Below are 107231 nucleotides of genomic sequence, written 5' to 3'. Positions count from 1 at the left end.
CGGTGCCGCCGCCGCTCACGGCCCCGCCGTTGGTGGTGCTCAGGCCCGTGCCGGGGTCGGTGTACTTGGCCACGAACACGTCGAGGCTGCCCGCGGCGGTCAGGGTCGTGCCGGCGATGGTGGCGCTGGTGGTGAAGTAGCCCGTGATATACACGCTGGCCACGCCGTTGGCGCTGCTCACGGCCACGCCCTTGCCTTGGTCGATGCTGGTGCCGCCGCCGCCGCTCACGGCGCTGGTCCAGGCCTGGGCCGTGACGTCCCACTTGGCCACAAACACGTCGTCGCTGCCCGCGCTCACCAGCCGGGTGTTGCCGAAGGCCACCGTGCCCGAGTAGTAGCCCGTGGCGTACACGTTGCCCGTGGCCGGGTCGGTGGCCACGGCCAGCGTGGAGGAGATGCCCCCTTGCAGCGGCCCCTCAATGCCCAGGTAGCCGAGCGTGCCCGCGTCGAGCCGGGCCAGCACCGCCGAGCTGACGGGCGCGCGCCGCACGGGGCTGCTGCCGAAGCCGGCCACTCCGGTGCCCACCACCGCCCCCGCATACACGCTGCTGCCGCTCACGGCCACGCCGTAGCCCTGGTCGGTGCCGGTGCCGCCGCCGCTCACGGCCCCGCCGTTGGTGGTGGCCAGGCCCGTGCCGGGGTCGGTGTACTTGGCCACAAATACGTCGAGGCTGCCCGCCCCGGTCAGAAACGAGCCGGCGATGGTGGCGCTGGTGGTGAAGTAGCCCGTCACGTACACGCTGGCCACGCCCCCGGCGCTGCCCACGGCAATGCCAGTGCCCTGGTCATTGCCGGCGCTGCCGCCGCCGCTCACGGCCCCGCCGTTGGTGCTCGTCAGGCCCGTGCCGGCGTCGGTGTACTTGGCCACGAACACGTCTTGGCCGCCCGCGGCGGTCAGGGCCGTGCCGGCGATGGTGGCGCTGGTGGTGAAGTAACCCGTCACGTACACGCTCACTACGCCCCCGGCGCTGCTCACCGCCACGCCCTGGCCCGCGTCGATGCCGGTGCCGCCGCCGCTCACGGCCCCGCCATTGGTGGTGCTCAGGCCCGTGCCGGGGTCCGTGTATTTGGCCACGAACACGTCCTGGCCGCTGCCGCCCGCGGCGGTCAGGGCCGTGCCGGCGATGGTGGCGCTGGCGTTGTAAGAGCCCGTCACGTACACGCTGGCCACGCCCCCGGCGCTGCTCACGGCCACGCCGGTGCCCTGGTCGGCGCCGCTGCTGCCGCCGCTCACGGCCCCGCCGTTGGTGTTCGTCAGGCCCGTGCCGGGGTCGGTGTACTTGGCCACGAACAGGTCGGTGCTGCCCACGGCGGTCAGGGGGGTGCCGGCGATGGTGGTGCTGGTGTTAAAGGAGCCCGTCACGTACACGCTGGCCACGCCCCCGGCGCTGCCCACGGCAATGCCCAGGCCCTGGTTGGTGCCGACGCTGCCGCCGCCGCTCACGGCCCCGCCGTTGGTGGTGGCCAGGCCCGTGCCGGGGTCGGTGTATTTGGCCACGAACGCGTCGGTGAGGCCCGCGGCGGTCAGGGGAGTGCCGGCAATGGTGGCGGTGCCTTGGTAGGAGCCCGTCACGTACACGCTGGCCACGCCCCCGGCGCTGCTCACGGCAATGCCCAGGCCCTGGTCGAGGTTGGTGCCGCCGCCGCTCACGGCGCTGGTCCAGGCCTGAGCCGTGACGTCCCACTTGGCCACGAACACGTCGCTGCTGCCCGCACTCACCAGGCGGGTGTTGCCGAAGGTGACGGTGCCCGCGAAGGAGCCCGTGGCGTACACGTTGCCCGTGGCCGGGTCGGTGGCCACGGCGCGCGTGGTGGAGGTGCCGCCCGTGGGTGGCTGGAAGTTGTTGCCGCTGGTGGCGCCGGCCCATACGGGGGCCTGCGCCAGCGCCGTGCCCGGCAGCAGCCACGCCAGCAGCGAAAGGAAACTGCCCAGCAGGGCCGTGCGGGCCGCGCGCGCGGCCAGGGGGTAGAAGTGCATCATGCAACAAGTCGGGAGTGCCACGTCCGGGGAGAAGGCCAAGACGAAAGCAACCGCTGCTGATGCCCAGTAAAAAAAGAGTGCCGACTTCGGCAATCGCCACAAAGCTACGCCCCAAACCAGCGCCCCGGTATGACATAAAGATGTCATATTGCAGGCCCCGCCGGAAGTAAAAACCGCCGCCGCCCCGGGGGGAGCAGCGGCGGCTTTCGTGTCGGAAACCGGGCGGGCTTACTCCACGGTCAGGCGCAGGGCGCGGGTGCCGGCGCGCACCACGTACACGCCCGCCGGCAGCCCGGCCGGCAGCACCAGCGCGGCCGTGCCGGTGGCGTCGGCCATGGTGGTGGCCACGGGGCGGCCCAGCGCGTCGTGCACCGTCACGGCCGTGCCGGGCTGCGCGCCCGTGAGGGTAGCCGCGCCGTTGGGGGCCGGGTTGGGGAACAGGGCCAAGCCTTCGGCCGCGCCGGTCAGGCCCACGGTGCGCACGGGCGAGTAGCTGAACGTGCCATCCGTGTCCACTTGCCGCAGGCGGTAGTAGAGCGTGACCGCGCCGCCGGGCAGCCGGTCATCGAGCAGGGCGTAGCGGCGGGCCGCCGAGCTGCTGCCTGCGGCGGCCACCGTGCCCCGGCGCTCAAACGTGGTGCCGTCCAGGCTGCGCTCCACCTCAAAGGCTTTGCTGTGCTGCTCGGTGGCCGTGGCCCAGGCCAGGCGCACGGCGGCCGGGCCATCGGCCACGGCCGTGAAGGCGGTGAGCCGGACCGGCAAGGGGGCATTCACGGCCGCATCGGCCACGGCCAGGCCGCTTTGCGAGTTGCCCCCTACCTCGTTGAACACGCCCCCGAAGTACACCCGGCTGCTGCCCGCGGACTCAATCGCAAGGACGGTGGCGTTGGCGCCGGGGTCGAAGCCGGACGTCAGGGCGCCGGTGCTGGCCCTGAGGGCGGCGATGCGGCGGCGGGCCGTGCCGCCCACGGTGGTGAAGTTGCCGCCCAGGTACAGGGTGTTGCCCGCCACGGCCAGCGCATAGACGATGTCGTTGGCGTTCGGGTCGAAACCGGCCGCCAGCGCGCCGGTGCCGGCGTCGACGGCGGCGATGCGGTTGCGGGCGGTGCCGCCCACAGTGGTGAACTCGCCGCCCAGGTAGAGCGTGCTGCCCGATAGAGCCAGGGCAAAGACGATGTTGTTGGCACCGGGGTCGAAGCCGGCCGCCAGCGCGCCGGTGGCGGCGTCCACGGCGGCCACCCGGTTGCGGGCGGTGCCGCCCACGCTGGTGAACCTGCCGCCCAGGTAGAGCGTGCTGCCCGCCACGGCCAGGGCCTGGACGTAGTTATTAGCGTTGGGGTCGAAACCGGCCAGCAGCGCGCCGGTGCCGGCGTCGACGGCAGCAATGCGGTTGCGGGCCGTGCCGCCCACGTTGGTGAACTCGCCGCCCAGGTAGAGCGTGCTGCCCGACAGGGCCAGGGTGTAGACGTAGCTGTTGACGTTGGGGTCGAAGTCCGGCACCAGCGCGCCGGTGCCGGCGTCCACGGCGGCCACCCGGTTGCGGGCCGTGCCGCCCACGGTAGTAAAATTGCCGCCCAGGTAGAGCGTGCCGCCCGCCTGCTGCAGGGCGTAGATGGTGCTGTTTACGTTCGGGTCGAAGCCGGCCAGCGGCGTGCCGGTGGTGGCGTCGAGGGCGGCCAGGTTGTTGCGCGTGCTGCCGCCGAGGCCGGTGAAGCTGCCGCCCAGGTAGGCCGTGCTGCCCGCCACGGCCAGGGCCAGGACGGGGTTATTGGCGTTGGGGTTGAAGCCGGCGGCCAGCACGCCGGTGCCGGCATCCACGGCCGCGGCCCGGTTGCGGGTGGTGCCGCCCACGGTGGTGAAGTCGCCGCCCAGGTAGAGCGTGCTGCCCGACACGGCCAGCGCGTCGACTTCGGAGTTCACGTTCGGGTTGAAGCCCGCCACCAATGACCGGGTGCTGGTGTTGACCGCGGCCAGGTTGTTGCGGCTGGTTGCGTCAACTGAATAAAAGTTGCCGCCCACGTACAGCGTCGTGCCATTCAAAAACAGGGATTTGACGTAAAGGCCAGCGACTCCAATATTGAACGCGGTGTTGACGTTTCCCGAGGTGGCGTTGACGGCGGCCAGGTTGGAGCGAACGGTAGACGCAGTGGCGCCCAGCAGGTCGAACCCGCCGCCCAGGTACACCGTGGTGCCCGACACCACCAGGGCGTAGACCCCCGTGTAGGGAGAGAAGCCGGAGCTGTTGGTAGGGTTCGGGTTGAAGGCCGTGACCGCTCCGGTGCTGATGGTGATGGCCGCGGCGTTGTTGCGCGGCTGGCCACCCACCCCAACGAAGCTGCCGCCCAGATACAGCACCGTGCCCGGCGCGTTCAGGCCCAGCGCATACACGGTGGGGAAACCAAAGCTGGCGCCGACAACCGGCGCAAATGAGGTGGGAACCCCGGTGCCGGCGTCCACGCTGGCCAGGCCGTAGCGGGCCGTGCCGCCCACGGCAGTAAAATTGCCGCCCAAGTAGAGCGTGCTGCCCGACAGCAGCAGCGCCCGCACGGACGTGCTCGCACTCGGCCCGTTCACGTCGGGGTTGAAGGCCGTGACCGCGCCGCTGGCGTCAATCTGGGCCAGGTTGTTGCGGGCGCTGCTGCCCACCCGGGTGAAGGCGCCGCCGATGTACCAGCCCCCCGCCCCGTCGGCCACGGCGGCGTACACGGGGCCGTTGGGGCGGGCGGCGGCCGTGGCGGGGAGGCCGGAGGCCGTGGCCGTGGCCACGCCGTAGGGCACGCTGGGCCCCACCTGCGTGAAGCTGCCGCCCACGTACACGGTGTTGCCGTCGCGCAGCACGGCGTTCACCGTGCCGTTGGTGACGTAGGGCTGCCCGGCGGCCTGGGCGTGCAGCGCGGGCCGGGCCAGGCCGCAGAGAACGACGGCCAGCAGCCAGCCGAGCCGGAAAAAGGAACGCGTAACAAAGAACATAAACAAGGAAAAGAATAAAGAAAAAAGCCCGGGTGCCGCCCGCTCTGCGCGGCCGGCCGCTGGGGCCGCCCCAGGCAGCCCGTTTGGCCGGCCGCCCATTAAAAAGAGCGGCGCCCATTCTGGCAAAGGTCCGGCGGTGGCCCCCGCCGCGCCGGAAAATGTCGCGAGTGGTAGCCACGACGGCGCCAGATGCAGAAATAAGTGCGTGAGTGGAATGCCCGCCCGCGCGCCAGACGCAAAACAGCCGCCGTTCCTCCCGGGAACGGCGGCTGTTGCAGTGGTGGAGAAAGAGAAGGGCACAAACAGGTTTCAACTGTCAGGATGACAGCCGCCCCCCACCGCCTCCCGCCCCTACTGCACGATGCGGCTCAGCACGTCGGTGAAGGGCTGTTGGTCGGTGTCGCCGCCCACGGCGGCTACTTTCACATACACCCGGTCGCCCGATTTGCACTGGCTGATGAGGGCGTCGCCGTCGCGCACCACCACCACGTACCACTCGATGTCGGGCAGGGTGGGGTCGAGGGTGTAGAGGTACTTGAGGGCCACGGCGTGGGGCGGGCGCTTGGCCTTGGCGCAGAGGGTGCCGGGCGCGGGGCCGTCCACGAGGTGGAACTTGCCGGGGGCTTCCAGGGTGGTGTGGCGCTCACGCTCCTTGCTCAGGGCCAAGCCGGAGGAGAGCAGGGCGGCCTCGTCGTCGGGGTAGAGCAGGTTGGCCATTTGGGCCACGGCGCTCAGGGCGGCATTCAGGGCCGTGCGCAGCTGGGCCAGCTCGGCCGTTTGGGTGGGGGTGGGGTGCAGAATGCTGGCGGCGGCCAGGTAGGGCGGCAGGGCGGCCGTCAGGGCGTCAGTCTGGGGCTTGGCGTTGGGAAAGCGGGCGTTGCCCAGCGTATTGGTGAGGCAGTTCTGGGCCAGGGGCCCGATTTCCATCTTGGGAACGTTGTCGAAATTGGTGATGAGTTTGCGGGAAGCCATAACAAAAGCGGGGATGAAGAAAAACCATGCGAAAAGTGGCCCGCAGGCCGCGAGGCACCCGGTTTCTTCGTCACCACACGGCGCCCCGGTGGCGGCCCGCCCCGTAGCCGACGCGTAGCCAGGCGCGTTCTAAACGTTGGAAGGAGCTTCCAATGTCGTGGACGGCACTACCAAGGTTTAGAAAGCGCCTTCTAACGTTGTGGACGGCGCTTCCAACGTTTAGGAAGCTCTTTCCAACGCATGGGAAGCCGCTTCCAACGTTGTGGACACGCCTTCCTACGCGTTGAAAGCGCCACCCCTCGAATGGGAAGCGACGTCCTAAACGTTGGAAAGGAAAGCCCCCGAAAGAATAGGAGCTGCCCCCGAGGCCGCGGCGCCGGCCGCGAAGCGGGGCGAAAGCAACAGCCAAAGCCGCCGGGCGGCGGGGGAGGGGCAAGGGCAACACGGCGCGGGTAGAGCTAGGCAGGACAAGGCCCCGGCCGGACGCAGCGTAGCGCGGGCTACGGGCACGAAAGTCAGGGAGATGCGCCAAATATAAGCAGCGCCGCTACTCCCCCAAACGTTTGCGGAAATTATTTTGGCTGGGGCGGGTCCCAGGCCAGCGGGCGCTTCCCTCTTGCTCGTTCCTCTTTGGCGTCGTTCGGGTGAGCGCCGCACTCCCGCGGGTGTTTCTCCGGTTGCCTTCTGGCAGGCACCTCGCGCCCGGGCGGCCTCGGCAAGGGTGGGGAACTACTCCACCACCAGGCGGGCCACCTGGCCGGCGGCGCGCACCAGGTAGAGGCCGGGGGCCAGGCCGGCCACGTCGAGGGTGGCGGTGCCGGCCGGGGCGGGCACCGTGCGCAGCACCCGGCCCAGGGCATCGAGCAGCTCGGCCCGGGCGGCGGTGGGCAGGTGGAGCTGCACCTGGCCGTGGGCCGGGTTGGGGTACACGGCCAGGGCCGGACGGGCGGGGGCTGCCGCTAGGGCCAGGGGGCCGGTGCCGTCGTTGAGGCGCGAAAGCAGCGTATTGGTGCCAAAGGAAGTAGCCAGCAGGTCAAGGTCGCCGTCGTTGTCCAGGTCGCCCAGGGCCAGGCCGTCGAGGTTGCCGCTGGCCGGCTGCGTGCTGAGGCTGCTGAACACCCCGGCGCCGTCGTTGGCCCAGATGCCGAGGCGCTGGCCGATGAAGGTGCCCACGGCCAGGTCCAGGTCGCCGTCGGCGTCCACGTCGCCCAGCACCACGCCCCGCGGCATGGGCCCCACGGTGAGTGCCTGGCCGAACGCGAACCGCCCGCCGCCGAGGTTGTGGCCAAGGCACACCGTGCCGGCCGAGCTGCACGACACCGCCACGTCGGGCAGGCCGTCGGCGTCCAGGTCGCCCAGGGCCAGCCGCGCCGGCCCGCCGCTCAGGGGCAGGTTCAGGAGCGAGCCAAACGCGCCGGTGCCCGGGTTGAAATATACCCCCACCAGGCCCCCGCCGTTGGCGGTCAGGGCGTCCAGGTCGCCGTCGTTGTCCACGTCGGCCAGGGCCACGTCGCCGGCGTCGCCGTTGCCGCCCAGCACCAGGCGCGGGCCGAAGTTGCCGGCGCCGTCGTTGAGCAGCCAGACCAGGGAAATGCCGTTGCTGCCGGTCACCACCACGTCGAGGTCGCCGTCGCCGTCGAGGTCGCCCAGTGCCAGGCCGGTGGGGTTGCCGCCCACCACGGGCTCGGGCACTCCGGCCGGCGGGGCAAAGACGCCGGTGCCCGCGCCCAGGCGCACGCTCAGGGTGCCGCTGGTGGAGTTGGCCGTCACGAAATCCAGGTTGCCGTCGCCGTTGAGGTCGCCCAGGGCCACGTCGGCGGGGTTGATGCCCACGGCCAGCTCCTCGCGGGTGAGGTAGCTGCCCCGGCCGTCGCCAAAGTACCAGCTCAGGGTGCTGCCATTGCGGTTGGTGGCCAGCATATCGGGCAGGTTGTCATTCGTGACGTCGCCGATGGCCACCGCGTTGGGCTGGTTGATGCTGGCCAGGTCGAAGCCCTGGGCGAAGGTGCCCCGGCCGGTGCCGCCCACGGCCGTGGTAAATTGCTGCACCCGGGGCGCGGCCAGGGGGCCGCCGGCGCTGGCCGCGCCCCGGGTCACGGTCAGCTGCACGGTTTCGCCGGGGCGGAAGTCGTAGGCCGTCGGCGCAAAGCTCAGGGTGGGGCCGGCCACGGTGCCCGCGCTGCCGCGCAGGCCCCCGCGCTGGCCGCTGAATACCTTGAGTGCCCCGGCCGAGGCGGCCGTGAGCGGCTGGCTGAAGGTGGCCACCACGGCGGCGCTGCGCGGCACGGCCCGGGCATTGGGGGCGGGGGTGAGGGCGGTGAGAGTGGGCGCCTGGGCGCGGGCCGGCCCCCCGGAAGCGGTGAGCAGCAGGATGGCCGCGGCGGCAGCGGGCAAGGGGTAGATGTGGGGCACGGGGACGGCGGCGGCGGCGATGAGAAACCCCCGGCCCGCGCCGCCGGATGCGGGGGCCAGTATCCAAAGCTACGCTTCTGCCCCCATAGCCGCCGGCGCGCCCAGGGCCCCGCCCACCTGGGCCGCCTCGGCGGGTGTGAGGGGAAGTAGCGCGGACGGTGTAGTCCGCGACCCCACGCCGCCCGAACGGCGCTACCGGCGTGGGGACGCGGACTACACCGTCCGCGCTACTTCACCGCCCACCTGGGCCGCCCCGGCGGGCGTGAGGCCGTAGCGGGCGGCCACCCGGGCCTCAAGCTGCGTCATGGTTTCGGACGTGGCAGCGGTGGGCTTGAAGCGGCGCAGGGCCGCGGTAGCGGCCACGGCCTGGGCGGCCGTGCCGGTAGCAAGGGGGAGCATGGCGGCAAGTGACGGGCGAGCCACGTAGCGTGGACTCTGCGAGTCCGCGCCCGCTCGCGCCGTTAGGGTGTGCTGGTGGGGCGTAGCGTTGTGGTGGACGGACGCAGTATTGCTGCCGGCAGGTGCGATGTTGCTCCTGACGGGCGCGGACTCGCAGAGTCCACGCTACAGGACCTCCAGCCGGCCCTCCGCCGCGTCCACGGTCAGCGTCACGGTCTGGCCCACCGTCAGCGCCAGGTTATCGGCCTCGTGGCCCACCGGGAAGCCGTACGCCACCGGAAAATCATACATGCGCGCATACCGGTCGATGATTTCTTCGGCCGTGACGCCGAAGGGAATGGCGTTGTCGCGCATCTGCGAGAAGTGGCCCACCACCAGCCCGGCCAGGCCGGCCAGCTGCCCGGAGCGGTGCAGGTGCAGCAGCATGCGGTCGATGTGGTAGAGGTACTCGTCCAGGTCTTCCAGAAACAGGATGCGGCCCGCGAAGCCCGCCTGCGAGGCCGTGCCCGTAATGGTTTGGAGCAAACTCAGGTTGCCGCCCACCAGCACGCCGGTGGCCGTGCCCGTCCGGTTGAGGGCGTGGGGCGCGGCGGTGATGGGCTGGAAAGCTTCGCCGAACAAAGCCCGCCGCAGGGTTTCCAACGCCAATTCGCCGCCTTCCTGATGAAACAGCACCGGCATCACGCCGTGGATGCTGGCGTAGCCCAGGGCCAGCAGGTGGCTGTTGAGCACCGTCACGTCGGAGAAACCGGCCACCCACTTGGGCGCGGCCCGGAAGGCGGTGAAGTCGAGTCCGTCCACGATGCGGGCGGTGCCGTAGCCGCCCCGGGCGCAGAGGATGGCCCGGATGCCGGGGTCATCAAGCTGGCGCTGGAAGTCGGCGCGGCGCAGGTCGTCGGGGCCGGCAAACTGGTGGTAGTCGCCGGCAATGCTCTCGCCCAGCACCACTTCCAGGCCCCAGCTTTCGAGGGTGGCGATGGCGGGCGCCAGCTCGGCGGCGGAGATTTTGCGGGCGGGCGAAACGAGGGCCACGCGCTGGCCGGCTTGGAGGGCAGGAGGGAAGAGGACGGACATGAAAGAGGACGGGATAATAATCGGCGGGATGATGGAACGGCGTAGGGGCGGGGCGGGCCCCCGCCGGGACGGGCGCACCAGTTAAACGATGCCGTGCAACGGCGGGCGGGGGCCGGCCCCGCCCCTACGCCGGTTAGGGAGAGCGGTTACAAATAACGCACCTCGTACCTTCGGAACGCCAGCCCCGCCGGCTGCCCAACCCTACACCCCGTTTCTACGTCAGCCCATTGGCTCAATCTCTTTCGTTATTCCCAACCGCTTCTCTATGAAAGCTTCTTTACTACTGGTGTGGCTGCTGGTGCTGGGCACCTGGCAAGCCGCGTGCGCGCAAGCGCCGGTCGACACCACCGGCGGGCGCTACTTCCAACCGGTCTTCACCGGGGTCACCGCCACGCCCAACGTGCAGTTCGGGGCCACGGTCGACTTCCTCGGTCGCCCCCAACCGCTGCTGATGGACATCTACCAGCCCACGGGCGACGCCACGGCGCAGCGGCCGGTCATCATCTTCGCCCACCAGGGTGGCTTCGTCACGGGCTCGCGCACCGAGTCGTACATGGTGGCCGTGTGCACGCAGTTTGCCCGGCTGGGCTACGTCACGGCCAGCATCGACTACCGCCTCAACCCCTTCCTGGTGCTCACCCCCACCGACACCGCCGGCGTGAGCCTGGCTGCCATCCGCGGCATGCAGGACCTGCGCGCCGCCGTGCGCTTCTTCCGCGAAGACGCCGCCACCGCCAACACCTACCGCGTGAGCCCGAGCCGCATTGTGGTGGGCGGGGCCTCGGCCGGCGGCTTCATGGCCCTGGAAGTGGGCTACCTCGACAAAGTGAGCGAAACCCCCGCGAACCTGAACCTCACCGCCGCCGACATTGAAGGCAGCAGCGGCCACCCCGGCTACAGCAGCGCCGTGCTGGCCGTGCTCAACCTGAGCGGCGCCACCAGCCCGGTCAGCATCATCGAGCCCGGCAACGTGCCCCTCTACAGCGCCCACGGCACCGCCGACGCCGTGGTGCCCTACCTCAAGGGCCGGGTGGGGGCGGGACTGCCACCCAAGTACGTGTTCGGCAGCGGCCTGCTGAACCCCTACGCCGGCAGCGTGGGGGTGCCCAACGTGCTGCGCCGCTTCAGCAAAGCGCCCCACATTCCGCAGTACCCCGTGCAGAGCGCCAGCACCGGCAGCGCCAACTCGGCGGCCTACGCCGACACCACCTACCGCGACATCCGGGCCTTTCTGCGGCCGCTGCTGGGGCCGTTTGTGGCCGCCCGCCCGAGCCTGCTTATTACCAGCGGGGTAGTCGGCGTGGCCGCCGGCGATTACCAGGACATCACCATCACCGGCGGCCAGGGCCGGCTCGACGGCAACATCACCGTGTACGGCACCCTGACGGTGCGCGGCACGGCGGGCCAGCTGCCCGGCTCGCTGAACACCAACTGCTTTGTGGTGGACGGGCCCGGCAACTTCGACCTGCAGGCCGGGGGCGCCCTCAGCATCTGCGACCCGGCGGGCATTAGCGCCAGCGGGGCCACCGGGGCCATTCGCAACACCGGCACCCGCACGTTCAGCGCGGACGCCAACTATGCCTACATCGGCTTCGCCAACCAGGTGACCGGCGACGGCCTGCCCACCACGGTACGCGAGCTGGAAGTGGCCCTTGTGACTGGCAACACCTTGACCCTGAGCCAGCCCGTGAACGTGGCCCAGCGTTTCCTGCCCACCAGCGGTACGCTCAACAACAGCGCGCAGGTCCTCACGCTGCTGTCGGGCCCCGGCGGCACGGCCCTCATCACGCCGGGCCCGGGCACGCTCGTCAATGGATTCAACGTGCAGCGCTACCTCGACCCCTCCGTGAACCGCGGCCTGGGTTACCGGCACCTGAGCCTGCCGTTCGACTACAACGGCTTCGTCAACGTGACCGGTCCGGCGTTTACCATGTCCATCTCCACGGGCTACAACGGCAGTTCCCGGCCTGATTTGGTGACGCCCTTCCCCAACGTGTTTGGCTACGACCAGCAGCGGGCCCTGACGTCGCCCGCCACCAGCTACTCGGAGTTCGACAAGGGCTGGTTTGTGGTGGCCAACACCTTTGCCTCGCGGCGTGGCCTGGGCTACGCCGTCAACGTGGCGGCCGGCCAGGCCCTGACGCTGTCGGGCCCCCTCACCCACAACAACGAGGACATTGCCGTGACGCTGTCCGCCGCGGCCACGCCCACTGCGGGCTGGCACCTGCTCGGCAACCCCTTCGCCTCGGCCCTGAGCTGGGACGCCGTGCCGGTGCCCGCCGGCATGAGCGGGGCCATGTACATCTTCGTGAGCAACACGCAATACACCGGCAACTACCGCGCCTACGTCAACGGCGTGGGCGGCAGCGGCGCCACCATTCCGCTGGGGCAGGCCTTTTTCGTGCGCTCGCTGGCGTCGGCGCCCGTCACGCTCACCTTCCCCCTGAGCGCCCGCATCACCAACTACGCCGCGGCCAACACCCAAACCGTGCAGCGCGGCCCGGTGGATGCCCGCCCCCGCCTGCGCCTCACTCTGGCCGCCGCGGCCACGCCGGCCCTCGCCGATGAGGCCTACCTCTACCAGGAAGCCGGCGCCACCCCCGCCCCCGACGCCGCCTACGACGCCGCCAAGCTGCCCAACTCCAGCGGCCTGAACCTGGCCACCGTGGCCAATGGCGAAGAGCTGGCCATCAACGGCCTGCCCGTGGCGGGCGCGCCCGCCACGGTGCCGCTGGCCCTCACGGTGCCCCAGCCCGGCGCCTACGTCCTCACCGCCGCCGAGCTGGCCAACTACGCTCCCGGCGCCCTCACCCTCACCGATGCCCTGACCGGCACGCGCACGCCGCTGGCCGCCGGCACGCGCTACGCCTTCACGGTGGCCGGTGCCACCGCCCCGGGCCGCTTTGCCCTGGAACTGAGCGCCGCCGGCGTGCTGGCCACCAGCCCGGCCCAGGCCCTGGCCGCCCAGCTGCAGGTGTACCCCAACCCCGCCAGCAGCAGCTTCCGCGTGGCGCTGCCGCTGCCCGCCGGCGCCGCGGCGCCCGCCGTGGCCGAGCTGACCAATGCCCTGGGCCAGACCGTGCGCCGCCAGCCCCTGACGGCTACCGGCAGGTTGCTCACGGGCGAAGTGGAGGTGCGCGGCCTGGCTCCCGGCGTGTACCAGCTGCACCTGCGCGTGGCGGGCCAGCCGCTGGTGCGGCGCGTGGTGGTGCAATAGGTTGGACACGGCACCTGGGCTTGGTTAAACACCAGTCTTTTACCTTCGTTGTATCATTAAAGGGAAGCCGCTGGCCTGCCGACGGCTTCCTCATCATCTGGCTTAGCTACGTTCACTATGAAAGCTCTACTTCTACTCCTGGCCGCCCTGGTGCTGGCGGGCGTGCGCCCGGCTTCGGCCCAGGTCAGCATCGACACCACCGGCGGGCGCTACTACCAGCCCGTCTTCGCCAACGTGACCGTGACTTCGGGCGTCAACTTCGGCTCGGCGGTGAATTCGGCCGGCGCCACCCAGCAGCTGCTGATGGACATTTACCAGCCCACCGGCGACGTGCTGGCCCGGCGGCCGGTCATCATCTTCGCCCACCAGGGCGGCTTCGTGCTCGGCTCGCGCACCGACGCTTACATGATAAAAGTGTGCACCCAGTTTGCCCGGCTGGGCTACGTCACGGCCAGCATCGACTACCGCCTGCTGGACTTTGGCACCATCGTCAGCGGCGGTCTCGACAGCGTGAACATTGCCAAATCGGCCATCCGGGGCATGCAGGACCTGCGCGCCGCCGTGCGCTTCTTCCGCAAAGACGCTGCCACCACTAACACCTACCGGGTGCACCCCAACTACATCACCGTGGGCGGCTCGTCGGCCGGGGCTTTCGCCGCGCTCGAAGTGGGCTACCTCGACAAAGTCAGCGAAGTGCCCGCCTACGTGGGCATCGCCGCCCTGGGCGGCATCGAGGGCAACAGCGGCAGCCCCGGCTACAGCAGCGCCCCGCTGGCCGTGCTCAACCTGAGCGGCGCCACCGAAAATCCCAGCCTCATCGAGCCCGGCAACGCCCCGCTGCTCAGCGTGCACGGCACCGCCGATGCCACCGTGCCCTATTTGCAGGGCAGCGTGGGCTCCCCGCTGCCGCCCAAGTACGTGTACGGCAGTGGCCGCCTGAACCCCCGCGCCACGCAGGTGGGCATCCGCAACACCTTGCGCACCTTGCGCAACGCGGGCCACATTCCCTTCGAGAACACCACCGCCCCCGGCCTGCTCTACGCCGACACCACCTTCCGCGCCATTCGGGACTTCCTGCGGCCCAGCCTGGCCCAGCCCGGCACGGTGCTAGCCGTGGCGAAAGCCGGCGCGCTGGCTGCCACGCCCGCCCAGGCCTACCCCACCCCCGCCGACGAGGCCGTGCACCTGATACTGCCCAAGGAGCTGCTGCTGCCCGTGCAAGGCGAGCTGCTTGATGCCGCCGGCCGCGTGGTGCGCACCATCAACCCCGCCGACCACAGCGTCGACCTGCTGCGCGATGCCCTGAAGCCCGGAGTTTACCTGTTTAAGATTCCCGGCCAGCCCGCGCTGCGCCTGGAGTTCAAGTAGCCGCCGCCTGACCAAGCTGACCTGACGCCGAAAGGGGCGCGGCTCCCCCGGGCCGCGCCCCTTTCGGCGTCAGAAGGCGAGCCGTAGTCGCCGGATTACACCAGCGCCGCCCGGGCCGCGGCAGAGGCATCGGCCGGCACCGCCGCCGGCCGAACTTCGCCCGTACGCGCCACGAACACGCCGAGTTGCCGCAGTTCGGCGCGCCAGGCCTGCAGCTGCTCCAGGGCCACCGCGCCCGTGGCGTAGGTGCCGTGGGCATCGGTGCGCAGGGCCTCGGGGTCCAGCTCCAGCCAGGTCAGCACCTCGCGCAGCACGCCTACGTCGGGGTGCCGCACGTAGGCGTCCAGCACCAGGTCTTCGGTCAGCTGCACGGCGGGCGCCGTGGCGCGCTTGGCGTAGCCGTAGCGCAGGCCGCGTCGCAAGGCCAGCACGTCGGCCAGCACCGCCGAGCCGGTGGGGTGCCCGCCCGCGCCGCGCCCGTGCAAGAACTGCGGGCCCGCAAACTCGGCCTCCAGCACCACGCCGTTGAACTCGCGCTCTACGGCATAGAGCGGCGACTCCGGCCCCAGCAGCTGCGGCGTAACCACGGCCGTGACGCGCCCGTTGGGCAAGCGGTAGAGCCCGGCCACTACCTTGATTTTCTGGCCCAGCGCAGCCGCCCGGGCAATGTCGGCCGCCGCGATGCCTTCGATGCCAAGGTTCAGCACTTCGTTGGGGTTCAGGAACACGCCGTAGGCGTGCGCGGCCAGAATAACGGCTTTCGAGCGCGGGTCGAAGGCGCCCATGTCCAGCGCGGGGTCGGTTTCGGCGAAGCCTTGGGCCTGGGCTTCGGCCAGCGCGGAGCCGTAGTCGGAACCGTCCTCCGCCATGCGCGTCAGCACGTAGTTGGACGAGCCGTTGAAAATGCCGCTCACCGCGCGCAACGGCTCGTGGCTGAAGTACTGGTCGAGTGTGCGGATGATGGGAATGCTGCCGCACACCGCCGCCTCATACAGCAGCGTGCCGCCGAAATCGGCTTGCAACTGCACCAGCTCGGGCAGGTGGCGGGCCAGCATGGCCTTGTTGGCCGTGGCCACGCGGCGGCCCCGGCGCAGGGCCGCGCTCACCAGCCGGAAGGCCTCGGCCGCGTCGTCGATGACTTCCACCAGCACGTCCAGCGCCGGGTCAGCCGCCAGGTCATCGGCCTGAAAGCTGAACCGGTCGGCGGGCAGGGTTCGGGGTTTGTCGGGGCTCTTTACGGCGATGCGCGTGATGACCAAGCCCAGCTCGGGGCGCTGTTGCACGACGTCGTAAAAGCCTTGCCCCACGCAGCCGAAACCAATCAAGCCGATGCGCAAGGGCGCTTCTTCGTTTTTCATCCCAATAAGGTTAATTTCAATTCCAGCAAAAGCGGCTGGCGTTACTTCCACGAAGTCTTGTGCCGCTGCAGTGGCGTTTGTGCTCACGCACCAGGTTTTGTGCCGAGCAGTCATGGGTTGTGCTCACCGCTTTGTCTTTGTGCTGCTGACAAGCGTTTCCAGCCTCTGAGGCCACTTCTGTGCGAGCTGCCGCGATACTAAAAGTCAATGCACGAACGTCGGCGCGTAGAACCGCTCCAGGAAGTGCGTAATCCCCGCCGTTTCCAGCAGAAAGCCGTCGTGCCCGTAGCGCGAGTCCAGCTCCGCATACATGGCCCCGGGAATATGCGCCGCCAGCTCCCGCTGCTCGCTGAGCGGAAACAGCACATCGGAGGTGATGCCCAGCACCAGCGTGCGGGCCCCAATGCGGCGCAGGGCCGCCGCCACGCCGCCCCGGCCGCGGCCCAGGTGGTGCGAGTCCATGCTGCGGCTGAGGGCCACGTAGCTGTAGGCATCGAAGCGGGCCACCAGCTTGTCGCCCTGGTAGCGCTGGTAGGTGCTGGCGCGGTGCTCCTGCGGCAGTTGGTCGCCGTCGGGGTCGGTTTGGGTGGCGGCGTAGGCCGGGTAGCTGCGGTAGCTGAGCAGCGCGATGGCGCGAGCAGCGCGCAGGCCGTCGTCGCCCCCGCCGGGCTGGCCGGCGGCGTAGGTCGGGTCGGCCTCAATGGCCAGCCGCTGGGCCTCGTTGAAGGCAATGCCCCAGGCTGAGTGCCGCGCATTGGTGGCAATGACGACCAGGTGGTCGAACAAATCGGGGCGCTGCACGGCCCATTCCAGCGCCTGCTGCCCGCCCAGCGAGCCCCCAATCAGCGTGTGGATGTCGGTCAGGCCCAAGTCCTGGCGCAGGGCCTCGTGGGCTGCCACCAGGTCGCGGATGGTGAGAAGCGGGAAGTGCTGGTAGCGCGGCTGGCCAGTGGCGGGGTCGGCGTCGAGCGGGCTGGTGCTGCCGTAGCAGGAGCCCAGCACGTTGGCGCACACGATGAAGTAGTCGGCGGGGTCGTAGTAGCAGCCCGGCCCCACCAAGCCCGGCCACCAGGCCAGCACGTCGGCATTGGCCGTGAGGGCATGGCACACCCACACCACGTTGTCGCGGTCCTCGCTGAGCTGACCCCAGGTGCGGTAGGCCACGTGGGCGCCGGCCAGGGTTTCGCCGCTTTCAAGGAGCAGGTCGGGCAAGTGAAAAATATGGTCTAACATGAGATTCTCAGTAACAAAAGCGGCTGTAGAACCGGCGCACGAGGCCGGCCCCTGGTATCTCACCCCCATCTTTCCCCAGCAAAAAGCAGGAAAGCGGGCCGGCCCGTGGGCCGGTTCTACAGCCGCCAGATGTCTAGGTGGCCGGCGGTTTGGTATTGGGTGTTAGGGTATTGGTTGTTAGGGTGTTAGGGTGTTGGGTGTTGGGTGTTGGGGCCTGTCATCCTGAGCGCAGCGAAGGACCTTCTCACCGCTGCGCCACTACTATTTACTGCAAGCCGTTCAGTGGTGACAAGGTCCTTCGCTGCGCTCAGGATGACAGGCCCCAACACCCAACACCTACACTTCCAGCGGCTGGGCGTGCTCCAACTCGGGCTCAGTCACGGCGTCGCCTTCAGCGGGACGGCTGGCGGTGTTGCCCACGGCATCAAACGCGGCCTGTAAGTCGGCCTGGATGTCCTCGAAATGCTCGATGCCCACCGAGAGGCGCAAGGACGTGGGCGTGACGCCCGCCGCCAGCTGCTCCTCGTCGCTGAGCTGCTGGTGCGTGGTGGCCGATGGCTGAATAATGAGCGTCTTGGCGTCGCCCACGTTGGCCAGGTGGCTGATGAGCTTCAGGTTATCGATGAACTGCGTGGCCGTTTCCTTGCTGCCTTTGATGCGGAAGGAGAGCACGCCGCCGAAGCCGCGCTTCAGGTATTTCTGGGCCAGGCGGTGGTAGGGGCTGCTGGTCAGGCCGGGGTAGTTCACGCTTTCTACCTGCGGGTGCTGCTCCAGCCAAGTGGCAATTTTGAGGGCGTTTTCCACGGTGCGCTCCACGCGCAAACTCAGGGTTTCGAGGCCAATGAGCAGTTGGAAGGAGTTGAACGGGCTTTGCGAGGGGCCGAAGTCGCGCAGGCCTTCCACCCGGGCCCGGATGATGAAGGCAATGTTGCCGAACGGCCCACCTTTGCCAAACACGTCGTTGAACACCAGCCCGTGGTAGCCGTCGCTGGGCTCGGTGAACTGCGGAAATTTGCCGTTGCCAAAGTCGTAGGTGCCGCCGTCCACAATCACACCGCCAATGCTGGTGCCGTGCCCGCCAATCCACTTCGTGGCCGACTGCACCACGATGTGCGCGCCGTGCTCCAGGGGCCGGAACAGGTAGCCGCCCGCGCCAAACGTGTTGTCCACAATCAGGGGCAAGTCGTGCCGGTTGGCAATGGCCGCAATGGCCTCAAAATCCGGAATGCTGAAGCTGGGGTTGCCAATGGTTTCGAGGTAGATGGCCTTGGTATTTTCGTCAATCAGCTCCTCGAAGCTGGCCGGGTTGTCGCCGTCGGCAAAGCGCACCTCAATGCCCAAGCGCTTGAATGCCACCTTGAACTGGTTGTAGGTGCCGCCGTAGAGAAAGGCCGTGCTCACGAAGTTGTCGCCGGCCTGCAGGATGTTGTTGAGGGCAATGAACTGCGCGGCCTGGCCTGAGCTGGTGGCCAGCGCGGCCACGCCGCCTTCCAGCGCCGCCACGCGCTGCTCAAACACGTCGGTGGTCGGGTTCATCAGGCGGGTGTAGATGTTGCCGAACTCTTTCAGGGCAAACAGGTTGGCGCCGTGCTCAGCGTTTTTGAACACGTAGGAAGTGGTTTGGTGAATGGGCACGGCGCGCGAGCCGGTGACGGGGTCGGGCTGCTGGCCGGCGTGGAGTTGTAGGGTTTCGAAGTGCAGGGATTGAGCGGACATGATGAGTCTGGTTTGAAAGTTGAAAACCGTAATAATGTGAATGAATGTGGCGCTAATGAGCTTGCAACGAAGCATTTGAAGCGCGGTGAAACCCCCGGGTATGCCCGTGTTGAAGCGGTGGCCCGAGCCCGCGCGCCGGCCCCGAAAGGGCGCGCGCCGGCCACGAAAAGCCACCAGAAAAATTCAGAAAGGAGGGAGGGGGTGCCTAAGCCGAAATCAGCCTAGCAACAACACGGGCAACAACAGCACATTCGCATGCGCGCCGAGGCCGCAGCGGACGTCCAGCCGCCACGGGCCGAAACAGCAAAACCCGAAACCGAGGCGCGCAAAGCAGCCGAAGGAATCGGGTTGAAAAAAGCGAAACGAGAAGAATTTTCCATGGCACTCGCGTCATATGCCCCACCTTGGCCGAAGCCGCGGTGGGTAGGAATTGGCACCTTTCACAGGAAGGAAGGTTGCCAGCGGGTCAGGGAGCCTAGTCTCTCGCCGCTTCTGTATAAAACTGAAAACTGCCCGCCGCTAGCGGGGAGTACCGGGTTGGTGAGGGCAAAGGTAGGCAAGAAATTTTTTGGCGGGCAAGCGGTGGGGGTGAAAAAATTTGCTCAGGTCCAGAATCGCCTGTCATCCTGAGCGCAGCGAAGGACCTTCTCACGGCTGCGCTGGCGGCTGCAAACCGTTCAGTGGTGAGAAGGTCCTTCGCTGCGCTCAGGATGACAGGCGATTTTAGGTCCGTTCAGACGCAAAAAAGCCACCCTGAAACAGAGTGGCTTTTCTCACCTTTTTTCTGCAAAAAAGTACCTAGAGACTAGGTAGGGTTAACACCTGACCGACTTCGATATGGTCAGGGTTACTGCCGATGGTGGCCTTGTTGGCCTCGTATATTTGATGCCACTTGGCGGCATCGCCGTAGTGGTGTTTTGCAATTTTAGAAAGTGAGTCGCCGCTCACCACGGTGTACGAATCGCCGGCGGTGGCGGGAGCGGCGCCGGCTGCATTTCCGAAAAAATCAGTGCCGCCAGCAGCCGGCTGTGCTGCGGGCTCTACGGGTTTTTGCTCGCCTTTGTCGCTGAGAAAATCAAAGAGTCCCATGGATTAGTTCAGTTTGGTGGAGAAAATTTTGGGAAACGCCGACCCCGGGGCCGGCTAACAGGGCAGCTATACGGGCAACCTCAGGCGGGGTTACGCCTTAAACCCTTTTGCTTGCGGCCCGTAAGCCGACGAGTTTGCAACCGCAGGCGTTCTCATTCTTTCACCATTCTTCTTTTTGTGCTCATGAAACTTCAGTCTCTTTTTTCGCTCCGTTATCTCGCTAGTCTGTTGTTGCTGGTGTCGTTGTTTGCCACGGCCTGTGGCAGCGACAAAGGAAAGGTAGAAGGCGTGAATATGTTGTACGGCACCGATAGCAAGGTGTGGAAAACCGCCAAAGAAACCGATACTGCCGGCGACAAAGTGAAGCAAACCGACGCGCAAAAGCAAGAGGAGCTCCGCATTTTTGCCAACGGCACCTACAACATGACCGGCGCGAGCGGCGCCGTGACCGGCAAATACACCTTCGACCAGGCCGGCAAAACCATCACCATGACCCCCGATGGCTCGACCACCAGCAACACCTTCGCCGTGGAAACCCTCACCGACGACAAGCTCACGCTGAAGTCGGCCGACGGCGCCGCCCTAATGCTGGAGGCAGAATAGCTTTCACAGTTGATTCCATAAAAAAGCCCCGGGCCGTTGCGGTTCGGGGCTTTTTTGTAGCGCGAACTTTGTGGTTCGCGTGGCAGAACGATGTCTGAACGGTGCGGGACACGCGAACTACAAAGTTCGCGCTACGATGCTACGGCGCCGGCCGCCGGCCGCTTGCCGAACACCCGCGCCACCCAGCGCGGCAGGAATATCAGCCCGAGCACGAGGTACAAGTAGTAGGTCACGATGCGGTAGAGAAACACCAGGAAGCCCGTCATGGTGGCCGTACCGATGAACTTGCCGAAAAACGTGGGGAACGCGCCCTCCGCAATGCCCGCGCCGCCCGGCGTGATGGCCACCAGCAGGATGACTTTGTAGGTGATGTTGCGGGCAAAGATGAACAGGAACGTGCCCGCGTCCATGGGCACGAAGGCGGCGATGAGGCAGCCGATGATGGCGTAGCGAGCCGTCCAGACGAAGGCCGTGCTCACGCTGGCGCGCCACCAGTAGGCCGGGCCGTTGCCGCGCAGCTGGATGGACGCCCGCACCAGCTCCTGGCCGTGGTGGTAGGCTTTGCGCCGCCAGCGCCGCAGCAGGGGCAATGAAAACAAACGCACCATGAGGCGGCGCACCGAGCGCGGGTTGACGAAAATGGCGTATAGCATGAGCCCCGCGTAGAGCGTCACAAACAAATAGCTCACCCCAAACGCCACCCGCAACGTGGCCACGAAGCCGGTTTGCAGGGCCTCGTGCGGGTAGAGGCCGGCGCCGGCGATGAGGACTACCAGCGGCACCATCACCACGTAGTACAGGTTGTCGAGCAGGGCCGTGACCATGATGTAGGCCAGACCTTTGCCCAAGGGGATGCCTTCTTTTTCGAGGATAAACGGCGCTGCCCCGGTGCCGCCCTGGCCCGAAGGCAACACGCAGGAGGCAAATTCCCAAATCACAATCACATCCAGCGCCTGCCGGTAGGTGAGCTCGGTTTCGGCGATGTGGCGGATGCGGTAGATGTAGCCCAGGTCGCGGGCGGCCAGCACGAGGATGGCCACGGCCAGCCAGCGCCAATCGGCGTGGGCCAGCGGAGCCAGCTCGCCGGGCTTGTAGTTGTGCCAGAAGAGGTAGCCCACCACCAGCAGCCCCAGCGCCACCGGCAAAATGAGGCGCGACGGCCGCAGGCGCTGCAAAAAGTGCGCGTCGTGGTCGGTAACGGTGGGTGGTTGGGGCTTGGGCATTCTCGGCAAGGTAGGCAGCCGGGCAAAAGTAGGGCGTGGCCGGGCAGTGGCAGGTTAAAGAACGATTAATAAAGGCGGCTGCAGCGGGAATGCAGGAACTGCCCTAAACCAGAACGTCACGTCGAGCCTGTCGAGACATCTCGCGTGGGGAGTAATTCTTTTCTTGCGATTGGATTACTTCAGCACGCGAGATGTTTCGACAAGCTCAGCATGACGTTTTTTGCTGCTTTAAGCGCCGGCTTAAGCCGTGGGGCTAGGGCCGCCCGCCGGGGCTGCCGGCCGGCACGGTGCCGTTGGGCGTGCTGGTGCCCGGCGAGGGCACGTTGGCCGGCGAATTGAGCGGGCTGCCTACGGGCGCCGCGGGCTGGCGGCCCGTCGAGTCGGCGGGCTGGGCCGTGGGTTGCTGCAGGCTGGGCCGGCCGGCGGGCTGCTGGCCGTTGGCCGGCCGGCCGGTGCTGTCAGCCGGGGTTTTGCCCGAGGTGCTGTCCGAAGTCATCGGGCGTTGCATGCCGCCGGGGTAGCCGCCGGGCCGCTGGCCGCCCGCCGGGGCCGCACCGGGCGCACCCGCGGGCCGGGCCCCGCCCGGGTAGCCGCCGGGCCGGCCACCGCCGGCCGGGGCACCGCCCCCGCCACCGGCGGGAGCCCCGCCGCCAGCGCCGCCACCCCCGCTCAGGTCGGCGCCACCGCCCCCACCGCCGTCGCCTTTCAGGTCGTCGTTATTAATGCTCTTGCCGCGGCGCGTGGGGCCAGCGGTGAGCTTGCCGATGCGGTAGCTGAAGTTCACCTGGAAGCTCAGGTTGTGTAGCACGTTCACGCTGGTTTGGTCCAGCAGCGGACTGGCGATGGTGTTGCGGATGTTGATGGAATTGGTGAAGAAGTTTTGCGCGCCGAGGCCGAAGCTGCCCTTTTTGTCGGCAAAGTCGCGCCGCACGCTCAGGCCGTAGAAGCCGAAACCGCTCTGCTCGCCCTGCAACTGCACCTGCCGCCCGCGGTAGAACCCGAAGGCCTGCAAGGCCCACACATCCGTGAACTTGTAGCTGCCAAACAGGCGGCCGCTGGCCACCAGGCCCTGGTTGCTGGCGTTGTAAAACGCGTCGGACACGTTGTTTTTCAGCACGGCGTAGTAGGTGTCCACGCCGCCATTGAGGTTGAATTTGCCGCTGTTGACGCTGGCAAACACGCTGGCGCCGTACGCGTCCTCGTTGCCGATGTTGGCGTAGCCAACCCGCTGGATGCCGGTGGGAACGTTGTTGGCGTCAACGTCCGGCGTGCGCACGGATTGAATGGAGCCCGTGGTGTTGCGGGCAAAAGCCGACAGGTTCAGGTTCACTTTCTTCACGAGCGTGCTGTAGCCGAGCTCGTAGTTGTTGGTGTATTCGGGTTCGAGGTTGGGGTTGCCTTCAGTGTACACCAGCGGGTTAGACTGCTGCCGGTTCGGGTTCAGGAACTGCAGCGAGGGGCGCTGGATGCGGCGGTTGTAGGCCAGCTTCACCACGTTGCCGTTGGCGAGCTTGCGCGAGAAGTTCACGCTGGGCACCAGCACGCCGTAATCGGGAATGTCCACCGCCTTGCCATCCTTGAAATCGGCCGAAATGGTGGTGTACTCGTAGCGCACGCCGGGCTTCAGGGTGAAGCCCTTGGGCAGGCTCATGGTGTAGGCCACGTAGCCGGCGGCCACGTTCTGGCGGTAGTTGAAGCCGTTGTTCAGGGTCACCCCGGGGCGGGGCACGAAGGCCCCGTTTTCGCCCTGCGCCTCCAGGTAGCTGTAGTCGCTGTTCACGCGGCGCAGAATGTCTTTGGCGCCGAACTCCAGCACCTGGGTTTTGCCGATGGGCGACTGATAATCGGCCTGCACCGTGAATTCCTCGTTGGCGCTGGGGTTGTCGTTGCGCAGGCGGCTGGCCGTGCTGAAATCGGAGTTCAGCACGGTGTTCGTGAAGTCGTTGGTGCGGTCGTTGCGGCTGTACAGCGTCAGAATGCTGAACTCCTGCTGCGGCTTCTCGAAGGTGTGGGTGTAGTTGAGGCTGGCGTCCACGGTGCCCGAGTTGTCGACCACGCTCACGTCGCGCACCGAGTTGCCCTGCGAGGAGGTAGAAATGGTGGTGAGGCGGCTCTGGTCGTTGTTCGAGCGCCGCGCGCCGTACGAGAGCGAGGCCTGCAGCGAGTTGTGCGGGTCGATGTCGTAGTCCCAGCCCAGCACCGAGCGGCCGAAGCCCTGGTTTTGCTTGGTGTCGGCCGACTGCAACGTGCTGTAGCTGCTGGCCGGAATGTTCGTCACCACCCCGGTCACGGGGTCGCGGTAGCTTTGGGCCAGCGTGCGCACCGTCTGCTCGTTCGTAAAACTGCCCGGAATGTTGTAGCCCGCCCGGCCGCCGGCGTTCAGCGAAAAGCCCATCTTGCCGGTGCGCAGGCTGCCGTTCAAGTTGATGTTGCTGCTGCGCGTGCCCACGCTGGCATCAATGCCCAGCGTGCCGCCGCTCAGGTTGTTGGTTTTGGTGATGATGTTGATGATGCCGCCCGAGCCTTCCGCGTCATATTTAGCCGAAGGCGAGGTGATGACTTCCACGGTCTTAATCTGCTCGGCCGGAATCTGGCGCAGGGCGTCGGCAATGCTGTTGGCCGCAATGGCTGAGGGCTTATTGTTGATGAGCACGCGGATGTTGGAGCTGCCGCGCAGGCTCACGTTGCCATCGAGGTCCACGCTCAGCAGCGGCACGCGCTTGAGCACGTCGGTGGCGTCGCCGCCGCGGGCCGTCTGGTCGTTTTCGGCGTTGTACACGGTGCGGTCCACGCGCTCCTCAATCAGCGGCTTTTGGGCCGTCACCACCACTTCGCCCAGTTTCTGGGCCGATACTTCCAGCTTCACCGTGCCCAGGTCGGTGGCGGCGCCGGCGGTCACGACCACGCCGGGGCGCTCCTCGTTTTTGTAGCCCACAAAGCTGACTTGCACCTTGTAAGTGCCCGCCGGAATGCCGGGCAGCACAAACTTGCCATCGTCGCCGCACACGCCCCCGTTCACTGGGGTGCCGGCGGCGTCAAGCACCGCTACGGAGGCGTAGGACACGGGCTTGCCCGTTGCCGCATCGGTCACGGTGCCGCTGACGCGGCCGGCGGCAGCGCGCGGGCTGGCCGGGGCAGTGGCGGCGGGGCGCTGGCCCGAGCCGGGAGTTTGCTGGGCCGAAGCCACGGAAGAAGCGCCCAACAGCGCGGTGAGTAGAACGGCGGTAGCCGGTACGTTTCGTTTCATACAAGTCATAACGGCCAAAGTGCCGCCAGGGGGCCGGAGGTTGCATCCGGCGTCTTTTATTGTAAGTATTGACCGTGATGGCAGCGCGCAGCGAAGCATCTTTACCGCGCAACACAATCCAGTCGATTGGATTGGTGACGGCGGGCAAGGTGCTTCGCTGCGCGCTGCGTGACCAGTCTTGATTGAGGAACAGCTGCGTTACGCAAAGGTCCCCACGAAGGGTAAGCGTCTGATGAAAAAGTAGATTATCAACAGCTAAATCCCGACCAAGGGCCCGATTCTGCCGGTTCCGAACAACCGCTCTTCCTTCGCCGTCGTACCTTTGTGCCGGCCCCACAATCTTTTAGCGGGTCAGGCGGTTACCTACCGTCACTACTCCCACCACGCCTGCCCCGATGATAGTTGAACCCGGCCCGCTGCTCGCGGCGATAGACTCGCCCGACGACCTCAAAAAGCTTGCTCCTGAGCAATTAGTCCAGCTGAGCACCGAGCTGCGCGAGTTCATCATCGATTCGGTGAGCATCTACGGCGGCCACTTTGGCGCCTCGCTGGGCGTGGTCGAGCTGAGCGTTGCCCTGCACTATGTCTTCAATACGCCCTACGACCAGCTGGTGTGGGACGTGGGCCACCAGGCTTACGGCCACAAAATCCTCACTGGCCGCCGCGACCGGTTCCCCACCAACCGCCGTTACCATGGCATGTCGGGCTTCCCCAAGCGCAGCGAGAGTGAGTACGACGCCTTTGGCGTGGGCCACAGCAGCACCAGCATCGGGGCGGCGCTGGGCATGGCCGTGGCTTCTGACTACAAGGGCGAGAAGGACCGACAGCACATCGCCGTAATCGGCGACGGCGCCATGACGGCCGGCATGGCCTTTGAGGCACTCAACCACGCCGGCGTGGCCAATTCCAATCTGCTGGTTATCCTGAATGACAACTGCATGAGCATCGACCCCAACGTGGGCGCGCTCAAGGAATACCTCACCGACATCACCACCTCCCGCACCTACAACAAGGTGCGCGACGAGCTGTGGAATGTGCTGGGCAAGCTCTCGAAATTCGGCCCCAACCCTCAGCAGATTGCCCGCAAAGTGGAGGCGGCCATGAAGGCGACCCTGCTCAAGCAGAGCAACCTGTTTGAGGCCCTGAAATTCCGCTATTTCGGTCCCGTGGACGGGCACGATGTGCAGCACCTCGTCACCATTCTCAACGACCTGAAAACCATTCCCGGCCCCAAAATCCTGCACTGCGTGACGGTGAAGGGCAAGGGCTACGCGCTGGCTGAAAAGGACCAGACGCTGTGGCACGCGCCGGGCCTGTTCGACAAAATCACGGGCGAGATTTACAAGAAAACGCCCGAGAAGCCCCAGCCACCCAAGTACCAGGACGTCTTCGGCCACACGCTGGTGGAACTGGCCGAGGCCAACGACAAAATCATGGGCGTGACGCCGGCCATGCCCTCGGGCTCGTCGCTGAACATCATGATGGAGGCCATGCCCGACCGTGCCTTCGACGTGGGCATTGCCGAGCAGCACGCCGTCACGTTCTCGGCCGGCCTGGCCACGCAGGGCTTGGTGCCGTTTTGTAACATCTACTCCTCGTTCATGCAGCGCGGCTACGACCAGGTGGTGCACGACGTGGCCCTGCAAAACCTGCACGTGGTGTTCTGCCTCGACCGCGCCGGCTTTGCGGGCGCCGACGGCCCCACCCACCACGGCTGCTACGACCTGGCCTACATGCGCTGCATCCCCAACATCGTGGTGTCGGCCCCGATGAACGAGCAGGAACTGCGCAACCTGATGTACACCGCCACCCTGCCCGAAAACGCGGGCCCCTTCAGCATCCGCTACCCGCGCGGCGAGGGCGTGATGCCGCAGTGGCGCACGCCGCTGCAGCGCGTGGCCATCGGCACGGGCCGCGTGGTGCGCGAGGGCGAAGAGGGCGGCGTGGCCATCCTCAGCATCGGCCACATCGGCAACTATGCGGTGAAGGCTACCGAAACCCTGCTGGCCGAAGGCCTTGACGCGGGCCACCACGACATGCGCTTCTGCAAGCCGCTGGACGAGGAAATGCTGCGCGACATCGCCCGCCGCTACCGCGCCATCGTGACCGTGGAAGACGGCTGCCTGCCCGGTGGCTTCGGTTCGGCCGTGCTCGAATTTCTCACCGACCACGGCTTTCACCTGCCGGTGCGCCGCCTCGGCATCCCCGACCGCGTGGTGGAACATGGCACCCAGGACGAACTCTACAAAGAGTGCGGCTTCGATGCCGCCGGCATTGCCGCCGCCGTGCGCGAGCTAAGCGCCAAAGTGGGGAATCAACTGCTGCAATCGGTGGTTTAGCCATTGCCGCACCGGTTTATCTGCCGGTTTGTGTGGCAAGCTTGGCTTGTGGTGCCCTAGCTTTTGCTAAATCACCTTTCTGCACCTTTCGAATATATGCGAATTACTAATTTCTTCGTCCCTGCGCTGCTGGCGGGTACGCTTTTAACCGGTTGTAGCAACGATGCGCCGGCCCCCAAGCCTACGCCCACGGTTTCCACCATTCAGGTGACGGTTTCGGAGGCCGGCGCGCCATCCTACGACCTCAACGAGGCGCACGTAGTTGACGCCAACTACCGGTCCGGCGCCCCCCGGCTGAGCCTTGCCGGCAAGCTCAGCAACGGCAAAACATTGCTGCTGAACTTCACCAAAGGCACCGCTACTACTGACTATACCACCAATGCCTTAACCAGCACGCTGGAAGGCGCCACGGGAACGAATACCGTAGGGACGACGACCTACGACGTGCAAACGAAGCTCGTGACCGGGAGTTTCCGCACCACGTACCCGGGCGTGGGGGAGGTGGTGGGCTCCTTCGCGGGCATTCAGTTGTAAGGGCCTACGCGTCCGGCAGAGACTACAAGAAGCCCTCGTAGCGCGTGCTGCGGGGGCTTCTTTTTTTAAGCATGGTTTAGGCAAATGTCGTTTCGTCGCTCACGCGCAACTCCACGGCAACAGGTGCTTTTACCAGCTGGTTGAGTTGCACGGTGCGAATGTCGGTCATGGCGGTGCGCGGTGGAAAATCCTCGGTGAAGCCCACGCAGATGATGGCTTGGACGACGCTGCCCGCTGGGATAATTCCTAAATCATAGAAATCATTGATGGAGGCAGCCAACTGTGGAATGCACTTTTCAACGCGCGCACTCCGACGCCTGAAAACGCCGTGCGAGAATTCTACAAACCGGAGCTGCTGCTCATGGGCCAGCGCACAATCGCAGCGGGTACCATCGCCGGAAGAATAAAGGCAGCAGTCAATCTTGACTAAGTGGACAGGGCTAGCCGTTTGGTTTCTAACGGTAAAGTCATTGAGTTGCGGGCTGCCTTCCCGTTTGCTGGTTGGCTGGCGCTTGATGAGTTCGGCAGAACCTTCTTCGCGCTCCGGCAGTGGTGGGTCGTAGAGGTAGAGTTCTGGTTCGGGGTGGATACTGAGGCACTGCGGGGCGATGCGTTCCGTGAGGCGGACAATCATTTGACGGCAATGCCTTTCGACAGGCGAATAAGATTGTCGAAGGCATCGGCGGCATCCCCGGAGAGGGCGTCCAACTCGTTGTTGTCAATCATCCCCAACTCCTCGTTCACCAACGACTGCACGCCGCCGTTTTCCACCTGGTAGCAGGCAAATTCCTTAGGGTTTATCCAACTGGCTTCGGGCACGAGGGCTGCTACTTCTGCTCGCCGGTCAGGGTATTGCTCCGCCACTTGGTAAGCGTAAAGCAGCAAATTCAGGTGCGACAAAATGTAGGGGCTGTGCGTAGTTATCGTCAGGTCGTTTTCGCCCTTGGTGCATTTCTCTACCAGCCAGTTCAGCAGCCCTTGCTGGGCGGTGGGGTAGAGGTTCAGTTCCGGCTCTTCAATAATGAAGCTGGCACTGTATCGATTTGCCTCAAAAGCAACAACCGTAAGCATTGGAATAACGGATTGAAAACCGCTAGCGCTTTCTGCTAAAGGCATAATAGACTCTCCCAACTTATTCTTGACACTTACTAGGTATTGGCCATCCATCTGGAAGTATTGCGCATCCAAAAATGGAATTGTGAAAGTGGACTGCTTTGTGAGTGAAGCGCGTGCCATTTCAAATTCGCCTAAAAAATCAATTAGAATAGATGCAAGGCCCGCTTTCTGACTTTGTAGCTGAAAACCGGCACCCGTAACAAATGCAGCTATTGCACGGTCAGCAGGTATATAATGAAGCGTCGGGAAATAGGAAGAAACTAGTTTCCAATACGCACTAATCGCCTCATTTGACTTCATACCTAACTTAACAGCGAAGCCAGTCGAAAATAAGTCATTAGTTATAATCCCATATTCTTCTGAAAGAGCCTGCAGTTGGGGGCCTATTTGTGCTTCAAAGGCTGTTTGAATAGATGCAGAAAATCGAATCCCTCCTTCTTCACCACCGAAGCCTCCGACAAGCCATAGAGACTTCCAGGAAACATCAGAGTCCATTTGCCCAAAATTTTGAATAGCGTATAACGCTAAATTTTCACCTACTAGACTAGCACGTGTTGCCTCATTGCCGGTGAAGAAGAATTCACTATCCCGAAAAATCGCCGCCAGCTTCGCCAGCGTGCTCTTCCCGCCCCCAGTTGGCCCAATAAAAACGGTGACGCGCTTGAAGTCCACCGTGGCGTCTTTGATGGGGCCGAAATTCTTGACAACTAGCTGCTCGTTCATAACCTTTTCAACAACGGGACGGGCCCAAAAGTAACACGCGGCGGCCCCCGTTGCCGGAAGCCGCCGCGTGGGCATTTATGCGGAAACCGGCTTAGCGGTACTTCTCGCGCTGGAAGCCGGCGGCGCGCAGTTCGGCTTTGTACTCGGCGTCGTCGGGGTAGTTGGCGTCGAGGACTTTGGCCAGGGAGGAGAGGGCCTGCTCGATTTGGGCACGCAGGGCGTCTTTGGCGGCCACGGCTTTTGAGACGGCGCCGTTGGCGTCGGCGAGGTGGTTCACCAGCTCGTTGTAGCGCGTGGCGATGGGCTTCCAGAAGGCCACGCCGTAGTCGCCGTCGTCGATTTTTTCGGTTTTGAGGCCGGCCACCAGGGTGTTGAGGGCCGCCGCGCGCTTGGTGCGGTCTTTCACCACCACGTAGGCCGCGCCCGACTTGCTGATGCCCAGCGTGGGGTAGTAGGCGAGGGCTTTTTTCTTGTCGTACTTGTCCACCAGGCGGGCCTTGATACGGTAGAGGTTGGCCTCAATCCGGGCGTCGAGGTCGAGCAGCTCGTCGGCATCGATGGGGCGGGCCGAGCCGGTTTGCTGGCGGGAGCCCACGGCCGCGTCGTAGGCGGTGCTCAGGTCGGCGAAGGCGGCGGTGAGGTAGCGCAGCGTAAGCCACGGGTTGACGCCCCAGTATTTGGCGGCGGCCACGGCCTGGGCGGCCAGCTGCTGGTCGTTGGTGGCCAGCAGCGGCGTTTTGCGGGGTTTGGGGAGAGCTTGAGGTTCCATGCGTAGAAGAAAAGGGAATTAAATGAGCGCCTAAGGTACTGAAAGCGTTATAATAACCACGCCATAGGCCGCCAGGGAGGCCCGCGTTGCTTCGCCAAGCGGTTTTGGAAGGATTGGGAAGGCTGGCGAAGCTTCGCCAACGGGTTTTTACCGAACAAAAGAGGTTGGCGAAGCTTCGCTAACCCTTTTTGTCAGGATTGGGAAGGCTGGCGAAGCTTCGCCAGCCTGTTTTGTAGGGAAAAAATGCCCTGGCGAAGCTGTGGTGGCCTTTGCTGCCTAAGCAAAGCGGCGGCGACGGCTCTGCTACCCGGCCGGTTGGCGTGAGGAGGGCAAAAACAATCTTGCCCGCCCGGCTGTCTTCTCCTGCGCTCTCGACGACGGGCCGCCTGGTCCTGCCGTCGCGCTTCACTGATAATCCCGAACCCATGTCCACCTACCATCCTACGTTCGCCCTCGGCGGCGACCTTACTGTCAACCGCCTCGGCTACGGCGCCATGCGCATCACCGGCCCCGGCATCTGGGGCCCGCCCGAGGACCACGCCGAATCCATCCGGGTGCTGCAACGCGCCGTGGAGCTCGGCGTCAATTTCATCGACACGGCCGACAGCTACGGCCCCAACGTGTCGGAGGAGCTCATTGCCGAAGCCCTGCACCCCTACGCGGCCGGCCTCGTCATCGGTACCAAGGGCGGCCTGCTCCGCACCGGGCCCAACGAGTGGCCCATCGACGCCAGCCCCAAGCACCTCGACGAAGCCCTGCACGGCAGCCTGAAGCGGCTGAAACTGGAGCAGATTGACTTGTACCAGCTGCACCGCATCGACCCGCAGGTGCCGTTTGAGCAGACGCTGGAATTTCTGCAGAAGGCCCAGCAGCAGGGCCTCATCAAGCACATCGGCCTGTCCGAAGTCAGCGTTGAGCAAATCAAAAAGGCCCAGGAATACGTGAAAGTCGTGTCCGTGCAAAACATGTACAGCGTGGACAACCGCAAGTGGGAAGCCGAGCTCACCTACACCCGCGAGCAGGGCATGGCCTTCATTCCGTGGTACCCGCTGGCCGGTGGCAACAAGGCCGCCCTGGCTGCCCTCGGTACCCTGGCGCAGAAGCACGGCGCCACGCCCGCGCAAATTGCCCTGAGCTGGCTGCTGCACCACTCGCCCAACATCCTGCTCATCCCCGGTACCTCCAAGGTGAAGCACCTGGAAGAGAACCTGAAAACGGCCGACATTCAGCTCTCGGCCGAGGACCTGGCGGCGCTGGACGCCATCGGCGCGGCGTAGGTTTGGCGCGTTTCAGCCGCGACCAAAAGAGGCCCTGCAACCACCGTTGCGGGGCTTTTTTGCGGGTGGGGCTGTCGTGGCGGCTCTTGTCATCCGGAGCGCCGCGCAGGACCTTCTCACGTCAGACAGAGCAACGTGAGAAGGTCCTTCGCTGCGCTCCGGATGACAAGAATTGTCTTTTACGTTGAGCTGCCGCCAAAAAACACGGTAGGCAGTAGGGTACAGTAAGGTTTACCTTTCGGGCGCTTCTAGTTTCACGTCCCACTTCATCCTGAAAAAGCATGAGTTCACTTCGCCGTTCCCGGCTGCTGGCCGTAACACTGCCCGGCCTGTTGTGGCTGGCGGCCTGCGGGTCCAACCAGTCCGCCGACCACTCCACCACTTCCACCCCGGCGTCGGCTTCCGCCGATTCGGCCCAAACGACCACCCCCGCCATGCCCACCTCCGCCTCCTTCGGCAAAACCGCCGACGGCACCGAAGTGCAACTCTTCACCCTCTCGAACGCCAACGGCGTAAAGGCCACCATCACCGACTTTGGCGGCACGCTCACCAGCCTGCTCGTGCCCGACAAAGACGGCCAACTGGGCGACGTCATCCTCGGCTTCGACAACGTGAGCGGTTACCAGAGCCCCGAGTTTCTCAAGGCCGGCCCCTATTTCGGCGCCCTCATCGGGCGCTACGGCAACCGCCTCAAGGGCGGCAAATTCACGCTCGACGGCAAGGCCTACACCCTGGCCAAAAACAACGGGCCCAACACCCTGCACGGCGGCCTCAAGGGCTTCGATAAAGCGGTGTGGCAGGCCAAGCCCGGCGCATCGGCCGACGGCCAAAGCCTCACGCTCACCTACCGGAGCAAGGACGGCGAAGAAGGCTACCCCGGCAACCTCAACGTGACCGTGGTGTACACCCTCACCAACGACAACGCCCTGCGCATCGACTACACCGCCACCACCGACAAGGCCACGGTGCTCAACCTCACCAACCACGCCTACTTCAACCTGAACCACGGCGCCGGCCAGGACGTGCTGGGCCACGAGGTAACCATCCCCGCCGACCGCTACACCGTGGTGGATGCCACCCTGATTCCGACCGGCGAGCTGAAGCCGGTCAAGGGCACGCCCTTCGATTTCACCGCGCCCCATGCCATCGGCGAGCGCATCGCGCAGGTGCCCGGCGGCTACGACCACAACTGGGTGCTGAACGGCGGCGCCGGCGAGCACCCCGCCGCCACTGTGTACGAGCCCACCACCGGCCGCACCCTGGACGTGACCACCGACCAGCCCGGCGTGCAGTTCTATACCGGCAACTTCCTCGACGGCACCCTGAAAGGCAAAGGCGGCACCGTGTACGGCAAGCACGCCGGCTTCTGCCTCGAAACCCAGCACTTCCCCGACTCGCCCAACCAGCCCGGCTTCCCCAGCACCGAGCTGAAGCCGGGCGAGACGTTCCACTCCGTGAGCACCTACAAGTTCGGGGTGCGGAAGTAGGAACGAAGCAGGAACAAGGAATAAAAAAAGCCCGTCATGTCGAGCTGGTCGAGACATCTCGCGTGCCACCACTAATCCAATCGATGGAGTTAGTAACACGCGCGAGATGTCTCGACCAGCTCGACATGACGCGGCCAGGGCCTAAAAACCATCAATCAAACACTCGTGGAACAACCCACCACCCCCGCCTACGTCCTCGGCGTTGACTACGGCACCGACTCGGTGCGCGCCGTGCTGGTCGATGCCCGCACCGGCGCCGAAAAAGCCCAGGCCGTGCACGCCTACGCCCGCTGGAAAACCGGCCAGTACTGCAACCCGGCCAAAAACCAGTTCCGCCAGCACCCACTCGACTACATCGAAGGGCTGGAAGCTGTGGTGCGCCAAGTGGCCCAGGCGGTGCCCACCGACCAAATCAAAGGTCTCGCCGTGGACACCACCGGCTCCACGCCCGGTCCGGTGAATGCGCAGGGCGTGGCGCTGGGCTTGCTGCCCGAATTTGCCGAGAATCCCAACGCCCAGTTCGTGCTCTGGAAAGACCACACCGCCCTGAGCGAAGCCGCCGAAGTCAACCACAAAGCCCGCACCTGGGGCGGCGAGGATTTTACCAAGTTCGAGGGCGGCATTTATTCCTCGGAGTGGTTCTGGGCCAAAATCGCCCACGTGGTGCGCGAAGACGAAGCCGTGGCCCAAGCCGCATATTCCTGGATGGAGCACTGCGACTGGATAACCCTGCTGCTCACCGGCGGCGACCTGGCCACGTTCAAGCGCAGCCGCTGCGCCGCCGGCCACAAGGCCATGTGGCACGAGAGCTGGGGCGGCCTGCCTGCGGAGGAGTTTCTCACTCACCTCGAACCCAAACTCGCCGGTTTACGCCAACGGCTATTCACCGAAACCTACACCGCCGACGAGGTAGCCGGCCACCTTTCCGCCGAGTGGGCCGAGCGCCTGGGCCTGAGCACCGACACCGTGGTGGCCGTGGGTTCTTTCGATGCCCACGCCGGCGCCGTGGCGGGCGAAATCGAAGCCTATTCGATGGTGAAGGTGATGGGCACCAGCACCTGCGACATCGTGGTGGCGCCCACCAGCGAAGTGGGAGCCCACCTCGTGGCCGGCATCTGCGGGCAGGTAGACGGCTCCGTTATTCCGGGCATGCTGGGCCTCGAAGCCGGCCAGTCCGCTTTCGGCGACTTGCTGGCCTGGTTCCGCCAGATGCTGGAGTGGCCCCTGCAACACGTGCTGCCGCACTCCAACGTGCTGACGCCGGAGCTGCAAGCCGCCCTGCGCGAGGAAATGAGCAACACACTGCTGGTGCAGCTCAGCGAAGCCGCCGCGAAGGTGGACCCGGCGGAATCGCAGGTTTTGGCCCTGGACTGGGTGAACGGCCGCCGCACGCCCGACGCCAACCAGGCCCTGAAAGGCGCCCTGATGAACCTGACCATGGGCACGAGCGCGCCGCAGGTGTTCCGGGCGCTGGTGGAGGCCATTTGCTACGGCTCGAAGCAGATTGTGGAGCGGTTTGAGGAGGAAGGCATTCCGGTGAAGCAGGTCATCGGCATCGGCGGCGTGGCGAAGAAGTCGCAATTCGTGATGCAAACGCTGGCCGACGTGCTGAACCGGCCCATCAAAATTGCGGTGTCGGAGCAGGCGCCGGCGCTGGGCGCGGCCATGTACGCGGCCGTGGCGGCTGGCCTGCACGCCGACGTGCTCACGGCCCAGAAGGCCATGGGCAGTGGCTTCGCCGAAACCTACGAGCCCAACCCCGCCCGCGTGGCCGACTACGCGGCCCGCTACGAGCAGTACCAGGCCTTCGGCCGGTTCGTGGAAAGTAGCGTGGACTCTGCGAGTCCGCGCATGAACGACACCCAAATGAAGCTCGTCACGCGCGGACTCACAGAGTCCACGCTACAAGCTACCCAATGAGCCAGTACCAGGACCTGAAACAGGCGTGCTACGACGCCAACATGCAGCTGCCCAAGCTCGGGCTGGTGCTCTTCACCTTCGGCAACGCCAGCGTGGTGGACCGGGACAAAGGCGTGTTCGCCATCAAGCCCAGCGGCGTGCCGTATGAGACACTAAAGCCCGAGGACATCGTCATTCTCGACTTCGCCAACAACGTGCTGGAAGGGGAGAAGCGGCCCTCATCCGACACCAAAACCCACGCCGTGCTCTACACGCACTGGGAGCACATCGGCGGCATTGTGCACACGCATAGCACCTACGCCACGGCCTGGGCCCAGGCGCAGCTCGATATTCCCATCCTCGGCACCACCCACGCCGACCACCTCACCGTGGACATTCCCTGCGCCCCGCCCATGGAGGACGCCATGATTGCCGGCGACTACGAGCACCAGACCGGCTGGCAGATTCTCAACGAGTTTCAGCGCCGCGGCCTCTCGCCCTCGGAAGTGGAAATGGTGCTGCTGGCCAACCACGCGCCCTTTTCCTGGGGCAAAACGGTCGAAAAAGCCGTGTACAACAGCGCCGTGCTGGAAGAGGTGGCCCGCATGGCCTACCTCAGCTGCACGCTACGGCCGGAGGTGCCGCGCCTCAAGGATGCCCTCATTCGCAAGCACTACGAGCGCAAGCACGGCCTGCATTCCTACTACGGACAACAGTAGCGCGGACTTTGTAGTCCGCGTCCGAACGAAATCAAATTCACTTCCTCAAACGCGGACTACAAAGTCCGCGCTACTTCTATGATTAACCTTTCCCACTATGAAGCCTGGTTCATCACCGGCACGCAGCACCTCTACGGCCCCGAAACGCTGGAGGAAGTGGCCCGCCACTCGCAGCAGATTGCCGAGGAGCTGGGCACCAAATTGCCCATCAGAATCGTCTACAAGCCCATTCTGAAAACGCCGCAGGAGATTTTCAAGCTCATGCAGGAAGCCAACCAGTCCGAAAACTGCGTGGGCCTGATTGCCTGGATGCACACGTTTTCCCCCGCCAAAATGTGGATAAACGGGTTGAAAATCCTGCAAAAGCCGCTGGCGCACCTGCACACGCAGTTCAACCGCGACATTCCGTGGGCCGACATCGACATGGACTTCATGAACACCAACCAATCGGCGCACGGCGACCGGGAGTTTGGCTTCATCGGCACGCGCATGCGGCTGAACCGCAAAGTGGTGGTGGGCCACTGGCAAAGCGCCGCCGTGCAGGACAGCCTCAGCATCTGGAGCCGCGTGGCCTGCGCCTGGGCCGACTGGCAGTCGGCCCGGTTTATCCGCTTCGGCGACAACATGCGCTACGTGGCCGTGACCGAAGGCGACAAAGTGGAAGCCGAAATCAAGTTTGGCTACGAGGTGAACACCTACGGCATCGGCGATTTGGTGGCCGTGGTGAATGAAATCAGCGACGCGCAGATTGACGAGCTGCTAAGCACCTACGAGCAGGAATACGAGCTGGCCGACGACCTGAAAGCCGGCGGCGCCCAGCGCGACAGCCTGCGCGAAGCCGCCCGCATCGAGGCCGGCCTGCGGAAGTTCCTGCAGGACAAGGGCGCCAAGGGCTTCACCGATACTTTTGAGGACCTGCACGGCCTGGCGCAGCTGCCCGGCATTGCCACGCAGCGGCTCATGGCCGAGGGCTACGGCTTCGGCGGCGAGGGCGACTGGAAAACCGCGGCCCTGGTGCGCGCCATGAAGGTGATGGGCGCCGGCCTGCCCGGCGGCAACTCCTTTATGGAAGACTATACCTACCACTTCGCGCCCGGCAACGAGCAGGTACTCGGCTCGCACATGCTCGAAATCTGCCCCAGCATCGCCGAAGGCAAGGTGCGCGTGGAAGTGCACCCGCTGGGCATCGGTGGCAAGGCCGACCCGGCCCGCCTGGTGTTCAACTGCCCCGCCGGCCCGGCCCTGAACGCCACCATCGTGGACCTGGGCAACCGCTTCCGCATGATAGTAAACGAAGTGGAGGCCGTGGCGCCAGCGCAGGACTTGCCCAAGCTGCCCGTAGCCCGCGTGCTCTGGAAAGTGCAGCCGAGCCTGGCAGTTGGCGCGGCCGCCTGGATTCTGGCCGGCGGCGCCCACCACACCGGCTACAGCCAAAACCTCACCGCCGAATACCTGGAAGACTTCGCCGAAATGGCCGGCATCGAGTTCGTCATCATCGACGCCGATACCAAGCTCCGCACCTTCAAAAACGAGCTGCGCTACAACGAAGTGGCGTTTGGTGGGCGGTAGGCGCTACGCCAGATTGAACGATAAAAAAAGAACGTCATGTCGAGCTGGTCGAGACATCTCGCGTGCAGCAGTAATTCCTGATGATTGGATTACTACCACACGCGAGATGCTTCGACTGCGCTCAGCATGACGTTCTTTTTTGCTCAGCTAGTCTGCAGCCTTACAACGCCAGCGCCGCCAGCATAGCCTTCAGCCCCGCCTCGGCATCCTGGCCGAGGTGCACACGCAGGGTGCGGCGGTTGTTGTCGTGCAGGGCTTGCAGGTCGCCTAGCGCCTGGGCATTCTTGAAGGTGCCGAAGGTATAGGAGCGGCCGGGTAGCTGCAGGTCCTGCGGGTTGTCGTCGGTGAACTGCACGAACAGGCCGGTGTTGGGGCCGCCCTTGTGGTACTGGCCGGTGCTGTGCAGGAAGCGCGGGCCGTAGCCCGAGGTGGTGGCAATGTGCAGCGCCTGTTGCACGCGCTGGCGCAGTTCCAGCAGGCTGGCGCTCACGGCGGGCGTCTCGGTGAGGTAGGCTTGCAGGCACATGTAGTCGCCGGGTTTCGCTTGCGCGAAGAAGGCTTTGAGGACGCCGGCGGCGCCCTCGCCGTGGGCGGCGGTGTAGTAGTCCACGCCGTTTTCGCTGGCGGCGGGGGCGTCGCCTTCGGGCAGCTTGCCGTCGGCTTCCACGGCCTTCATCAGCTTGTCGGTGGCCGTTTTGGCGGCCTGCACGTTGGGCTGGTCGAAGGGGTTGATGCCAAACACGGCGCTGGCCACGGCCGTAGCCACTTCCCAGCGGTAGAACTCCTGGCCGAGGTCGAAGGCGTCCTTCATCAGCAGCGTGATGACGGGGTGCCCGGCCTGCGCCAGCGCCTGCAGCTTGCTGGTATTGGCCTCGTCGGCCTGGTCCTTATAGCCCACGTACACAAACACGCGGTCGGTGCCATAAATGCTGGGGTCGCCCAGCGGCTCGCCGGCCACGGGCAGGATGCCTTTGCCTTCCTTGCCGGTGCTTTCGGCCAGCAGCTGCTCCAGCCACAGGCCCAAATCGTGCAGCGACTCGGGCACCACCAGCGTGAGCTTGTCGCGGCCCTGTTCGGCCAGCACGCCGAGGGCGGCGCCCAGCTCCAGGCCGGGGTTTTGGTCGGTGGGGCCGTAGGCGCCGCAGGCGCGCATCATCAGAATGGCGCGTTCCAGAATCCGGCCGATGGGCAGGCCGTAGAGGGCCGCCGGCACCAGGCCGAAGTAGGTGAGGGCCGAGAAGCGGCCGCCCACTTCGGGGAAGTTGAGGAAGATGCGGCGGTACTTGGCCTCCGTGGCATCGGTCACGAACTTAGAGCCGGGGTCGGTGATGGCCACGAAGTTTTCGCCGGCCTTGTCGCCTTTGATTTCTTTGACTTTGGCGTAGAAATAGTCGCCGAAAGCCAGCGGCTCGGCTGTGGTCCCGGACTTGCTGGCCACGATGAACAGCGTCTCGGCCAGCGGAATGGAAGCTTCAATCTCGCGCACCGTGCCGGGGTCCGTCGTGTCGAGCACCGACATCGGCAGGCCTTTCTCGCCCATCGGGAAGGACGCTTTGAACACAATCGGGGCCATGGTGCTGCCGCCCATGCCCATCACCACCACGTGCTTGAAGCCGGCGGCCAGCACTTCGTTCACAAAGGTTTCGATTTCGGGCACGGCCGCTACCATCGTCTCGGCCACGCGCAGCCAGCCCATGTAGCTGCGGATGCTGTGCTGCCCGGCCTCGTCATTGGTCCACAGGTCGGCTTTCTTATCCCAAAAGCCCGCCACGAAGTTGCCGTCCTGGAATTTCTTGATTTGGGCGTCAATGTCGCTCTGGTACTGGCCCAACTCCATTTTGGCTTCGTCCACTTGGTCTTCCACGGCCAGCGCGCGCTTCTTCTCAATGGAGGCCAGCAGCTTGGCGAAGGGCTCCTTGAATTTCTTAGCGCCGTCTTCTTCCAGGTGCTGGGTCAGCTCGTCGAGGTTGAGGCCGAGCTCGGGCAGGCGGGCGATGACTTCGCGGGCCTTGTCAAGGCCCTCTTCCAGGCGCACGGCGGGCTGGCCTTTTTCGCGGAAAATGTCCAGCGTTTCCACCGGCACGGTGTTCACCGTTTTCGGGCCGATGAGGTTTTCGATGTACTTGAGGTCGTCGTATTTCGGGTTTTTGTTGCCGGTGCTGGCCCACAGCAGGCGCTGGGTTTCGGCGCCCTGGGCTTTCAGGGCCTCCCAGCGCGGGCCGGCGAAAATTTCCTTGTACATCTGGTACGCCTGCTTGGCGCTGGCCAGGGCCACTTCGCCCACCAGGCTTTGGGCCAATGTGCCCTTCTCGCCGCCTTCAGCCACGATTTTTTCCAGCATCGGGTCAATCAACACGTCGATGCGGCTCAAAAAGAAGCTGGCCACCGAGTCGATGCGGGCCAGCGGCTGGCCGGCCTGGGCGCGGTCTTCGAGGCCGGAGAGGAAGGCTTCCGTCACCAAACGGTAGCGCTCCAGCCCGAAAATCAGGGTCACGTTCACGTTCACGCCCTCCGAGATGAGGCGGCGGATGGCGGGCAGGCCTTCGAGCGTGGCCGGCACTTTTATCATCACGTTGGGGCGGTTCACCGTTTTCCACAGGCGCAGGCCTTCCTCAATGGTGCCTTCGGTGTCGTTCACCAGCTCCGGCGATACTTCGAGGCTCACGTAGCCGTCGCCGCTGGTCGTTTCGCGGTCGTAGAGGGGCCGAAACAGGTCGCAGGCGGCCTGCACGTCGGCCACGGCCAGGTTGGTGTAGATGTCGTCGGTGGTTTTGCCCTGCAAGGCCAGCGCCTTGATGGCCGAATCGTAGTCGGCCGTGTCGCCGATGGACTTGGCAAAAATGGCCGGGTTGGAAGTCACGCCGCGCAGGGCCTCGTCCTGAATGCGGCGCTGCAACTGGCCGTTAATCAGAATCGGGCGGCTGATAAAGTCCAGCCAGAGGCTTTGGTCAAACTGGCGGATGTCGAGAAGAGGATTCATAGAGGTGTGGTTGGTAAGGATGCCAAAGGTCTGGCAGGAACGGGGTTGTTTTCAACCTATACGCACAGAATGCGCGCAGGACGACGCAAAAGAACGCCCGCGGGCGCGGGCTACCGCCGGGCCGGGCGCGGCACTGCCCAAGCCGTGGCCGCCGGGGCCTCGCAGCGCCGCCGCAGCACGGCCAGGATGCGCCCCTGGATTTCGCTCATCACGTAGCCCGTCCACAGGCCGGCGTACCAGTTGAGGTGGGTACTGAGGCGCTGCTCGCTGTAGAGCACCAGCCGGGTGCGGCCGGGGCCGGCGGGCTGCAGCTCGTAGGTGCCGCGCAGCACGTCGAAAAACCGGCCGCCCACGATGACGTGCTCGTCAAACGTGGTGGGCGGGATGGTGGCCGTGTTGGGAGCTATGCTGAAGGAAAGGCGCCGCAGCGGCTGCCAGTCGTCCACGGTTTCGATGAATTCCACGCCGCGCTCGAAGGTGGCGTGGCGCACGCCGCCCACGCCCTCGTGGGTGAGGGTGGCCTCGATGGGGCGCGGAAAGCCGATGTCGTCAATCAGGCTGGGGCCCAAATCCTGCGCCGGAATGGGCGCCACCCGGATGATGTGCTGCCACACCACGGCGGCCGGCGCGTTGATGAGGACGATATTTTCGACGCGCCGGAAGTCGTCGGGGTTGTTGAACTGGTTTTCGAGGGGTGCGGTAATGAACGGCAGCAGGGCGAAGGCAGCCACAACCAGGGTTTTGTTGTCCTTTTTATCCTGCAGGTCGGCAATGGCGGAGTAGATAAATGCTCCAAAAAAAGCCAGCAATAAGTACAGCGGGCCGATGATGGCAATGCAAATAAAGCCTTCTAGGTGAAATAATAGCGCGCAGAACAGGAAGAGCATCACGGCGAAAAAAGGCGCCACCACCAGCCGGCGCCATTTGCCTTCGGTGGGCGGCAGGTAGTGGGCCGTGAGGGCGCCAATGGCCACGGGCGTAATCAGCAGAAACGAGCCCGTCAGCAAGCCGTTGTCATTGATGAAGGGTTCCCCCAGAATGAACCGGGCCACGAACGCATATAACAGCCCGATGCCGACGGCCAGGAAATAAGGAACGCGGGTCCGTGTAATCGGCATGAGTAGTTTTGATGAAATGAAACCGGGGCCGTGCCCTTGGTTTCGCAAGGTACCTGCCCGCATGAATCCACCCGCCAACCTGCCCACCATCGTCTTCCTCCACGGCTTTGCCGAAAGTCGCGAGGTATGGACCGATTTCACCCGCCCGTTCCCCGACGGCTACCGGTTGCTGGCGCCCAACCTGCCCGGCCACGGCACCAACCTGGCCCCCGTGCCCGACTTCTCGATGGAAGCCCAGGCCCGCTACGTCATCGACTACCTCAACCAGAAAGGCTGCCCCGAGCCCGTGCTGCTGGTGTGCCACAGCATGGGCGGCTACGTGGCCCTGGCCCTGGCCGAGCGCTGGCCCCAGCGCGTGGCCGGCCTGGCGTTCATCAACTCCACGGCCCTGGCCGACACCGACGAAAAGCGCCAGAACCGCGAGAAGAACATCGGCTTCGTGGAAAAGCACGGCGTGGCCAAGTTCATGGAATCGTTCGTGCGCCCGCTCTTCGCGCCGGTCAATCGCGACAAGCTCACCGACGCCCGCGGCCTGCTCGAAGAAATCGGCAAAGCCACGCCGGTCAGCACCATCACTGGGGCGCTACGCGGCATGGCGGCCCGCCCGCAGCGCATCCAGGTGCTTGCCAACGCCAAATTCCCGGTGCTAATGGTGGCCGGCAAACACGACGTGGCCGTGCATTTCGACGACGCCGTGCGCCAGGCCGCGCTGCCGGCCGAGGGCCACGCCCTATTTCTGGAAGGCAGCGGGCACCTGGCCTACCTGGAGCAGGCCGAACCCACGCGCCGCGCCGTGCTGGCGCTGGCCGAGGCCGTGTTCGGGAGCTAAGGGCGCCCGGTGGCCAACCGATACGAAATGGGAATGACCTGAAAAACCCGCGCGGGCCGGCCCTGCAGCACGGCGGGCGCCGTGGCGGCGGGCAGCCGGGCCGCCGTACTCAGCACCTCATCGTCGAGCACCGAGCCGGCGGTGCCCAGAATCTGGCGTTGCTCGATGGCGCCGCTTTCGGCCACTTCAAAGTACAGATACACCGTGCCCTGCTCCTGCGCGCGCATGGCCGCGGGCGGGTATTTCACTTGCAGTTGCATGAAGGTGGTCAGGCCTTTGGCCGACGCCAGCCGGGCCAGCGTTTTGGGGTTGCTCAGGCTGCGTTCCAGGTAGGGGTTGCGCTGGGCCTGCAACAGGGCCGTCAGGTTGGGGAAGGTCGGCAGCTGCTCGGCGTAGGCGTAGGGCTGCGCCGCGGCGGGCGTGGCAAAGTCGAGCACCAGATGCACCTTGCGGGTGCTGCCCTTCTGGTCGTCGGCGTCGGGCGTGCCGGGCTTCCAGGCAGGCATGCGGGCCTGCAGGTAAGCCAGGGCCGTTTCCGACGCTTTGCGGAGGGCTTTCGGGGCTTTGGGCGGGTCGATTAGCTTAAAATCCCGGGGCGTGCGGCCGTCCTGCAGCTCAAACTGCACCAGCATGCGGCCCGTGGGCGCGGGCGTGGCCAGCCGCGTGCTGCGAAACACCAGCGCCCGCAGCGAATCGGGCCCGCCGGGGTAGCGCGGGCCGGTGTAGGCCACCGGAGCCGGCGCGGTTTGGCCGTGGGCAATGGGCGCGGCGACCAGCAAGGCCAGCGTTGCAAAAAAGGTAGGAAACAACCGTTTCATGAAGGGCAGCTAGTTTGAGTTCCGGAGCGCAAGCTAGCGCCGCGGCACCCAAAAACGCCCAGCCACTGCGTAGCGACTAGGCGTTTCCCTACGGCAGGCAATCAAGCCATTCAACTGCCATAGTCGAACTGGCCAAAAACCGGCATTCCTCAAGCCAGCCGTGCCGATGCCGCTGGCCGGCGCGAGTATTATTCCGGATAAGCTAAACAATTCGCGCACTTGCGGCTTACCTTCACGCGTTTTTTTATTGTTGCGCTTATTGCGTGATTTTTTATTTCATTATCAATGCGATTTATTTTACTAGCGTTGGGCCTGTTCTTGGGCTTTTCGGAGATGGGTTGGGCCCAGCCTTTTGCCTCGGCGGCGGAGCCGGTCAGCGCCGCCTCAGCAGCGCCCGTGCCGCCGGAGCTCAAGCCCCACGGCAGCGTGTATTTCAGCTGGGGCTACAACCGCGACTGGTACACGCGTAGCGACATCCGCTTCAAAAACCTCACCACCGACAACTACGATTTCACCTTCGTGAACGCCCACGCCAGCGACAAGCCCGATTTTAAGGACTTCTGGCGGTTCAACTCCTGGACTATCCCGCAGTACGACATGACGCTGGGCTACCTCTTCCACGACCGGCACGACCTGGGCCTGGAAATCAGCTGGAACCACCTCAAGTACGTGGTCGACGACAACCAGCTCATCCACGTGCGCGGCCAGATTAGGGGCCACCAAATCGACAAAGACACCCTCGTGACGCCTGATTTCGTGCACCTGCAGCACACCAACGGCAACAACTACCTCATGGTGAACCTGGTGAAGCGTAAGGTGCTCTGGAGCCGGCCCCACCTGCAACTCAGCGCCATTGGCAAAGTGGGGGCGGGGCCCATGATTTCCTACACCATTTCCACGGTGCTCGGCAACCACCAGGAAGGCCCGTTCCACTACCACGGCCTGGTGGTGGGCACCAGTCTGGGCCTGAAAGCCGATATTTTCCGCTACGTTTTCCTGCAAACCGACCTGCAGGGCGCCTTCGCCGACTACACCAACACCTACCTCGGCGACGACCGCCAGGGCCGGGCCACCCACGTTTTCGGCTCTCTGCAAGCCATCTGGGCCTTCGGCTTCAACGTGCCGCTATAATAGAAGTATGAATTAAAAATTATGGGTTATGAATTGCCAACACAGCAATTCATAACCCATAATTTTTAATTCATACTTCTATTACACCAAGCCGCTCATGCGCTCGAAGCCGGTGCCGAGAATGGCGGCATCATCGGCCCCCAGCCAGTCTTTGAGGATATTGGCGTAGATGCTGCGGAAGTCCACTTGGTGGCGCAGGTCGCCCTGGTCGAGGTTGGCGAGGTCGGGGGCGTCGTTTATCACGCCTTTTTTCTGAAGCGCGCCGCCGGCCAGGAACACGTTGTTGGCCGTGCCGTGGTCGGTGCCGTTGCTGGCGTTCTGGCCCACGCGGCGGCCAAACTCGCTGAACACCAGCACCAGCGTGTTGTCCCACTGGTTGTTCTTCTGCAGGTCGGCGGCCAGCACGGCCAGCCCGTCGCCGAGGTCGGTGAACAGGCGCTGCTGCTGCTCGTGCTGCCGCACGTGGGTATCGAAGCCCGACAAAGCCAGGTAGTACACCCGCGATTCCACGCCGGAATTAATCAGCTCGGCCGTGGTTTTCAGGTTTTTGCCGAAGTCGGAATTCGGGTACGTCGCCGTCGACTGGTAGATTTTGGACTTGTCGTACAGATAATCGGCCGAGGAAGCGGTTTCGGCCAGCGTTTTATAGAGGTAGTCTACCTGGCTGTGGTGCTCGGTGCTGGCTTCCTTACTCACCTTGGCAAGCAAACGGTTCTGGCTGATTTGGTGGAACTTGTCGGGGCTTTTCAGGGCCAGACCCTTGCGCTGGCTGCCTTTCAGGGCCAGGCTCAGGGTGTCGTCCACTTCCAGGGCGTTGTAGGGGCGCTGGCAGTCGGGGCAGTTCGAGTCGAGGTAGCGGCCCAGCCAGCCGGTGCTCACCACCTGTTCCGAGCCCGAACCCGACTGCCAGATGTCCATGGAGCGGAAGTGCGAGCGGTCGGGGTTGGGGTAGCCCACCGAGTTCAGCACCGCCAGATGGCCCTGGTCATACAGCCCTTTCAGGCCTTTTAGGGCCGGGTGCAGGCCCAGGTCCTTGTCCAGGGCCAGAATACCATCGGCTTCCCGGATGCCCAGCGTGGGCCGGGCCTTGTAGTACAGGTCGTTGCGAAACGGAATGACGGTGTTCAGCCCGTCGTTGCCCCCGCTGAGCTGCACCACAATCAGGCGCCGGGCGCCGGGGGCGTTACTCAGGCGGGCCAGGCCGGGCCCCCGGTCCAGGGCGTGCAGAAACTTGGGCACCAGCAGCAAGGTGCTGGCCAGGGCCGAATTGCGGAGGAAGTCGCGGCGGGAGGTAGCCATGGTTTGTTTCGGGGGAAAGGGAAGAAAAAAATACTACTGGCCGTCATGTCGAGCTTGTCGAGACATCTCGCGCGCCACCACTAATTCAATCGATTGAGTTAGTAACACACGCGAGATGTCTCGACAAGCTCGACATGACGTTCTTCGACATGATGGTCCTTAACTACGCCAGCTGGTATTCCGGCAGGCTCAGCAGCGTCACCAGCGTGGCGCGCAGCGCTTCGGCAGACTCTTTCTGCTGGGCGGCCTGCTGCGCAAGCTGCAGGTTTTCGGGCCGAATGGGCGTCTGGAGCAGAAACTGGCTGAGCTTCTCGGGTTGCTGCGCGGCGGGCGTGGCACCCAGCAGCTGTTGCAGCGGGGCCAGCGGCAGGTGGGCGCCCGCGCCGGGCCGCACGGTGCGCTCCGTTTTGGTCAGGTTGGGGGCGATGTCGTTTTCGTCCTGCTTCAACGCCACCGCAAACTCGGCGTTTTTGAACAGGATGGCCGGCAGCTGCAGGCGCAGCAGCAGCGACGACGAATCTATCCAGTTGCGGCCGCCGGGCCAGCCCGCCACGTTGGGCGGCTGAAACAGGTTTTGGCCCAGGGCTCGCTGGTAGCCCAGCAGGGTTTTGTCGTTGTCAATCTTCACGTTGAGCGTGCGCCGGATGCCCGCCAGCAGCTCCACCGGGCTCTTGATGTGGGTGCCCACGTTGGCCGGGTCGTAAAACCAGTCGGCCGAAAACAGGCGCTCCATTAGGTCGGCCAGGTCGTAGCCGCTTTTGCGGAAGTCGCGGGCCAGCGGCTCGATGTGGGCCGGGTTGGGCACATCGTTCACGAAGAAAGTGTAGATTTTCGTGACCAGAAACGTGGCCGCCGCCGGCTGCTCCAGAATGCGGAGCAGCACGTCCTCGCCGGTCAGGTTGCCGGTTTTGCCCAGAAAGGTTTTCGAGCCCGCGTCGTGCTCCCGTTCCCGGAACTTGAAGCGGTTCTGGTAGTCGTAGCCCCAGCCGGTGAAGGCACGGGCGGCCTCCTTCACGTCGTTTTCGGAGTAGTTGCCGCGGCCCAGCGTGAAGAGCTCCATCACCTCGCGGGCAAAGTTCTCGTTGGGGTGCTCCTTGCGGTTTTGCTGGTTGTTGAGGAACTGCAGCATGGCCGGCTCGCGGCTCACGGCCAGCAGCAGGTCGGGGAATTTGCCCAGCGCGTGCTCGCGCATGGCGTTGTGCAGGCTGAGGGCGGCGTCGGGCTGGCGCACCCGGCAGGCAAAGTGCCCGTGCCAGAACAGCACCATCTTCTCGCGCAGCTGTGCCGGCGACGTGGCCATGCGGTCCATCCAGGCCGTGCTCATGTTGTTGAAGGCGTCGCGGATGCCCTCGTTCTGCATCTTGCGCTGCGCGGGCGTGAGGTCGGCGCGGCGCAGGCGCGGCGCCCCGGCCGCGATGGTGCCGCCGCGCAGGGCCGAGCGCGGGCGCAGCAGCGGCACCGCGCCGGCCGCCATGGTCGGGTCGGGCGGCGTCGTGACCGTGCCGTCGGGCACCGGCTTTTTGGTGAGCGAGGCCGGGTCGGTCATCACCGCGCCCTGCGGGTTGGCGTAGTTCAGGGCCGGGCCGGCCAGGGGCTCGTACTTCTCGGAATCGTGCAGCAGCTGGCGCAGGGCTTTGCGAGGGCTGAGGCCGGCGGCCACGTCTTGGGGGCGCGGGCCGAAGCCGGCGCGCCAGTACAGGTGCTGGAGTTGCTGGGCGCTGTTCATGTCTGGTAAGACGGGAAAAGCGGCACTTCGTTTAATGAGGAGTGAATAACTGAGGGGCGTCTGTCATCCTGAGCGCAGCGAAGGACCTTTTCACCGTTGAACGACCCGCAGTAAATACTGACGACAGCCGACGTGAGAAGGTCCTTCGCTGCGCTCAGGATGACAGACGCCCCTCAGTTAAGCACCGCTCCTAAAACCGTGCCCCCAGCACCACTGTCTTCTTGTACTCGCGCTTCTCGCCGCTGGCGGGGCGGAACAGCTCGACCAGCAAAATGTAGTAGCCCACGGCTGCCTTGTGGCCGCGGTCGTCCACGCCGTCCCACTGCACGAAGCCGTTGGTGGGCAGGGTTTCGTTGCGGGTGAGGCGGCGCGTGAGGCGGCCCAGGGCGTCGTATACCGTCACGGTGGCGGCGTAGCCGGGCTGGTCGAGGTGGTAGTTGAGGGTGGCAAAATCCTGCTGGCCGTCGTCGTCGGGCGTGAAGACTTCGGGCTCCACGGTCAGCTCCTGGTTGCCGCCGGGCGCGTCCTGGGCCTGCGAGTTGGGCCGGCCGGGCGTGGCGTAGCCCACCGCGCTGGCCGCCGAGTGAAAGTTGCTGCCGTTGCTCAGCCCCGCCGCCCGAATGCGCTCCAGCGACACGCCTTCCTGAGAGGCCAGCAGGCTCAAATGCATATTCTTGCTGTACGCAAACCGGTCAATTTCAATGCCCACGGCGTTGAACAGCAGCGCCGTGCTTTCGTCCGGGAAAGTCGGGAAGCTGCTCAGCTGCACCAGGTTGGCCGCGTCGCTGGACGTGGGGTAGTAGGCCAGCAGGTTGCTGCTGCTGGTGCTGAAGGCCAGCAGCTGGCCCGGGGCCATCACCAGCGGGCTCGTGCCCAGCACGTCGACATCCACGCTGGCGTCGGGCTTCAGGTTGCCGAACTGCCAGCCCTGCAGGTCGATGAACTTGTTGCTGCGGTTCAGCAGCTCCACGAAGCGCACGCCGCCGGTGCGCGGGTTAAACAGCAACTCGTTGATGACCACGTCGCCGCTCACGGCCGGTTCCGGTAGCGCCAGCCCGGCCGATTGCAGCGGGCCGCTGGCGTTGCCCACGCAGTCGGTGGCCAGCTGCACGGTGAGGGTGGTGGGGCGGCTGGCTTGCAGCGCCGCGCCCAGCGTGAGGTCGACCTGCCGGAAATCGGGCGCCACCGGCGCGGCCCGCACCACGGCCGGGCCCGGCGCGGCCAGCGCGTAGCGGCCGGCAATGGCAGCCGAGGTGCTGTCCAGCTTTTCAGAAAAATACGCCCGCACCGTGGTGGCGTTCAGGGCCACGGCGCGGAGCAGGGTGGGGGCCGTGGCGTCGGCCAGGGCGGCGCGCACCGAGTTGATTTTGCCTGGGGTGCTGCCCGAGGAGGCCACGCTGGCCGTCCAGTTCTCGGCCCCGCCGCAGAAGTTATTGGGGTCAATCATTTCCAGGCTCCAGCCGCCCTCTTTCTTTTTCGCGTCGCGGTACCAGGCGTCGGAATACGTCACCTCAAACAGCGTGCGGCCGTCGGCGCCGCGCAAAATGAGCTGGTCGCCGCCGTTGCTGAGCGCGGGGAAGCTGGTGGGGCCGTACACCTTCACGCCGGGCTGCACAAACTCGGCGGTGTGGGTACTGCCGCACACCACGGCGTACTGGCCGGGCGCTAGGCGGGCGGTATCGGCAAAAACGGCCACCGTGGCGGTGCTGCCCTTGCCCAGGCGCACCCCGCGCAGGCTGATGGTTTTGGTGGCGCTACGGTTGTAAATCTCCAGGAATTCCGACGGCGGCGAGTTAGGAGTCACCGGCGGCGTTTCGTCGGCGAATATTTCGGTGATAATCAGGTCGCCCACGGCCGGCGTGCTGGGCGGGGCCACGGTGGTGGTTTGCAGGGCGCCGCTCGCGTTGCCGATGCAGTCGGTGGCGCTTTGCACGCTCACGCTCACAATGGCCGTGGTAGCCACGGGGGTGGTCAGGGTCAGGTCAACCGTCCGAAAATCGGGCCCCACGGGCGTGGCGCCGGCCACCGCGTTGGCGGGCGTGACGGTGTAGCGTGCTAAGTTGCCAACCGAGCTGCTGTCGAGCTTTTCCGAAAAATACAGGCGCAGCAGCGTGGTGCTCAGCAGCTCGGCGCGAAGCAGGGCGGGGGCCTGGGTGTCGGCGTTGGCGGCGCGCACCGAGTTGGCCTTGCCGGGGGTGCCGCCCAGCGGGTCGGCGCTGGCCGTCCAGTTGGCGGCGCCCGCGCAGAAGTTGTTGGTATCAATCATTTCCAGGCTCCAGCCGCCGTCCTTCTTAGCAAGGTCGTGGTACCAGGTGTCGGAGTACTGCACCTCGAACAGGGTGTGGCCGTCGCGGCCGCGCAGGATGAGCTGGTCGGTGTTGTTGGTGAGCGAAGGAAAGTTGGTGGGGCCGTACACTTTCACGCCGGGCTGCGCAAACTGGCTCACGCGGGTGCTGCCGCACACCACCGCGTATTGGCCGGGCAGCAGCTTGGCCGTATCGGCAAAGGCGGCGTAGGTGGTGCTGCCGCCTTTGCCCAGGCGCACGCCCCGCAGGCTCAGGATTTTGGTGGTGCTGCGGTTATAAATCTCCACGTATTCGGACAGCGGCAGGCCTACTTGCGGCGTTTCATCGGCAAATATCTCACTGATAATCAAGTCGCCAAACGCAGGTGCCACCGGCGGCGCGCTGAAGGGCGCCGTGAGTGGCCCGGTGGCCACGTTGCCGTAGAGGTCGGCCACGTTGCGGGCTTCCACCACGTTTTGGGGCGCGAAATCGGCCGCAAACGCGAGGCGCACCACGGCCGGGTTGGTGGCCGACACCTGCGCCGACAGCGGCACCGCGCCGCTTTGCAGGCGGTAGTTGGCGGCCCGGCTGGCGCTGGCCGGGTCCACCGCTTCGTTGAACACCACGTCGACCTGCCGGGCGCTGAAGCCCACGGCGCGGGCCAGGAGCGGCGCCGTGGCGTCGGTCACGGCAAAGTCATCGAAGTAGAAATTGCGGTTGTTGGTGGCGGAGTAGTTCAGAAACACCCCCATGGCCACGCTGCGCTGGTAGGTGGCGTCCACGGGCTGGGCCGCCTCGGCCACAAAGGTGCGCCCGCCGGTGAGGTCGCGCTCCAGGGTCCATTGGTTGGCGGTGGTGCGGGTCACGCGCACGCGCACCAGGTTGTTGGTGGTGCTGGCCAGCGTGCCGTCGAGGCCGTCGATGACGAGCACGGCGGCGCGGGTCGAGTCTTTGCGGAACAGGCTTACTTCGTCGGCGGTGCCGCCCAGGCGCACGAAGTAACCCTTGTTGTTGGCGTTTTTGAGGTCCGTCTCCGAGGCCATGAGCCACACGTCGGCCAGGTTGCCGGAGCTGGTGGCCAGCTTCAGGTTGGCCCAGAATTCCCACACCGTGCCGGTGGTGGCCTGGCAGGGCGTGCTCAGGGCAATCTGGGTGGTCGTCACGGCCGGGCCGTTGCTTTGCAGCTGCTGGGTCGCGACCTGGAAACCGGTTGCGTCGCCGGTCCAGACGGGGTTGGCGGTGAAGTTGCCATCCGAAAAATCGTCGCGCAGCTGGGCCTGGGCGAAGCCGGGCAGCAAGAGCAGAAGCAGAAAGTATAGGTGTTTCATTGAAATCAATGAGGAGTAAGTAGCGAAAAACGAGCCCGGGAACTTGAAAAAGCAATTCCTCATTGCTCCGTTTTCATTCCCGATTAAGCGCGGCGCAGGGCTACGCGACGTCTAAAGTAGTCCATTTGTGGCGACATTTGCCGTTGCGCGCCCGCCGAGGGCGCAGCTTTTTATTTTTCTGCTTTTTCCATGAAAATTGCTGTTGTGGGTGCCACCGGCCTGGTGGGCACCGAGATGCTGAAAGTGCTGGCCGAGCGCCGGTTTCCGCTCACCGAGCTGCTGCCCGTGGCCTCGGCCCGGTCGGTGGGCCAGGAAGTGGAGTTTCTGGGCAAAAAATACCCCGTCGTGAGCATGGACGACGCCATCGCGGCCCGGCCCGATATCGCCATTTTCTCGGCCGGCGGCTCGGTGAGCAAGGAGCACGCGCCGCGCTTTGCCGCCGTGGGCACCACCGTCATCGACAACTCCTCGGCCTGGCGCATGGACCCCACCAAGAAACTGGTGGTGCCCGAGCTCAACGCCGACACCCTCACGCCCGAGGATAAAATCATTGCCAACCCAAACTGCTCTACCATTCAGATGGTGGTGGCGCTGAATGAGTTGCACAAGACTTACAAAGCGCTGCGCATTGTGGTGAGCACCTACCAGAGCGTGACCGGCACCGGCAAAAAAGCCGTGGACCAGCTCCTGGAGGAGCGCGCCGGCCAGCCCGCCGCCAACCCCGCCTACCCGCACCCCATCGACCTGAACGTGCTGCCGCACATCGACGTGTTCGAGGCCAACGGCTACACCAAGGAGGAGCTGAAAATGGTGAACGAGACCAAGAAAATCATGGGCGACGACGGCATCCGCGTGACGGCCACCTGCGTGCGCATCCCCGTGATGGGCGGCCATTCGGAGTCCATCAACGTGGAGTTTGCCGAGGAATTTGAGCTGGCCGACGTGCGCGCCATCCTGGCCCGCACGCCCGGCGTGGAATTGGTGGACGACCCCAGCACCAACCGCTACCCCATGCCCAAGGACAGCCACGGCCGCGACGCCGTGCTGGTGGGCCGCCTGCGCCGCGACGAAACCCAGCCCAAAACGTTGAATATGTGGGTGGTGGCCGACAACCTGCGCAAAGGCGCCGCCACCAACGCCGTGCAGATTGCCGAGTACCTGGTGAGCCAGCAGGTGCCGGCCGGCAATTAAGCCGCGCCCGCGGCGTTGGGGCTACGAACATCCACGGTCGGCTTATGCGCTGTTTTCTTCTTCTGTTGCTTTTCCTGAAAATGGGGCCCGCGCTGGCGCAGGGCCCCATTTTGCTGCGCGGCCGGGTCGTCGACGCCGAAACGCACCAGCCCATCCCGAACGCGCAGGTGGGCGTGGCCGACAACCGTATTGGCACCAGCACCAACGAAGACGGACGCTTTGCGCTGAGCATTCCGCCGGCGCTGCTGGGCGAGCAATTGGAAGTGGCCCTGCTGGGCTACCGCAAATACGCCCGCGCCCTGCCGCCGCTGCCGGGGCCGGAGCTGCGCATTGAGCTGAAAATTGCGCCCGCCGCGCTGGGCGAGGTGCAGGTGACGGGCTCGGTGCTGGGCATTGTGCGGGAAGCCGTGGCGCGCATTCCGCGCAACTACCCCACGCGACCCACCCAGCTCACGGGTTTCTACCGCGAGTCGGACAACGACCCGGCCGGGCAGCCGCGCTACCTGGCCGAGGGGCTGGTGCTGGCCTTTAAGGAATCGTATCTGCGGCGCACGGCGGACGGCGAAATTCAGATAAAGCAGTCGCGCAAGGTCGATTTGCGGCGCGACCGTACGCCCATTCGCATCGACTGGGCGGGCGGGCCGTTCATTGCGCACATGGGCGACTTTGTGCACCGCCGCTCGGAATTCATCGACGCCGCCCATTTCAAGGACTACGACTACCGCCTGGCGCCCGGCAGCACGTTTCAGGACCGAGCGGTGTACGTCATCACCTTCGGGCCGAAAGCCGGCAACCGCCGTGCGGCCTTCGAGGGCCGCATGTACATCGAGCAGGACAGCTACGCCTTCCTGGGGGCCGAGTGGCACTACACGCCCGCCGGCCTGCGCCGCGGGGCGCGCGACGTGGCCGACTCGCGCAGCCTGCGGGTGGCGTACCAGCCCTACGCTGGCCGCTGGCACCTGAAAACCGTGTGGTGGCAAACCGAAGCCAAATTGCCGGTGGGCCCGCCGCTGAAGTTCTTCGGCGAATTCCTGACCACGGCCATCGACACGGCCCAGACGGCCCGGCCCGGCTACCTGGAGCGGGCCCAGCTCTACGACGTGTTTCTGCGCAACAAAGTGGTCTACGACTCGGCCTTCTGGCAGGGCCACACCACGTTGCTGCCCGCAGCGGCGCTGCAAAAAAGCCTGTTCGACCAGCAACGCCAGCAGCAGGCCAACTCGTTGTTTAAGCCCGCGGAAGCCGGCACCCACCCGCAGGAGAAAAAACCAAGTGCCTTCGACCGCTTTCTGAGACGCTTCAGCTACGGTACGCACGCGGGCGCCTGGCCGCTGGCCGTGCCCGCCGCGGGCCTGGCGGTGGCGTATGCGCCGGCCGGCTACGGCTTGCAGGTGCAGCGCGCGGCTTCGGTGCGCGCCCAGGACCTGACGCTCTTCACGCAGTTTGAGTACGAGTATGCCCTGACGCGGGAACTGGCCGCGCGCCTGGCCACGCAACGCCTGCACCGGCAGTTCGGGGGCGACGGCTGGGAAGCGGGCCTGAGCTATCAGCACAACTTCACGCCCCGCCACCGGCCGTTTTACGGCCGCGCCGGCCTGGGCTATATCCGCCAGACGGTGGACCTGCCGCTGGGCCGCTTCGACAACCCCGATGCGGGCCTGCGCGTGGCCGGCACCCACCTCGGCGCCGACGAGCTAAGCGCCCGCCTCCAGACCGTGATTGACGCCCTGCGCCCCAGCCTGGGCCTGGGCCTGGAGCTCAGCCACCGGTTTGAGCTGGTGGCCGATGCCAGCTACCTGGTGCCGCTGCGCAGCAAAACGCAGCTGCAGCTGGATGAGGAAAGCGGCTTTTTCCTGTTCCGGAGCAGCGCGACCGTCGATTTGCCCCGCGCCGACGTAGACCTGCGCGTGAACGACCAGCCCACCACGCGCCTGCCGTGGCAGCAGCAACATTGGCTGCTGAGCATTGGGCTGCGCTACCGCGTCCGCTGAAGATTATGCCGCATTCCAAGCTGCCAGCCGCCTTTTTCCAGCGCCCTGACGTGCTGACCATTGCGCGCGAGCTGCTCGGCAAGCACCTCTATACCAACATCGACGGCGTTATCACCGCCGGCCGGGTGGTTGAGACCGAAGCCTACCGGCACGAGGGCGACCATTCGCTGACGATGCACCTGCAGCGCAAGCGCCGCCAGGCCCAGGGCCTGCACGTGCCCGGCGGCGCGGCCTACATCTACACCGTCTACAACCGCCACGCGCTGTTCAATATCGCCACCCACGACGCCGCCCACCCCGACGCCGTGCTCATCCGGGCCGTGGAGCCCACCGTGGGCATTGAGGAAATGCTGCGCCGCCGCGGCCTGGCGGAGGCCAGGCGGGCCCTCACGGCCGGTCCCGGGGTGCTGAGCCAGGCCCTGGGCATTACGCCGGCCCTCACCGGCCGGCCCGTGACGGGCGAGGTTATCTGGTTTGAAGACCACGGCGAGGAAATCGCAGAGACTAATGTCGTGGCCAGCGCCCGCGTGGGGCTGGAATACGCTGGGCCCGAGGCAGCGGGGCTGCCGTGGCGGTTCCGCATCAAGGGCAACCTGTGGACCAGCCCAGCAAAGTGAGGCTCTTAGCTGGTACGCATGAGGACGGGTAGTTTCGGGCGCAATTTGAGTTCACAAAACGCATGGCTGAGTCGAGTTTCGTGAACATGGATGGGTGAACCGGTTTCTTAAACGCTATCCGGACACTAGGGTGGGTGCAACAGTTGCAGATTCCCGGTTACAGCACTTTACTAAATCCAGTCTATAATTCGACCACTCTACTGGCGAGGCCAGTCGTGGGTTGTGCAGCAAATAACATCCCCAGAAGCCAAGCAGTCAGGGTTAGCGGGAACCACGCCGTGGGCAGGACAACCCTGGAGCGGAGTCGCAGCTTGTGCAGGACGATTCCGTGCGAAACGCCTCTTGCCCACAGGAGCAGCCGCAAGCCCGTGGCCGGCCGCACAATTCCTCCGTCGCAGAGTGCCTTTCTTGGGCTGAGTCCTCCCGTCTTCACGGTTTGTGGGCAGCGCTGGAAAAGCCTCCATGGGAAAAGCCCCCATGGAGCACATAGAATACCAGGGCAACCGAGGAGATGAAAATCAGCAGGAAGGCTCCGGCGATGGTGTTGCGGTTCTTTTTAGGGGCCAGGTGCAGCAGGTAAAGCAGAATCACCGCTTCCGTGAAGAAAGCAAGCACACTAAAAACCAGGAAGGAAGGGGAATCGAGGGCAGGGTTCATGCTTCTGGGATAGTGGGTTACTTGGTTGGCTTGTTGCAGAGGCGGTTGGCACGCTACCAGGAAGACTGTTGCCAAGCTGAAGGTAGGGCAAGGGATGCGCCGGCGGGCAGCACTTGGCCAGGAGGCACCGCTGATAGCGGTGGCGTAACGGAAGCCACCTGGTGTGCCCCATCATGGGGTGGGACAGCTTCCACAGCCTATCGTATTGGACAGATAGTCCGCGTACGCTTGTGCATGGGAGGCTTCGGCCGCCGCGACGTCGGCATCAATATGGTCGATAGTGTTTAAGTAGACGAGGGTTGCAACCGTACCGCAAGTGGCGAAAACGCCCAGCCCGGTTAAAACCGCTATTGCCACCGCACCGGTTTCCACCACCTCTCCGATGACAGGAATGACAATCACTATCAGGCCTTCGGCCGAGACTTTGAGCACTAATCCACCGGCCGCTCCTGCGCAAGCACCTATCTCTGCCAGCAAAGCCGTGGCCGCGACCGTACGGTCCGAATTGGCGGCAGCTATCGCTCGCGCATACGCCACTTCGGCCCTGGCATAAGCCGTTTTGCAAGCATCTTTGCAAACGCTGCACTCCGACGGACCCGCACCCACCCCTGGATTGGAGTCCGGGTCGGTGGTGTCTGGTGGGTCGTTAGGGTTGGGTTCGGGCGGGCCGTTGTGGTCGGGTTCGTCCGGTGGGGGCGGGGGCGGGCATTGCTCGGGATAGACCTCGCAGAAGGGCGGGGAGCCCACGACGACTTCGCCGAGGCAGCCGCCATCCAGATTTGATTCCGAATTGTTGGCAATCGACCCTCCACGTTTGCGGTTGGGGTCGGCAGGGGAGTCTGCCCCAACAGGGGAGGGCGCCGCAACGAGCAGGGAAAGGTCGTCCACCCGAACGGGCCGGGGGCTTTCATTAACGAAGGCGAGCTGGACAAAGCCATCCACGGGCATGGTCCAGGTGCACGCAAGGTGCTGCCAGTCGTCGCGGGCCGAACGGTTCACGGCGCTACTGCCGGAGGCCACCAAAACGGTGTCGGCGTTGTAAACCGAATAGCTCAGGTACGCCTGGGGAACAGCGCGCCGCGAAGGCCGGAAGCAGGGCGTGAATGACACCCCCAGCCCCAGATAAGGAAACAGGCGCTTCGTGGCCCGGCCGGGCTGCTCTGCCGGAAGCGGCGCCAGGGCCGGGCTTTGCCCATAAGCCGCTGCGGCCAGGCTGGCCGCTTGCACCAGATGCGCGGCCGCGCGGGGCTGGGCGGGATAGCTGACGTAGAGGCTTGCCGTAAGGGGCTGGCCCGCTTGGGCCGGCATTAGCCGGGAAAGCGAGAAGTACGCCCGGGCGGCTCCACCAACCATGAGCAGCGAACTCGTTCCGGTACGGGCGTAGCGAGGGTCGCGCACGGGTTGCAGGCGCGACCCGCTGATGGCGGGCTCTGACGCCTCTTCAAAAGAGGTGTTGAGGCGCGGGGCAGGCTCAGGATGCAAGGGCGGAGGTAGGGCCTCCACCCGAGCGGAAGGAAGAGCGGCCTGTTGGGCGTGGGCCAGCGAACTGCTTAAAGCCAGCAGTGACAGCAAAGGGTAGCGAAAATTCATGGGAAAGGGAAAAGTACCGGAGGAAGACAGGCGCGAACGGCAAGCAGTTAGGCTACGATGAATCCATACTACAAAAAAGTCTGAAAATTTCAATTTGTTGTTTTAGAGTCGGTTAAGGCTTGGACTTGCAGCGGTGAGCTGTTTCCTGAGGAGGTTGGCTGCTGGTCCGCGTTAACCATTACTTCCCAGCGCTGCCCCTGCGCCGTGTGCACCTTGATGCGCAGCACTGGCGCGGCACGGGGAGCACGCTGGGGGGGAGAAACGTCTTCCACCTCCAAGTCGACGCGCTGCCCGTCTAATGCGATGCACCAGGCCGCGGCCATGGCCGGGGCCACGGGGCGCTGAAAGAAAACCGAGGACACTTCCCCGTTGGTCACGGCCGGGTCGCTGGCGGTAATCACGTCGGTCGGCGTGCTGTCGTCGAGGCTCACCCGCACCAGCCGCCCGGAGGGCAGGCGGCTGGCCAGCGACACGGCGCGCTGCTGGTGCGCAACGCGCGGGTGGCGCAGGTAGGGGAAGCCCCCGCGGCGACTGGCCCACGGCTCCCCGGGCAGCGAATCCAGCCAGTGGCCAGCCTGGTGGTAGGCTATGGCCAGCCGCTTGCGCGGCGGCTGCATTTGGGCTTGGTCCACCAGGAGCACCAGGTTCTCGCTCAACAGGGCGGCCGTGCGAATCAGGCGAACGGAATCGTAGGCGGTGCGGGTGTCCATGGTCAGGTAGTCTACCCCGGCGGTTTTGCCGAAGGCCAGGCACCGGGCCGTGGAGTTTTGCTGGGGGGCCTCGTCCAGCAGCAGGGTGTTGTGGGCCGCCGTGCTTTTGTACCAGCGGAGGTGGGCCGGGTCGGCGTAGGTGTTCACGCCGGGGTCAACGGCAATCATTTCGCCGCCCTTCACGAGCACGAAGCTGAGCTGCTCCTGGTGCGAATGCCCGCCCGCAACGGGCGTGTACTTCAGGTACAACAAGGTGTTGCTTCGGCCACTGCCTTTGGCCAGCAGGCCCAGGACGGGAAAATTGACGCTTCGGATGGGGCGCGGCGTCATGGGCGGAATCGCGGGCTCCCCGTAGAGCAGGGCCCAATCCAGGAAAAAGGGGCCACGGCTGGGGGTATGGCCGCGGGTGGGCCGGCGCATAATCGCGGCATAGGCCGGGTCGTGGAACTGCGCGTACGCCCACTCGTAGAGGTATTCCAGCTCAAGCACGTGGGCGGGGTGCGAATTGTTAAAACCCGGGATGACGAACTCCGCATTCACCAGTTGCAGCGGGGCATCCAGCAGCTTTTTCAAAGGGGCAAGGTCCACGGCAACGCCGGCGTTGGTCGCGTCCTGGCCGAGGGTGATGAGGGCCTGGGCCGTGTAGAACTGGTAGCCCGTCGCCCGCTCGGCCCAGAAGCCCTCCGCCGTAATATTGTGCCGCACCTGGTAGGCATAGCCGTGGGCGGAATCGGCCAGCGCTTGCGTAACTAAGGGCTGGTCGTGCAGCAACAGCCCCACCATGCCGACGGCGGCTTTTTCCCAGCACACGATGTTGAGGCCGGGCTGAACGGGCTGGGCCACTTGGTGCGCGGCGGGCAAGAAAAGGCGCGTTTGCAGCCGCCGCCTGTCCTGCTGGGAGAGCCGGGGCCAGATTAAATCCGCGCCCTGCGCCATGTCAATCAGCCAAAGCGCGTCGTACAGCGTCTCGTCGTGGATTTTGCCAAAACTGACGTCTTTGGGGTCCCGGCCCCGTGATTTGTTGACCAGCGGCAGCCGCGGGTACAGCTCGGCATACGCCAGCAGAATCTGCCGGGCCTTGAGGGCGTAGCGCTCGTCCTGGCTGAGTTGATAGGCCAAGCCGAGCTGGACCACCCCCACTGCCCAAATGTCGTGCACGGTGCCGATAATGACGCCATCGTAATCCCGGGCGGCAACGGTGGGCGTGCCGCGAAACACCTGCCCCGTTTGGGAGTTGTAATGCTCTCATTGCCAGTCGCCCACTTGCTTGCCCCGGGCGAGGGCGACGCCGGAAAGCGAATCGATGTAGTAGTGCTCCCAGTTGCCCGCGCGGGACGGGAGCGTGAGGTCCTCCGTCAGCAATTGGTCGGCCCAGCTTTTCAGCCGCTGCCAGCTACGCGCCTGCCAGGAGGGAGTGAGAATGGCTTGGCGCAATTGCCGGATGCGGGCCGGGGTGGTCAGCAGGTAGGGATGTGGGCGCGGGAACGCCGCGGATGGGGTGCTTAGGTTTTTGGCAGGCACCATTCCCACCAAGCAAAGCTGTAAGAGTCCTCCTGCTAACCAGGTGCGGCGCGGCGCAAGTGTGCGGCGGGCAAGCAGAAGCAGGAGAGACAACAAGGAATATGGGCTCATGGTAGATGCGTGGCTGGCAATCTTGTGTTTGCCAGTCGTCAGGAAGGAATAATTGCTGGACAAATCCTTCAGCGCTGCTGGCGGATTCCTTGACCTGCTGCCCCACGCAGAAGTACTGAATTCGACTTCCGGAAGGGACACTGTGAGGCCGTATCCTGACTCATTCGGGGCCCGGTAAGAAAGGCAAAATGGGCTGGCTGGCGGCCGCGCCCAGGGCTGGCCAGCTCAGCAGCAAAAAGTATGGTAGTTTCTTCACCAATGGGGATTTTCGGAGAAGAAGGCGTCCCAGTAGAAACCAGACTTGTGCATCGCCTTGCTACCCGGTGCGCTTTACAAATGTCCCCGCTTAAGCGCCTAAGCGCTATCTCATTTTTAACAGCACTCGTTCAGAAGATAAACATTTCATTCAGCATCTGATAATGAGTGGTTTAATTATAATACTATTCGGTCTTTTGCCGCGTCCAGCTTCATTTTTAGCACCAGTTTGTCGCAATTGTTTTAGTGTGAACCTGCCTGGCTCCACCAAACCGCTCTCGCGGGCGGAGCTGGCAAACCCGCTGGCATGCGGAAGAGGGTGCAAGGAACCGCGCGTTCACCAAAACGGCGATTTTAATAATCATGCTTTTTGTTCTCCGGCTCATCCATAGGGGTTCTCCTGCTTGATTTCGAGCCACCGCTCGGGCCGGTCCAGGGGCTGGTAGCCGAAGCGCTGGTACAGCGTGTGCGCGTCGTGGGTGGCGAGCAGGTGGCGGCGCAGGTGTTGCAGGTCGGGGTGGGCCAGCACCTGCTGCACCAGCCACTTGGAGAGGCCCCGGCCGCGGTGCGCGGGCAGCACAAACACGTCGCAGAGCCAGGCAAACGTGGCCCTGTCCGTCACCACGCGGCAAAAGCCGGCCTGGGCACCGTCGGGCGCGTACAGGCCGAAATTGAGGGAATGGGCAATGGCCCGCGCCACGGTGGCGCGCGGAATGTGCCGGGCCCAGTACGACTCCTCGCTCAGCCAGCGGTGGATGGCCGCCACGTCGAGTCGGGCCGGGTCGGTGCTGAGGGAGTAGCCATCGGGGCGGGTGTGGGGGCTAAATTCGGGCATGGGCTCGGGGGGCGAAGAATGCGGCCGCAAGCTACAAAACCGCGCCGGGCGGCCCGGCGCGGCATCCGAAACGACGCGCGCTGCGTTAGTCACTCAGCCAAACCCGTAATCATTTCCCTTTCACGTAATTGTCAAACGCTATGAAATTTCTACGCCTTGCTTTGCTGGCCGCCTGCGCCGGTGCCTTGCCCCTGGCCGCTTCGGCCCAGGGGCCCGTGCTCAGCACGTTTGCGGTGGGCCCCACCACCGTCACCGCTTCGGCCCTGGTTTCCAACCTCGACGTGGTATGGGAGCTGGTGTGGGGCCCCGATAATTTCCTGTGGGCCACCGAGCGCTACGGCCGCATCAGCCGCATCAACCCGGCCACGGGGCAGGTGCTGCCGCTGCTCACCCTGCCCGACGTAACGGCGGTGGGCGAAAGCGGCCTGCTGGGCATGGCGCTGCACCCGCAGTTTTCCACCTCGCCCTACGTATATGTGGTGTACAACTACACCGACGCCGGGGTGCTGAAGGAAAAGGTGGTGCGCTACACCTACTCGGCGGCAGCCAACACGCTGAGCGCGCCCGCGGTGCTGCTCGCCAACATCACCGCCTTTAACACCCACAGCGGCTCGCGCCTGCTCATCCTGCCCGACCTGACGCTGCTGGTAAGCACCGGCGACGCCTCGCAGTCCTCGCTGGCCCAAAACCAGGCGGCTGTCAACGGCAAGATTCTGCGCATGAACCTCGACGGGACCGTGCCGGCCGACAACCCCACCCCCAACAGCCTGGTGTATACTTCGGGCCACCGCAACCCGCAGGGCCTGGTGCGCCTGCCCAACGGCCGCCTCTACAGCTCCGAGCACGGCCCCAACAACGACGACGAAATCAACAAGATTGAGGCCGGCCGCAACTACGGCTGGCCCGACGTGGAAGGCTTCTGCAACCTGCCCGCCGAAGCCGCCTTCTGCACCGCCAACAACGTGCGCGAACCCCTCTACACCTGGACGCCCACCATCGCGCCCAGCGGCCTCGCCTACTACGACCACCCGGCCATTCCCGGCTGGCGCGGCAGCCTGCTGCTGGCCGCGCTGAAGGGCCAGCAGCTGCTGCAGCTGCCCCTCGATGCCGCGGGCACGGCCATCACCTCCCGCGCCGACTACCTGACGGGCGCTTTTGGCCGCCTGCGGGCCATCTGTGTGTCGCCGGACGGCAAAGTGTACGTGGGCACCAGCAACCTGCGCGGCCAGCTGGGTGGCACCCCGGACCCCACCGACGACCGCATCATCGTGCTCGAAAATCGCTCGTTTGTCTCGGCGGTCCGCGCCGGGGTGGCGAGCTTCGCCTTTGAGGTTTTCCCCAATCCCGCCCAGGGCACGGCCACGGTGCAGCTGCCGGCCCTCGTGGCCCGCCTCACCTTGCAGGACGTGCTGGGCCGGCCGGTGCGCGAGTTCCGGCCGGCCAGCGCCACGGCCGTGCTCGACGTAAGCTCGCTGCCCGCCGGCACCTACTGGGTGCAGGCCGAAGGGCCCGGCGGCCGCGCCACCCGCAAGCTGGTGGTGGAATAGCCCGCCAAAACCAACAGCCCAAAAAAAGCCCCGGCACTTGCCGGGGCTTTTTTGTTGTGAAGAAGGCAGTGAGCTTATTCCAGCACCACTTTGCGGGTAAGCACCTGGCCATCGGCGGCCACGCGCAGGGTGTAGAGGCCGGGGGCCAGCTTGGCCGTGAGCAGGGTGTGCTCGGCGCCGGCATTGGCCAGGGTCTGGGTCAGCACGGCCTGGCCCAGGGCGTTGAGCAGCGTGGCTTGCCCTGCGCCGTGCGCGCCGCCAAGCTTGAGCGTGAGCTGGCCGGTGTGGCTTGGGTTGGGGTATACCACCAGGGCTTCGGTGTCAGCCTGGGCTTTGGCAGCCAGTACGTTGGATGCCACAATGGTGAAGATGCCCGGGGTGTCGGAACTGCCGTAGCCATTCACGGCCACGTAGTACTGCGTGCCGGCCGTGAGGCCGGGCACCGTCACCGAGCTCAGGCCCGTGTTGTTGGTGCCGCTGGTCCGGCAGAACAATTCCTGGAAAGGACCGGCCGAGCAGCTGGGGCTGGTGAACACGCGCACCGTGCTGGCCGCGTTGCCCGTCAGCGTCAGCGTCGACGACGTGGCGCTGGCCCGGAAAGTGAACCACACGTCCTTGGGCAAGGCCCCGCCACCGCAGGCCGGGGTGTTGATGCCGTTTTGGATGCTGGTGGAGGCGCCAACGTTGGACACGGTGAGGGCCGTGGCCCCGAGTGGCAGAGCCGCGCAAGGTTCGTTGTTGGGCAGCACCGTCGTAAAGGTGGCCTCAGTGGAGAGGGCGGGCGAGCCCCCCGGCCCCGCTGCGCACACCGGCTGCACGCTCACGGTGTAGGTGGGGCCCGGTATCAGGCCGGTCAGGGTAACGGGGGAGGCCGTCACGGTGCGGCTTTGGGCGGCGCCGCCGGCGGGCGTGTAGGTCACCACGTAGCTGGTGTTGCCCAACCCCGGCGTGAAGCTCACCACGGCCGAGTTGGTGGTCACGTTCGCCACGGCCAGGTTGGTCACCGGGAAGCAGGTCAGGCAGGAAATTTCGGCGGCAAACCCGTCGCGGAGTCCCGAGCCGTCGGAAGTGAAAACCAGGGTGAGCTGGCCGGTGGGGTTGCTGGCCGAAGCACTCACGATGCCGGGCGAACCGGCGCCGTTGTAAGTGCCCAGCAGCGGCGCCGAAGCCGTCGGCCCGTCGTAGATGCGCAGAAAGTCGTAATTGGGTTCTGTGTTGAACGCGGTGAAGTTGAGCGAGACCTTGCCCGCGCTCGTGGCCGGCGTGAGCACCGTGGTGCGGTTTTCGTTGTTGCCGTATTGCCCGCCGGGCCCGCCCGAGTCGAAGATGACGCCGGAGCAGGTCGTTTGGTTGGTACCGATGATGTAGGCGGCGGTGCCCGTGTTGAACGAAGCCGAAGAGCAGGAAGAGCCGGCCGGCGTGGTCACGCAAATCGAACCGCTCAGGGCGTTGTTCGGCACCGTCAACGTCAGCTGAGTGGCCGAAACCACTGTGAAATTGCTGACGGCGGTGCCGCCCGTGCCCCCCATGGTGACGGCAGTGGCGCCGGTAAAGCCCGTGCCCGTCACCGTCACCACCGTGCCGCCCGTACCGGAAGTGGGCGTAAAGCTGGTCACGGTGGGGGCCGGCACGGTGAAGTTCGTGGCGCTGGTGGCCAGCGCCGTGTTCTGTACCCGAACGCGGCCCGTGGTGGCGCCCACAGGCACCACGGCCGTTATCTGCGTGTTCGAATTAACGACGAAGCTGGTGGCCGGCACGTTGTTGAAGGTAACATCCGTGGTGCCGGTGAAGCCCGAGCCCGTGATGACCACGCTGGTGCCGGGCAGGCCGCTGGCCGGCGCGAAGCTGGTGATGCCGGGCACCGAGGCGGCGCAAGCCACCGTGGCCGCGAAGCCCGCGTATTCTACGGACCCGTCGGAAGTGAAAACCAGCGTAAGCTGGCCGCTGGTATTAGCCGCCGAGGCGTTAACAGTGCCGGGGCTGTCGGTGCCGGTGAATTCGCCCAGCAGGGGCGCCGAAGCCGTGGGCCCGTCGTAGATGCGCAGAAAATCGTAGGTGCTTTCCGTGTCGAACGTGGTGAACGTGAGCACCACCTTAGCCCCCGCGGTGGCGGGGGTGAGCACCGTGGTCAGGTTCTCGCTGGTGGAATAGTCCCCGTTGGCCCCACCCGAGTCGTAGATGGTGCCGGCGCAGGTGGTCTGGTTCGTGCCGATGGTGTACGTCTGTGCCCAGGCACCAGGGGCCAGCAGCAACAGGGCGAACAGCGCAACAACAGCCTGCCACCGGGGAATCCGGGCGGGGGCTGTTTGCGCAATAAAGAGGTGTTTGGAAGGTATTGGGTGTGACATGCTAAAAGGGAAAATGTGAACAGCTTATCAGGAAAATGCCGAGCGGTTTGGGGGCCCCGCAACGCCGGACAAAAACCACCCGAAGGTTTACGGCAATCGTCCGAAGCCGGACGTGCTGCCAGAAGGTTCGCGCTGTCGCACGTGGAAGGTTGCTTTCATGAGTTAAGGGGTTAAGGGGGTGAATGAGGGGTGAAAAGGGTAATTGCCCGCCAGCGCGCCAAGAGCCTTGCCAGCCAAGACGTTGCTTTCAGTTGCGTAATGTAGAAAGAAAGCGCGAATCCGCACGAATAGTTAACGCCGCCGAAGAATTTATCCGCCGGACTGAGCCAGAATTGCCCCGGACCGCACGAACAGCTACCAGTACTAACAAAAAGAGCCGGCACAAGCCGGCTCTTTAAGGTTAAAAGGCAAAGGAGGCTATTCCAGCACGACTTTACGGGTGAGCACCTGCTCGCCGGCGGCCACGCGCAGCGTGTAGAGGCCAGGAGCCAGGCCACGGGTGGAAAGTACCTGCTCAGCCGCGCCGGTCAGGGCCTGCCGGCGCACGGCTTGGCCCAGGGCGTTGAGCAGCGTAGCCTGGCCCGCGCCATGCGACCCGCTGAGCTTGAGCGTGAGCTGACCCGTATTACTCGGGTTGGGGTACACCAGCAGGGCCTCGGTGTTAGCCTGCGCACGCGCGGCCGAAGGAGCCCCCGAACCGCACAGGATGAAGGTGCTGGCCGTGGGCGAAGGCTGGCTGGTGCCGGAAGCGTACACGCGCACGTAGTACGTCTGGTTGCGCGTCAGGCCGGTCAGGTTGTGAACCGAAGTGGCCATCGCCGCCGTCGAAGCGCAGAAAACGCTGGTAGTAGCAGCGCAGGTGCCCGTGCGCACGTTCAGGGAGGCGGCAAACTGCGGGGCAAAGGTGAGGGTTTGCGTCGTGCCCGTGGCCACGAAGGAGTACCATACGTCAACGGCCGAGCTGCCCGTGCAACCCGTGGTGGGCGGCAGGCTCTGCGAGGCGGCCACCACGGTGCCCACCACCGGTGCTGCGCAAATCGTGCCGAGGCTGAGCGGCACCGCGCCGGTGCACTCGTCGTTGGCCGGCACGGGCGGGCCCGTCACCACGCACAGCGTGAACGTGCTGGTCGCTGCCGTGGGCTGCGTGTTGCCGGAGGCATACACGCGCACGTAGTACGTCGTGCCCTGCGTCAGGCCGCCCACGTTGCTGGTAGAAGTGGCACCCGCCGCCGCGCTCGTGCAGAAAATGCTGGTGGAAGAGGTGCAGCTGCCCGAACGCACATCCAGGACGGCGGCAAACTGCGGCACGAAGGTGATGGTCTGCGAGCGGCCGTTGGCCACGAAGGAGTACCACACGTCGTTGGCGGTGGTGCTGGTGCAACTGGTCGCGAGGGGGGAACTGAGCGGCGTGGCGCCAAACACGGTGCCGCTGGTGGGCGTGGCGCAGGTGGCCGCCACCGTGAGCGGAAGGGCCGTCGTGCAATTGTCGTTGGCCGCAGGGTTGGGTTCGGTGGTGAACGTGCCGACATTCGACCGGTTGCTGTCGCCGGCCGAGCCGCCGCAGTTCTGTACCACGTAGAACTGGTAAGTGGTTTGGGCCGTGAGGGGCGTAAGCACGGCGAAGAGTTGCGCCGTGGTGGTGCTAGAGTAGGGGTTGGTGGTAGGGTTGCTGGGCAACGCCGGGTTGAAACCGGCTGGGCCGTACAGAATGGTGAACGGGCCGGGGTTGGCGTTCGATGCGGTGAACGTCACCAATGCCGAGGAGTTAGAAGCCGCCGCGTTCAGGTTGCGCGGGGCCGGGCAGGCCGCCGGTATTGGCGGCGCGAAGGAATAAATCTGGCCCGAGGCCGGTACCGTGCCGATGGTGGCCGTTTCAGTAGTCGAGCTGACCCCGGGCGAAGTGCCCGCGTTGTTCAGCGACAAAAACGAACCGCTGCCCGTGCCAGTGCCGGCCAAGCCAATGGATGCCGTGGCGCCACTGTTGGCAGTAGCTCCTCGATTATAAATGAAACGAACGATGTTGGTGCCTTCTACCAGCTGGACCTGAAACGAAAACGTTCCCCCGGTTCCTATGCGGTTGGTCCAGTTCAACCATTGAAACGTGAAGACGCGGCTGCCCGTCGTGCCAGTGGTTTGATAAGCTGCAGTGCCGCCTACGCCGGTCAGGTCGTCCCAGTAAGGGGCAACGAGAGGACGCGACGCCGCCGACACGCTCGACAATGCATTGTCGTAAGACGCAAGGCCGTTGGACGGGGCTGCTGCATTGAAGGAGAGGGTGCCGTTGGAGCTGACGTACGCCTGGGTATAAACGTTACCATCGAACACGAAGTTGAACCCGATAGGAACATTCACAAGGGCATCATCGCTGCTGATGCTCGTGACGGCCGTGGCCGTGTTTGGCAGCGCCGTAAACGTGCCCGCACTGGCCGAGAACGAATAGGTATCAACCGTTTGGGCCTGGTTCGGACGGCTGTTCAGCAGCAAGGCGGCCAGCAGCAGCAAGGCCCAGCTCAGCGGTCCGCGCTTTCGCGCATGTAAAGGTGTCGTCATTAGGTGAAGGGGGAAAAAGGATTGAACAATACGGGTGGAAATGCGATGAAACGGGTGGCAATATCGTAAGCCAGGCAAGCAGGTCAGCCCTTCGGCATAGGCTTTTGGCAATGTAATGTAGAAAGAAAGCGTAGCCTGATGCAAAAAAGCAAATGTATTTCAGGCCGGGCAGAATACGTAGCTTTAGGCAAAAAGATGGTTGGCGGCGCTCCTGCCGCAGTTTTGCGCCGGCAAATATTTCGGGAAAGTTTGTGAGTGCAGGGCCATATTAAAAGGCGGTGGGGGAGCGGCCCGGCAAAGAGCCTGCAAGCGGGCAGTGCATACCGCAGGCGCCCCTGGCCGGCGTCGCTTGTTCAGCCACCCCTTAATTTAACAGGCCGACGCGCGCAACGAGAACCATTGGCATTCGGCGAAATGCGGACAAGTGGTGCGGAGGCAGGCGTATTACTTCGGCTGTCCCAAACCTTGGCCTAAACCAACGCGGGCGCACCTGAACGTTGGGGCCAGCGTGTGCATGCAATGGCACAAGCGTTTGTCGCTTGGCTAAATTTATTGATAATCAGTAATTTGTTTATAATAAAGGTCGGCGTAACCACTACTAATAAGACGGCTAAGGCCACGATTGGGAACATTCGAGAGGAACTAAATTTTAATCACAAATAAGTTCCATTTTATCAAAAATTTGTCAATTCTGGCCCGTAATTTGCTCCACTAAATCAGGTCGGAAGCAGTTGGTTTTGCTGCGCTGTCTTTCCGCCTGTATCTTGGTCCGCCGATTCGTCGGTAACCACCCAAACCGCGTTTTTCATCCACTTCACCCCCTTTTCACCCATGAGAAAAATAGTACATTCATTCACCTTGCTGCTCTTTGCGTGCGCCCTGCTGCTGGGCAGCGCGCAGGAGGCGCACGCGTCCCACTTGCTGGGGGGCGATATGACCTACGTGTCGCTGGGCAACAACCAGTACCGGGTCAAGTTCCGCCTCTACCGCGACTGCACGGGCATCCTGCCCACCCCCGGCGACTTCGTGCTGGAATGCCGCAACGGCGGCAACGCAACGTTTCCTTTTTGCAACGTGGCGTCTTCGGTGTCGGCCACGTTCGTGCAGCAGGGGGCCGTGGAAGCGGGCAACCCCTTCTGCGCGGCCGCCTCGGCCGGCCCCTGCCAGGGCCCGACGGGCCTACCCAACTACGACGTGTACAACTTCTTGGCCACCGTGACGCTGCCCCCGGGCAACTGGGCGCTGAGCACCTTCTCCAACGCCCGCCCCGCCCTGGCCAACGCCGTGGACGGCAACCTGTACGTGGAGGCCACGCTCGACAACCGCAACCAGGGCACGACGGCCGTGGCCAACAACTCGCCCCAGTTCGACCCGCAGGACATTCCGATTCAGTACGTGTGCTGGACTCAGCCCACTACCATCACCTACTCTTCTACTGAGCCCGACGGCGACTCGCTTGTTTACACCCTGACCGACCCGCTGCAGGGCTGCGGTAGCCCAGTGACGTACAAGGCCTTCCCTGGCAGCGCCCCGTTCATTGGGCCCATTCCCGGTAACCCCTCGTGCTTTTTCAACTTCCCCGGTATTCCGGGCGGCAACTACAGCGCTACCAACCCCATCCGCTTGGGCCTGGACACGGTGGGCACCTGCCCGGTAAAAACTGGGGTACCGCGCACGATTCGCTTCAACCAGCAGGCCCGTACGCTTTCCTTCACCCCTGGGTTCTTAGACACCACGCCTACGGGCAATAACAAGTATCAGATTGCGGTGCGCATCACCGAGTACCGCCGCATTAATGGCGTGCGCCGCATCATCGGTAGGGTAACTCGTGAGGCCAACATCATCGTCATTAACTGCGGTAACAACAGCACCCCCAAGCCCCCGGAAGCCAACCCCATTACTGTCAACTCGGGCACCAGCACGGTGAACACGGCCGATACGACGCGCATCGACGTGCGCTCGTGCAACTACTCGCGCGTGGAACTCAACTTCACCGACCCCGATAACCTGAAAACGCCCAGTGCTAACCAAATCCTGAAAGTGGTGCTGCCGGCCAACATCAACACCGACCCCAACCTGCTTGACTCGGGCGATGTGGGCACTTTCAGCCTGAGCAACAACAACACGACCAACCCCCGGGGCGTGTTCTTCTTCCAGCCCTCGCCCAACACCGTGGGCCGCATCATTCGCCTCAACATCCGCGTCGAGGACGACGCCTGCCCCATCAAGGGCATCCAGAACCGCGTGGTGGTGATTCGCATTGTGAAAGGCAACGTGGCCACGGCCGCCGCTACGGTCGGCAGCCCCGGCATTGGCGGTGCTACGCCCCCGGCCATCTGCGCGGGCGGCTCGCTCACGCTGCAAGGCAACGTGCAACGCCCGGACTCCATTCGCCGCATTGCCACCAACACCACGCAGGCGCAGCAATACTCCTTCCAGTGGTCGGTGGCCCCCGGTGGCAGCGGTCTGCCGGCCGTGACCAACACGCAAAACATCACCGTGAACCCCACCGTGACGACCCGCTACCGCCTGGCCATCGCGCCGACCCTGGGCTTTGCCCAAGGCTCCTGCGGCGACACGACGTCCATCTTGGTGCGCGTGGTGGGCCCGCCGGTGGTGGCCATCCAGCGGAGCCTGCCGCAGGTGTGCGCCGGCGCGGCCGTGAATCTGGTCGCGACGGCATCCATTCCCAATGCCCCCACTGGCGTGAATGACGTGTACACCTACCGCTGGTCGGGCCCGGGCATCCCGGCCAACACCACCGGGGCGACCCTGACCGTGCGCCCCACCACCGTGGGCGTGAATACCTACACCGTGACCGCCACCGGGGCTTCGCCCTACGGCTGCTCGGCCACCAACACCGTGCAGGTGACCGTGACGCCGCCGCCCACCGTGCGCGTGACCGCCGCGTCGCAGTTCTCCTGCCCCGGCACTCCGGTGGTGCTCTCGGCCACGGCCACGACTTCGGGCATCCCCGATACGTACACCTTCCGTTTTGCCCCGGCCCCCGGCCTGGCCACTGCTGACGAGACCAAGGCCAACCCCACGGTGAGCCCGCTGGTGACGACCCGCTACCGCGTAACGGCTTCGGGCAACCCGGCCACCGGCTGCGCCGACACGGCTTCGGTGGTCGTACGCGTGCTGCCGGCCGTGACGGCCCGCTTCAACACTGCTGACTCGTTGAGCATCACCGGCCAGCGCACCAACCGCCCGCCGGTAGTCTTTACTTTCAACAACACGACCCTACCCACCGCGGCCAACCTGGGCGCGGGTAACTCGATTGCTTACACCTGGACCTATCAGCGCATCAAGGACGTGCTGGGCACGCCGGTGACTGAGCCGGCCACTGCCTTCGGCAACAACCTTCAGAATCCTGGCCAACTGCGCCTGGGCATTGCTGGCACCTACCGGATTCGCATGACGGCTACGCTGTCGGGCAGCGGCAATACCTGCAAGACGGAATCCTATGAACGCCTCGTGATTGTGCCCGACCTGGAAGTGCCGAACGTTATCACGCCCAACGGCGACCAGCAGAACGACGTATTCAAGGTGTCGACGGCCGGGACCAACAGCAAGCTGGAAATCTACAACCGCTGGGGCCGCAAGGTGTACGAGCAGACCAACTACCAGAACAACTGGGGCGGCGACAACCAGCCCGCCGGTGTGTACTACTACTTGCTCACCGACAAGAACGGCGTAGCTACTAAAGGCTGGATTGAAGTAGTGCGCTAAGCAACTCACCGCTTACCCGCATCCACGAAAAAGGGTGCCGCGATATTCGCGGCACCCTTTTTTTGTATCAGGCCAGCCAGGCCGGACCGGCCCAATCCCAACGCGGCTAGGTTAGGTGGTGGCGCTCGTTCTTGACGGCGTTGTGAACGTTCCAGACGACTTCGTGGCGAAACGGGTGCACGCGCACCGGGCAGTCGGCCATGAGGCACAGCGAACAGGCGGCAAACGTGCAGGGGTCGGCGTGCACAAACATTTCCACGTCGACCGCGAACCGTTCCTTGATTAGCTCCTCGATGTCGAACAGCTGCGAATGCACTTCTTCGAGAGTGAAGTAGTAGGGCATCTGCATGTGGCAGTCGATGTGCAGGTTGGCGCCGTAGCGCTGCACGCGCAGGTTGTGCACGTCAATCCAGGGGGCGCGGCGCTGGGCTTGCAGCTCGGCAATGACCTCGGTCACGATGGCCGTGTCGGTTTCATCCATCAGCCCCGACACCGAGCGGCGCAGCATGCGCCAGCCGTTCACCAGAATGAAGCCGCCGAGCAGCAGTGCCGCGCCGGAGTCGAACCGGACCACGCCCGTGGCCGCCACCAGCACCAGCGCCCCGGACGACACAATGGACGTGAGGGCGTCGATGTACAGGTGCTGCCCGTCGCCCACCAGCGCCACCGATTTCAGACGCTTGCCGGCCCGCACCAGCAGCACACCCACCGCTAGGTTCACCACGGCGGTGCTGGCCAGCAGAGCCACGCCCCAGTCCGGCTGCCCCACCGGGTGCGGGTGCAGAAAGCTGCGCGCTGCCGAAAACAAGATGAAGGCCCCGGCCATAAAAATCAGCCCGCCCTCAAAGCCCAGCGAGAGGTTCTCGACTTTGCCGTGGCCATAGGGATGGTTTTCGTCTTTGGGGAGGCTGGCCAGGTGCAGGCTGTAGAGAGCAAAGCCACTCGTGAAGACGTTGATGATGCTTTCCAGGGCGTCGGTGAGCACGGCCTGGGAGCGGGTGAGGTGATAGGCGTAGAACTTGATGGCCACCAGCCCCACGCTGACCACGAGGGACAGCAGGCCGAGGCGGCGCTTGGTTTGGGAAGGCGTCATGCAAAACGGGTTTCGGAGCAAAGGTCGGGCCTGCGGCGGCAACCGCTGGGCCACTCGGCCGGGTTGAATGCCGTACTGTGGGTTTCGGGAGCAGGGAAACAACCGGCAGCAGCCAGATAATTCTGGCTGCTGCCCGAAACCTTTTCGTCGGAATCCGGTATTTAAGCCAGTCGAAAATAATTTTTAGGACAACCTAAAAATATAGTAACTTTGTTTTGAATCAACCGCTTAACGTGCCACCTTCTACGCTTACCGAAACCAACGTTGCCCCGATGGAAGCCGGCTGGCGGCACCCGCGCCGGGCCAATTCGCTCAGCGAGGTGTACGCCAGCATCAAAGTGCCGGGCGCCGACGCGTCCTTCTGGCGCAAGCTGATGGCTTTTTGGGGCCCGGGCCTGATGGTGGCCGTGGGCTACATGGACCCCGGCAACTGGGCCACCGACCTGGCCGGTGGCTCGCGCTACGGCTACACGCTGCTGTCGGTGGTGCTCATTTCCAACCTGTTTGCCATGCTGCTACAGCACCTGGCGGCCAAGCTGGGCATTGTGACGGGCCGCGACCTAGCCCAGGCCTGCCGCGACCATTATTCGCGACCCATCAGCCTGATGCTGTGGTTTTTGTGCGAAATCGCCATTGCCGCCTGCGATTTGGCCGAAGTCATTGGCTCGGCCATTGCCCTGAACCTGCTGTTTGGGCTGCCGCTGCCTTGGGGCGTGGTGCTCACCACGCTGGACGTGCTGGTGGTGCTGTTTTTCCAGAACAAGGGGTTCCGCATCATCGAGAGCATTGTGGCGGGACTCACGGTGCTCATTTTCGGCTGCTTTCTGTACGAAATCATCGTGTCGCGGCCTGACTGGGTGGCCCTGGCGCACGGGCTGGTGCCGCAGCCCAAGGTGATAACGACGCCGGGCATGCTGTACGTGGCCATCGGCATTTTGGGCGCCACAGTGATGCCCCACAACCTCTACCTGCACTCCAGCATCGTGCAGACGCGGGCCATCGAGCAAACCGAGGCCGGCAAGCGCATGGCCATCAAGTTTGCCACCATCGACTCGACGGTGGCGCTGTTTGTGGCCTTTTTCATCAATGCGGCCATCTTGGTGCTGGCGGCGGCCACCTTCCACCACCACGGGCTGTATGAGGTGGCCAAAATTCAAGACGCCTACAAGCTGCTGGCGCCGGTGCTGGGCGCAGGAGCAGCCAGCATTCTGTTTGGGGTGGCGCTGCTGGCCTCGGGCCAGAATTCGACCCTGACCGGTACGCTGGCGGGGCAAATTGTGATGGAAGGTTTCCTCGACCTCAAGCTGCGGCCCTGGGTGCGGCGGCTGATTACGAGGCTGGTTGCGGTGGTGCCGGCCCTGGTAGTGGCCATTGCATATGGCGAAAGCGGCACCGAAAAGCTTCTGGTTTTCAGCCAAGTGATACTGTCTATGCAGCTCAGCTTTGCGGTGGTGCCGCTGGTGCTGTTCACCAGCAGCCGGGCCAAGATGGGCGTGTTTGTGAACAAGCCCATTGTGCGCGTGCTGGCGTGGTCGGTGTCGGCCATTATTCTGGGGCTGAACGGCTACCTGCTCTGGCAAACCGCTGCGGGCTAGGAAGGAAGCGGACGGCGCCAGGAACTGAAATAGCTATTCATTCAGGACGCTGACACCAAACGGGCGCTTGTAATATCCATAAATAATTATTGTCCTAGGCATGAAACACCTGCTACTTGCGCTGCTGCTTTTGCCTCGGTTGCTGCTGGCCCAAACCGGTACGCTGCGGGGCACCGTGCGCGACGAGCAGCGCCGGCCTGTGCCTTTCGCCAGTGTGGTGCTGCCGGCCGCCCGGCTGGGCGCTACCGCCGATGCCGAAGGCATTTTTGAGATAGCCGGCGTGCCAGCCGGCCCGGCGCGGCTGGTGGCCAGTGCCGTGGGCTACACCACGGCCACGCAACCCGTGACGGTGGCCGCGGGTGCGGTTCTGGAAATAAACTTTATGCTGGCGCCGGCCCCTGCTGCCCTCACCGATGTGGTGGTGACGGGTGTGAGCCGGGCCACCGAAGTCCGGCGCAGCCCCGTGCCCATTGCCACCCTGGGGCGGCGCGAAATCAGCCTCAATGCCAACACCAACGTGATTGACGCGGCCGTGCGCGGCATTCCGGGCCTGAGCGCCGTCACGACGGGGCCGAACGTTTCGAAGCCTTTTATTCGCGGGCTGGGCTACAACCGCGTGCTGACCCTCTACAACGGCCTGCGCCAGGAGGGCCAGCAGTGGGGCGACGAGCACGGCGTGGAAGTGGACGGCTACGACATCGAGCGGGTGGAAGTGGTGAAAGGCCCCGCCAGCCTGCTCTACGGCTCCGATGCCGTGGCCGGCGTGGTGAACCTGCTGCCCGCCCTGCCCAGCGGCCCGGAGGGGCAACTGCAGGGCGACGCCCTGGCAGAATACCAGTCCAACAACGGCTTAGCGGGCAACTCGCTGGGATTGAACTACCAGAAAAATGGTTTTCAAACCAGCTTCCGGGCCAGCCACCGCCTGGCACGCGACTACCGCAATGCGGTGGATGGCCTGGTGTACAACACCGGCTTTCAGGAACTGACCCTGACCGGCATGGCGGGCGTAAGCAAGCCCTGGGGCAGCTCGCACTGGTACCTCACGCTGTACGACAACCGTCAGGAAATCCCGGACGGCAGCCGCGACTCGCTCAGCCGGCGCTTCACGCGGCAGGTGCTGGAGAGCGGGCCGGACGACATCAAAAACCGGCCGTTGGTGCGTGACGAGGAATTAAATTCTTACGCCATTGCGCCGCTGCACCAGCGCATCCGGCACTACCGCGTCTTCACCAAAACGCAGGTGCGGCTGGGCGGTGGCGAGCTGCATTTGCTGCTGGGCGCCCAGCAAAACCAGCGCGAGGAATTCAACCACCCCACGGCGCCCGCCCAGCCGGGCCTGGCCCTGCGCCTTAGCACCTTCACCTATGACGTGCGTTACCACCTGCCCACCTGGCACGGCCTCGAAACCAGCGTGGGCAGCAATGGCATGGGCCAGCTCAACCGCCACCAGAACGCCACTGACTTTCCCATTCCCAACTACAATTTGCTGGACGCGGGCGGGTTTTTGCTGCTGAAAAAGCCCTTCGGTAAGCTGGAAGTGAGCGGCGGCCTGCGCTACGACACGCGACTGGTGACGTGGTCGGATTTCTACGTGGCACCGGACCCGGCCACCGGTTTTGATGGCGCGGGCGGGCCGGGCACGGTCGGTGCTACGCTCCAGTTTCCGGCGTTTCGGCAGCGGTATCAGGGCGTATCGGCCAGCCTGGGCGCCAGCTTCGTGGCCACTGAGCGCCTGACGCTGCGCGCCAACCTGGCCCGCGGCTACCGCGCCCCCAACATCCCCGAAATCGGCTCCAACGGCCTCGACCCCGGCGCCCACATCGTGTATTTGGGCAACCGCAGCTTCCAGCCCGAGTTCAGCTGGCAGCAGGACGTGGGCCTGCTCTGGCACCAAACCGAGCTGGACGCGTCGGTGGAGCTGTTCCACAACTACGTGCAGAACTTCATCTACCAGGCCCGCCTGCTGAACGCGAACAGCCAGCCCGTCGTCATTGTGCCCGGCAATACCACCTATCAGTTTCAGCAGGCCGCCGCCCGTCTCTACGGCCTCGAAGCCAGCCTGAACTGGCGGCCCGCCGCGCTGCCCTGGCTGGCCTGGAACAGCAGCGCCGCTTTCGTGAACGGCGAAAACGCCGAGCCCACCGTGCCCGAGCACCTGGCCGAGGCCGCCCGTTACCTGCCGCTCATTCCGCCGCTGCGGGCCCGCACGGAGCTGCGCGCCACCCTGCCCGCGCGCGCCGGCCGCCTTACCGGCACCTACTTTCGGGCCAGCGTGGACGGCAGCGCACCCCAAAACCGCTTCTACGCCCTCGACAACACCGAAACCGCCACCGCCGGCTACGCCCTGCTGGGCCTGGGCGCCGGTACCACCTTCACCAGCCGCGCCGGGCGCAGCGTGGCCCAGCTCATTGTGCAGGTTGATAATGTGCTTGATACCGCTTATCAGGCCCACCTCAACCGGCTCAAATATTTCGAATACTACGCCAGCTCGCCCACCGGCCACCTGGGCATTTATAACCCCGGCCGCAACGTGGGCGTGAAGGTGCTGGTGCCGTTTTAGCAGCAGCTGAGGCCAAGGGGCTGACGAAATTTTCAGTAAACGCTACCATAATGCCCTTTCTGCGTAGAGGGCCGCATGAAGCACTTTTTCTGGCTAATTATCCTGCTGCCGAACCTCCTTTGGGCCCAGGAAACCCACAAGCCCACGCCCTACGACTCGGCCCATTTTAGCTGGCGCAAGCCGGTGCCGCGCAACCGCCTGCGCGAGCTGCAGCCCGACCGTCCCGGCATTACCGAAAGCCCTTTCACGGTGGATGCCGGCCACGCGCAGGTGGAAATGGACCTGCTGCGCCTGCGCAACGGCGGCACTGGCAACGAGCAGCGCGAACGGGACCTGAAAATGGCCTACACCATGCTCAAACTGGGCCTCGGTCGCCGCACCGACGTGCAACTCGAAGTGCCGCTCTACGCCATTGCCAAGCAGCGCGCCACCGACGCCGACGACTGGGAAGAGCGCCACGCCGGCTTCGGCGACCTCACCCTGCGCGTGAAGCACAACTTCATCGGCGACGACCAGCAGGGTAAATTTGCTATGTCCGTCATCGGCTACGTGCGTTTGCCCAGCGGCGGCACCGTGGGCGACGGCGCCGCCGAATACGGCGCGGTGCTGCCCCTCGACGTGGAGCTGAGCGACAAGGCCAACCTCGAAGCCCAACTCGAAACCGACCTCAACTACGACCGCGACCAGGACCAGCGCTATGTGCGCTTTATTCCCTCCACGGCCCTCGAGTACGACTTCACCGAGAAGCTGGGCCTCGTGACCGAAGCCGTGGCCATGTGGAACACTGAGCAGCGCCGCTGGCAGTCCTCCGTGAACGTAGCCCCCATTTTCAAAGTCACCCCCAACCTGCAGCTCGACCTCGGCACCCACCTGGCCCTGAACCGCCTCAGCGACCACGAGTACTTTGTGGGCTTCACCTTCCGCCGGTAATGTAGCGTGGACTCTGCGAGTCCGCGCATAGGCGAACGGCTGGTGCGATGCGCGGACTCGCAGAGTCGACGCTACACGTTACCTTTGCGCTCGCCAAGGTGCCAACCCCCACTCGCGGGGCGCGGCTGAAAAGGGAATCCGGTTCAAGGCCGGAGCTGTCCCCGCAACTGTACGCTTCACATCGGGGTGGGCCCCGCACGCCACTGTTCGGCGCTGGTTTTTCGCTGAGAAAAACCGGTTGCGAATGGGAAGGCGGCCCACCCGGCGGAGCAAGCCAGGAGACCTGCCCGGGCATTCACAGGTTCAGCATTCGCGGAGGACGGATGGAGAAAGAGAACAGCGGCGGCCCCCGGGCGGCCAGATTACCCCTGTTTTTCGGCCTCGGTCTGACGGCAGCCGGCTTCTCTCGGGAGGCGGACTGACGGCGGATTTTGAATCGAATTTTCTTCGCTGAGAATTTGATTCGGATGCATCGTTTTTCACTGGTTTCTGCCCTGCTTGGGGGCGGCCTGCTGCTGGGCGTGGGCAGCGGGGCCGCGCGGGCGCAGCAGCTTCCCGGGGCCGCCCCGCCCGATTCGGCCCGGCTGGCGCGGCGCGCCCACCGGCTGGCCGAGGTGCGGGTGCGCGCCGTGGGCCGCGAGCAGTTCGCCGTGGGCAGCTCCCGCTTGGCGCTCGATTCGGCCACGCTGAGCCAGTTTCGGGGCGGCACGGTGGCCGAGGCCCTGGCCGCCCGCACGCCCCTCTACCTCAAAAGCTACGGCCCCGGCCAGCTGGCCACGCCCACGCTGCGCGGCACCTCGGCCCAGCACACGGCCGTGCTCTGGAATGGCCTCAACATCATGCTGCCCACGCTGGGGCAAAACGACTTTGCCCTGCTGCCCCTCTCTGCTAACACCCAGCTGGCCGTGCAGCTCGGCCCGGCCGCCGCGCTCTACGGCAGCGGCGCCGTGGGCGGCGCCGTGCTCCTCACCACCGCCCCCGACTGGCGCCCCGGCCCGCGCGCCAGCCTGCAGGCCGATGCCGGCAGCTTCGGCCTGCGCGGCGGCAGCTTCGAAGCCAGCGCCGCCAGCGCGGCCGTGGCCATGCGCGTGGCCGCCAGCTACCGCCAGGCCCAAAACAACTACACCTACCTCCGGCCCGAGTTTGGCGGGCCGGTGCGCTACACCCTCACCTCGGCCGCGCTGCGCCACCAGTGGAGCGTGGCCCCGGAAGTGGCCTGGCGCCTGAGTGGCGCCGGCCAGCTCACGGCCACGGCCTGGCTTACGGATGCCGACCGTGACATTCAGCCCGCCGTGGGCACCACCGACCGCCACGCCCGCGAGCGCGACCAGAGCCGGCGCTTGGTGCTGGCGTACCAGCACCAAGCCTCGGCGCGCACCCAGTGGACGGTGCGCGGGGCCTGGTTTGAAGACGTGCTGAACTACCGCGACGACGGCCAGGACAGCCGCTCCCGCGTGCGCACCACCCAGGCCCAGGCCGAGTACACGGCCGCCCTGGGCGCGCGCGCCACCCTGCGCGTGGGCGCCGAAGCCCAGCATTTCAGCGCCGCCGTGGCCGAGTACGGCCGCCCCAACGCCACCGAGAACCGGGCCGCCGCTTTCGCCCTGCTGCGCTTCGACCCCGTGCCCCGCTTGCGCCTCTCGGCCAACCTGCGGCAGGCCGTGCTGCCCCAGGCCAACCCCCTCACGCCCACCGCCGGCCTGGAATGGGACGTGTGGGCCCCCGCCGCAACCGCCGACACCCTCGCGCCCGCCCGCGCCTCCCGGCTCACCTTCCGGGCCAGCGCGGCTCGCAGCTACCGCGCGCCCACCCTGAACGAGCGGTACTGGCAAGTGGGCGGCAACCCCAACCTGCGCCCCGAAACCGGCTTGGGCTACGAAGCCGGCCTCACGCTGCGCTCGCAGCCCACCCGCCACTTGGCGCTGGAGCACGCCCTCACCGGCTACCGCCAACTGGTGGACGACTGGGTGCAGTGGGCCCCCGGCCTCGACGGCCTTTGGAGCCCGCGCAACCTGCGCCAGGTGCTCACCCAGGGCCTGGAAGCCAGTAGCCGCGCCACCTGGCAGCGCGGGCGCCACCGCTTCAGCGCCCGCTTGGCTTATGCCTACACCTGGGCCCATACCCACCGCGCCACCCCCGCCGACCCCGTGCCCGCCGGCCTGCCCTTGCCCTACGTGCCGGCCCACACCGCCGCCGGCACCCTCGACTACGGCCGGGGCCCGTGGCGGGCTGCGGCGCAGGCCACCTTCACCAGCTACCGCTACACCGACGCCGGGGGCGTGGCTTTCCTGCCCGGCTACGGCCTGCTGGGCGGCGGCCTGGGCTACGCGCTGGCGCTGCCGGGGCGGGTGGAGGCCCTGCTTCAGGTGCAAGGCACCAACCTGCTGAACCGGGCTTACGACAGCTACGAAGGCCGCCCCGCGCCGCCCCGCGCCGCCTTGCTAAGCCTGCGCCTAAGCTGGCGCTGAGGCCGAGCCAGCGTTCATATTCTTGCTTTCATTTTTTAATAATCACCATTTTACCTCGTTTTTTAATGCGTTTTTCTAAATACCTGGCGATTTCGCTGCTGGCTGTGGCCGGCCTGGCCAGTTGCTCGCCCGACGACGAGCCCGTGGTGGCGCCCGTGCAGGACGCCAACAATGTGTTCGTCATCAACGAAGGCAACGTGGGCCGCTCCAATGGCTCGATTAGCTTGTTCAACCCCGCCAACAAGGCCCTGAGCCTCGACTTGTTTCGTGCGGTGAACGGCCGCGAGACGGGCGATGTGGTGCAGCACATGGCCATTGCCAACAACCGGGCTTACCTCGTGGCCAACAACTCCAACAAGATTGAAGTGGTGTCGCTGCCCGATTTTCGCTCGGTGGGCGTGGTGCGCAGCCGCCTGAAAGGCCCCCGCTACTTCCTGCCCGTGAGCGCCACCCGGGGCTACGTCACGCAGTGGGGCGACTACACGGGCTCGGCCTCGCGCATCAAAATCATCGACCTGGGCACCCTGGCCGTGGTCGACAGCATCGACACGGGCCTACGGCCCGAGCGGTTGCTGCTGCTGAACGGCAAGGTGTTCGTGGCCAACTCCGGCAGCAACACCCTGACGGTCATCGACCCGGCCACCAACCGCGTCACGAGCACCCTCGTGGTAGGCGATGCGCCGAACAGCTTGGCCGTGGACAAAAACGGCCTGCTTTGGGTGCTGTGCGGCGGCAACGTGGTGTATACCCCCACTTTCGACGTGGACTACACCACCACCACGCCCGGCAAGCTGGTGAGCGTGAACGCCGCCGCGGGCGCCGTGGCCGGCACCCGCACCTTCGGCAGCAACCGCCTGCAGCCCACCGACCTGCACCTCAGCCCCGCCGGCGACCAGCTGCTCTTCCGCGCCGCCGACGCCATGACCTACACCGGTCCGGTGTTCCGCCTCGGCATTGCCGACGCCGCCTTGCCGGCCTTCACGGCGCCCTTCATCCGGCGCAATTTGTACGGCCTCGGCGTCGACCCGAACACCGGCGTCATCTACGGCGGCACCGGCACCTTCCTGGGCACCGACAAGATGATTCGCTACCAGAGCAGCGGCGCGGCCCTCGACTCCGCCGCCGTGGGCGCGGGCCCCAACGGCTTCGTGTTCTACTAGCCCCCAGTCACCTTCACCTTCGCCCTGCAAATAAGAAAAAGGCCCCTGCCGGAAGGTGGGGGCCTTTTTGTTGGTTTGAAAGCCAGCTGGTTTAGTCGGCGATGCCGTCGTGGTTGCGGTCTTTGGCGTCGCCGGCGGCTTTGTAGAGCTCCTTGCCGGTGGGCTGGTGGGTGCCGGTGTCGCGCTGCACGCCCGCCGTCACGGAGTCGCCGTTGGCCACGCCATCGGTGGGCGCGGCGGGGCCTTTCTTGGTGTAGCCGCGCTCCACGTTGGTGTCGCCGTCTTTGGTGCCCGAGCTGCAGGCGCTAAACGTGGCGGTGACAACGCAGGCCACGGCGAAGGGGCGGAGGAACTGTTTCAGGAGCATGAAGGAGCGAATGTGAAGGGGGTGAAAGAATGCGATGCCGCAAGGTAGAAAAATAACTCGCCGCCGCGCAACCCGAACCATCGGCCGGGGGTACGGTTGTAGCGGCAGGAGCCGCCTCAAGGTTGCGCAAAAGTGCGCCCCGGTCGGCCCGCCCTCACTTTCTTCCTGATGTCCAGCAACTTCGTTCCTTCGCCCGCCGCCGTTCCCACGCCCGTCTTCACCTACGCCGAGTTCCGGCAGCTGGTGCGCACGCTGGCCGCCGAGCACCGCACCAGCGGCCCCGACCAAAACCCCGCCTACGTGCGCTTCACCGACCAAAACCAGGCCCACCTCGACCGGGCTTTGGGCGAACCGCTGCTGCCGGAGCTGGTCGGCCGGCTCACCCACCTGGCCCGCCCCGAGCAGTGGCTGGTGCTGGGCGAAGCCTGGTGCGGCGACACGGCCCACACCCTGCCCGTGCTGGCCCACCTGGCCGACGTGAGCGCGGGCCACGTGGAGCTGCGCGTGCTGCTGCGCTCCGACCACCCCGCCCTGATGGCCGCCCACCAAACCAACGGCGGCAACAGCATTCCCAAGCTCATTCGGCGCGACGCGGCCACCGGCGCCGACCTCGGCGACTGGGGCCCGCGCCCGGCCGAGGCGCAGGCGCTGGCCCACCAGCTGCACGCCGATAAAACCCTGCACACCAACCAGATAATTAAGGCCATGAACGCCTGGTACGAGGACGACCACGGCGCCGCGGTGCAACGCGAGCTGCTGGCGCTGGTGGGGTAGGGGCGGGGCCCAACCAAAATTTCCCTTATTTTCACCCTCCCAATTCGGTCCTTTATGCCCCTTCCGCTGCGCCGTCGCCTCCAAAAACACGTTGCCGCCTGGCCCTGGCGGCGGGTGGGCGTGCTGGCCGGCGTGGCCCTGGCCCTGGCACTAATGCTGGTGGTTTATTTGTTTGGGGTGAGTGACCATTTTTTCGGTCGACTTTTTTCCGCTTTTCTCGTACTGTTCTGGCTGCTGGCGGTGACGTTCCTGGCCGTGGTTCCGTTTGTGACCTGGGCCACGGCGCACTGGTTCGGGCGGGGCTGGGCCGAAGTGTCCACTCCGGCGCCCCGCCCGCGCCGCGCCGCCGGTGCTGCGCCGGCTCGTTCTCATCCTTCACCGGCCGCCCCACGGCGGCCCGAAACCCGATAAAGACCTTGAAAACCAACCTACTGCATATCAAGAACATGGTGTGCCCCCGGTGCGTGGAGGCCGTTCATGGTTTACTGGAGCGGGCCGGCTACCGGCCCAAGGCCGTCACGCTCGGCGTGGCCGAGCTCGACGAAGCCACCCCCGCCGACCCCGAGGCCCTGGCCCCGCTGCTGCACGCCGCCGGCTTCGAGCTGCTGCGCGGCCGGGCCGAGCAGCTCACCGAACAAATCAAGACCACCCTGGCCGAGTACCTGGAGCACCTGCGCACGGCGCGCTCGCCGCTCACCACGTCGGCCTTCCTCACCGACCGGTTTGCGGCCACCTACTCGCACCTGAGCAAGGTGTTTTCGCGCACCGCCCACCTCACCATCGAGAAGTACCTCATTCGCCTCAAGATTGAGCGCGTGAAAGAAATGCTCAGCTACGGCGAGCTGACCCTGAACCAGATAGCCGACCAGATGCGCTACAGCTCGGGCCAGCACCTGAGCAACCAGTTCCGCCAGGTGACGGGCTATTCCGTGAGCGAGTTCCGCCGCCTGATGATGCCCGGCCGCATGTCGCTCGACGCGCTGGCGTAGGCGCGGCATCGTTTTCTTGCCCGCGAAAAGGCGGCTGTCTACCTGGGCAGCCGCCTTTTTCGTTAGGTTTGCCGCTTCATTGTTTTCTTTTGTTCCGATGCTACTCGCCATTTTGCTCCCGGGTTTTTCCATGATGGTAAACGGCCACATTCTGAAGGGCATCCTGTGCTTCATTCTGCAGATTACCTTCATTGGCTGGATTCCGGCCGCCATCTGGGGCGTGGCTTCGCGCAGCCAGGATTTGGCCGAAAAGCGCCACCGCGAAACCCTGGAGGTGCTGCGCGGGCGCCGCTGAGCGGCGCCGCCCGGGCGCCAGGATGCTGTACGTTTTAGGCTGAATGCTACGCGGTGCTAGGTGAACCATCGCGGATGGCGAAGGGTATAGCAGGCAGTGTTTTGCAGTATCCCATCTCCCGGCAACATGGTCCTATTAAACAGGCTGTTACTGATTGCCTTCCTCTCGGCTGCCCCCCTGCTGTCGGTCCTGGCTCAGACGCACGAGCACATGGACATGGCGATGCCCAAGCCGGCCCAGCCCCGGCCAGCCGCGCCCCAGCCCACCCCAGCCCCGAAAAAAGCCGTGCCAGCCGCTGCCAGGCCCGCTTCTTCGGCTACGCCCGTGCCGGCCGCCGATACCAGTTACCACGCGGGGCGCCAGCATTCAATGGAAGGCATGGATATGCCGGTGCCCACTGCGCCTCAGCCCACCGCCCCCATGAACCACGCCGGGCACCCCGAAAGCATGAAAATGGAGGGCACCACCCACGACATGGGTGGCATGAACATGGCCCACGGCAGCACCATGGCCATGCCCGGCATGAGCCACGCCCTCTCGCGCCGCCTGCAGATGAGCCGCAACGGCTCGGGCACCAGCTGGCACCCCGACGCGACGCCCATGTACATGTGGATGCAGCACCGCGGCCCCTGGATGCTGATGTACCACGGCGCCGCCTTCGGCCGCTACACCAGCCAGAATGTCAATCATAACAACGCCCGTGGCCACGCCAACGCCATCGACGGGCCGAACTGGGGGATGGTGATGGCCCAGCGCGAAATTGGGGCGCGCGGCCTGCTGAACCTGAGTTTGATGGTCAGCCTCGACCCGCTCACCGAAACCAACGGCGGCTACCCGCTGCTGTTCCAGACCGGCGAGAGCTACCAGGGCCAGCCGCTCATCGACAAGCAGCACCCGCACGACCTGATTTCGGGCCTGACGGCCAGCTACACCCACGCCGTGAGCGAGGACGTGGACGTGAGCCTCTACGTGGGCTACCCCGGCGAGCCCGCCATTGGGCCGGTGGCCTTCATGCACCGCATTTCGGCCATGCCCAACCCCGACGCGCCGCTTTCGCACCACTGGACCGACGCCACGCACATCACCTTTGGCGTGGCCACGCTGGGCGTGCGCTACAAGCAGTTCAAGCTGGAAGGCAGCAACTTCACCGGCCGCGAGCCCGACGAGAAGCGCTACGATTTCGACCGGCCCCGCGCCGACTCTTGGGCCGGCCGCCTCAACTGGAACCCCAGCCGCAGCCTGGCCCTGCAGGTGAGCCGCGCCTTCATCAAAAGCCCCGAAGACCTGCACCCCGGCGAGGACGTGACGCGCACCACCGCCAGCGTGCTGCACAGCCGCACCTGGGGCGAGCGCCGCTACCTGGCCTCAGCCTTGGTGTGGGGGCTGAACGAGCACGGCGACGGCCACCGCGGCGAGCACGCCGTGCTGGCCGAAACCAACCTCACGCTGGGCCGGCCCACGTTCTACGGCCGCTACGAGTTTGTGCAGAAAGACAGCGAGGAGCTGGAGTTTTACGCCGCCGGCTCTTCCGACAACCTGGTGCGAAGCGTCTACAACATCCACGCCCTCACGCTGGGCAGCAGCTACCGCCTGGCCAGCCTGGGCGGCCCCCGCGGCCCGGAGCTGAGCGTGGGCGGGCAGCTCACGGGTTATTTCATTCCGCAGAGCCTGCGAGTGGGGCAGTACGGCGCCACCTACGCCGGCCCGGGCTACGGCAAGATGCCGCTGTCGGCCTCGGTGTACCTGCGCCTCACGGCCCCCTGGATGAAGATGAAGATGTAGCGCGGACTTTGCAGTCCGCGTCCCTGCACCGTTAGAGCCGTTTGCACGTCGTTCGGGTTGCCGCCGGGGACGCGGACTACAAAGTCCGCGCTACCCGACCTTTGCCGGAAATGAACCCTGGCCGCCCCGGCCGGGTTACTTGCCACTGTGCCCACTGCCTCGCCCCGCATCCTGCTGCTCACGCCGCCGCTCACGCAGCTGAATACCCCGTACCCGGCCACGGCCTACATCAAGGGCTTTTTGGGCGGGCGCGGCTACGCCGTGACGCAGGCCGACCTGGGCCTGCAGCTGGTGCTGCGGCTGTTTTCGGGGGCCGGGCTGAAACGGGTTTTTCAGGAAATTGAAGCCGGAAGTTTTGACCTGAGCGACAACGCCCGGCGCATGCTGCGCCTGCAAAACCGCTACCTCGCCACCATCGGGCCGGTCATCCGCTTCCTCCAAAACAAGGACCTCACCCTGGCCCCGCGCATCTGCCACGGCCGCTTTTTGCCCGAAGCCAGCCGCTTCGACAACGTGGCCGACCTGGAAACCGCCTTCGGCACCATGGGCCTCACCGACCAGGCCCGCCACCTGGCCACCCTCTACCTCGAAGACCTGGCCGACCTGCTCAAGGAAACCGTGGGGCCGCACTTTGGCTTTTCGCGCTACGCCGAGAAGCTGGCCCTCTCCGCCACCAGCTTCGAGCCCCTGCACCGCGAGCTGGAAGCCGCCCCCGGCCTGCTCGACACCATGCTGCTGGAGGAGCTGGAGCCTCTTTTGCAGCGCGTGCGGCCCGACATTGTGGGCTTCACCGTGCCCTTCCCCGGCAACCTTTACGGCGCGCTGCGGCTGGCCAAGCACATCAAGCACCTCAGCCCCGAAACCGTGACCATCATGGGCGGCGGCTACCCCAACACCGAGCTGCGCACCATCCAAGAACCCCGCTTCTTTGATTACATCGACTTTCTGACGTTGGACGATGGCGAAGGGCCCTGGCTGCGGATATTAGAACAGGTAGGGGCGGGGCTTGCCCCCGCCCGGACGTCTGCGCCGCCTGCAATTGGAGGAATTGTTTTGTCCGACGACGGGCGGGGGCAAGCCCCGCCCCTACAGCGCACGTTTTTAAGGAACAACCAGGGCGAAATCGAGTACGTCAACCACCCGTTTCCCGACGTGCCTCACCACGAAGTGGGCACCCCCGACTACTCCGACCTGCCCCTCACCGAGTACCTCTCGGTGCTGGAGGTGCTGAACCCCATGCACCGCCTCTGGAGCGACGGCCGCTGGAACAAGCTCACCGTGGCCCACGGCTGCTACTGGAAGCGCTGCTCGTTCTGCGACGTGACGTTGGACTACATCTCGCGATACGAAACGGCGCCCAGCACCCTGCTGGTCGACCGCATCGAGCAAATCATTCAGCAAACGGGCCAGACCGGCTTTCACTTCGTGGACGAGGCCGCCCCGCCGCTGGCCCTGCGCGACCTGGCCGTGGAACTGCTCAAGCGCCGCGTGCCCATCACCTGGTGGGGCAACATCCGCTTCGAGAAAACCTTTTCGCTCGACCTTTGCCGGCTGCTGGCCGCGTCGGGCTGCATCGCCGTGAGCGGCGGCCTAGAAGTGGCCTCCGACCGGCTGCTGGCGCTCATGGAAAAGGGCGTCACCATTGCCCAGGTGGCCCGCGTGGCCGACGGCTTTACCCAGGCCGGCATCATGGTGCACGCCTACCTGATGTACGGCTTTCCCACCCAAACCGCTCAGGAAACCATCGACAGCCTCGAAGTGGTGCGCCAGCTCTTCGCCGCCGGCGTGGTGCAGAGCGGCTACTGGCACCGCTTCTCGATGACGGCGCACTCGCCCGTGGGCAAAAACCCCGCGAAATACCAGGTGCAGGCCGTCGGTCCCGAGCCCGCCGGCTTCGCCTGGAACGACCTCTGGCACGACGACCCCCTCGGCGCCGACCACGAAGCCTTCGGCCCCGGCCTGGCCAAGTCGCTCTACAACTACCTGCACCACGTGGCCCTCGACGAGCCCTTGGCCCGCTGGTTCGACTTCAAAACCCCGCGCCCCACCACCCCGCGCCACCTCGTGCAGCAGGCCCTGCAGGCGCCCGACAAGCCCGACTTCGCCCGCCAGAACCAGCGCCTGTTCTGGCTGGGCAACGCCCCCGAGCTGCGCCTCGAACCCGGCAAAAAGGCCCCCCGAGCCGTGCTCACCTGCTACGAGCAGGCCGAGGATTTTGAAGTGAAAACCACCGAAGCCGCCGGCCGCTGGCTGCACCAGCTCCTGCTGCAGCTCAGCCACGACTACGACGCCAAAGTTTTGCTGCGCGACGCGGCGGCCACCTTCCCGCAGTCGGAAGGCCCGTTTGAGGCTTTTCTGCAAGGCCCGGCCTGGCAGCTGCTGCGCGAAAAGGGCTTGTTGCTGGTGTAACTGATGGTAAACAGCTGGACCGGAGCAGGCGAGAGAACGTAGAAAAAGTAACCGGAGGCAGTGCAGGCTACCGGCTGCGCAGCCACTGCACCACGTCGGCGGGCAGGCCCGGGCCCAACTGCCGGCTCGGCTCGCCCGGCACCAGCAGGTCGGCGCCGGCCGTGCGGTAGGCCCGTACAGCAGCGCTTCGGCCGCCTAGCGCGCCGCGCAGGGCCGCCGCTTGCGGGGCTGCTGCGGGGCCACCGCACAGCCCCAGCACCGGCAGCTTGCGGCCCTTCAGCTGCCGGAAAGCGGCTCGGGCAGCGGCGTCGAGCGGGGCATTTTGGGCAATGAGGTAGGCCGCACGCGGGGCGGCAGGGGCAGCCAAGGCTTGCGCCAGCGCGGCCGCCCGGGGCCCGGCGGCCCAGGCGCCCAGGTGGGCGGTGTCGGCCCCGGCCGTGTTGCGCAGCAGGCGCAGGGCCGCGAGCAGCTGGGTAGCGTCGGCCTCGGGGCTGGCGGTGTTGGTTGCGGGTAGTACCAGCACGATGATGCCTTCGCGGGCCAAGGCATCGGCCCAGATGGGGGCCGCCGCGCCCGTGGCCGAATCGGGCAGCAGGGCCAGCGCGGGGCCGGCCATGCCCACGTCGGCCGGGGCATACAGCCAGGCCGAACCCTCGGCCTGCGGCACTTCCTCCACGCGGTAGGTGCTGGGCAAGGGCCCGCCGCGCTTGAGCAGCACGGCCGTGGCCGTGGCCGAATCGAGCCCCGCCGTGCCCCGCCAGAAGTCGCCCTCCAGGGTCAGGGCCAGGGTTTGGCCGGGGCGCAGGGGGCGGGCGAGGCGCAGCTGGTTCTGGGCGAAAATAACGGTGTCGGCCACGAAGCTCAGGGCCGGCGCGGCGGGCACGGTCAGTTCGGCTTCGTAGTGGCCGGGGCTGGGGTGGCGAATGTCGAGCGCTACGCGCAGCTCGGGCCGCCCGGGCCGGCTGAGGCTGCCGGCGTAGTGCCCCACGGGCGGGGGCGCTGGAGAACCAGCGCGGTCAGACGGCGACTGGCAGGCGGCCGCGGCCAGGGCCAGCCCAAGCAGGCCCGTCGCGGCGCGGCGCATCCGAAGGCGCATCAAATCGGGCATAGGCATTCCCAAAAGTAGCGGGTTAGCGCCCGGCCAGCCCCTTGCGCAGAATAAGGTCCGTTTGCACGTCCTGCCCCAGCCGGAATTCGTGCTGGCCAATTTCCCGAAACCCGAACCGCTGGTAGAAGGCGCGGGCCTTGTCGTTTTTCTCCCACACGCCCAGCACCACGGCCGTGCAGTGCAGCTGTTCGGCCAGGGCCAGAATGCCGCGCATGAGGGCCGCGCCCAGGCCGGTGCCCTGCCAGTCGTCGCGCACGTAGAGGCGCTCGATTTCGAGGCGTCCGGCCGGGTGCTGCCCATCGGTCAGGCCCAGGGCGGAATTGTCGCGCAGCTTGGCGTAGCCCACCAGCTCGGCCTGCATGTGGGCCAGCAGGAAGGTGTTTTCGCGGTCCTGCAGCTCGGCCAGCTGAATATCCGGGCCGAAGTTTTCGGCCAGGTAGGCGGCCATGTCGGCCGGGGCATTATTGGCGGCAAAGGTGTCCTGAAACGTTTGCCGGCCCAGGTCGGCCAGTTGGGCGGCGGTGGCAGCGTTGGCCTTGGCCAGGGAAATGCGCAGGGGAGATGACATGGCACAAAGGTGGGGCAGTGGCCGGTGATTTACAGCATCTCGTTGGCGTTGGGGTCGCGGTGGTCGCCGTCGCCGCGGCGCATTTGCAGGCCCATGCGCACCAGCAGGCCGCTGGCCAGCAGGCCCACTAGGTAGGCCGAGAGCAGCAGGGCCTGCGGGCTCTGGCTGCCGCCGGCGTACCACATGTACACGGCCACGTACACTTTCAGCAGCATCCCCAGGCCCAGCAGCCCCCCGCTCAGCATGAGCAGCAGGCCAACCAAACGGCGCGTAGCGGGCGGGAGCGGTGGGGTAGGCATCGTGTCTGGTTCTTACGCGGGCCCGGAAGGCGGGGTTGGGCCCCGGTTGCGAATCCGGTTCTTTGGCGTAATTTCGTATCACCAAGTCACCCCGCGAGAGTAGCTCAGTTGGTAGAGCATCAGCTTCCCAAGCTGAGGGTCGCGAGTTCGAACCTCGTTTCTCGCTCATTCAGAAACAGCCATTTAGCCGGGGCGCTAGGTGGCTGTTTTGGTTTTGGGGCCTACGGTGGGGCCTACAGTTGATGGATGGCTGAAATATTAGATAAGAGTATGCACTAGCATGGCAATTTCCCTTGATAAGTTCTACTAAGTGGTAATTTCAGTTCGCAATAGCTGTCATATCGGTTTTCCTCATTTTCGTAAATGGGCGTGCCAATTCATCCTTGGTAACTGTGCAGCTAGCTGTCGTTCGTTACAGCTAAGACTTAGCCAATCTGCTGATAAGCTGCCGTACTTGGTTAGCTCTGGCATTAGCAGGTAGCAGATACACTGCGCTAAGCTTGGTGATGTCCTCTATGCTGCATTGCTGTTCGGTGGCCCATCGTTGTACTGCCTCGTTCGCGGCATGTTCTACCTGTTCAGCCGGCACGGGAGCTTTCAGTGCGGCGCTGTCGCATCTTATCCAATCAAGCAGCTCCCAATCCTGAAAACTCTCTAACTGTTGCTGCCGATAGTTATAACAAATCAACCGGTAAGAGGGGCCCTGCCGAATCAGTACGACAACTCGGTGCTGGGCCCGGGCATACAGCTTTGTGCTCAATAAATATGCGGGGAGCTGGCTGGCTTGAGCCCGGTGTTTTTCTAGGGTGGCGCTGTGGGTCAGAAAAGATGCTGCGCCTGAGCCGCCTACCTCGGTCAGCAGCTCATCTTGCCTCACAAAGTGGAGGGCATCGATGTCGCCGTTCAGGGCAATATCCACTCGTGGGCTGCTTGTAAAGGCCGCCGACCCCATGATACCCCGTGATTTCTCGTGGCGCTGCGTCATTCGTTCAAATAACCGGCGAATGCTCTGGGCTAGCCGGCTTTCGTTGGTTGTTTCTTCAAGGATAGTGGGGAGCAAGGTGTACACGTGCACGTCACGGTCAGGTGCCGTCGTCATGCGCAGTATCCGCCCCACGCGCTGAAACAGCACATCGGCCCCACCGGGTGGGTCGTAGTTGACGACGGTGGCACAGTCCTGCAGATTGACCCCCACGCCGTCGGCATCGGTGCAAATCAGCACTTCGTACTTATCAGGGCCGGTAGATGGGTAGTGCGACTTGGGCGAAAACCCGCGCAGCTCGGCGCTACGCAAGTCGGCCGAAGCTAGCCGCACCACGCCCCGGCTGCTTACCACCGTGCAGCCCACTCGCACATCAGCAAACTCTTGGCGCAAAGCCTGTTTTAAGTAAATTGCTGTAGACAAGCGGTTGACGAAAATCAGCACCTTGCCACGCGTGGCCACGCAGTGGCGCGCCACGATGCCAGCCAGCAGTTGGTATTTGGCATCCCGGGCTATTCCGCTGCCTCGAAAAACCGTCAGTAGTGGCTCAAGGTACTTGCCACGCTCATCGGCTGGTAGAAATAAAGGAGACTCATATTTGGCTGCTCCTCGGCGCGGGCGCTTCCCGGCGGGACGCTGGCCATCGGCTCCCAGCGAATGCAGGTTTTTGTCCAACGACACCGCTACCGCGGCCGGTGAGCTCAGCCAACTGCCCAGCGTACTGTTGTACACGGCGTCGGTCAGGCCCACTTGGGTTTGGGCCACCTCATCGACAAAAAACGACTGCATGACTTTGTACTGCTGGTCAAAGCAGCGGGCGTCGGCGGCCTGCTCCATTTCGGGCTGTAGCAGCAAGCGGTAGGTTTCGGTGCGCAGCCGTAGGAAGGGAGGCAGGTAGCGCCGCTCGTGGGCAAATTGGATGAACGTCCGGCCGTGCTCATCCACGTCGCCGCGCTCATTGGCCAGGCGCAGCACGTGCGGCAGGCCCAGCACCGTTACCACCGGCAGGTGCAAGAACTTTTCGGCCGAAGTAGCCTTCCAGGGCTGACTGGTGCCGGTGGCAGTATCGTGCTGCGGCGGGAGCAAGTGCAGCAGGCTGTCGAGGTTTTTCAGGCTGGTGCCGTATACGGTGGCCGTGAGCAGCACCACGCGGGCCCCATTGGCCAGCAGCGGCCGGATGCGCTCGTACACCCGGCTGCGGATGGCCCGGCGCTCCGACTCATCTACCAGCAACTGGTTGCGGTAGAAGTGCGCTTCGTCAATCAGAAGCAGCGTGTGTTGGTCGGCCCGCTGAATTTCCTGCTCCAGCTCATATATGCGGTGGTGAGGCTGGTCGGAGGTGTCACGAAAAATGACCTGCGAGGTGTAGAAGCTATAATTCACATCGCGGCCCGCCAGCTGCTGATGCCACTCGCGCTTTACCCCCGCCGGGGCAATCAATACGGTTCGTTTGATGTGCCCAGCCAGTTGCAAACGCTCGGCTATTTCGGCTCCGATAATGGTTTTGCCCAAGCCAGTGGCCGCCACTATCAAGGCTCCACCGTATTGCCGCTCTTGGCGCAGTGCCCGAGCAATAACCCCACGCTGGTAAAAAGTGGGTGGATAAACGCCAGGCCGTTGCGGCAACTCGGGCAAATGGTCGAGCAACTGCAGCATCTTGAGGTAAGCTTCAAACGGAGTAGCCAGGAGGTACCACTTGTTCAGCCGCTCTTCCAGCTCGCGCAGCAAATCGTGCGCTTGCGCCGCCACCTCGTCGTACCAGGTAATCCAAGCCTGTATTTCAACTGACTCATGGCTGGCGCTGGCCTGCTCGGCTGCTATTTTCAGCCCTTTGTAGGTGTAGTTGCAGGAGCCGTGCCACAGCACCTGCTCGTCAATCAGGTAAAACTTGCAGTGAAAGGGCACGCGCATGGAGCGGGCTTCCCGAATAAAAAACTGCCCGGTGCGGATGCGCTGCAGCAAGTCGGCTACGGTACGCATCAGGTCGGTCTGGCACTGTCCGAGCTCGGCAAGTATCTCGTCCACCACGGCCTCGTAAGCGTGTTTCTCCTCGGAGTGGCCCACTAAAATGCGCAACTGGGCAGGCTGCGCAATGTGCTCCCGGCCCAGCTGGTAGCCCCGTAGCGTGAAGTACGCCGTCGCTATCCGTAGCACCCGTTGCGCCTGCGGAAAATATCCTTCAATGAAGGCCATGCCCACACCCGGCCCCGCTCCGTAAGCAAGGCGGCCAGCGGCATCGCGGCCGAGCAGGAGCGGGGTTTCGACGAGGGGCATGCGCGTACGATAGGTGAAGCTATTGGTGTAGCAACTCGCGGAAATAGCCGAAGTCTTTGTCAACCACCAGCCGGCGGTCCAGCAGCGAATTGAACTCCTCGCACGAGGTTTCGGGCAGCAGCGCGCAGGCCGCGCAAGCGGCCATGTTGAGCCCGCCCACGCCCTGGCCCTGTGCATCGGTGTGCCAGCAAATGGGGTCGGCCGCGCAGTCGGTGGCCCGGTGCAGGGCCGATTTTAGCAAGCCGGGCAGCTTGCCGGTGCGGCCCAGCGATACCAGCCCGCCATACGAGCCCTCCGACCCGGCAATGGTATAGATGAGCAGGCCCTGCATCCCCGGTCCTACGTACAGCCGTTCCTGCAAGGAGGTGGCTGGATAGCCGCACTGAAACTCCAGCTCACGCACCAGCAGGTGGCTGAGCGTGTGCAGCAGCACGAAGCGGGCCGTGGCTTTGCGCGCTGCGCCCGGCGAGCCCGCCGACAAGGCTTTCTGGTTGGCCAGTAATTGGTCGAGCCTTTTCAACACGGCCGGCTTGTTTTCCCACTGCTGCAGCCGTTCGGCATCCAGGGTAAAGAACAGGCCTTCTCCGTAGCTTTCCACGCCGAGCAGGGTGTGGGTTTTGAGACCGTACTTGAAGGTGAAACGCCGGCGGATGCTCAGCGGGCTGCCTTTCTCATCCTGCGTCAGAATGGCATCCCGGTCCAGCGGCTGCTGCCGGGTATAAGAGGTTTGCACAGCCGTCATTTTCAGGCGGTCCAGCTGCCAGGCCGGCCCCAGACCGGGCAGCTGGACCGCCAAATCGAGCGGGCGCAGCAGGAGCTCCTTGGAATCCGCTGGGGTGGCTTCCGTGGTGAGGTAGCGGTATTCGGCCCGGCGATAGTCTTCCTCCCCCGGCTGACTGGCTTCGGGCACGGGCGGCATAGCGGAAATGGGCTCCGGAACGATAAAATCGGCGGCGCGGAGTTGCTCAAATTGCTCCGGGCTCAGCTCAATGCCGTGTTTGGTCAGCAACCGGTTCAGGTTGCGGTGCACCGGCATCTCGTCCTCGTGGTTTTCCTTAAGGACTTGCGCCATTTCCGGTGTAAGGCCGAAGCGGATGGTCGAAGGACCATCCGCTTCGGCCCCCACTACCTCCGGCTGCTCGCCTGGCAGGTAGAGGCTTTGCACGATGTGTGGGTAGTACACGCTGTTGCTGGCACGCAGCACCGGTTTCATTGGCACGCCACGGCGGGGGCGCGCCACGCCGTACTCCTCCATATCGGTTTCCGGCACCCGCAGGCCAAACAAGCCCGCCAGCGTGGCGCTGCCCAGGCGCTCGGTGCCGCCATCAGCCAGCCGTCGCCGCGCCTCAATGGTGATGCCTTTGAGGTCGTTGAGGCGGCCCGATGTGCGGTAGTACAGCTCCGTGCCTTTGGGCACGTCCCGCCGCATGGCCAGCGTGGTGGTGCTGGCTTCCCCGGCTTCATCGGGCGCGTTTGCATCATCGGCCATCATTTCAGGAGCCGTCGCTTCTTTTTCCTGCCGATGCCGCAGCGCCCAGTGTGGCCACGGCACATCGGCAATGCTGCCGGCCGGCGAAGTCATCACGAAGCGCACCTGCTCCAGCGTTTGCCAGCGGGCCGGGCCGCTCAGCTTGTCGTTGTGGAAACAGTAGTCGCAGCGCGGCGCGTCCTCAAAGCGGCTTACTTCAAAAGCCGTCTTGCGGGTGGCCGTCAGGTACCATTGCCGGCGCCAGTTGGCGTGGTGGTCGAAGCGGGCGCAGCTGGGGCAGTACATCCACTTCGGGAAAAAATCCACGGCCACCCGGGGCCGGCTGGGGGCGCCCGCAAATGCCAGCGGTGGGTTGGAGGGCATACGGGCCAGGCGGCGCAGTTCCGGGAACAGGCAGCGCAGGCGGGCCAGGAGCCGCATATCGTTCAGGCGGTTTTCCTCGCGGTAGGCGCGGGGGTTCTGGCCGCGCAGGTAAGGCCATTCGTTGGCGGGCAGGATGCGCAGGGCTCCCAGGCGCGACTCAATGAGCGAGCCCACGCCGCCATAGGCGCTGCACAGCTTGCGGGTTTGTAAGGAATCAGTGGCAGGCATCGGTTGGCAAAAAAGAAAGTCGCTAGATGGTTGGCAGGGCGGGCGCGGCGGCCACGGGCTCGGCTTCGGGCCGGAAGCCCAGCGTCGTTTCCGTGTCCACTTCCCGCATGGAGGTGGGCAGGTTCCAGTAGTTGGGGTGGTGGGGCTCGCCGGGCTCTTTGCTGAGCAGCGGGGTATTGTGCCGCTTGTTCTTGTAGTGCAGGGGTTTGTCCACGCTCCGGCCGGCCTGCTTTTTGGCCAGCCAATCTTCGGCCAGGTTGGCCAGGCGGGCTTGCAGGTTGGCCGCCAGCGCGGAATCGGCGGTGAGTTGCTCGCCCAGCAGCTCGCCCAGGGCGGTGGCCATTTCCAGCTCAAACGCCGCGGCGGGCTGGCCCTTGTAGTGCCGCACCCAGGTCACCAGCAGGCTGTTGAGCATGCGGTCCAGCGTTTGGGGCGTGAACGGGGTCAGGCTGAGTGGCTCGACGTGCTTGTAGTAGGTCTGGTTGAAGCCGGTGTACTGCTCAAAAATGGATTTTTCGCGCGCGCGGTTGGCGTCTAGCAGGCTGAACACCAGCCCCTGGTCGTTGCGGGCCACGCGCGAGCTGGCCTGAATGTATTCGGCGCTGTTGCGCGGCTGTCCGCACAGCACCATCAGGTTCAGGCGGCCAATATCGATGCCCACCGACAACATATTGCTGGCCAGTACCAAATCCACACCGCTCACCACCCGCCGCTGCTCACTGTCGGCCGCGTTCAGCTTCAGGGGCTCGCCCAGCTCGTGCAGCGCGTCCTTGATTTTGTTGCTTTCCACGCGGCTGGTCAGCTCGCGGGTCCGGCTCATCAGGCCGTAGTAGGGCCATTGCTGGCCGGGGCCGTCCAGGTTCCAGTGCTGATGCGCGGCCTGCAGCAGGCCAAAAACCTCCGAACTGACTTTGTTATACATTTTGCCCACGTCGCGCAGGCTGTTGTAGTACAGCACCAGGGTCCAGTAGCGGTCCAGGCGGGCAAGGGCGTCGGCCTCGGTGGCGTAGGTGGGCCGCAGGGCGCGCCAGGCCTCGGTGCGGGCCAGCAGTAGCAGCGAAACCAACTGCAACTGCATGTCGAGGTTGGTTTTACCGGTGGCCATCACGCCCACGTGGCGGCGCTGGCTTTCGGCGGTGTTGTAGGCGAAAAACGAATCGTCGTAGCGAATGCCAGCCGGCGGAAAAATGGCCACCGGCCGGTCGTACAACGCCCGCACCTGGGCCGCCGTGTTGCGGGTGGTCGCCGTCGAAGCAATAATCTTGGGCGGGCGCTGGCCCAGCGGGTCGGTGCACAATTCCTTTACCACGCGCTCAAACAACCCGGTGAGCGACCCCAGCGGACCGCTCAACAGGTGCAGTTCGTCCTGAATGATGAGCCCGGGAGGCGCCGTGCCGGCCTGCCGGAAAAACAGCCCCGCTTTCTCCTTATGCGGCAGCATGGCAAACTTATCAACCGTGGCAAAAAGCAGGGTCGGCGGGTGCTTATACAGCTCCTCGTCCACCACGCTCACTGGCACTGGGTGCGTGGCCTGCCCCGCGGCATCGCGCTGCCCGAAGTGGCAGCGCTCGTTCAGGCAGGTGAGTTGGCCGGTGGCGTCGAAGCCGGTGTGGTACTGGCCGCGCTGAATGCTGATGGTTTCGCAGCCGCACCACGGACACGAGGCCAGTTGAAACACATTTTTCTGAAAGCTGGGTTTGCGGGTGTAGTCCCCCGCTTTGGGCTTCGCTTTGGACCGGCTTAGCTGGTAATTGGTCTGCCGGATTTCTTCCAGCAGGTCCTCGTAGGCCTGGCCGGCTTCGGCGCGGGTGTTGGGCGTGGTGGCCTGGCCCACCCACAAGCCCAGCGTGAGCGGCTCGCGGCCGAGTACCTTCCGGCCGGTAGCGTCCCGCCACGTCGTGCGCAGAAATTCCAGCGCGCACATCAGCCGGCTGGCCCGCTCTGATTGTTGCGTCGTGAGCAGCCGCAGGGTGTAGCGCATGAGCACGGCCACGCCCTTTTGCCCGCGCTCTCCTCCGTGCCAGCGCCGCCAGATAATCGCCAGCGCGGTTACGGCTAAGTAGGCTTCGGTTTTGCCGCCGCCGGTCGGAAACCAGATGAGGTCCACCAGCTCCCGGTCGGGCAACCGGTCGGCCGTCGTTTGGGTAGCGGTTCCCGCCGCCCGCGCCTCATTCACCGTCACCGAATTGAGGCTGATGAGCAGGAAAGCCAATTGAAAAGGCCGATAGCTGAACGGAATATGGCCGCCCCGCGCCCGCCGCCCCGGGTGGTTGCGAAACCCTTCCAGCCCGGTATAGTTCGTGGCGGCGTGGTGCGCCACAAAATCGTCGTAGGGTTTGGGCTCGCCCGCATAAGCCAGGTCATCCGATACTATCATCTGCAAGAGCATGGCCGTATTGGCCAGGCGGAAGGCGTCGAGCACGCGCGGGTCGCTTCCCAGCAGCGTCACCGCGTGGCGCATCCGGTGCAGGGCTTCGGCTTGGTTGGTCAGCAGCGGCTCGTAGCAGTCTTCGTTCACGGGCTCCTGGCGGGCTTCGGCGGCCTGGCGGCGCGTCCAGGCGGCGTACTCGTCGAGGAACAACGTCAGGAGTTCCTGCAGGCGCTGGGCCGGATAGGCTGCCTTGCCCCAATGCGAAAGGTTGCGCAGGTCCAGCACTTCAACCATGGCTTGGTTTTGTGCGGCGGTAGCGGCGGGCCGCGGCACCGTGCTCACGCCGGGCACGTCCACCGTCGGCAGGAAAGTGGAGCGTAACTCCGTTGGCGGGTTGGCCGGGCTACCTTCCCATGCCGCCGCCGCCCCGTGGCCAATGCCGTAGGAAGGGCAGTCGCGGTATTGATAATTCAGAATGGCCGCTTCTTGGTCGCCGGCCGTGAAGCGGTTGAAGTCGGGCTTGTAGGGTAGCAGTGCGGTGCCATCGGGTAGACTCGCCGCTACGGTTACCTGGAAGCGGCTTTTTTCGTTCAGCTTCTCGTTGGCATTGCTGAACTCGCGCGCCGGATGCTGCTCTATTGCATTATGCACCAGTAGTTTAATGTAGCGTCGGGCTGGTTCTCCGCGCTGGGGCTCGGCGGCGACGGTGTAGGTTTTTACCCAGCACACCAGCCCTTCCGGGCCGTCGGCCCCGGCGGTGTATTTGGTCTCCGATTGGTTGAGGTCGGCCAGAAACGTCCATTCAAAGGGCTGCCGCTGCCAGAGGCGGTTGGCGGGGCGCAGCAGCTTGTCGAGGGCGGCTACGCCGGGGCTGTTGCGCAGCTCACTGGCTTTGGCCCCCAGGCGGTCGACTTCGGCGAAATCCTCGCTGCGGTTGCGGCGGCTGTTGCCCTTGGGGGCGGCCACCAGCGCCAGCGTTGTGCTCGGCTCGTCGTAAGCCAGCTTCTGCCGCAGCGTTCCGGAAAGGGCCGCTTGCAGGCGCGCCCATTCATTGGGGGCCAGCCGCACCGCCAGGTGGTCGCGGCCCGCCTGCCAGGGCCGGTAGCTGGCGCCGCGCACCGTTACGCGCAGCTGCCCGGCTGCGGCAGGCACGCAACAGGTCAGGCCCAAATTGCTCGGGAAGTAGTGGTTGGCGGCGGCATATTCATCCCGGCCCTCGGGGGCATCGGCGGGCACCGGGGCTGGTATGCCATCGGCGGCTACGCCGGCCTCGGGGTGTATTTCGGCACCGGTGGGCTCGTTGTCATCGGCTTCGTCCGGCTCATCGGCCAGATTGGCCCGGGCGTATTCTTCCTCGTCGGTGCCAGGGTCTTGCTCCGCGGCTCGGTCCGGGAAGAGAATGCCAGTGTAATAGCGTTGCAAGGGGAAATCATCCAGCACTTCGGTTGCCGGGTCGCCGGTATAGGTATCACTGCCCGGTCCCAACAACGAGCTTTCGAGGCGGTGAGTGAAGAAGTCGCGCGGTGCGGCGGCAGTCGGCATGGCTCTGCAGAGAAAAAGGGATGAATGATGTTGGCGGGTATTTTAGCGCGGGCTGATGCGGTACACGGTGCGCTCCACAGCGCTCAGCAGCACCAGCTCTAGCGTATCGGGTTCCAGCTTGCTTAGCAGGCTGCCCTTGGCCCCGGTCAGCCGGTAGCGCAGCACCTCCTCGCTCAAACCTTTGCCCAAGGCAATGCTTAGCTGATGAAACTTGGTGCGGCAGTGACGCACCTCTTCCGCCTCACCGGGCTGTAGCAGGCGGCAGTCCAATAGCTCCACGTGGCGGGCCAGCTTCAGCAGGGCGGGCAGTGTGGTGGGGTCGCCGGGGAAGCGCCGTTTGCCTTCCAGGTAATGGCGCAGCGTTTGCAGTCCCACATCCAGGCCGCCATGCACCTGCAGGGCAGTGTACAGCGCTGAGGTGCCAGGATAGTGCGCCGCTAGCTGCTGCAAGGCTTCCTGCCACACCGCCGAAGCTTGGTCGATGCGCCCAACGAGGCCATTGCGGTCGTGCTGGCGCAAAATCTGGGCAATGAGCTTGGGCTGGTCGTTTTCGTAGAAAATAATGCGGTCGCCGTCCTGCAGCTCATCTACCTGGCAGGGAACCAGGTTGGCCTGGCCGTTTTCAGTTTCGGCGGGTTCGCGCCGAAGCACCCGCGTATGGCCGTCCAGTTCGGTGCGGTAGCCATCGGCGAAGGCCATCGCGAAGAGCTGGCCGCTGGCCCGGCCGCGCTGCCGCTCACTGGCGTAGCGGGCTTCGCCCACGGCATATAGCTCATCAAAATAGTCGAGCTGGCCCGCCGTGACAGCGGCTTTCCCGTTGGCCCCGTCAGGCGCGGCATTTTCAGGATGCGCTACTTCAGTGGCCGGCACCAACTGCTCATAGGTCTGGCCCAGCACGGTGGCCCGGCCACCGGCGCGCAGCTGGGCCTGCTCCTGCTGGTGCAAGCTGGCCTGCGTGCGGGCATACAATCCGTCCTCCACGCCGGCCAGCAACACCAGCCGCACGGGGCAGGGGGCCGTTTGCAGCTCGGCCAACTGGTCGCGGTTGAAGAGGAAGGGGACTAGCAGTACGGCGTCGGAAGAGAAAGAGCCTTTGCGCAGGCGCTGACGCACGTTGTCGGCCCCGTTTAGCAGCGGCAGCACTTCCACGCCGCGCACGCCGCGCCACACGGCCTGCGTGGCCACCAGCGTTTCGCGGTCGGCCACCACTACCACGGGCCGGCCTTCGTCCAAGGCGTCAGCGGCCAACGCTCGCAGGGTGTCGTATTTGGGGCTGTGGTCCTGAAAGTAGTCCAGCAGGTCGGCAAAAGCCGCTTGCAGAGCCGTGCGCGCAGGCTTTAGGTCGCGCCAGCGGTTGGCATCGTCAAAAGCATCTTCCAGCTCTTCGCTTTCCAGGCATTCGGCTACCTTCCGGGCCAGCTCGGCCAGGTAAGCGCGGGCGTGGCTGCTGGTGCCGGCTGGCGGCAGCGCGTAGCGCAGGCAGCGGTGCAGCAGGTGCCACACCAGGGGCAGGCGCACGGCCAGAGGGGCCGCTTCGCTCACGAGCCCCAGCCCGTCGAGCACCTGCCGCACCGCTGCCACCCGCACGGCCAAACCGGGTGCAGGCGGCGCGGGCAGGGGCACAATGGTTAGGTGCACGGGGGCGGGGCGGTGGTGGGGGCCCAGGGCCTCCGTGCGCGACCACGGCCAGACCACGCAGCCCGGCGTTTCGCCCACTCCCAGGTCGGGACCCCAAAAGGTGAGGCTGGCCCACTGCTGGCCTGCATAGGCTTGCACCAACTGCGCCACGTTCAGCGAACTGCCCACGGCGGCCTTCCCCACCACGCTCAGGTGCCAGTTTTTGATGGTCGAAAACCGAGGTTGGGTGCGCAGCTCCAGCGCCTCCGCTACAGAGGCCACCACGGTGATGGAAGCCGCGAAGGGCAGGCCCCACAGCTGCTTGCTGAGGCCGCCGCCCAGGCGGCGGGTCCAGCACAGGGGCAGGCCGGGCACTTTCTCTAGCACGGTTTCTTCAAAATGGCGGAACGCATCGGCCGGAGCTACCACAATGGTGAGCCCGCCGTGTGGCCGCGGAATGCTGTCCTTGTCCGCCATCCGAAACAGGCGCTGGGCCTGGCGGGTGCCGGCCAGCAGCTTTTCCAGCCAGGCCTGGTAATGCACGTAGCGGAAGCCGGCCCGATTGTCATCCAGCAAGCCGGCGAACTCGAAGGGCGCGGCCAGCTTGCGGCAGGCCGTAGCGGCCACGCTGCGCGCCCGGTTGTCGCTCACCCGCCGCAGGGGCACTTTGCCGGCCGCATCGGAGGCCCCTTCCACTTTCCAGATGGTTTCGTCGTGAAACACGTGGTCGCCGGGCCGTAGGAGAGGGGTTGCCAGCCCAATCGGCGGCTCGTGCCCCGCCAGCCAAGCGGCGGCCGCGGCGGCCCGCAAGCCCGTACCCAAGTCGGTGCTGTGTGCCGGCAGGGCCACAAACAAGGGCTGTGGCCGCTCGGTGGCGGGCAACTGCCGGTGCCGCACCAGCAGCCCCGCGTTCAGCCACTCAAAATCGGTCAGCGGCACTGCCTCCAGGTCCCAGCTTTGGCGCATGGGGGCCACGAGCTGCGCACGGAGGCGTGCAGCGTACAAGTCGTCTCGCATTAATTGGGTAGAAATTAAATCAACGAATACCTAGTTGTGGCGAAGGGCGTGAAAAGTACGAATGGCTAGGCGCAAAATCCTAATTACCACGGACAGGGCCTGCACCGCGACCCGCCCGTCGTAGAGGGCGTTGGGGTCGGTTTGCTGGTCCTCGGGCAGGAAGTTGTTTTCGTAGTAGCCCTGGAAATCGGCTTGCACGTCTTCCGGGCCGTTCACGAAGTCCAGCACCAGCGTGTCGTGCTTGTGGCGGGTGGTGCGGTTCAGGTGGCTCAGCATCTGCACCATGCTGATGCCGCCGAGCTTTTTGTCGACGTACATGGTGTGGAGCAGAGGCTCGTCGAAGCCGGTCTGGAACTTGTTGGCGGCGATGAGCAGGCGGTAGCGCGGTAGCTTCAGGGCGGCCTCGATGCTGGCTTTGCCGTCGAGGCCGTTCAGGCCGACTTCGGTGTAGTCTTTGCCGGTGTCGGGGGCAGTCACGGTGCCCGAAAAGGCCACCAGGGCGCGGTAAGGTAGATTCAGCTCGGCCATCAACTCATCAAATTTTCGCTTATAGCGCACGGCGTGCAGCCGCGAGCGGGTGACGACCGTGCCCCGCGCCCGGCCCTTGAGGGCCTTCTGGGTGTGCTGATGGAAGTGGGCCAGCATGAGCCGGCTTTTCAGCTCGCTGGCGTGGTCCGTCAGGTCCACGAACTGGCTGAGCAGGCGCACCACGGGGCCTTTCTCATACTCCTTGTCGTCCTCCACGTGGGCCTTGGTGGCGAGCTTGTAGTAGCGCCACCGGCCACCGCGGCCAATGGAGAAGTGGCAGTAGCCGCCAGCCCCATCAGTCTGGCCCTGGGCGACGTGGACGCCGACGGTGACCTGGACCTGGTGGCCGGCGGCAGCACCGGGATTTCGATACGGCTCAACAACGGCAGCGGCATTTTCACTACGCCCAGCAGTAATGGCACGGTAGCCGGGGGAGCGAATTTTGTGACGCTGGCCGACGTGGACAACGACGGTGACCTCGACCTGGCTTCCACCAGCGGCGCCACCACCGTAGCCGTGCGCCTGAACGAGAACACGGCCCCGCTGCCCGTGGAGCTGACGGCCTTCACCGCCACAGCCAAAGCGCCGAACGTGCAACTGAACTGGCGCACCGCCAGCGAAAAGAACAGCGCCTGCTTTGAAGTCGAGCGCAGCCTGAACGGGCAGCAGTTTGATAGAATTGGCTCAGTAGCCGGCCAAGGCTCTAAAACCAGTCCCACGGACTACGCTTACCTGGACAGCCAGGCCCCCAAAACCAGCACCAGCCCTGCGCCCATCTACTACCGCCTGCGGCAAATAGACCTCGACGGCACAGCCATTTACTCGCCCGTCCAAGCCGTGACGCTGAGTGGCAAACCGCTGCTCACGCTCTACCCCAATCCGGCCCACGGAACGGTGACGATGGGGGGCATTTCGGCCGGGGCGCCGGTGGAATTCTTCGATGCGCTGGGCCGCCTGGTAGCCGCTGCCCCGGCTGATGCGGCGGGCACGGCCCAGCAGGCGCTGCCGGCCGGATTGGCGGCCGGCGTGTACGTGGTGCGCAGCGGCCCCAGCACCCTGCGCCTGCTGGTGGAGTAAGCGCCGGTTTTGCTCAGTAACCCAGTACTCCAATGGGTTGGCCGGCGCATTGTCTTGATGGGTAATATCAGGCGTAGTTCCTGGCAACAGTCAATTTAGTCAAAACACCATCCCCAACAGGAGGACGAGCACCATCGGGCGCGTCTGCTGCCTCTAGCCAGTGGAATCAGGAAGAAAAGGAAGCCGGCTGGAAAACGCGGCGCATTTGCAGGAGCATGAAATGGAGTAAAACCGGGCTTACTTGCTTCCCGCCGGCTTTAGGACGAGCTTGGGGGCTTGGGCATTTTGGATGCAGAGGCTGGCCCGCTCCGCCTCGGCGGTGTCGGACAGGGCCCACCACACCTGCGGGCCTTTCGTGCCGATGCGCACGGCCTCCTTGTACTGGCCAAAAGGCCGCTCGTAGTTCATGGTGAGCCCCGCAAAGCCGCTTTGGTCGTTCACTATCATCTCCACCGCGTCCTGATTTTGCCGGTCCAGGGCAATGACGCCGCGCCCGTTGTCGAGAAAGCTCATGCCGCCGCGCTCCTGGCCGGTCGAGTCGTGGATGGTCATTCCGTAGGAAGCGGCAATGCGCGGGTAAACCTTGCCGTGAAGCACAGGATTGGGCGCCTCGCCCAGAATGACCCGGTCCTGCCCCCGCGGGCCCAGCACCACCAGCGAGGCCGTGGCGGCGTCTTTGCGTCGGCGACCGGCGGTTTCGGCCGGGGCGCCGAGCAGGATGCGGGCCCGGCCCTGGGCGTCGACAACGGTGAGGCCGCGCACCCGCAGGTAGGCGGGGGCCTTGGCCACCCAGCTGCTGAGGCCAATGCCCAGCAGGAGCAGGCCCCCCACCGCCCCCGCCAGGCGCTGGCGCTTTACTTGTTTTTCCAGTTGATTGACCCGTTCCAAGAGGTCATCGGTACGGTTTGCCGCATCTGCCATACGCTAAGCGTTGAAATGGTTGATGCCAAATCAACGTGGACCATCGGCAAGGGTTTCTGCAGTCGACAAAGGCGGCAACGCGACCATCTGGGCTAAGTGCTAATCCTCCCTGAATTGCATGGAGGGGCTATCCTAGCCTTCTTCCCCCATTGCATAAAAGATATTTTTCGGGCAGTTCAGCCGAGAGGTAAACGAACATTAACGCGCTGTTCAACTGAATGAGGCTTTATTCGTACCATGTTGAAGCAGTCCAGGAAGGGCCTTCGTGCCAACCAGCTCGTGCAAGTTCGGTTTGACTACACGCCACAAGGCCGGCAATGGGCCTGGGTCCGGAAGCACCTGTTGGGATTTCCTGCCCATTTCCACCCGCAACAAGCCGCGGAACTGGTGGACCGCTGCGGCCGGTTCGCTGTGTTGCGACGGGCCTGGCCCTACGTGAGCCTGGGCCGGTTGGGCTTGGGTTTGCCCGGCTCGTCCCGGGCCCGTGGGTCGCTGGTGAGCGACGAGTCGCCGTGCCTGTACTTCTACCAAGGGCGGTACGTGGTGTCGAGCTACGACAACGAAACCAAATGGCCTTTTGACACCGCGGCCGAAGCCGTTGCCTTCGCTCAGGGACGCTCGTGCGCGGGTGCCTGACGGCCAGCTAGCCAGCCAGCGCCACAACGCCCCGCAGGCCTTGTCACGGCTAACGGGCTGGCCCCGGCCTGCCTCATCGCCAACCACGGCTACGATGCCGACCCGCTCGTGGCGGCGCTGGTCGCCCGCGGTGCCTGCGCCGTCATCCTGCCGCGGCACGAGCGCCAGCACCCGCGTGCCTCCGACGCGGACCACTACGCCTGACCCCACGGCCCCTGCCCCGCCGATGCCGCGAACCGCCGTTTGCGCTGACCTTTGCGGGCCATTTACCAAGAGCCGCGGAAATGAACGCCACCGAGCAAGAAGAACGAGAGTACCTGGAAGAAATCAAGGAGAAGCTGGCGCTGGCCATCCGCCGCGGCGACGACGCCGTGCGGCAGCAGTCGGCCGAGCTGCGCGAGAAAAAGCAGTACCTCCACGAGCACCAGTCCGGCCTGGACGAGGCCGACCTGGTGGCCGCCGACCAGTCCATCAACCGCATGGCCTTCACGGGCGAGGCCGCCGTGGGCCGCAAGCGCCGCCTCATGAAGCTGGCCCAGTCGCCCTACTTTGGCCGCATCGATTTCGCGCCGCGCGGTAGCCGGGAGGCCACGCCGGTGTACATCGGCGTGCATTCCTTCATGGACGAGCGGCGGCGGCGGGGGCTGATTTTTGACTGGCGCGCGCCCATCTCGTCCATGTTCTACGACTTCGAGCTGGGCGACGCTTTCTACGCCACGCCGTCCGGCGTCATCCACGGCGCCATCGGGCGGAAGCGGCAGTACAAGATTCGGGACGGGCGGCTGGAATTCATGCTCGAAAACGACGTGAACATCCACGACGACGTGCTGCAGCGCGAGCTGGCCAAGTCGTCGGACGACAAGATGAAAAACATCGTCGCCACCATTCAGCGCGACCAGAACGCGGTGATTCGCAACGAAACCGCGCCGGTCATGGTCATCCAGGGCGTGGCCGGCTCGGGCAAAACCTCCATTGCCCTGCACCGCATCGCCTTCCTGCTCTACCGCTACCGCGAAACCCTGGCGGCCCGCGACGTGCTCATCATCTCGCCCAACAAGGTGTTTGCCGACTACATCTCGAACGTGCTGCCCGAGCTGGGCGAAGAGCACCTGCCCGAGCTGGGCATGGAGGAGCTGGCCGCCGACCTGCTCGGCCAGCAGTACCCGTTCCAGACGTTTTTTGAGCAGGTATCGGCGCTGCTCGAAACGCCCGCCCCGGCCTTCGTCGAGCGCATTCGGTTCAAGGCCTCGTTTGAGTTTCTGGGCCAGCTCAACCAGTATTTGCTGCACGTCGAAAACCACTACTTCACCGGGGCCGCGCTGCGGGTGGGCAGCGCGGTGGTGCCGCTGGCGTTTTTGCAGGCGCGGTTCCGGGCCTACCACCGGGTGCCGCTGCTGAAGCGCTTTGCGCTGGTGGCCGAGGACGTGCGCAACCACGTGCGCGCCGCCACCGGCCGCAAGCTCAGCGGGGGCGAGAAAGCCACCATCGGCGAAGCCATTCCGCGCATGTTCAAATTCAATAATGTGCTGGATTTCTACCGCGACTTCTACCGCTGGCTGGGCCAGCCGGCGCTGTTCCGCTACGAGCCCGGCACGAGCCTGGAATACGCCGACGTCTTTCCGCTGATTTACCTGCGCATCCGGCTGGAAGGCTCCGCCGCCTACGACCACGTGAAGCACCTGCTGGTGGACGAGATGCAGGATTACACCCCCGTGCAGTACGCCGTGCTGGGGCGGCTGTTTTCGTGCCGCAAAACCATTCTCGGCGACGTGAGCCAGACGGTGAACCCCTACAGCGCGTCGTCGGCCGAAACCATCGAGCGCGTGTTTCCGCAGGCCGAGGTGGTGAAGCTCTACCGCAGCTACCGCTCCACGGTGGAAATTACAGCCTTCGCCCAGCGCCTCGCGCCCAACCCCGACATCATCCCGCTGGAGCGCCACGGCCCCGCGCCCGTGGTGGCCGGGTTCGGGAGTGCGGCCGAGGAACTGCAGGCCCTGCAGGGAATGCTGACGGCGGCGCCTGGCTCGGCCCCGCAGTCGCTGGGCATCATTTGCAAAACCCTGAAGCAGGCCGAGCAGGTGCACGAGGCGCTGCAGGGCCCCGGCGTGTACCTGCTCACCGACGAGTCCACGGCTTTCCGCGAAGGCGTGGTCATCACCACGGCCCACCTGGCGAAGGGACTGGAGTTTGATGCGGTCATCGTGCCGTTTGTATCGGCCGGGAACTACCACACGGAAGTCGATAAGCGCATGCTGTACATTGCCTGCACCCGGGCCATGCACCGCCTCACGCTCACGCACGCCGGCGAGCGCACCACTTTTCTGGCGGGCTGACAGGTGCGGCGCGGCGGGCGCGGTTATAGTCTGACTTGGCATAAGTCTACGAAGCCGCTATATTTGATGGACCCGCGGCCGGTATGGCGGCGGGCCCTTCGTTCTACCCCGCATGGCCCCCTCAAGTCCTGAATACGAGTACGACATTTTCATCAGCTACCGGCACAACGACAACCAGTTCGACGGGTGGGTGAGCGAGTTCGTGCAGCACCTGAAGGACGAGCTGCGGGCGACGGTGAAGGGGGAGCTGCGAATTTACTTCGACCAGAACCCGGCCGACGGGCTGGGCGAGACCCACCAGGTGAACGCCAGCCTGGACCACCGCCTGCGGGCGCTGATTCTGATTCCCCTGCTTTCGCTCACCTACTGCGACACGGCGCGCTACTCCTGGCAGCACGAGTTTATGCCCTTTTTGCAGCTGGCCCAAACCGACCCCCTTGGGCTGCACCTGCGCCTGGCCAGCGGCAACGTGGGCTCGCGGGTGCTGCCGCTGCGCATCCATAACCTGGATTCTGAGGACGTGCGCCTGCTCGAGCAGACCATGGGCGGGCCGCTGCGCAGCATCGACTTCGTCTACCAAGAGCTGGGCGTCAACCGCCCCTTGCGGCCGAAGGACGATGAACTGCCGCGCCCAGCGGGCGGGCTGCTCTACCGCAACCAAATCAATAAGGTGGCCAACGCCATCAAGGACCTGGTGGCCGCCGCCCGGCAGCCCGCCGCGCCGCCGCTGCCTGCCTATGCGCCGCCGGCGGCCGCGCCCGTTTTGGCCGGCGCCGCAGCCGCAGTGGAAGCCGCGCCGGTTGTTACGTCGGCCACGGGGCCGGTGGTGTTTTTGGCGTGGACGTCGAAGGAGCTGGCGGGGCGGCGCGAGGAGCTGGCGCTGGTGTGCGCCAAGGCGGGGCTGCGGGTGGTGCCCAACTTCGACTGCCCGCTCGACGAGGACGAGTACCGGGCGCGCACGGGCGAGGCGCTGGCCCAGGCCGACTGCGCCAT

71 protein-coding genes, 1 tRNA gene and 2 riboswitches are annotated in these 107231 nt (G+C 65.1%); of the genes, 33 read left to right on the top strand and 39 right to left on the bottom strand.

Annotated elements, in window-relative coordinates; translation table 11 throughout:
• The 6 genes from I2H31_RS21555 to I2H31_RS21530 all read right to left on the bottom strand — a co-directional run.
• Positions 1-1981 (bottom strand): beta strand repeat-containing protein (locus I2H31_RS21555; protein WP_394368977.1); only part of this gene is annotated, 1981 nt, incomplete at its 3' end.
• Between the two features lie 228 nt (positions 1982-2209).
• Complete coding sequence (locus I2H31_RS21550; protein ID WP_196295128.1) at positions 2210-4951, bottom strand: beta strand repeat-containing protein; 2742 nt, start codon at positions 4949-4951, stop codon at positions 2210-2212.
• A 351-nt stretch (positions 4952-5302) separates the two neighbouring features.
• Entirely contained in the window at positions 5303-5923 is a 621-nt protein-coding gene (locus I2H31_RS21545) for a hypothetical protein (protein ID WP_196295127.1), read from the bottom strand.
• Between the two features lie 729 nt (positions 5924-6652).
• Positions 6653-8317, bottom strand: coding sequence for an FG-GAP-like repeat-containing protein (locus tag I2H31_RS21540; RefSeq protein ID WP_196295126.1), 1665 nt, complete (start codon positions 8315-8317; stop codon positions 6653-6655).
• 231 nt (positions 8318-8548) lie between these two features.
• On the bottom strand, positions 8549-8734 hold the full coding sequence (locus tag I2H31_RS21535; RefSeq protein ID WP_196295125.1) for a hypothetical protein: 186 nt from the start codon (positions 8732-8734) through the stop codon (positions 8549-8551).
• Between the two features lie 165 nt (positions 8735-8899).
• On the bottom strand, positions 8900-9808 hold the full coding sequence (locus I2H31_RS21530) for a S66 peptidase family protein (RefSeq protein ID WP_196295124.1): 909 nt from the start codon (positions 9806-9808) through the stop codon (positions 8900-8902).
• A 265-nt stretch (positions 9809-10073) separates the two neighbouring features.
• Between I2H31_RS21530 and I2H31_RS25540 the strand changes: the two genes are divergently transcribed.
• On the top strand, positions 10074-13025 hold the full coding sequence (locus tag I2H31_RS25540; protein ID WP_196295123.1) for an alpha/beta hydrolase fold domain-containing protein: 2952 nt from the start codon (positions 10074-10076) through the stop codon (positions 13023-13025).
• Between the two features lie 117 nt (positions 13026-13142).
• Complete coding sequence (locus I2H31_RS21520; protein WP_196295122.1) at positions 13143-14393, top strand: alpha/beta hydrolase; 1251 nt, start codon at positions 13143-13145, stop codon at positions 14391-14393.
• Positions 14394-14488: 95 nt separating this feature from the next.
• Here the strand turns inward: I2H31_RS21520 and I2H31_RS21515 are convergent, their stop codons facing one another.
• From I2H31_RS21515 to I2H31_RS21500, 4 genes are all read right to left on the bottom strand, one after another.
• A complete protein-coding gene (locus tag I2H31_RS21515) occupies positions 14489-15751 on the bottom strand; it encodes a homoserine dehydrogenase (protein ID WP_196295121.1) in 1263 nt (420 codons plus the stop codon).
• Positions 15752-15955: 204 nt separating this feature from the next.
• On the bottom strand, positions 15956-16984 hold the full coding sequence (locus I2H31_RS21510; protein ID WP_196295120.1) for a homoserine O-acetyltransferase family protein: 1029 nt from the start codon (positions 16982-16984) through the stop codon (positions 15956-15958).
• 336 nt (positions 16985-17320) lie between these two features.
• Entirely contained in the window at positions 17321-18700 is a 1380-nt protein-coding gene (locus I2H31_RS21505; RefSeq protein WP_196295119.1) for an O-acetylhomoserine aminocarboxypropyltransferase/cysteine synthase family protein, read from the bottom strand.
• A 387-nt stretch (positions 18701-19087) separates the two neighbouring features.
• A riboswitch (SAM riboswitch) is annotated at positions 19088-19203 on the bottom strand.
• Positions 19204-19498: 295 nt separating this feature from the next.
• The gene (locus I2H31_RS21500) at positions 19499-19789 is read right to left on the bottom strand and encodes a LysM peptidoglycan-binding domain-containing protein (protein ID WP_196295118.1); all 291 of its coding nucleotides are present in this window, start codon (positions 19787-19789) and stop codon (positions 19499-19501) included.
• A 183-nt stretch (positions 19790-19972) separates the two neighbouring features.
• Between I2H31_RS21500 and I2H31_RS21495 the strand changes: the two genes are divergently transcribed.
• Positions 19973-20392, top strand: a complete 420-nt coding sequence (locus I2H31_RS21495; protein ID WP_196295117.1) for a hypothetical protein — start codon at positions 19973-19975, stop codon at positions 20390-20392.
• Positions 20393-20523: 131 nt separating this feature from the next.
• On the opposite strand, the gene I2H31_RS21490 is transcribed toward I2H31_RS21495, so the two are convergent.
• Together I2H31_RS21490 and I2H31_RS21485 are read right to left on the bottom strand one after the other, a co-directional pair.
• Positions 20524-21615, bottom strand: a complete 1092-nt coding sequence (locus I2H31_RS21490) for a lysylphosphatidylglycerol synthase transmembrane domain-containing protein (RefSeq protein WP_196295116.1) — start codon at positions 21613-21615, stop codon at positions 20524-20526.
• Positions 21616-21868: 253 nt separating this feature from the next.
• Positions 21869-24862, bottom strand: a complete 2994-nt coding sequence (locus tag I2H31_RS21485; RefSeq protein WP_196295115.1) for a TonB-dependent receptor domain-containing protein — start codon at positions 24860-24862, stop codon at positions 21869-21871.
• A gap of 395 nt (positions 24863-25257) precedes the next feature.
• Between I2H31_RS21485 and dxs the strand changes: the two genes are divergently transcribed.
• Both dxs and I2H31_RS21475 read left to right on the top strand, forming a co-directional pair.
• On the top strand, positions 25258-27201 hold the full coding sequence (gene dxs / locus I2H31_RS21480; RefSeq protein ID WP_196295114.1) for a 1-deoxy-D-xylulose-5-phosphate synthase: 1944 nt from the start codon (positions 25258-25260) through the stop codon (positions 27199-27201).
• Positions 27202-27297: 96 nt separating this feature from the next.
• The gene (locus I2H31_RS21475; RefSeq protein ID WP_196295113.1) at positions 27298-27735 is read left to right on the top strand and encodes a hypothetical protein; all 438 of its coding nucleotides are present in this window, start codon (positions 27298-27300) and stop codon (positions 27733-27735) included.
• Between the two features lie 76 nt (positions 27736-27811).
• On the opposite strand, the gene I2H31_RS21470 is transcribed toward I2H31_RS21475, so the two are convergent.
• From I2H31_RS21470 to I2H31_RS21460, 3 genes are all read right to left on the bottom strand, one after another.
• Positions 27812-28369: a hypothetical protein gene (locus I2H31_RS21470; protein ID WP_196295112.1), complete on the bottom strand. Its 558-nt coding sequence runs from the start codon at positions 28367-28369 to the stop codon at positions 27812-27814.
• Positions 28366-29574 carry an AAA family ATPase gene (locus I2H31_RS21465; RefSeq protein ID WP_196295111.1) on the bottom strand — a complete coding sequence of 403 codons (1209 nt, stop codon included), beginning with the start codon at positions 29572-29574 and terminating at the stop codon, positions 28366-28368. The genes I2H31_RS21470 and I2H31_RS21465 overlap by 4 nt, the downstream gene beginning before the upstream one ends.
• 91 nt (positions 29575-29665) lie before the next feature.
• The gene (locus tag I2H31_RS21460; protein WP_196295110.1) at positions 29666-30343 is read right to left on the bottom strand and encodes a hypothetical protein; all 678 of its coding nucleotides are present in this window, start codon (positions 30341-30343) and stop codon (positions 29666-29668) included.
• A gap of 425 nt (positions 30344-30768) precedes the next feature.
• Between I2H31_RS21460 and I2H31_RS21455 the strand changes: the two genes are divergently transcribed.
• From I2H31_RS21455 to araA, 5 genes are all read left to right on the top strand, one after another.
• On the top strand, positions 30769-31620 hold the full coding sequence (locus I2H31_RS21455) for an aldo/keto reductase (RefSeq protein ID WP_196295109.1): 852 nt from the start codon (positions 30769-30771) through the stop codon (positions 31618-31620).
• 281 nt (positions 31621-31901) lie between these two features.
• Positions 31902-33107 carry an aldose epimerase family protein gene (locus tag I2H31_RS21450; RefSeq protein ID WP_196295108.1) on the top strand — a complete coding sequence of 402 codons (1206 nt, stop codon included), beginning with the start codon at positions 31902-31904 and terminating at the stop codon, positions 33105-33107.
• Between the two features lie 165 nt (positions 33108-33272).
• Positions 33273-35027, top strand: a complete 1755-nt coding sequence (locus I2H31_RS21445; RefSeq protein ID WP_196295107.1) for a ribulokinase — start codon at positions 33273-33275, stop codon at positions 35025-35027.
• A complete protein-coding gene (locus I2H31_RS21440) occupies positions 35024-35725 on the top strand; it encodes an L-ribulose-5-phosphate 4-epimerase (protein ID WP_196295106.1) in 702 nt (233 codons plus the stop codon). Before I2H31_RS21445 ends, I2H31_RS21440 begins: the two co-directional genes overlap by 4 nt.
• Before the next feature lie 78 nt (positions 35726-35803).
• On the top strand, positions 35804-37294 hold the full coding sequence (gene araA, locus I2H31_RS21435; RefSeq protein WP_196295105.1) for an L-arabinose isomerase: 1491 nt from the start codon (positions 35804-35806) through the stop codon (positions 37292-37294).
• A gap of 160 nt (positions 37295-37454) precedes the next feature.
• Here araA and I2H31_RS21430 read toward each other — a convergent pair whose 3' ends face one another.
• Positions 37455-40274: a bifunctional transaldolase/phosoglucose isomerase gene (locus I2H31_RS21430; RefSeq protein WP_196295104.1), complete on the bottom strand. Its 2820-nt coding sequence runs from the start codon at positions 40272-40274 to the stop codon at positions 37455-37457.
• 110 nt (positions 40275-40384) lie between these two features.
• Entirely contained in the window at positions 40385-41392 is a 1008-nt protein-coding gene (locus I2H31_RS21425; protein ID WP_196295103.1) for an SRPBCC family protein, read from the bottom strand.
• Positions 41393-41453: 61 nt separating this feature from the next.
• On the opposite strand from I2H31_RS21425, the gene I2H31_RS21420 reads away from it, so the two are divergent.
• Complete coding sequence (locus I2H31_RS21420) at positions 41454-42221, top strand: alpha/beta fold hydrolase (protein ID WP_196295102.1); 768 nt, start codon at positions 41454-41456, stop codon at positions 42219-42221.
• Here I2H31_RS21420 and I2H31_RS21415 read toward each other — a convergent pair.
• Positions 42218-43039: an energy transducer TonB gene (locus I2H31_RS21415; protein ID WP_196295101.1), complete on the bottom strand. Its 822-nt coding sequence runs from the start codon at positions 43037-43039 to the stop codon at positions 42218-42220. The genes I2H31_RS21420 and I2H31_RS21415 overlap by 4 nt on opposite strands.
• A gap of 285 nt (positions 43040-43324) precedes the next feature.
• On the opposite strand from I2H31_RS21415, the gene I2H31_RS21410 reads away from it, so the two are divergent.
• Entirely contained in the window at positions 43325-44170 is an 846-nt protein-coding gene (locus tag I2H31_RS21410) for a hypothetical protein (RefSeq protein ID WP_230687973.1), read from the top strand.
• Positions 44171-44251: 81 nt separating this feature from the next.
• Here I2H31_RS21410 and I2H31_RS21405 read toward each other — a convergent pair whose 3' ends face one another.
• The 3 genes from I2H31_RS21405 to I2H31_RS21395 form a co-directional block, all read right to left on the bottom strand.
• A complete protein-coding gene (locus I2H31_RS21405) occupies positions 44252-45469 on the bottom strand; it encodes a DUF1501 domain-containing protein (protein ID WP_196295100.1) in 1218 nt (405 codons plus the stop codon).
• A gap of 163 nt (positions 45470-45632) precedes the next feature.
• Positions 45633-47195, bottom strand: a complete 1563-nt coding sequence (locus tag I2H31_RS21400; RefSeq protein WP_196295099.1) for a DUF1800 domain-containing protein — start codon at positions 47193-47195, stop codon at positions 45633-45635.
• A gap of 190 nt (positions 47196-47385) precedes the next feature.
• Positions 47386-50808: a lamin tail domain-containing protein gene (locus tag I2H31_RS21395; protein WP_196295098.1), complete on the bottom strand. Its 3423-nt coding sequence runs from the start codon at positions 50806-50808 to the stop codon at positions 47386-47388.
• Positions 50809-50997: 189 nt separating this feature from the next.
• Between I2H31_RS21395 and I2H31_RS21390 the strand changes: the two genes are divergently transcribed.
• The 3 genes from I2H31_RS21390 (at position 50998) to I2H31_RS21380 (ending at position 54607) form a co-directional block, all read left to right on the top strand.
• Entirely contained in the window at positions 50998-51999 is a 1002-nt protein-coding gene (locus tag I2H31_RS21390) for an aspartate-semialdehyde dehydrogenase (protein WP_196295097.1), read from the top strand.
• 65 nt (positions 52000-52064) lie between these two features.
• Positions 52065-53990 (top strand): carboxypeptidase-like regulatory domain-containing protein, encoded by a 1926-nt coding sequence (locus I2H31_RS21385; RefSeq protein ID WP_196295096.1) that lies wholly within the window; start codon positions 52065-52067, stop codon positions 53988-53990.
• A 5-nt stretch (positions 53991-53995) separates the two neighbouring features.
• Positions 53996-54607 carry a DNA-3-methyladenine glycosylase gene (locus I2H31_RS21380; protein WP_196295095.1) on the top strand — a complete coding sequence of 204 codons (612 nt, stop codon included), beginning with the start codon at positions 53996-53998 and terminating at the stop codon, positions 54605-54607.
• A 429-nt stretch (positions 54608-55036) separates the two neighbouring features.
• Here I2H31_RS21380 and I2H31_RS21375 read toward each other — a convergent pair whose 3' ends face one another.
• The 5 genes from I2H31_RS21375 to I2H31_RS21355 all read right to left on the bottom strand — a co-directional run bounded on the left by I2H31_RS21375 (position 55037) and on the right by I2H31_RS21355 (position 60286).
• Positions 55037-55264, bottom strand: coding sequence for a hypothetical protein (locus I2H31_RS21375; RefSeq protein ID WP_196295094.1), 228 nt, complete (start codon positions 55262-55264; stop codon positions 55037-55039).
• A gap of 171 nt (positions 55265-55435) precedes the next feature.
• Positions 55436-56854, bottom strand: a complete 1419-nt coding sequence (locus I2H31_RS21370) for a hypothetical protein (RefSeq protein ID WP_196295093.1) — start codon at positions 56852-56854, stop codon at positions 55436-55438.
• Between the two features lie 89 nt (positions 56855-56943).
• Complete coding sequence (locus tag I2H31_RS25710) at positions 56944-58782, bottom strand: heparinase II/III domain-containing protein (RefSeq protein WP_196295092.1); 1839 nt, start codon at positions 58780-58782, stop codon at positions 56944-56946.
• A 27-nt stretch (positions 58783-58809) separates the two neighbouring features.
• On the bottom strand, positions 58810-59088 hold the full coding sequence (locus I2H31_RS21360) for a hypothetical protein (protein ID WP_196295091.1): 279 nt from the start codon (positions 59086-59088) through the stop codon (positions 58810-58812).
• Positions 59089-59833: 745 nt separating this feature from the next.
• Positions 59834-60286 carry a GNAT family N-acetyltransferase gene (locus I2H31_RS21355; RefSeq protein WP_196295090.1) on the bottom strand — a complete coding sequence of 151 codons (453 nt, stop codon included), beginning with the start codon at positions 60284-60286 and terminating at the stop codon, positions 59834-59836.
• A 140-nt stretch (positions 60287-60426) separates the two neighbouring features.
• On the opposite strand from I2H31_RS21355, the gene I2H31_RS21350 reads away from it, so the two are divergent.
• A complete protein-coding gene (locus tag I2H31_RS21350; protein ID WP_196295089.1) occupies positions 60427-61833 on the top strand; it encodes a PQQ-dependent sugar dehydrogenase in 1407 nt (468 codons plus the stop codon).
• Between the two features lie 74 nt (positions 61834-61907).
• Here the strand turns inward: I2H31_RS21350 and I2H31_RS21345 are convergent, their stop codons facing one another.
• On the bottom strand, positions 61908-64181 hold the full coding sequence (locus I2H31_RS21345) for a CUB domain-containing protein (RefSeq protein WP_196295088.1): 2274 nt from the start codon (positions 64179-64181) through the stop codon (positions 61908-61910).
• Between the two features lie 417 nt (positions 64182-64598).
• On the bottom strand, positions 64599-66731 hold the full coding sequence (locus tag I2H31_RS21340; protein WP_196295087.1) for a T9SS type A sorting domain-containing protein: 2133 nt from the start codon (positions 66729-66731) through the stop codon (positions 64599-64601).
• An 831-nt stretch (positions 66732-67562) separates the two neighbouring features.
• Here I2H31_RS21340 and I2H31_RS21335 point away from each other — a divergent pair.
• A complete protein-coding gene (locus I2H31_RS21335) occupies positions 67563-70463 on the top strand; it encodes a gliding motility-associated C-terminal domain-containing protein (protein WP_196295086.1) in 2901 nt (966 codons plus the stop codon).
• Positions 70464-70569: 106 nt separating this feature from the next.
• Here I2H31_RS21335 and I2H31_RS21330 read toward each other — a convergent pair whose 3' ends face one another.
• On the bottom strand, positions 70570-71556 hold the full coding sequence (locus I2H31_RS21330) for a cation diffusion facilitator family transporter (protein WP_196295085.1): 987 nt from the start codon (positions 71554-71556) through the stop codon (positions 70570-70572).
• A gap of 272 nt (positions 71557-71828) precedes the next feature.
• On the opposite strand from I2H31_RS21330, the gene I2H31_RS21325 reads away from it, so the two are divergent.
• The 5 genes from I2H31_RS21325 to I2H31_RS21305 all read left to right on the top strand — a co-directional run bounded on the left by I2H31_RS21325 (position 71829) and on the right by I2H31_RS21305 (position 80269).
• A complete protein-coding gene (locus I2H31_RS21325) occupies positions 71829-73151 on the top strand; it encodes an Nramp family divalent metal transporter (RefSeq protein WP_196295129.1) in 1323 nt (440 codons plus the stop codon).
• A gap of 100 nt (positions 73152-73251) precedes the next feature.
• Entirely contained in the window at positions 73252-75711 is a 2460-nt protein-coding gene (locus I2H31_RS21320) for a TonB-dependent receptor (protein ID WP_196295084.1), read from the top strand.
• A gap of 75 nt (positions 75712-75786) precedes the next feature.
• Positions 75787-76641: a transporter gene (locus tag I2H31_RS21315; RefSeq protein ID WP_196295083.1), complete on the top strand. Its 855-nt coding sequence runs from the start codon at positions 75787-75789 to the stop codon at positions 76639-76641.
• A 79-nt stretch (positions 76642-76720) separates the two neighbouring features.
• Positions 76721-76946, top strand: a riboswitch (cobalamin riboswitch).
• A gap of 162 nt (positions 76947-77108) precedes the next feature.
• On the top strand, positions 77109-79109 hold the full coding sequence (locus I2H31_RS21310; protein ID WP_196295082.1) for a TonB-dependent receptor plug domain-containing protein: 2001 nt from the start codon (positions 77109-77111) through the stop codon (positions 79107-79109).
• Between the two features lie 65 nt (positions 79110-79174).
• Complete coding sequence (locus I2H31_RS21305; RefSeq protein ID WP_196295081.1) at positions 79175-80269, top strand: DUF5074 domain-containing protein; 1095 nt, start codon at positions 79175-79177, stop codon at positions 80267-80269.
• Between the two features lie 91 nt (positions 80270-80360).
• Here I2H31_RS21305 and I2H31_RS21300 read toward each other — a convergent pair whose 3' ends face one another.
• Positions 80361-80636, bottom strand: coding sequence for a hypothetical protein (locus I2H31_RS21300; protein WP_196295080.1), 276 nt, complete (start codon positions 80634-80636; stop codon positions 80361-80363).
• Between the two features lie 168 nt (positions 80637-80804).
• Here I2H31_RS21300 and I2H31_RS21295 point away from each other — a divergent pair, with 168 nt between their 5' ends.
• From I2H31_RS21295 to I2H31_RS21270, 6 genes are all read left to right on the top strand, one after another.
• Positions 80805-81410: a thioredoxin family protein gene (locus I2H31_RS21295; protein ID WP_196295079.1), complete on the top strand. Its 606-nt coding sequence runs from the start codon at positions 80805-80807 to the stop codon at positions 81408-81410.
• Between the two features lie 54 nt (positions 81411-81464).
• Positions 81465-81821 (top strand): hypothetical protein, encoded by a 357-nt coding sequence (locus tag I2H31_RS21290; RefSeq protein ID WP_196295078.1) that lies wholly within the window; start codon positions 81465-81467, stop codon positions 81819-81821.
• A 5-nt stretch (positions 81822-81826) separates the two neighbouring features.
• Positions 81827-82399 (top strand): helix-turn-helix domain-containing protein, encoded by a 573-nt coding sequence (locus tag I2H31_RS21285; protein WP_196295077.1) that lies wholly within the window; start codon positions 81827-81829, stop codon positions 82397-82399.
• A 97-nt stretch (positions 82400-82496) separates the two neighbouring features.
• A complete protein-coding gene (locus tag I2H31_RS21280) occupies positions 82497-82694 on the top strand; it encodes a YqaE/Pmp3 family membrane protein (protein WP_196295076.1) in 198 nt (65 codons plus the stop codon).
• 126 nt (positions 82695-82820) lie between these two features.
• Positions 82821-84476 carry a hypothetical protein gene (locus I2H31_RS21275; RefSeq protein ID WP_196295075.1) on the top strand — a complete coding sequence of 552 codons (1656 nt, stop codon included), beginning with the start codon at positions 82821-82823 and terminating at the stop codon, positions 84474-84476.
• A 147-nt stretch (positions 84477-84623) separates the two neighbouring features.
• Positions 84624-86885 (top strand): B12-binding domain-containing radical SAM protein, encoded by a 2262-nt coding sequence (locus I2H31_RS21270; protein ID WP_196295074.1) that lies wholly within the window; start codon positions 84624-84626, stop codon positions 86883-86885.
• 67 nt (positions 86886-86952) lie between these two features.
• Here the strand turns inward: I2H31_RS21270 and I2H31_RS21265 are convergent, their stop codons facing one another.
• Genes I2H31_RS21265 through I2H31_RS21255 form a run of 3 tightly spaced genes read right to left on the bottom strand, consistent with a single transcriptional unit; the run spans position 86953 to position 88860 of the window.
• The gene (locus I2H31_RS21265; protein ID WP_196295073.1) at positions 86953-87993 is read right to left on the bottom strand and encodes a hypothetical protein; all 1041 of its coding nucleotides are present in this window, start codon (positions 87991-87993) and stop codon (positions 86953-86955) included.
• Positions 87994-88015: 22 nt separating this feature from the next.
• Positions 88016-88561: a GNAT family N-acetyltransferase gene (locus tag I2H31_RS21260; protein ID WP_196295072.1), complete on the bottom strand. Its 546-nt coding sequence runs from the start codon at positions 88559-88561 to the stop codon at positions 88016-88018.
• A gap of 29 nt (positions 88562-88590) precedes the next feature.
• On the bottom strand, positions 88591-88860 hold the full coding sequence (locus I2H31_RS21255) for a hypothetical protein (protein ID WP_196295071.1): 270 nt from the start codon (positions 88858-88860) through the stop codon (positions 88591-88593).
• A 93-nt stretch (positions 88861-88953) separates the two neighbouring features.
• Here I2H31_RS21255 and I2H31_RS21250 point away from each other — a divergent pair.
• Positions 88954-89026: transfer RNA gene (locus tag I2H31_RS21250), tRNA-Gly, on the top strand.
• Positions 89027-89278: 252 nt separating this feature from the next.
• Here the strand turns inward: I2H31_RS21250 and I2H31_RS21245 are convergent.
• The 5 genes from I2H31_RS21245 to I2H31_RS21225 are packed head-to-tail and all read right to left on the bottom strand — an operon-like array spanning position 89279 to position 101487.
• Positions 89279-92116, bottom strand: coding sequence for a helicase-related protein (locus I2H31_RS21245; RefSeq protein ID WP_196295070.1), 2838 nt, complete (start codon positions 92114-92116; stop codon positions 89279-89281).
• Between the two features lie 19 nt (positions 92117-92135).
• On the bottom strand, positions 92136-94196 hold the full coding sequence (locus tag I2H31_RS21240; protein ID WP_196295069.1) for a DUF1998 domain-containing protein: 2061 nt from the start codon (positions 94194-94196) through the stop codon (positions 92136-92138).
• A gap of 22 nt (positions 94197-94218) precedes the next feature.
• Positions 94219-98109, bottom strand: coding sequence for a DEAD/DEAH box helicase (locus I2H31_RS21235; RefSeq protein ID WP_196295068.1), 3891 nt, complete (start codon positions 98107-98109; stop codon positions 94219-94221).
• A gap of 42 nt (positions 98110-98151) precedes the next feature.
• The gene (locus I2H31_RS21230) at positions 98152-100743 is read right to left on the bottom strand and encodes a hypothetical protein (protein ID WP_196295067.1); all 2592 of its coding nucleotides are present in this window, start codon (positions 100741-100743) and stop codon (positions 98152-98154) included.
• Positions 100744-100773: 30 nt separating this feature from the next.
• Complete coding sequence (locus tag I2H31_RS21225) at positions 100774-101487, bottom strand: type I restriction endonuclease subunit R (RefSeq protein ID WP_196295066.1); 714 nt, start codon at positions 101485-101487, stop codon at positions 100774-100776.
• Between I2H31_RS21225 and I2H31_RS21220 the strand changes: the two genes are divergently transcribed.
• Positions 101488-102348: a T9SS type A sorting domain-containing protein gene (locus I2H31_RS21220; protein WP_196295065.1), complete on the top strand. Its 861-nt coding sequence runs from the start codon at positions 101488-101490 to the stop codon at positions 102346-102348.
• 237 nt (positions 102349-102585) lie between these two features.
• On the opposite strand, the gene I2H31_RS21215 is transcribed toward I2H31_RS21220, so the two are convergent.
• The gene (locus I2H31_RS21215; RefSeq protein ID WP_196295064.1) at positions 102586-103269 is read right to left on the bottom strand and encodes a hypothetical protein; all 684 of its coding nucleotides are present in this window, start codon (positions 103267-103269) and stop codon (positions 102586-102588) included.
• Positions 103270-103548: 279 nt separating this feature from the next.
• Here I2H31_RS21215 and I2H31_RS21210 point away from each other — a divergent pair, with 279 nt between their 5' ends.
• The 3 genes from I2H31_RS21210 to I2H31_RS21200 form a co-directional block, all read left to right on the top strand.
• Positions 103549-103905 carry a hypothetical protein gene (locus I2H31_RS21210; RefSeq protein ID WP_196295063.1) on the top strand — a complete coding sequence of 119 codons (357 nt, stop codon included), beginning with the start codon at positions 103549-103551 and terminating at the stop codon, positions 103903-103905.
• Positions 103906-104189: 284 nt separating this feature from the next.
• The gene (locus I2H31_RS21205) at positions 104190-106238 is read left to right on the top strand and encodes a HelD family protein (protein WP_196295062.1); all 2049 of its coding nucleotides are present in this window, start codon (positions 104190-104192) and stop codon (positions 106236-106238) included.
• A gap of 112 nt (positions 106239-106350) precedes the next feature.
• The coding region (locus I2H31_RS21200) for a TIR domain-containing protein (RefSeq protein ID WP_196295061.1) at positions 106351-107231 on the top strand (881 nt) is incomplete at its 3' end.

The sequence above is a fragment of the Hymenobacter ruricola genome, assembly GCF_015694525.1.
In the GTDB taxonomy this organism is placed as follows: domain Bacteria; phylum Bacteroidota; class Bacteroidia; order Cytophagales; family Hymenobacteraceae; genus Hymenobacter; species Hymenobacter ruricola.
The sequence above is the reverse complement of the archived record's forward strand: the minus strand, read 5'-3'. Positions and strand labels throughout refer to the sequence as shown.

What these genes read in the sequence shown, in the direction of transcription:
- I2H31_RS21550 (WP_196295128.1), bottom strand. Translation starts at nt 4,951, where the DNA reads ATGTTCTTTGTTACGCGTTCCTTTTTCCGGCTCGGCTGGCTGCTGGCC.
- I2H31_RS21545 (WP_196295127.1), bottom strand. Translation starts at nt 5,923, where the DNA reads ATGGCTTCCCGCAAACTCATCACCAATTTCGACAACGTTCCCAAGATG.
- I2H31_RS21535 (WP_196295125.1), bottom strand. Translation starts at nt 8,734, where the DNA reads ATGCTCCCCCTTGCTACCGGCACGGCCGCCCAGGCCGTGGCCGCTACC.
- I2H31_RS21530 (WP_196295124.1), bottom strand. Translation starts at nt 9,808, where the DNA reads ATGTCCGTCCTCTTCCCTCCTGCCCTCCAAGCCGGCCAGCGCGTGGCC.
- I2H31_RS25540 (WP_196295123.1), top strand. Translation starts at nt 10,074, where the DNA reads ATGAAAGCTTCTTTACTACTGGTGTGGCTGCTGGTGCTGGGCACCTGG.
- I2H31_RS21520 (WP_196295122.1), top strand. Translation starts at nt 13,143, where the DNA reads ATGAAAGCTCTACTTCTACTCCTGGCCGCCCTGGTGCTGGCGGGCGTG.
- I2H31_RS21515 (WP_196295121.1), bottom strand. Translation starts at nt 15,751, where the DNA reads ATGAAAAACGAAGAAGCGCCCTTGCGCATCGGCTTGATTGGTTTCGGC.
- I2H31_RS21510 (WP_196295120.1), bottom strand. Translation starts at nt 16,984, where the DNA reads ATGTTAGACCATATTTTTCACTTGCCCGACCTGCTCCTTGAAAGCGGC.
- I2H31_RS21505 (WP_196295119.1), bottom strand. Translation starts at nt 18,700, where the DNA reads ATGTCCGCTCAATCCCTGCACTTCGAAACCCTACAACTCCACGCCGGC.
- I2H31_RS21500 (WP_196295118.1), bottom strand. Translation starts at nt 19,789, where the DNA reads ATGGGACTCTTTGATTTTCTCAGCGACAAAGGCGAGCAAAAACCCGTA.
- I2H31_RS21495 (WP_196295117.1), top strand. Translation starts at nt 19,973, where the DNA reads ATGAAACTTCAGTCTCTTTTTTCGCTCCGTTATCTCGCTAGTCTGTTG.
- I2H31_RS21490 (WP_196295116.1), bottom strand. Translation starts at nt 21,615, where the DNA reads ATGCCCAAGCCCCAACCACCCACCGTTACCGACCACGACGCGCACTTT.
- I2H31_RS21485 (WP_196295115.1), bottom strand. Translation starts at nt 24,862, where the DNA reads ATGAAACGAAACGTACCGGCTACCGCCGTTCTACTCACCGCGCTGTTG.
- dxs (WP_196295114.1), top strand. Translation starts at nt 25,258, where the DNA reads ATGATAGTTGAACCCGGCCCGCTGCTCGCGGCGATAGACTCGCCCGAC.
- I2H31_RS21475 (WP_196295113.1), top strand. Translation starts at nt 27,298, where the DNA reads ATGCGAATTACTAATTTCTTCGTCCCTGCGCTGCTGGCGGGTACGCTT.
- I2H31_RS21470 (WP_196295112.1), bottom strand. Translation starts at nt 28,369, where the DNA reads ATGATTGTCCGCCTCACGGAACGCATCGCCCCGCAGTGCCTCAGTATC.
- I2H31_RS21465 (WP_196295111.1), bottom strand. Translation starts at nt 29,574, where the DNA reads ATGAACGAGCAGCTAGTTGTCAAGAATTTCGGCCCCATCAAAGACGCC.
- I2H31_RS21460 (WP_196295110.1), bottom strand. Translation starts at nt 30,343, where the DNA reads ATGGAACCTCAAGCTCTCCCCAAACCCCGCAAAACGCCGCTGCTGGCC.
- I2H31_RS21455 (WP_196295109.1), top strand. Translation starts at nt 30,769, where the DNA reads ATGTCCACCTACCATCCTACGTTCGCCCTCGGCGGCGACCTTACTGTC.
- I2H31_RS21450 (WP_196295108.1), top strand. Translation starts at nt 31,902, where the DNA reads ATGAGTTCACTTCGCCGTTCCCGGCTGCTGGCCGTAACACTGCCCGGC.
- I2H31_RS21440 (WP_196295106.1), top strand. Translation starts at nt 35,024, where the DNA reads ATGAGCCAGTACCAGGACCTGAAACAGGCGTGCTACGACGCCAACATG.
- araA (WP_196295105.1), top strand. Translation starts at nt 35,804, where the DNA reads ATGATTAACCTTTCCCACTATGAAGCCTGGTTCATCACCGGCACGCAG.
- I2H31_RS21430 (WP_196295104.1), bottom strand. Translation starts at nt 40,274, where the DNA reads ATGAATCCTCTTCTCGACATCCGCCAGTTTGACCAAAGCCTCTGGCTG.
- I2H31_RS21425 (WP_196295103.1), bottom strand. Translation starts at nt 41,392, where the DNA reads ATGCCGATTACACGGACCCGCGTTCCTTATTTCCTGGCCGTCGGCATC.
- I2H31_RS21420 (WP_196295102.1), top strand. Translation starts at nt 41,454, where the DNA reads ATGAATCCACCCGCCAACCTGCCCACCATCGTCTTCCTCCACGGCTTT.
- I2H31_RS21415 (WP_196295101.1), bottom strand. Translation starts at nt 43,039, where the DNA reads ATGAAACGGTTGTTTCCTACCTTTTTTGCAACGCTGGCCTTGCTGGTC.
- I2H31_RS21410 (WP_230687973.1), top strand. Translation starts at nt 43,325, where the DNA reads ATGCGATTTATTTTACTAGCGTTGGGCCTGTTCTTGGGCTTTTCGGAG.
- I2H31_RS21405 (WP_196295100.1), bottom strand. Translation starts at nt 45,469, where the DNA reads ATGGCTACCTCCCGCCGCGACTTCCTCCGCAATTCGGCCCTGGCCAGC.
- I2H31_RS21400 (WP_196295099.1), bottom strand. Translation starts at nt 47,195, where the DNA reads ATGAACAGCGCCCAGCAACTCCAGCACCTGTACTGGCGCGCCGGCTTC.
- I2H31_RS21395 (WP_196295098.1), bottom strand. Translation starts at nt 50,808, where the DNA reads ATGAAACACCTATACTTTCTGCTTCTGCTCTTGCTGCCCGGCTTCGCC.
- I2H31_RS21390 (WP_196295097.1), top strand. Translation starts at nt 50,998, where the DNA reads ATGAAAATTGCTGTTGTGGGTGCCACCGGCCTGGTGGGCACCGAGATG.
- I2H31_RS21380 (WP_196295095.1), top strand. Translation starts at nt 53,996, where the DNA reads ATGCCGCATTCCAAGCTGCCAGCCGCCTTTTTCCAGCGCCCTGACGTG.
- I2H31_RS21375 (WP_196295094.1), bottom strand. Translation starts at nt 55,264, where the DNA reads ATGAACCCTGCCCTCGATTCCCCTTCCTTCCTGGTTTTTAGTGTGCTT.
- I2H31_RS21370 (WP_196295093.1), bottom strand. Translation starts at nt 56,854, where the DNA reads ATGAATTTTCGCTACCCTTTGCTGTCACTGCTGGCTTTAAGCAGTTCG.
- I2H31_RS21360 (WP_196295091.1), bottom strand. Translation starts at nt 59,088, where the DNA reads ATGGTGCCTGCCAAAAACCTAAGCACCCCATCCGCGGCGTTCCCGCGC.
- I2H31_RS21355 (WP_196295090.1), bottom strand. Translation starts at nt 60,286, where the DNA reads ATGCCCGAATTTAGCCCCCACACCCGCCCCGATGGCTACTCCCTCAGC.
- I2H31_RS21350 (WP_196295089.1), top strand. Translation starts at nt 60,427, where the DNA reads ATGAAATTTCTACGCCTTGCTTTGCTGGCCGCCTGCGCCGGTGCCTTG.
- I2H31_RS21345 (WP_196295088.1), bottom strand. Translation starts at nt 64,181, where the DNA reads ATGTCACACCCAATACCTTCCAAACACCTCTTTATTGCGCAAACAGCC.
- I2H31_RS21340 (WP_196295087.1), bottom strand. Translation starts at nt 66,731, where the DNA reads ATGACGACACCTTTACATGCGCGAAAGCGCGGACCGCTGAGCTGGGCC.
- I2H31_RS21335 (WP_196295086.1), top strand. Translation starts at nt 67,563, where the DNA reads ATGAGAAAAATAGTACATTCATTCACCTTGCTGCTCTTTGCGTGCGCC.
- I2H31_RS21330 (WP_196295085.1), bottom strand. Translation starts at nt 71,556, where the DNA reads ATGACGCCTTCCCAAACCAAGCGCCGCCTCGGCCTGCTGTCCCTCGTG.
- I2H31_RS21325 (WP_196295129.1), top strand. Translation starts at nt 71,829, where the DNA reads ATGGAAGCCGGCTGGCGGCACCCGCGCCGGGCCAATTCGCTCAGCGAG.
- I2H31_RS21320 (WP_196295084.1), top strand. Translation starts at nt 73,252, where the DNA reads ATGAAACACCTGCTACTTGCGCTGCTGCTTTTGCCTCGGTTGCTGCTG.
- I2H31_RS21315 (WP_196295083.1), top strand. Translation starts at nt 75,787, where the DNA reads ATGAAGCACTTTTTCTGGCTAATTATCCTGCTGCCGAACCTCCTTTGG.
- I2H31_RS21310 (WP_196295082.1), top strand. Translation starts at nt 77,109, where the DNA reads ATGCATCGTTTTTCACTGGTTTCTGCCCTGCTTGGGGGCGGCCTGCTG.
- I2H31_RS21305 (WP_196295081.1), top strand. Translation starts at nt 79,175, where the DNA reads ATGCGTTTTTCTAAATACCTGGCGATTTCGCTGCTGGCTGTGGCCGGC.
- I2H31_RS21300 (WP_196295080.1), bottom strand. Translation starts at nt 80,636, where the DNA reads ATGCTCCTGAAACAGTTCCTCCGCCCCTTCGCCGTGGCCTGCGTTGTC.
- I2H31_RS21295 (WP_196295079.1), top strand. Translation starts at nt 80,805, where the DNA reads ATGTCCAGCAACTTCGTTCCTTCGCCCGCCGCCGTTCCCACGCCCGTC.
- I2H31_RS21290 (WP_196295078.1), top strand. Translation starts at nt 81,465, where the DNA reads ATGCCCCTTCCGCTGCGCCGTCGCCTCCAAAAACACGTTGCCGCCTGG.
- I2H31_RS21280 (WP_196295076.1), top strand. Translation starts at nt 82,497, where the DNA reads ATGCTACTCGCCATTTTGCTCCCGGGTTTTTCCATGATGGTAAACGGC.
- I2H31_RS21275 (WP_196295075.1), top strand. Translation starts at nt 82,821, where the DNA reads ATGGTCCTATTAAACAGGCTGTTACTGATTGCCTTCCTCTCGGCTGCC.
- I2H31_RS21265 (WP_196295073.1), bottom strand. Translation starts at nt 87,993, where the DNA reads ATGCCCGATTTGATGCGCCTTCGGATGCGCCGCGCCGCGACGGGCCTG.
- I2H31_RS21260 (WP_196295072.1), bottom strand. Translation starts at nt 88,561, where the DNA reads ATGTCATCTCCCCTGCGCATTTCCCTGGCCAAGGCCAACGCTGCCACC.
- I2H31_RS21255 (WP_196295071.1), bottom strand. Translation starts at nt 88,860, where the DNA reads ATGCCTACCCCACCGCTCCCGCCCGCTACGCGCCGTTTGGTTGGCCTG.
- I2H31_RS21245 (WP_196295070.1), bottom strand. Translation starts at nt 92,116, where the DNA reads ATGCCCCTCGTCGAAACCCCGCTCCTGCTCGGCCGCGATGCCGCTGGC.
- I2H31_RS21240 (WP_196295069.1), bottom strand. Translation starts at nt 94,196, where the DNA reads ATGCCTGCCACTGATTCCTTACAAACCCGCAAGCTGTGCAGCGCCTAT.
- I2H31_RS21235 (WP_196295068.1), bottom strand. Translation starts at nt 98,109, where the DNA reads ATGCCGACTGCCGCCGCACCGCGCGACTTCTTCACTCACCGCCTCGAA.
- I2H31_RS21230 (WP_196295067.1), bottom strand. Translation starts at nt 100,743, where the DNA reads ATGCGAGACGACTTGTACGCTGCACGCCTCCGTGCGCAGCTCGTGGCC.
- I2H31_RS21215 (WP_196295064.1), bottom strand. Translation starts at nt 103,269, where the DNA reads ATGGCAGATGCGGCAAACCGTACCGATGACCTCTTGGAACGGGTCAAT.
- I2H31_RS21205 (WP_196295062.1), top strand. Translation starts at nt 104,190, where the DNA reads ATGAACGCCACCGAGCAAGAAGAACGAGAGTACCTGGAAGAAATCAAG.